We start from the raw sequence: 96,394 nt of genomic DNA, 5'->3' as shown, positions 1-96,394 counted from the left end.
CGACCTCGGCGCCGACTACTTCACCCGCCGCAACCCCCAACGCACCATGCGCCACATCACCAACCAGGCCAACGCCCTCGGCCTGACCGTCCGCTTCGATCCCATCCCAACCTGACGCCAGCCCACCCCCAACCACGTTCCGAGCAGCGTGTCACGTTCTTCTTCGTGTCAGTCACGAGAGCCCGAGATGAGGGGTTCCACACCCAGATCCAGGGTGTAGAACCCCTCATTTCGTGGGTCAGCCAGGCAAATGCGGGTCAGCTGCCTTGTTTGATCAAGCTGTTGATCTTGTCGACGTACGCCGGGAGGTCGGTGATCGGCTTCTTGCCGCTCAGGATGGGCTGGTAGTTGGCGGTGGTGAGGTCACCGACCTGCGAGGCCCACTGGGTGGTGAAGCGGACGCCGACCGTCTTCTCCGCGGACAGGTCGGCCTTGACCGTGTCGACGACGGTCTGCTGCTGTGCCTTGGTGAGCGCGTCGAAGTAGCTCGTCTGCGCGGGCGTGTACGCCGGCGGCGCCACCGGGGACGACGGCAGTACGGCGTCCCACACCTTGGTGTTGATGTACTGCAGCACCTTGTACGTCGCGTCCTGGTCCTTCGTGTACTGCGGCGTGCAGATGCCGACCGAGTCGTACAGCGTGGTCGGCGTCTGCACCTGCGGGAACGGTGCGAACCCGTACTTGACCTTCGGCTTGTCGGTCTGGAACCCGGCCGCCAGCCACTGCCCGCCGAACGTCATCGGCACCTTGCCGGCTGCGAACAGCGACTGCACGTTCGCCGCGTCGTACCCGGGCGGCGCGACCGACCCGTTCTTGATCGCGGCGGTCAGCTTCTCGACGCCTTCCTTGTACTTGTCGTCGGCCTCGGCCTTCGTCGGGTGGTTCACGTTGTCGGTGAACGGCGCGCCACCGGCCGACACGGAGTACATGCTCATCGTGAACGGCCCGTCCGGACCGGTCAGCTGGTCGGCGACCAGGCCGTACTTCGCCCCGTTCTTGTTCGCCAGTTTCGCGGCGGCGGCGTACATGTCGTCCCACGTCCAGCCGGCCTTCGGCAGTGGCAGACCGGCCGCGGTGAACGCGTCGGCGTTGTACCAGACGCCGTACGTGTTCATCAGCGACGGCAGACCGCCCATCTGGCCGTCGGCGGTCTTCCAGTTCTCGATCGCGGACGGTACGAACTTGTCGGCCTTGAAGTCGCCGTCGCCGTTCTGGAGCTTGTCCGCCCAGTCGACCAGCAGGCCCTGCGACGTGTACTGCTGCTCGGTGTCGTTACCGCACCAGAACAGGTCCGGCAGCTGCTTCGCCTGGGTCAGCGACGCGAGCTTGTCGCCGTACTGACCGCTCGGGGTGTCGAGCAGTTCGACCTTGACGTTGTCGTCCTTGAAGTCCGCCAGCGCCTTCTTGATCGCCGCGTTGGTCTCGGCCGACTCCCAGGTCATCACCTTGACGGTGACCGGCCCGTCGCTCGAGCCGCCGTCCGACCCACCGCTGCAGGCCGTTGCCGTCAGCAACCCCGCGCACGCCAACGCGGTCACGCCCAATGTCCTCTTCACAACAATCCTCATTTCTGGTTCGTGCTGCCGAGAGCGCCGAGGCCCTGGATGAAGTAGCGCTGCGCGGCGAAGAAGATGATCAGCGGCGGCAGCATGTAGAGCAGGTTGGTGGCCATGTAGTAGCTCCAGTCCGGCGTCTTCCCGGCGAACGGGGAGATGAACGACGCCATACCGACCGACAACGGCCACTTGCCGGACGAGTACAGGTAGACCAGCGGATTCAGGTAGTCGTTCCAGGACGCCTGGAACGCGAGGATCGCCATCGTCAGCCAGGCCGGCCGGGTCAACGGCAGCATCACGCTGACGAAGATCCGCAGATGCCCGGCGCCGTCGATCTTGGCCGCTTCATCGATGGAATAGGGGATCGCGAGAAAGTACTGCCGGGCCAGGAAGATGAACAACGGGTTCCCGCCGAGGAACGCCGGCACGATCAGCGGCAGCCAGGTGTCGTACCAGCCGATGCTCTTGTACATCTGGAACAACGGGATCAGCCCGACCACACCGGGCAGCAGCATGCTGCCGACGAACAGGTAGAACCAGGTCTTGCGCCCCGGGAACCGCAACCGGGCCAGCGCGTAGCCGGCCATCATCGCGGTCAGCACGCCGCCGATGACGCTCAACCCGGTGATGATGAACGAGTTCAGCAGCAGTTTCGGGAAGTGGATCGCCTTCGGCCCGTTGATGAAGTTGCTCCACGTCCACTCGTGCGGCAGCAACTTCGGCGGGATGTCGAACACCGCGGTCCGGCTCTTCAGGCCGATCGTGATCATCCACAGCAGCGGTACGACCATCACCGCGCAGATGAACAGCGCGACGACGTACCAGGCCGTCGTACCGACCAGGCGTGGTTTCTTCTTCGCCGGCGGGACGCTCTGCGTGGCGCCGGCGAGGGTGGGTTCAGTCTGAAGTGCTGTCACTGTACGTCCAGAGCGAGGAGAACTTCGCGGTCAGGGCGATCACGGCGATGATGATCACGAACAGCACCCAGACCTGCGCGGACGCGTATCCCAGTTGCGGGATCCGGCCGAGCGTCGGGAAGCCGTTCTCGTAGATCGAGAGCATCAGCACCTTGGTGCTGAACCCCGGTCCGCCGTTGGTCAGGATCTTCGGCTGGTTGAAGGTCTGCAGCGCCGCGGTGGTCTGCAGGATCACCTGCAGCAGCACGATCGGGCTGATCATCGGCAACGTGATCCGGAAGAACACCGACCACGCGCCGGCGCCGTCGACCCGGGCGGCCTCGTACAGTTCGGTCGGTACGGCCTGCAGTGCGGCCAGGAAGATGATCATGGTGCCGCCGACGCCCCACAGCATCACCATCACCACGGACGGCATCGACGTACTCGGGCCCTGCAACCACAGGCTCGTCGGCAGACCGAGCCGGTCGAGGATCGTGTTCAGCAGGCCGACCTGCGGATCGAGGATGAACTTCCAGAGCGTGATCGTCGCGACCGCCGGGAGTACGACGGGTAGGTACGCGAGCGTGCGGACGATCCGTACTCCGGCGAAGCGCTGGTTGCAGAACATCGCGAGCGCGAGGCCGAGGACCAGCGACAACGGGACATAGAGCAGCACCAGATAACCGGTCGCCCGCAACGCCGGCCAGAACGCCGGGTCGGTGGTGAACAGCCTCCGGAAGTTGCCGAGGCCAACGAAGACCGGGTCGGTCAACCCGTTGTACTTCGTCAGCGCGAGATAGAACGATCGAATCAGCGGATACCCCACGAAGACCAGGAACCCGATCACCGCGGGAGCGATGAACAGGTACGCCGCCTTCACGTCGGAGCCGGCGTTCCGGCTCATCCCACCCCGGCTGCGCCTTCTGGTGGTTGATCCGCCAAAAGAGACTGAATTCATCCGGCCTCCTGGACGGTAACGTTTCCAACGTCTTACTGTTGGGTGACGATGCCGTGTCGTGAAAAGGAAGTCAACCCCGTGCCCGAAACGTTTCCAAGCCAGCCAGAGGTCAGCCGGCCGACGATGATCGACGTCGCCCGGCGGGCCGGTGTCGGCCTCGGCACGGTGTCGCGTGTGGTGAACGGCGGCCACGGTGTCCGCGACGAGACCGCGCAGCGCGTCCGGGCGGCGATCGACGAGCTCGGGTTCCAGCGCAACGAGGTGGCCCGGGCGCTGCGCCCGGGCAAGAAGTCGACGTCGCTGGCTCTGGTCCTGGGTGACCTGACGAACCCGTTCTACGCGAGCATCGCGAAGGCGTCGCTCGAGGTCGCGGGGCAGTCCGGGTTCGCCGTCGTCCTGGGCAGTGTGGACGAGGACCCGGAGGGCGAGAAGCGCGCCATCCAGGAGCTGGTCAGCCGGCAGGTCGCCGGTCTGATGATCGTGCCTGACCAGGGCGATCACGCCTTCCTGCAGGGCGCCGGCGTACCGGTCGTGTTCGTCGACCGTCCGGCGACCGGGATCGACGCGGACATCGTGATGGTCGACAACGAGGGCGGCGGGCGGATCGCGGCCGAACACCTCCTGGAGCAGGGGCATCAGCGGATCGCGATCATCCTCGCCCCGTCGTACTACACGATCGGTCGCCGGCTGCGCGGGTTCCGGCGCGCGCATCGGGCCGCGGGCATCGAGATCGACGAGTCGCTCGTCATCCAGCTGCCCGAGGGCAACGCGGAGGCGGCGGAGAAGGCGACCCGTGAGGTGATGCTGCGCGCCGATCCGCCGACCGCGATCTTCTCCTCGACGAACTTCCTCACCGAGGGCGTACTGCGTGCTCTCGGCGAGCTCGGCAGTGAGCTCGAGCATGAGCCGGCGGTGGTGGGGTTCGACGACTTCCGGCTCGCCGACATGCTGCCGACGCCGGTCACGGTCGTTGCCTCCGACATCGCCGAGCTGGGCCGCAGCGCGGCACGGCTGCTGCTCGATCGCGCGTCGGGTGCGGACACCCGTCCGCCGCAGCGGATCGTGCTGCCGTGCGCGTTGATCGAGCGCGGGTCGGGGGAGCGCCCGCCGGATTCTGCCGGCAAGAGAAGTACTCGCTGACGGCCGGGCGCGCGGGTAGCGTCGCTGCATGCACTACGAATCCTTCGGTGCGGGACGGCCGATCGTGTTCCTGCCCGGATGGGGCGGTGCGGGAAGCGAAGGCCGCGACGTCCACGAGCCGGTCTTCGAAGGGCGTCCCGGATGGCGCCGGATCTACGTCGACCCGCCGGGCACGGGCCAGTCGCCCGCCGTACCGTCGATCACCGACCAGGACGGCATGCTCTCGGCGATCGCGGACCTGATCGACCAGGTGGTCGGCGACGAGCCGTTCGCGCTGGCCGGTACGTCGGCCGGCGGGCTGCACGCCCGCGGGATCGTGAAGCGCGACCCCGCCCGCGTCCTCGGTCTGCTGCTGCGCGTGCCGGGAATCGTCGTCGACCGCGCCCAGCGGACACTGCCGACGGAGCAGTACCTCGTCAAGACCCCGGCGTACCAGGAGGCCTGGACCGACAAGCAGCGGCGCTACTACGACCCGGCCGAGGCGCGGGCGGACCTCGAGTTCCTGGGGCGGATCCAGGGCGACGTCGCGACCTACTCGCTCCGTGAGGATCCCGCCGCGCGCTTCGAAGGTCCGACGCTGATCGTGACGGGACGGCAGGACACGATGACCGGGTACGCCGACGCGTGGCCGATCCTCGACGACTACCCGAGAGCGACGTACGCCGTCCTGGACCAGGAGGGCCACGACCTGCCGGTGCAACGGATCGGGCTGTACCGCGCGCTGGTGTCGGACTGGCTGGCCAGAATCGAGCAAAGAGTCGAGCACCCGGACGCGTGAGGGGCGGAACGCGCGTCCGGGTACTCGTCCAGGGGTGGGTCAGAAGTTCGGCCAGGCCCAGCCGAGGTAGTTGTTGAAGTACGGCAGTGCGCGGGTGCCGATCGCGCCGCTGACGCTGGTGGCCCAGAACGTGCCGTCACCCTTGGCGACTCCGACGTGGCCGTAAGCGCTGATGTTCCAGAAGACCAGGGCACCCTTCGGCGGGTTCAGATCGCCGCGGTGGGCGGCGCCGCGGGCCACGGCGTCGTTCCAGTCGGCGATCGCCGAGGCCCAGATCCCGGTCTTCCCGTACGAGTTCTCGGCGGCCATCTCGCACAACCCCTGGTAGGCGGTCGAGCCGCTGCGGGCGGCGTACCAGGCGATGGACTTGTCGGCGCGCGGGTTGCTCGTGCACAGCGGCGCGACCAGGCCGCTGCTGCCGGTGTTGACGTAGGCGTCGGTGATGAAGCCCTTGCCGGGGATGTGGTCCCAGATCAGGCTGCGGCCGAACTTGCCGGTCACTGGCTCGCCGTAGATCTGGCAGTCGATCTCGACCGGCCCGTCGGGCTGGTTGCCGACCGTGCCGAAGCTGGTCGCGTTACCGGACCGGATGGCGACACCCGTGTTGCTGTCGGTGTCCACGGTCCCCGTGGCGGCGCTGGCCGGCAGGACGCCGGCGCCGACGAGGGCGGCGCCGCTGAGAAGGGTGATGGCGGTGAGGCGGGCGGTGATGCGCATGAGGGCGGTACGCATGGTGGTGATCCCTTCTGGAGTTGTACTCGCAGGGAACCAAGAAGTGACGGCGTTGTCGCAGTGGGCAACGAGGCGGGGCGGCGCCTCGGCGACCCTCAGAAGTTCGGCTGCGCCCAGCCGAGGTAGTTGGAGAAGTACGGCAGCCGCGCCTTGCCGATCCGGCTGTCGACGCTGGTGGCCCAGAAGTTGCTGTCGCCAGTCGCCACGCCGACATGGCCGTAGGCGCTGATGTTCCAGAACACGAGCGCACCCTTCGGCGGGTTGAGGTCACCCCGGTGCGCGGCGCCCCGGCGTACGGCGTCGTTCCAGTTGGCGATCGCCGACGCGTAGACGCCGGTGCGGCCGTACGCGTTCTCGACGGCCTTCTCGCAGTAGCCCTGGTACGCGGTGGATCCGTTGCGGGCGGCGAACCAGGCGATCGCGTCGTCGGCCCGCGACTGCGGCCCGAGGACGGTGCTGGTGATCGGCGCCGGTGCCGTCGCGGGTACGGCGGTGGCGGGGAGGACTGTGGTTCCCAGGGCCAGCACGGTCAGGATGGCGGTGGCGAACGAACGGTTCATGGTGGTTGCCTTTCGCTCTGAACTGCGATGGACGAGCCTGTTGTCTTGGAGAATCACTTCCTTTGTGCAGACAATCAGAGCGTGATCGGATTGTCGCAGTGGGCAACGGAGCTGATTCACTGCGATTTGGTACTTTATGTAGATAAGTGACGGCGAGAGCGGAGAGTGCGCCGTGCGCCCAGCCCAGGCCCGGTACGTGATCGGAGCTCGCATGCGCGAGCTGCGCGAGGCCGCCGGGGTGGCCCTGACCCGCGCCGCCGCGGACTCCGGCTGGGACAAGGGGCATCTGTCCCGGGTCGAGCGCGGCCACACCAAGCCGAGCCGAGAGCTGATCGAGTGGTACGACGACTCGTTCGGGGCGAATCAGGCGCTGGTCAACCAGCTGATGGAACTCGACGCCGCCGTACGCGCCGGCCGGGACATGTCGCAACGGGACATGCGCCGGCACGTGCAACCCGTCCTACTCGGCGGATCCGTACCGATCGACCATCATCCCGACGACCGGGCCGAACTGGTCGGTGAGACGGTGCCGGACGGTACGCGCGTGTGCCGGGACCAGGTCTTCGAGAAGACCTGGGAACTCCGCAACAGCGGCGAACGCCCCTGGCACAACCGCTGGCTCACCCGCCAAGGCGCCGCCGGCACCCCCGGCTGGCTCCGCTCCCCACCCCGAACCCAAGTCCCCGACGCAACCCCCGGCGACATAGTCAAGGTCACCATGACCCTCCAGGCCCCCTGCCAAGTAGGAGCCTCCACCGCCTACTTCAAACTCACCGACAAAGCCGGCCGCCTGTACTACCCCGGCCTGGAGTCCCCACCCTTGTACTGCACCATCTTCACCGTCTACGACTAGCGCTCCCGCACCTGCCCGCTCAGCGGCAGTGCACAGAAAATGGTGGCGGTGGAGGGGAAATAACCTGTTCAACGCCCCCGCCACGTCGGCGTACCCCCAACAGCTGGCAGCCCCTGGCGGATGCGGTTAGCTGTGGTGAGGGGTTCATCCAGGTCCGGCCAGCCGATGCGCACGACCTGGAACCCGTGTGCGCGGAGGTTGTCCTCGCGCCACTTCTCCGCCACGAGGTCGTCGGCGTTCCCGTACTTCATCGCGCCGTCGAACTCCACGACGCAGGTCCGCTCCAGCAGGATGTCGACCCGCGCGATCAGCCGCCCGGAAGCGTCCCGGATCTCGACCTGCAACTCCGGCTCCGGGAACCCGTGATTCGCCAAGAGGACCCGGAGACGCGACTCGCCGACCGATTCGCTCAACCCGTTCGCGAACCGCGCCGCCGCCCGCGCGGCGGGCGAACCGTGCCACACGCGGTGCCGATCCGCAGTCGCCACGAGCGCCTCCGGACTGACCAGACGCGACTGCAGCGCAGCATCGCCCAGCACGACTCCGACCTCGTACGACGAGGCGCACGCGGTCTCGGCGACGGCACGAGCCGCCGTAACCACCGGCAGACCGTCGACAATCGTGAGCTCGCCAGGGTCGAAGCGCGACCGGTGTACGTCGGCAATGGAGTCGGACCGCCTCCGACCGGTGGCCTTGGTGACGTGGACACGCGACAGGTCGAGGCCCCAGGCGGGTAATCCGTGCAGCATCGCCGCGGACTGATGACTCACCACCGCACCAGGCCCCAAGCGGTTGATGACAGCGCGGGTCTTCAGGAGGTGCAGGCGCCTGGCGCGATCCCAGGAGGCCTCACCCGCGGGCGAGACGCCCGGTTCGACGTACACATCACGAGACAGCCGCGCCCACTGCCCGCGCCGCAGCCGTCGCCGGAGCTCGCTGTCGCTGTAGCCGCAATCCACCGCGTCCGCCCGAGTGAACCAGCCCCCACGGGCGTCCGCCAACACGCTCAACTTTGGGTTCATGCAGGCAATGTGCAGTCACCACAGCCCTTGTGTGCCTGCGAATTCGCCGCCTGTGGACAACCACTACTGGGGGCAGTGCACCCCAACCGGGGGCGGTGCACAGGTAATAACCGGTGTCGCGCCACCAGATCCTGTTCAAGCCCCCGGTGGTCGGCGAGGTGCGGGCGGCGTGCGGCGGATCAGGGGTTGTACTCCGCGGCGATTTCGGCGTCCAGTTCGGCTTTGCGTTGTACCCAGCGGTCGGTGAGGCCTTTGACTTCTTCGCTGATGAAGTCGATGAAGGCGAGGGAGACGCGGATGCGGTGGTGGGCGTCGGTGCCTTCGCCGGCGGCGTCAAGGACCTTGCGGAGGGATTCGGACCAGCGCAGCAGTGAGGCGTCCTCGCTCATCATGGTCTGGTACCAGGCGTCGTCCTGGACGACGTACACGTCGCGGCGGCTGCCGGGCTCGCGTTCGCGGGTCGCCAGGCGCAACTGCAGCAGGTAGTTGACCGCGCCGGAGACCGCGGCGGGGCTGGCCTGCAGTTGGTCGGACAGTTCGGCGGCGGTCATCCGGCCGTCCACGCTGGACAGGATCGCGGCGAAGACCCGGGCGGCCATCCGCGGCCAGCCGGTCTCGGCCAGCAGGTTGCCGAACTGCTCCGTGTATCGCCGGACGGCGTCGTCGTCTCGAAGTGCACTCACCGCCCCATCATCCCCTCTGAGTCGCTCAGTTACCTGACCTGTGAGAAACGTGTTAGCAAGATTCACAAACTTCTGAATGAAGTGTACGTTATGAATCATGACATCAGCCATCGTGGTCTCTGGACTGCACAAGTCGTACGGAAGTACGCACGCCCTCGACGGTCTCGATCTTGAGGTCGCGACCGGTGAGGTGCACGGCTTCCTCGGGCCGAACGGCGCCGGGAAGTCCACCACCATCCGCGTCCTGCTCGGACTGCTGCGCGGTGACGCCGGTGATGTCTCGCTGCTCGGCGGGGACCCGTGGCACGACGCCGCGAAGCTGCACCGGCGGCTGGCGTACGTCCCGGGTGACGTGAACCTGTGGCCGAACCTGACCGGCGGCGAGGTGATCGACCTGCTCGGCCGGCTCCGCGGCGGGCTGGACGAGAAGAAGCGCGACGAGCTGCTGCGCCGGTTCGACCTCGACCCGACCAAGAAGGGCCGGACGTACTCCAAGGGCAACCGGCAGAAGGTCGCCCTGGTCGCCGCGCTCGCTGCGGATGTGGAGCTCTTGATCCTCGACGAGCCGACCTCCGGCCTGGACCCGTTGATGGAGGAGGTGTTCCGGCAGTGCATCGAGGAGGAGCGCCAGCGCGACCGTACCGTGCTGCTGTCGAGCCACATCCTGTCCGAGGTCGAGGCTCTGTGCGACCGGATCAGCATCATCCGCCGCGGCAAGGTGGTGGAGACCGGCACGCTGGCCGACCTGCGGCATCTCACGCGTACGTCGATCCAGGCCGAGCTGGCCGCGTCGCCGAACGGCATCGCGCAGCTGCCGGGGATCCACGATCTCGACGTCGAGGGCAACCGCGTCCGCTGCGAGGTGGACACCGCGCAGCTCGAGGCCGTGATGCGGCAGCTGTCCGCGAGCGGCATCAAGAGCCTGGTGGCGCAGCCGCCGACTCTCGAGGAGCTGTTCCTGCGGCACTACGAGGACGACGTACCGGCCCAGGATTCGACTGAGCCTGAGGCGGCCGTGCGATGAACGACTTCGTCGGTACCGGGACGCTGGTGCGGCTCGCGCTGCGCCGGGACCGGATCCTGATCCCGATCTGGATCGTCGTGTTCGTGATGACGGCCGCCGGCTCGGCCAAGGCGACGATGGACCTGTACTCCGACCCCAAAGCACTGGTCGACGCGGCGCAGACGTCGAACGCGTCCCCCGCGCTGGTGTCGCTGTACGGGCGCATCTTCGACGAGTCCTCGCTCGGGGAGGTCTCGCTGTTCAAGCTCACCGCGTTCGGCGCGCTGCTGGTCGGGCTGCTCGGCGGCATGCTCGTCGTACGCCACACCAGGAGCGAGGAGGAGTCCGGGCGGCTCGAGCTGCTGAGTGCCGGCGTACTCGGTCGGTACGCCGCTCTGACATCCGCGCTGATCGTGTCCGGGGCGACTGTGATCGTGCTCGGGTTGCTGACCGCGCTGTCGCTGATGGGCAGTGGGCTGGACGCGCAGGGGTCGTTCGCGTTCGGGTTGATGTGGGCGGCTGCCGGACTGTCGTTCGCGGGTGTCGCAGCGGTGACCTCACAGGTCAGCGAAAGCGCCCGGGCCGCGAACGGGCTGACTGCGATCGTGCTCGGCGTGGCGTACGTACTGCGCGCCATCGGCGACTCGTCCGCAGACGGCAGCACGCAATGGGTCTCGTGGCTGTCACCGATCGGCTGGTCGCAGCAGGTCCGTGCGTACGCCGGTGACCGGTGGGCTGTACTGCTAGTGCCACTCGTGTTTCTGGCGCTCCTGGTCACTGCAGCGACCGCACTGATCCGGCGGCGTGACCTGGGCGCCGGCCTGGTGCCTCCACGTCCCGGACCGCCCCGGGCGGCCAAGTCGTTGCGTTCGCCGCTCGCGCTGGCCTGGCGGCTGCACCGAGGCTCGCTGTACGCCTGGGGTTTCGCGTTCCTGCTCCTGGGGCTGCTGGTCGGCAACATCGCCAGCAACGTCGACGGGTTCGTCACCAGCGACAGCGCGAAAGAGATGGTGCAGAAGCTCGGTGGCGTGGAGGGCATCACCGATGCGTTCCTGGCGACCGAGATGGGCATGGTCGGGTTGCTGGCGTCGGCGTTCGGGATCCAGGCGGCGCTCCGGCTGCGGTCGGAGGAGACCGCGCTGCGGGCCGAGCCGTTGCTGGCGACCGGTGTGTCGCGGGCGCAGTGGTTGGCGAGTCATGTGCTGATGGCGCTGCTGGGCACCGGCGTGCTGATCCTGGTCGCCGGACTGGGCTCCGGGATCTCGAGTGGTGCCTCGCTCGGCAACGTGGGGCGCCAGGTGCCACGGATGCTGGCGGCGGCCGCCGTACAGCTGCCCGCTATCTGGCTGGTGGCGGCGCTTGTCGTCATCCTGTTCGGGTTTGCGCCGAAGCTGGTGACCGGGGGATGGGTGCTGTACGGCGTGTTCCTGCTGATCGGTCAGTTCGGTGAGGTCTTCAACCTGCCGCAGTCGGTGATCAACCTCAGCCCGTACGGGCACACGCCGCGGCTGCCCGGCGGTGACTTCTCCGTCACACCGGTGCTCTGGCTGACCGGGATCGCCGCGGCGCTCACGATCGCGGGCTTCGCCACGTTCCGCCGCCGCGACGTCGGTTAACAACGATCAGCGCTGGTCTGAGGGGTCCAGCGCTCACGGGCCCGCCCGGTGGCTCACCGGGCGGGTCTGTCTACGATCGCTAGGTGTTCAGTGAGCAGTTGGTTGAGTTCTGGAGCGAGCGGCACCTGTGTGTGCTGAGTACGGTCCGGGCAGACGGGACGGTGCACGCGACGCCCGTCGGAGCGACCTTGGACGTCGAGGCCGGGCTGGTGCGGGTGATTTGCTCCGGTACGTCGTACAAGGCCCGTGCGATCCGGCGGCTCGGGGAGGCGGCCGTTGCGGTGACTCAGGTCGACGGCCGGCGCTGGAGCACGATCGAGGGGCGCGCTGTGGTCAGCGACGACCCGGCACGGGTACACGACGCCGAACGCCGCTACGCCAAGCGCTACAAGGAGCCACGAGTCAACCCACAGCGCGTGGTCATCGAAATCACCATCACCAAGGCCCTCGGCAATGCCTGACCCCATCACCGTCATAGGCCTAGGCGCCGACGGCTGGCCCGGCCTCTCACCCGAAGCCCGCACAGCCATCCAACAAGCCGACCTCCTCCTGGGCAGCCCCCGCCAACTAGCCCTGATTCCTGACCAGGAGTTCTCCCGGGTTGCCTGGCCGTCGCCGTTGTCTGAGGCGCTTCCTCGGTTGCTGGAGGAGCACCGCGGCAAGCGGATCTGTGTGTTGGCGAGTGGTGACCCGACCTTCCACGGCATCGGCACGACCCTGGTCCGCCTGCTCGGCGCCGACGCCGTACGCGTGATCCCGCAGCCGTCGAGCGTCTCCTTGGCGTGCGCGCGGCTCGGCTGGGCGCAGGACCAGGTGCAAGCGGTGAGCCTCGTAAGCAACCCCGTCGAGCGACTCCACCCCCACCTCCAGCCCGGCCGACGAGTCCTGATCCTCAGCAGAGGCGCCCAAACCCCGGCCGAGGTCGCACAACTCCTGATCGCCCGCGGCTACGGCGCCAGCGACTTCACCGTCCTCGAACAACTCGGCGGCCCCACCGAACGCATCCGTACGACGACCGCCGCCGACTGGTCCACCGAAGTCGACCCGCTCAACGTCATCGCCGTACTCTGCCCGCCCGACGCCCCCGTCCTCTCGACAGCACCCGGTCTGCCCGACGACGCGTACGAGAACGACGGCCAACTGACCAAACGCGAGGTCCGCGCAGTCACCCTGTCCCGCCTCGAACCTGTACCAGGGCAACTGCTCTGGGACATCGGCGGCGGCGCGGGCAGTATCGCGATCGAGTGGGCCCGGCACCACCCGTCCTGCCGCGCGATCGCCGTCGAACGCGACCCCGACCGCGCGAAACGCCTGGAACGGAACGTTTCCGCCCTAGGCGCGGCGGTAGAGATCGTGGAAGGTGCGGCCCCGGCGGCCCTCGCCGGTCTCGAGTCGCCGGACGCGATCTTCATCGGCGGCGGAGCGACCGCCGCGGGCATGTTCGACACCTGCTGGAACGCGCTCCGCCCCGGCGGTCGCCTGGTCGCCAACGGCGTCACGCTGGAGACCGAGTCGCTGATCGCCCAGTGGTACAAGGCCGTCGGCGGCGACCTGGTCCGCCTCGACGTACAACGCGCCTCCGCCATCGGCACCATGACCGGCTGGCGCCCAGCCATGCCCGTCACCATCTGGAGCGTGACGAAGTGACGGTCCACTTCATCGGCGCCGGACCTGGTGCCGCCGACCTGATCACGGTCCGCGGTCGCGACCTGATCGCCTCGTCTCCGGTCTGTCTGTACGCCGGTGCGCTCGTGCCGATCGAACTCCTCGACCACTGCCCGCCGAACGCCCGCAAGGTCGACACCGCGAACCTGACCCTCGACGAGATCGTCACCGAACTCGCCGCCGCGCACGCCGCCGGCCTCGACGTCGCCCGCCTGCACTCCGGCGACCCCTCCGTCTTCAGCGCGATGGCCGAACAGATGCGCCGCCTCGACGCCCTCGAGATCCCGTACGACGTGACGCCCGGCGTATCGGCGTACGCCGCGGCCGCCGCCACCCTCGGCCGTGAGCTGACCGTCCCCGAGGTCGGGCAGACTGTGATCCTGACCCGGATCGGCGGCAGCGCCAGCGCGATGCCGTCCGGTGAGGATCTCGCGACCCTCGGCGCGAGTCGGGCGACGATCGTTCTGCATCTCGCGGTGCAGCAGATCGAGCGTGTGGTCGCGGAACTCGTCCCGAACTACGGCGCGGACTGCCCGGTCGCGGTCGTCGCGCGCGCGTCCCGTGACGACGAGGTCGTCCTGCGCGGCACACTCGCCGATATCGCGGAGCAGGTGAAGGCCGCGGGTGTTCGCCGTACCGCCGTGATCATCGCCGGAAAGGTGCTGTCGGCAACGGCCTTCCGGGACAGTCACCTCTACTCGGCCGATCGGTCTCGATGAAGGTTCTGCTGCTCGGCGGGACCGGGGAGGCCCGCGAGCTCGCGGCGGTTCTGGCTGCGAGTGGAGTCGAGGTCGTGTCGTCGCTGGCGGGACGGACCGCCGACGCGCGGGTGCCGGTTGGTGAGGTTCGGGTCGGTGGGTTCGGCGGTGTGGGTGGGCTTGTGGACTGGTTGCGGCAGCATCCGGTTGAGGTGGTGATCGATGCGACGCATCCGTTTGCGGCGACGATGACTGCGCACGCGGTTGCTGCGACGCGCGAGGTCGGTGTGCCGCTGCTGGTGCTTCGGCGGCCGGGCTGGGCAGCGGAGTCTGATGACAACTGGCATTGGGTCGACACCGCTTCTGTTGCTGCTGAGTTGCTGCCGAGGATCGGGACTCGGGTGTTTCTTACGATCGGTCGGCAAGGGCTCGAGGTGTTCGCTGGTACCGGGTTGTGGGCGCTCGCGCGGTGCGTCGATCCGCCCGAACCTCGTCCCACTTGGTGCACTCTGGTCCTTGCCCGCGGGCCCTTCACGCTCGCCGACGAGGAGACAATTCTCCGGGACCACGGCATCGACGTACTCGTCACGAAGGACAGCGGCGGCCCCGCCACCGCCGCCAAACTCACCGCGGCCCGGCGACTCGCGATCCCTGTGATCCTGATCCGTCGACCGCCCTTACCCGCGGAGGCTGAGGTGGTTGAGACGGTCGCAGAAGCCGCTCAGTGGGTGATCCGGGCGAGCCACTCACCCAGTACGTGACGCTCACCGTCGGTGAGCATCTCGAGCTCCGGCAACCGAGCCCGCAACGCATTGGCAGCCGTCACCACCCCGCCCGCCATCCCGTCGTCCGCGGACTCACGGACGGGGTCGGTGGTGATGGTGGTGATCAAGGCGTCGAACATGGTGTCTGCCAGCCGTGGGTCGCGGTCGGCCTCGGGGACGGCCAGCAGTGCTAGTACGGCGCCTGAGCCGGCTGCCTGTACTAGGTCCACGGCGAGGTTCTCGTCGACGCGTAGCCGTCCGGCGGTCGCGATGTTGCGGATTCGGGTACGCAGGATCGCCAGCCCGGCCTCGGCTGCTGCGGGGCGCCGGCCCGGCTGCGTGTCGGCGTACATCAAGAGGAAGAGCGCCGGATTCGCCAGCCCGAACCCGATGTGCAGATCCCATCCCGCGCGGAGGTCCGTGACCGGGTCCGCGGTCGGGTCGAGCGGTGGCTTGTCCGCGAGGTACGCCGAGAATCCGTACTCGAGCACCGCCGCGAGTAGGCCGTCCTTGTCGCCGAACAGCCGGTAGATCGTCGGCGCCTGCGTACCCGCCGCAGCCGCAACCGCCCGCGTCGACACAGCATCCCGCCCACCAGCAGCGAGCAGTCCCGCGGCGACCTGGACGATCTGAGCCCGCATCCGATCCCGCCCACTGGCGCCATCGCTGGTGGTTGGGGCGTCTGGTGTGTCGTCTGGCTGCGGCTCCTGCACGCGCCAACCGTAGCGGTTGGCTCAGCGTGTTAACAGTGATAGCGTCAAGCTGTATCCATTGATAACGAGGTGCTGCGCATGATCATCGTCACCGGAGCGAGCGGCCGTCTCGGGCGTGCTGTCGTCGACCGACTCGCCGAGCAGGTCCCGATCGACCAACTCGGCGTCAGCGTGCGCGACCCGGAGAAGGCCGCGGACCTTGCCGCCCACGGGATTCGGGTACGCCGTGGAGACTTCGGCGACCCGGACTCGCTCGCGTACGCTTTCGAAGGCGCCACCCAGGTGCTGATCGTCTCGGGCCCGGCCGATCCGGAGCCGCACCACGTCGCGATCGACCTCGCCAAGACCGCCGGCGCCGAGCGCATCCTCTACACGAGCCACCAAGCCGCGAACGCGGACTCGCTGTTCGTCGCGACCCGAGGCCACGCTGCGACAGAACAGGATCTGGCCGGCTCCGGCGTACCGTTCACCGCGCTGCGCAACGGTTTCTATGCGAGTACGCCGGTGTTCCTGCTGCGGTCCGCGCTGGAGACGGGGGAGCTGATCCTGCCGGAGGACGGGCCGTTCTCCTGGACAGCGCACCGGGATCTGGCCGACGCGGCGGCGCTTGCGCTCACCGAGCCCGGGCGTCTGGATGGCATCACGCCGGCGCTGACCGGGCCGGAGCTGTTGGATTACGCGGACATCGCCGCGATCGCCTCGGAGCTCGTCGGTCGGAAGATCACCCGGGTCACGGTGCCGGACGAGGAGTGGAAGCGGGCTGCGCTCGGCCGGGGGATGCCGGAGTTCCTGGCTGATCTGACGCTGGGCATCTTCGCGGCCGCCCGGCAAGGCGAGTTCGCCGTCGTCGACCCCACACTCCCGGCACTCCTCGGCCGCCCAGCCACAACCCTGCGCGAAGTACTCGCCACCGAACTCACCGGGTAGCGCAGGCGGGATGCGCTGGTGGGCGGTGGTGGCGGGCTCGATAGATTGGCGGTATGGGGATTCAGATCGCGCCGAGCATCCTGTCCGCCGACTTCGCGCGGCTCGCTGACGAGGCGGCCGCTGTGTCGAACGCGGACTGGCTGCATGTCGACGTGATGGACAACCATTTCGTGCCGAATCTGACGCTCGGCATGCCCGTGGTCGAGTCGTTGGCCAAGGCGACCGACACGCCGCTCGACTGTCACCTGATGATCGAGGACCCGGACCGCTGGGCGCCGGGGTACGTCGAGGCGGGCGCGTCGAGTGTCACGTTCCACGTCGAGGCCTGCCGGGCTCCCATCCGGACCGCGCGGGAGATCCGGGCCAAGGGCGCGCGCGCCGCGATGGCGCTCAAGCCCGCAACCCCGATCGAGCCGTACGAGGACCTGCTGTCCGAGTTCGACATGATCCTGATCATGACCGTCGAGCCCGGCTTCGGCGGCCAGAAGTTCCTCGACGTGTGCGTACCCAAGATCCGCCGCACCCGCCAGCTGCTCGACAAGCACGGCCTGGACCTGTGGATCGAGATTGACGGCGGTGTCTCGGCCGACACCATCGAGCGTTGCGCCGAGGCGGGCGCCGACGTGTTCGTGGCCGGCTCGGCGGTGTACGCCGCCGACGACCCGAACGCGATGGTCGAGCAGTTACGCGGTCTCGCCGAGCAGTCCGCCGGCCGGTAAGTCGGGCCCACTCGGCTCCGGCTCGACCTCCGGCGGCACGCGCAGCAGCAGCACCGTCGAGACCGCCGCAAGCACGGCGGCCAGCAACCACACGTACCGCACGCCGAAGCTCTCGATCACCGCACCTGCCACCGCGGCACCGATCGCCGCGCCGCCGGTCGCCGCGCTACCCATCCACCCGAACACCTCGGTCCGCGCGACATCGGGCGTCAAGGAACCCAGCCGCCCGTACAGCGCACCGATCGCGGGTGCCAACGTCAGCCCCGACAGCGTCAACGCGATCCCGAGCGACACCGACGACCAGGTCGCGAACACGCACAGCAGCATCCCGATCGCGACGAGAGCAGCCCGCCGCCACAGGTACGACGTACGCCGCCCGGGCAACGCGCCCGCGACTGCGCCGCCGACCAGGCTGCCGAACGCCCAGACGGCCTCGAAGATCCCGGCGATCAGCCGCTGACCGTGGTCGTCGGCGAACGCGACGATCGCCAGCGAGATCCCGTTGAACGACATCACCCACAGGCCGAACGCGAGGATCAGCGGCAACCGGTGCCGATGCCAGAGCAGTTGCCGCGCGGTCAGCGGCACCGAGGTGTGCGGATCGCGGGGGAGCGGCTCGGGTTGTCGGAGCGCGTACCACCAGATGAAGACGGCCGACATCACCGCCGCGAGCAGGACGCCGGCCCGCGGGCTCGCCACACTCACCGCGGTTGCCCCGAGCATCGGCCCGACCATGAACAACAGCTCCTGTGCCGTCGCATCCACCGAGTACGCCGTCCGCAGCGCCGGGCCCGACACGACGCGCGGCCACGCGGCCCGCAACGTCTGCATGACCGGCGGCACCAGGGCACCCGCGATCAAGGCCAGCAGCGGCAACAACCGATGCAGCCCTGTCGGCAGCAGCGCGATCGCGAACAGCGCGAGACTCCAGGCGATCCCGGTCGCCAGCAGTACGCCACGAGGCCCGCGACGGTCGGCAGCGCGTGACCAGAGCGGTCCCGCAATCGCCGCGCCGACCGAGTACGCGCCGGCGACAATCCCCGCCCACCGGAACGAGCCGCTCGCGTCCTTGGCGAGGAACGCGATCGGCACCATCGTCGCGAGCATGGGCAGCCGGGCGAGCAGTGAAGACACCAGCAGTGTCATCACACCGTGCGCTCGCCACAACTCGCGGTACCCGGCCAGATCCATGCCCGCATTCTTGCCCCCGCCGCCGACAGTTTCCGTGCGCCGGCCGATCCGGCCTCTACGATGAGCGGGTGAGCGAGCACAAACCGGTGGATACCTGGCTGACCGACATGGACGGCGTACTCGTGCACGAGGAGCGCGCGATCCCCGGCGCGAGCGAGTTCATCGCGACGTTGCAGGCGTCCGGCAAGAAGTTCCTGGTCCTCACGAACAACTCGATCTTCACCCCGCGCGACCTCCGCGCCCGGCTGCTTGCCGCGGGCATCGACATCCCGGAGCGGTCGATCTGGACCAGTGCGCTGGCCACCGCGCAGTTCCTCGACGACCAGCGGCCGCGCGGGACGGCGTACGTGATCGGCGAGGCGGGACTGACCACCGCGCTGCACGAGATCGGGTACGTGCTGACCGAGCGCGACCCCGACTACGTCGTCCTCGGCGAGACCCGGACGTACTCGTTCGAGGCCATCACCAGGGCGATCCGGCTGATCGCCGAAGGTGCGCGGTTCATCGCGACCAACCCGGACCCGACCGGCCCGTCGCAAGAGGGTCCGCTGCCGGCGACCGGCTCGGTGGCCGCGCTGATCACCCGGGCCACGGGCGTCGCGCCGTACTTCGTCGGCAAGCCGAACCCGCTGATGATGCGCAGCGCGCTGAACCGGATCGAGGGCCACTCCGAGACCACCGTGATGATCGGTGACCGGATGGACACCGACATCATCAGCGGTCTCGAGGCCGGTCTGCGGAGCGTGCTCGTGCTGTCCGGATCGACCGGTGAGCACGAGGTCGAGCGCTTCCCGTACCGCCCGACCCGCGTGGTCCAGTCGATCGCCGACGTCGTACCACTCGTGACCGCCCTGTCCTAGTACCTGTCCTAGCAGGTCAAGGTGCGGAAGCCGTAACCCTGGGCCTTGAGGGACTTGAGGATCGTGGGGAGTGCCGCCACGGTCTGGGCGCGGTTGCCGCCGCCGTCGTGCATCAGGATCACCGAGCCGCTGTGCACGTTCTTCAGCACGCGTTGCACGATCGCCGTGGTACCGGGTTTGGTCCAGTCCCGTGAGTCCACGGTCCACACCACGAGGTCCTTGCCGAGCGCCTTCGCCCGCTGCCGGACCGTTGCGTTCACCCCACCGTACGGCGGTCGCAGGCAGGCCGGTGTACTGCCGATCTGAGCCCGGATCGCCGTATCCGTCGACGTCACCTGCTGCCGGAACGCGGCCGCGCTGAGGGTGCGGAGGTCGGCGTGCGTCCACGTGTGGTTCTGCACGCTGTGACCGGATTCGTGGATCCGCTTGGTCAGCTCAGGATGCTTGCGGACGTTCTGGCCGACCTCGAAGAACGTCGCCTTGGCGCCGTACTGCGCGAGGATGTCGAGCACCTTCGGGGTGTACTCGGCATCAGGCCCGTCGTCGAACGTCAGTACGACGTACTTGGTCGGCAGCGGTGTGGTGGTCGGCGTGACCGACGCAGCCGCGGCGGGTGGCGGCATAGCTGGTTTGGCCGGTGACTTCGCGGACGCGACAACCACCGTGCCGATCAGCGCGCTGGCCAGCATCATCATCCCCAGACCGATGACCCTGTTGCCCGTGCGCGTCAAGCGAACATCCATGTTCCCCCCAGGGCGGTGGGTGGTTCACTTCCTCACCCGACCTACCCTGAGGAAACTTTCGGCGAAAGCCAGCGACCACGCCGCTTCCACGTCAATGAATCACGGATACCGGACGCTTACGTGCACCACAGCGGGTAGAAGACGTATCCCCGCGCCTTCAGCGTCTTGAGGATCGTGGGAAGCGCGGCCACGGTCTGACTGCGGTTGCCGCCGCCGTCGTGGAGCAGGATCACCGAACCACTGCGCACCTTCGACAGCACCCGGCGCGCGATCGTCGACGCCCCTGGCCGGGTCCAGTCGCGCGGGTCGACGGACCAGAGGACGATGCGTTTGCCGAGCGTCGCGGCCCGTTGGGCGACCGCCTTGTTCGTCGCGCCGTACGGCGGCCGGAGGCAACGCGGCGTGTAGCCGGTCTGCGCCCGGAGGTACCGGTCGGTGGTCCGAACCTGGTACTTGAAGGTGGCCCAGTTGACCCTGGTGAGATTCGGATGCGACCAGGAGTGGTTCTGCACGCTGTGGCCCAGCCGGTCGACGCGCCGGGTCAGGGCCGGGTACCGCTTGACGTTCTGCCCGACCTCGAAGAACGTGGCCCGCACACGGTAGGTCTGAAGAATCTTCAGGATCTGCGCCGTGTACCGCGGGCTCGGGCCGTCGTCGAACGTCAGATACACCCACTTGACCCGGTCCTGCGCCGCGGCCGACCTAGCGGTCGCTGGTGGCGCGGTCAACGCCACCAGCCCGAGCAGGACGCTCGCGACCAGTACTGCCACACGTCTCTTCATCACAACCATCCCCCAGCTGTGGTCGCCCTGATCCCATAGTGGCCCCAGGCAACCAATTCCGCCAGGGGTCAGAGCACCTGGGACAGGAACTGCCGCAACCTCGGCGACTCGGCCGTGCCGAAGATCTGCCCGGGTACGCCGGACTCGACCACGACCCCGTGATCCATGAACGCGACCTGATCCGCGACCTCGCGGGCGAACCCCATCTCGTGGGTGACGACGACCATCGTCATCCCGGCCGCGGCCAGATCCGCCATCAGCGCCAGCACGCCCTTGACCAGCTCGGGATCGAGCGCCGACGTGGCCTCGTCGAACAGCATGACCTCGGGCTGCATCGCCAGCGCCCGCGCGATCGCGACCCGCTGCTGCTGTCCGCCGGACAGGTTCCCGGGCCGCGCTCCGGCCTTGTGGGCAAGGCCGACGAGCTCGAGCTGCGCCCGGGCCGCGGCCTGGGCGGCGTCGGCGTCGAGCTTCTTGATCTTGCGCAGCGGAAGCGTGATGTTCTCGAGCACGCTCTTGTGCGGGAACAGGTTGAAATGCTGGAACACCATGCCGATCCGTCGACGCAGTACGTCGGGATCGCCGCGCAGTACCGACTCGCCGCCGAGCTTCACATCACCCGCATGCGGTTCGAGCAGCCGGTTGATCGCGCGCAGCAGCGTCGACTTCCCGGAACCCGACGGGCCGATCACACACGCGGTCTGCCCGGCCGGTACGACGAGATCGACGCCGCGCAGCACCTTGTTGCTGCCGAACGCGAGCTCGACACCGGACACCTCCAGGCTCGCGGCCTCAACGTGTTGCATGCTCCACCTCCTCCAGCTGTACGTCGCTCGGCCGTCCTTCGCGCAGCCGCTTGTCGAAGTGGTTCACCAAGTGCGTCAGCGGGACCGTGATCACCAGGTAGAAGATGCCGGCGAGCAGCAACGGGGACAGGTTGCCGTTGGTCGCGGCCGCATCCTGACCGATCCGGAACAGTTCGCGCTGGCTCGCCAGCAGGCCCAGGAAGTAGACCAGGCTCGACTCCTTCACGAGCGCGATGAACTGGTTCACCAGCGCCGGGAGCACCCGCCGTACCCCTTGCGGGATGACGACCAGCCGCATCCCGCTCGGGTAGCTGAAGCCCAGCGCACGGGCGGCCTCGAGCTGCCCCTTCTCCACGCTCTGGATACCGGAACGGAAGATCTCACCGATGTACGCCGCGGCGATCAGCGAGAGCGCGAGGATGCCGAGCGGGTACGGGTTCGGGCCCCACCAGTGCCGAGTGATCGGAGACAGGCCCTGGCCGATCAGCAGGATCGTCAGGATCGCGGGCAGGCCGCGGAAGATGTCGGTGTAGATCTTCGCCGGCCAGCGCAGCCAGCGCTTGCTGGACAAGGCGAGGACCGCCACGATCATGCCGAGCAGAGTGCCCAGCACGACCGAGGCGGCCGCCAGAATCAGAGTGTTGACCAGTCCTACCTTCAGCATCTCGGGCAGGACCGCCTTCATCGACTCCCAGTCGAGGAAGGTGTCACTCAGGGTGGACCAGATGTCCATCAGGCTTGGGGAGCCGTGAACTTGACCGATCCGCTGCCCGGCTTGAAGTTCGCCGGTACGGCGCGACCCGGGTAGTACTGCTCGACCAGCTTGGTCCAGGTGCCGTCGGCGATCACCTCGTCGAGCGCCTTGTTCACGGCCTCGCGCAGCTTGTCGTTGCTCTTCGCCACCGCGAACGCCATCGGCGCGTCACTGAGCTCCTTCGCGGCCAGGATCACCGTGCCGCCGCCCTGCTCCTTGGCCATCTTCTCGCCGATCTCGGCCGGGCTCACCCACGCGTCCGCCGTACCGGCCTTGAGCTGGCCGAGCGCGGCGTTGTAGTTCGGGACGCGGACCGGGTTCAGGTTCTTCTGCGTCGCGTAGTCGTCCTGGACGGTGCCCTGGACGACTACGACCCGCTTGCCGGTGAGCTGGTCGAACGACGTGATACCGGAGGTCTTCGTGGTGTTCAGGCCGAGGTAGCCGAAGTCGTAGCCGTTGCTGAACGCAACCGTCTTCTTGCGCGCCTCGGTGACCGTGATCGACGAGCTGCCGAGGTCGAACTGGCCGCCGTTCACCTGCGACAGCAGCGCGGAGAAGTCGGTCCCGACGAACTCCGGCTTCAGGTTCAGCTTCGCCGCGACCGCGGTGATCAGGTCGTTGTCGAAGCCGGTGAACTTCCCGTCCTTCACGTACACGTTCGGCGGTGCGTCGGTCAGGGTTCCGATCCGCAGCGTCCCCGCCGACATCAGCCCCAGATCCTCGCCGCCGGCCGCGGACTTGTCCTGATTGCTGCCACAGGCAACCATCGCGCTCGCCAAGGTGATGGCCCCGACCACTGCGACAACCCGCCGAAAAGCGCCGAACGCGCGCACAACTGTCTCCTCACAACGTCAACGAAGGCAGGACGTTCCGCCCGCCGGAGCAAGCCAACATCACCCGCATGCCGCGCATTCCGCGCCGACGAGGCGTGAGACAGCGCCGAATGTCTACTCGGGTTGTGCTATATCAGCCGTGTGCTGTCGCTCGTGGGCGGTGTGCTCGTGGCGCTGTCAGCCGTGGTGCTGCTCGTAGTGCGCCAAGGCGTCGGCTGTCCTACCGGTGCCGTAGGCAAGCAGTAACTCGGCGATCGCCGGCGAGTCCACGGCGGCGGCCGCTCGCTGGATCTCCTCGGCCGAAGCGACGGCCCGGAACAAGTCCTGGATCTCCCGGACGACACTGCGCGCCGACGGGGACGGGGGCAGCTCGCCGACGTAGGTCGTGGGTCGCAGGAAACGGGCCGGCGGGTCGATGGACTGCCCTGCGACCTGCCCTGCGGCGGGTTGGCCCGCCGCGGCCGGGCGGGCCGGATGGGCCGTGGTCGGCCGTGTGTAGGCGCCGGTGGCGGCGCGGATCTCGTCGAGCTCGTGGGCGACGCGATCGGGCTCGATCCCGCCCGCGACGGCCAGGTCGGTGAGCTCGGACACAGCCCGCAACCGGGAGACCACCGCGGGATTGCCGATCTTCACCCGCTGCGCGCTGACCAGCTGCGACAGCATCGGCGCGGACAGGCCGATCACCTGGGCGAGCCCGCCCTGGGTCAGGCCGAGCTGCCCCGTGATCCGCCGGACCACCTCGCCCAGCGGCTCGCCGTACAGCTCGACCTGCTGCTGCAGATTGTGCGCCGTCTGCTCCATGCAAAGATCTTCGCACTTGCGAACCGGAAATTCCAGCCTGGAACAGGCTTGACATTTGCGATAGCAAACTGCGAAGGTTTGCGGCAGCGAATCTCACCGGAGGAAACCATGACGACTCACCAGGCACACCGCCGCCGGCCCGTGGTGTGGGCGCTCCTCGCGGTCACGCTGGCCGCGATCCTGGGTGGCCTGACCACGCCGGCCGCGCTCGCGGACCCTGCTCCGAGCGGCGGCAAGCTCGTGCTGGTCCTCGATTCGTCGGGCTCGATGGCGGAGCCGGCCGGCGACGGGCACACCAAGATCGCCGCCGCCCGGACGGCGCTGTCGAGTGTGGTGACCAAGCTCCCCGAGGCGGCCGAGGTCGGCCTCCGGGTGTACGGCGCGACCGTGTTCAAACGCACTCAGGCGGGCGCCTGCACCGATACCCAGCTGACCGTCCCGATCGGGACCGGCAACCGGCCACAGCTGCAGGCGGCGATCGCCAAGTACAAGCCGTACGGTGAGACTCCGATCGGCTACGCCCTCCAGCAGGCCGCGAAGGACCTCGGCCCGGTCGGTCAGCGCACGATCGTGCTGGTCTCGGACGGCGAGGCGACCTGTGCGCCGGAGCCGTGCGCGGTGGCGCGGTCGATCGCCCAGCAGGGGATCGACCTGAAGATCGACGTGGTCGGTTTCCGCGTCGGCGGGAAGGCTCGCACGCAGCTGCAGTGCGTGGCTCGCGAGGGCCGCGGCGACTACTACGACGCCGACTCGACCATCGACCTCGAGGCGGGGCTGGGCAGGTTGTCGACCCGAGCCTTCCGCCCGTTCCGGATCTCGGGGACGCCGGTGCACGGCGCACCGCAGCAGGAAGGTGCACCGGTGCTTGCCCCGGGCCACTACTCCGACACGTTCGGTGTGGACAACACCTCGAAGCACTACCTGATCAAGCGGACCATCAAGGGTTCGACCCTGCGTGCCGGGGTGAGCTTCCGGCGTCCGGCCGGCGGCAGCTTCGTGATCCGGTCCGAGGTGCGGCTCAACACGCTCACGGGTGAGCAGTGCGGCTGGAGCTACCCGCGGGGTTTCGACGGCGACCAGGGACTGGCGACCGGGACGGCTGCCAGTTGGTCGAAGTACGAGAAGAAGAACGACGAGTGCGCCGACTCCGATCAGCTGGTGCTCACGGTGAACCCGGGGAAGGACTACCTGCAGCTCAAGGGCGTGCCGTACGAGCTCCGGGTCGACGAGGAGCCGCCGGTCGACTCGATCGCGCACCTGCCGGCGGCGGCCGCTGACCCGGTCTGGACGCAGATGTCCGCGTCGACGCCGCGCGAGATCGTTCCCGGGTCCAGCTTCCCGGACGCGCCGCTGCTCCAGCCGGGTACGTACAAGACGACATTGATGCCGGGCGAGCTCCAGCTGTATCGGGTGAAGGCCGACTGGGGCCAGAAGATCCAGGCGCAGGTGACGGTCCCGGAGATGGCCGGCGCCCAGGCCGAGGCGATCGACGGGATCCGGTACCTCGACAGCGCGCTGATCTCGCCGACCGGTGAAGACGTGTTCGCGATCTTCGCCAAGAACGTACCGGGCGGCTCGTACACGAAGGCCGTGCTGACCAAGCGCGGGCTGGTGAAAGGGCTGACCACCAAGGAGATCCGGTACCTGAACCGCAACGGGGCCAACAACCAGGACACCGGAACGTCGACGCCCGGCGAGTACTACCTGGCCGTGTCGCTGACCCGGAAGACGAACGACAAGGCGTTCACGATCCCGCTGAACCTCACCGTCGGCGTGGTCGGTACGGCGGGGGCGGGCAAGCCGGAGTACGTCGACGGTGCGACACCGGTCTCGGGTGAGTCCGTGACACCTTCGCCGACCGAGACGCCGAGTGCGACACCGAGTACGACGCCGTCGGAGCCGGGGGACTCCGGTAACAAGAACCGGGCCGGTGAGCCGGTGCAGGGGCGTTCCGACTCGGATGACGGGACGCCGGTGGCGCTGGTCGCCGGGCTCGGTGGGGGAGGCGCCGTGCTCCTGCTGATCGGCGGGCTGATCGTCGCGCGACTGCGGAAGAAGCCGGCTCCCGCGCAGTCGACCAACTGGGGCGGCCCACCGGCACCGCGGTAACAGTCGTCGACTTCACCGCACCAGGACCCAGACAGCACTCCCGATCAACCCCGCAGCCCCCACAAAACAACCCACCGCCAACCAAACCAGCCCCCGCCTCCGCCCCGCCCCCTCCACCCGAGCACCCTGCGAAACCGACGAGCCCTCCACCACAAACTCCTGCGCCACTCCAGCCCGTGTGTCCCCCGCCCGCCCACCAGGCTCCACAGACCCAGCGCTCCCGACAACCTGCGCAGTCCCGACGGTGGAGTTGGCGGTCTCGGCTGTGGGTTGGAGTGGGCCGGCTGCTTGGGGAGGTTGGGTGGGCTTGGCCGGCGGGGTGGTTCCGGTGGGGTGGGCTGGGCCGGTGGGGGTCCAGGGGAATGGGAGGGGTGGGAGTTGGTCGAAGACTTCGGGGGCGTCGGGGTGGGTGGTCCACGGGAGGGTGCCCGCGGGCGGGAGGGTGCCGGTTTCGGCGAGTAGGCGGGCTGCGGCTCGGGCTGTGGCGGGGCGGTCCGTTGGGTTGGGCGCCGTACAGGTGTGGATGAAGGCGGCCAACGGGCCGGCTGTGGGCGGGCGGGAACCGGTGGGGCGGTCGCCGGTGAGGAGTTCGTGGGCGACGGCGCCGACGGCGTACAGGTCCTGGCGAGGGTCGGGGTCCTCGCCGGACAGTTGTTCGGGGGCGAGATAGCCAGGGGTGCCGAGGACCGTGCTGTTCCGTGTCATGCGCGGTTCGTCGATCAGCCCGGCGACGCCGAAGTCGGACAGGCGCAGGTGCGGGCGGCCGGTGCCGGTCGCGTCGAGGAGCAGGTTCGCGGGTTTGAGATCGCGGTGTACGACGCCCGCCGCGTGCACCGCGGACAGCGCCTGCAGGAGCTGGTCGAGCAGTACGGCGACGTACGCCGGCGGCAGCGGCCCGTGGTCCCCCAGGAGCGTGGCGACCGAACCTCCACGGACAAGGTCCATCGCGAACACGACCTTGTCGTCGTCCGCGGCCCAGCCGTGCGGGGCGACGACGTGCGGGTGCTGGATCCGTACCGACTGCTCCCGGACGAAGCGCAGCAGAGTGCCGGCGTCGTGCTGCCCGAGGACCTTGGCCGCGACGTAGGCGGAGCGCCGCAGGTCCCAGGCGCGCCAGACCGAACCCATCCCGCCGGTTCCGATCAGGTCGATCAGCCGATACCGCCCAGCAAACGCCTCCACCGGCAAGAAGGTACAGGGTCACCGGCCTCCCCGACCGGCTCCTGCAGTGCGCCCAACCGGGGCTGGGAACACCCCCCGGGGGCGGTGAACAGGAACTACCTTGTTCACCGCCACCGCGGCTTGGTGTCAGGGTGCCGGCTCAGGATGTGACCTGGGTCGTGGTGCGGGTTGCGGGGAGGGGCATACTTGAAGCACGAGTGAACCCACTCGCGTGCTCCGGGGTCGGTGTAATTCCGAGCCGGCGGTTACAGTCCGCGACCCGGTCGCTGCGGTTCGGCGATCGGTTGACCTGGTGGAATTCCAGGACCGACGGTGAAAGTCCGGATGGGAGGCGCACGCGGTCGGCGGGTGTGCTCTGGAGCCTTGGGTCACCTGTGTCCCGGCGGGGCGACGGAGCAGACGTGCCGGTCGAGGCCCCGGAGTGCGTCCGTGACGACGAGGGGCCCGAGTAGTGAACGACGCGTCGCCGATCGACATCGCCTGGATGCGGCGTGCTGTCGAGTTGGCTGCGAAAGGTACCGGCAGCACTCATCCGAACCCGGTCGTCGGGTGTGTGATCACCGGCCGGGACGGGCATCCGGTCGGCGAGGGCTTCCATGCCGTTGCCGGCGGCCCGCATGCCGAGATCGAGGCGCTCCGGATGGCCGGCGCACAGGCCCGCGGCGGTACGGCGTACGTCACGCTCGAGCCGTGCAACCACACCGGCCGGACCGGTCCGTGCGCGGACGCCCTGATCGAGGCCGAGATCGCGCGCGTCGTGTACGCCGTACCCGATCCGAACCGGACCGCTTCCGGTGGTGCCGACAAGCTGCGGAACAAGAACATCGACGTCGTGCAGGGCGTCCTGCAGACCGAGGCCGAGGCGGTCAACCAGGTCTGGTTGCACAGCGTCCGGACGGGGCGGCCGTTCGTCACCTGGAAGTTCGCGACCACGCTCGACGGGCGGTCCGCGGCGCCGGACGGGACGAGTAAGTGGATCACCGGCCCGATCGCGCGCGCCGACGTCCACCGGCTGCGGGCCGAGTGCGACGCGATTGCCGTCGGCACCCAGACGGTGCTGGACGACGACCCCGAACTGACGGTCCGCGACGAGCACGACGTACCCGCGGCGCGGCAGCCGTTGCGGGTGGTCGTCGGCGACCGTGAGATCCCGCCCACCGCGCGGGTCCGGAACGAGCGCGCGGAGACGTTGCTGCTGCCGACCCACGATCCCGCCGAGGTGCTCCGGCAGTTGGACGACCGGCAGATCCGGCACCTCTGGCTCGAAGGCGGCCCGACTCTGGCTGCCGCGTTCCTGCGCGCCGGGCTCGTCGACCAGATCGTCGCGTACGTCGCCCCGGCCGTGCTCGGTTCCGGGTACGGCGCGGTCGGCGACCTCGGCGCGGAATCGATCGACCACCTGCGGCGGTTCAAGCTAGCGGACGTCACCCGCCTGGGCGACGACGTCCGGCTGACCCTGGTTCCTCTGGGAGGAAAGTAGATGTTCACCGGCATCATCGAAGAACTCGGCACGGTCGAGTCACTGGATCTGCTGGACGGTGACGCCGCGCGGCTCACCATCCGCGGTCCGAAGGTGACCGAGGACGCAGCGCACGGCGCGTCGATCGCGGTCAACGGCTGCTGCCTGACGGTGGTGGAGTACGGCGGCGGCGTGTTCACCGCGGACGTGATGCGCGAGACGCTGCAGCGCACCAGCCTCGGCGGTCTGCAGAAGGGCTCGCCGGTCAACCTCGAGCGGGCTGTCGCCGCGCACGAGCGGCTCGGCGGGCACATCGTCCAGGGCCACGTCGACGGCACCGGCACGATCGCTGCGCGCACCCCCGGCGAGCACTGGGAAGACGTCCGGATCGCGACTGCACCCGCGATCCTCAAGTACGTCGCCGAGAAGGGCTCGATCGCGATCGACGGTGTCTCGCTGACCGTGACCGACGTCGACGACGCGTCCGGCACGTTCGGGGTCAGCCTGATCCCGACCACGCTGGAGCTGACCGTGCTGGGTGCGAACAAGGTCGGCGACACCGTCAACCTCGAGGTCGACGTGATCGCGAAGTACGTGGAACGGCTGCTTACCGCAGGAAACGTGAAGGACGACGGAGGCGTGCGGTGAACCCGATCGACTGGTTGTTGCACTCCACGGTGACGATCGCCGGGTCGGAGGTGCTGGTCCGGGAGATCGTCGGCAACGTGTTCGGTCTGGCCAGCGCGCTGTTCGGCATGCGCCGGCTGGTGTCGGCGTGGCCGGTCGGCATCGTCGGCAACGTGTTGCTGTTCACGGTCTTCGTCGGCGGGATCTTCGACACCCCGCAGGACAAGGACCTCTGGGGCCAGGCCGGCCGCCAGGTGTTCTTCGCGCTCGTCAGCCTCTACGGGTGGTACCGCTGGTACCAGACCCGCCACGGCGGCGCCGCCACCGGCGTTCAGCCGCGGTGGGCGACCGCGCGCGAGCGGCTCGAGCTCGCCGGCATCGCGGTCGTTCTGTACACGATCTCGTACTTCGTTCTGCGGGAACTCGGATCGTGGGGCCCGCAGTGGGACGCGTGGATCCTCACCGGGTCGATCCTGGCGACGTACGGGATGGCGCGTGGCTTCGTCGAGTTCTGGCTGATCTGGATCGCCGTCGACGTGGTCGGCGTACCGCTGCTGATCCAGGCGAAGTTCTACCCGTCGGCGTCGATGTACATCGTGTACGGGTTGTTCTGCGTGGTCGGGTTCGCGTCGTGGTGGAAGATCCAGAACCGTGAGCGGGTCCAAGCTCCTGAACCTGTGGTGGTGGGATAGATGGGTGACGTGCTGAAGCTCGACACGATCGAGCACGCGATCGACGAGATCCGCGCCGGCCGGCCGGTGATCGTGGTCGACGACGAGGACCGCGAGAACGAGGGCGACCTGATCTTCGCCGCGTCCAAGGCGACGCCGGAGCTGCTGGCGTTCCTGATCCGGTACAGCTCCGGTGTGGTGTGCGTGCCGATGGAGGGTTCGGAGCTCGACCGGCTCGGGATCCCGTTGATGACGCCGCACAACCGGGAGCGGATGCGGACGGCGTACACGATCTCGGTCGACGCGCGGGACGGGATCTCCACCGGGATCTCGGCCGCCGACCGGGCGCGGACAATCCGGGTGCTGACAGACTCCGCCTCGGAGCCGTACGACCTGGTGCAGCCCGGGCACGTGTTCCCGTTGCGGGGCCGCGAGGGCGGCGTACTGGTTCGTCCCGGTCACACCGAGGCGTCGATCGACCTGGCGCGGATGGCCGGGCTGACGCCGGCCGCGGTGATCTCGGAGCTGGTGAACGACGACGGCACGATGAAGCGCGGGCACGACCTGCGGACGTTCGCGGACGAGCACGGGCTGGTCCTGGTGTCGATCGACGACCTGATCCGGTACCGGCGCCGTACGGAGTCCCAGATCCAGCGGGTCGCGACGACGACGCTGCCGACGCAGTACGGCGATTTCGTTGCCCACGGCTACCGCAGCACGGTGGACGGGTCGGAGCAGCTCGCCCTGGTACGCGGCTCGCTGGGCGACGGGCCGACGCTGGTGCGGTTGCACTCGGAGTGCCTGACCGGCGACGTGTTCGGGTCGCTGCGGTGTGACTGCGGGCCGCAGCTGGACGAGGCGATGCGGCAGGTCGCGGCCGAGGGCGGTGTCGTGGTGTACCTGCGTGGGCATGAGGGCCGCGGGATCGGACTGCTGCACAAGCTGCAGGCGTACGAGCTGCAGGACGCGGGCCGGGACACCGTCGACGCGAACCTGGACCTCGGGTTGCCGGCGGACGCTCGCGACTACGGGACCGGTGCGCAGATCCTCGCCGACCTGGGCGTCAAGGAAGTGCGGTTGCTGACCAACAATCCCGACAAGCTCGCGGGCGTGCAGGGGTACGGCATCGACGTCGTCGAGCGCCGCGGGATCTCCATCGACCCGACCGAGCACAACCTGCGGTACCTGCGCACCAAGCGCGATCGAATGGGCCACCACTTGCCGGGTGGCGTGTTGACTGAAGAGAACGGAGCCGGCTGATGTCGGGCAGTGGAGCACCCACCATCGAGGTACCGCACGTCGAAGACGCCAAGGTCGCGATCGTCGCCGCCCAGTGGCACCCGAAAGTCACCGACGGCCTCCTCGCCGGCGCCCTCCGCGCACTGGAGGACTCCGGCGTCACCGAGCACACCGTCATCCGGGTGCCCGGCTCCTTCGAACTCCCGGTCGCGGCACTGCACGCGGCGAAGTCCGGGTACGACGCGGTCGTCGCCCTCGGCGTGGTGATCCGCGGCGACACTCCCCACTTCGAATACGTCTGCCAGGCGGCGACCGAAGGCCTCATGCAGGTCGGCGTCACCACGGGCGTCCCCATCGGCTTCGGCGTACTCACCTGCGACAACGACCCCCAAGCCCTGGACCGAGCCGGCCTCCCCGACAGCCGAGAAGACAAAGGCTACGAAGCCACCCAAGCCGCCCTCTCAACCCTGGCCGCCGTCCGCCAACTGGGATAGTCCGTCCGAGCGTGCGAGCTTGCCGTAGTCACGGGGGATGGGGGTCCTCTGCGCGCTAGGTCGGCTCGCCGTTGCCGGTTGTGCGGAACTCCTCGAGAACGCGTGCGTACGAACGCCGGTCGAACGTGAATGGACCCACCTCGGTGAACACCGTGCGCTGGTCGAACGGCTCGTAGTCGTTCTGGTAGCCGAAGTCGCGCCACACGACCAACTCGTCGTGGACCTCGACCACCGCGGTGACCGCGCCGCATCCGACATCACCGCATTCGGCGCAGACATAGATGGCGGTCCGGCCGCCGAGTGACGGCTCCGGAACCGCACCTAGAAGGCGGTCGAGATCCTCGAAGGCTCGGCCGGTCGGCCAGTCTCTCACCAAGACCGACACGTAGTCCTCGGTGGCGTCGTCATAGTCAAGGAACGGGCCGAGGACCCGGCCGAGCCGCTCGCCGTCCACGACGAACTCCAGGAAATGACGGTCCGTTCGCAGATCACCAGGCGACCCGGCATCGCCGGCCCGAACCTCAGCTACCAACGCCAGCGAGTTACTCACGACAACAAGCTTGCCCCAACGAGCGACCAAGACGGGTGCGAGGACGCCCAGGCCATCACAATCGCCCGCCGCCGTCGGATGTCCGCCGGGGCACGCGGGCGGCCCTGGATTGTGATGGCCTGGGGATCCATGCCCTCGCCACCACGCCCGGCGACGTCAATGAGTTCGGGTGTGTGCCATGTGCCAGTTGGTGGTCCAGGTTTGGCCGTGGTCGGTGGAGAAGGATTGTTCCCAGGCGGCTTTGTCGGTGCCTGGGGTCCAGAGGAAGCGGACGTCGATGGGTTGGCCGTTCCATTCGTCGGGGCCTTCGAAGGTGCCGGTGCCGTCCTGGAAGGCGCCGATGACAGGGGTTTCCAGGCGGCCGCGTTGGCTGTTGATCCAGTGGATGGACCAGGTTTTCTCGACAGGGTCGTAGAGGCGGAACGTCGCGCCGCGGAAGCCCTCGCTCGGGAACCAGCCCTCGTCGAAGCTGATCGCGCCGTCGAAGTAGGTCGTGGCTTCCATCGTCGCGTCGTGTTCGTACCACTCGAACGGCTCGCCCAGCACGGGACGGCGCCGCCGGTTGTGGAAGGACCAGCGGCCGACGAGGAAGTCGAAGTCGTCGGTGAGCTTCGGTGCGTCCAGTGCGGGCGGGGGAGTGTGGCGCCGGGTGAAGTCCATGATCCAGTTGGTTTCCCAGGTCTCGCCGCCGTCGTTGGAGTAGGCCTGCTCCCAGTGCGCGGTCTCGGCCGTGATGTCCGACCACTCGTAGCTGCACAGGATCGGCTTCCCCTCGTGCGTGTCCTCGCCGACCAGCCGGCACCGCGAGCCGTCCGCGGTCCAGCCGCCGTGCACCGGCGGGTAGAGCTGCATCGTCCGGCTGTCGACCCACCAGATGCTCCACCGCAGATATTCCGGGTCGAACACGCGCAGCGACAGCCCGTAGGACCCCTTCGTCGGGAAGCGCATCTCGTCGATGCTGATCTGCCCGTCGAAGTACGTGCGCGCGGTCGTCGTTCCGTCGTACTCGAGCCATTCGTCGCAGCCCACGAAGGCCTGTTTCAGGGTTTTGTGGTGGACGTCGAAGTACCCGTTGAGGAAGTCGAAGTCGCCGGTCACCTTGGTCCAAGTCGTCATACCGCCCAGCTTGGGAGCAAAACCTGACAACCGATGGCAGTCATAAGGACTAACCTCGAACTATGCGTTCGAGCCGGCTCCTGTCGATCCTGCTGTTGCTGCAGACGCGCCGGCAGCTGACCGCGCGCGAGCTGGCCGATGAGCTCGAGGTGTCGCTGCGGACGATTTATCGCGACGTCGAGGCGCTCGCCGCGGCCGGGGTCCCGGTGTACGCCGACCAAGGCCGAGCAGGCGGGTACCGCCTGGTCGAGGGCTACCGCACCCGCCTGACCGGTCTCACCGAACAGGAGGCCGCTGCGCTGTTCCTCGTCGGTATGCCGGGCGCGGCCGCCGCACTGGGGCTGACCGCGGAGACGAGCGCCGCCGAACTCAAACTGCTAGCAGCGCTAGCGCCCGATCAGCGGGATCGCGCCGGCCGGCTGAAGAACCGCTTCCACCTCGACCTACCCGCCTGGTACCAGGAGGCCGAGGTCTCACCACAGCTGTCCGCCGTCGCCGACGCCGTACTCCACGACCGCCGCATCAAGGTCCGGTACCGCCGCTGGGAGGAGCCCCGCGAGGTCGAGCGGATCCTCGAACCGTACGGACTCGTGCTGAAGAACGGCAGCTGGTACGTCGTGGCGTCGACGCCCGGCGGTCTGCGCACGTACCGCGTCTCCAACATCCTCGACCTGACGCCGACCGACGAGGTGTTCGAGCGCGACGACGGCTTCGAGCTGCAGCAGTTCTGGCAGGACCACTTGGAGGGCTTCGACCAGGTCCGCTACACAGCAGAGGCCGTGGTCCGGGTGACCGCGCGGCTGGCCGCGAAGATGTACGACGTCTCGTACCCGGCACTGGTCAAAGCCGTCGCCGCCGCCGAACCAGACGCCGACGGGAGTGTGGTGGTGACGATCCCGATCGAGTCGATCCCGAACGCGGCCGCCTCCCTCTGCCGATTCGGGGACGCGATCGAGGTACTGGAGCCCGCCGAGCTGCGGGCCGAGCTGGCCAATCTCGGCCGCACGCTGTCAGCTCTCTACAGCTGAGCGCCCCAGCACACGCTCGCCTGCTGCGGCACTGCGCCGCAGGAACGTGGCGATCAGCTCGAGTTCGGCCTCGGTGTAGTCCGCCAGTACGTCGTCCATCGCGCTCATCATCGGCTGGTACAGCCGGAACACCTCCATCCCGCGGTCCGGCAGCACGCGGATCGTGACGCTGCGGCGGTCCGGCCGGGCGCGGTCGCGGGCGATCCAGCCGGCGTCTTCGAGCCGGTCGAGAATCCCGGTCAGTGTTGCCGGGTGCAGTCCGGCCCGGCGGGCCAGCACGCTCGGCGTCAGCGATCCGTCGCGGGCGAGGATGTCGAGGCAGTCGAGGTCGACGTCCTTCAACGCCAGCTCGCCGCCGACCTGGTGGTTGAGCAGCGCGAGCTGGATCCGCAGGTCGCGGAGCGCGGCCTTGATCTCGTTCCCGGTCCGCCGGCGGTGGCGCATGTCACCTCTCCGTATCTGTTCCATATCTTATGAGATCCATACTATATGAGGAACAGAGAAGATTTCAGGAAGGCGGTCGGGATGAGAATCACGGTGTTCGGGGCGACGGGCGGGATCGGCGGCCACGTCGTACGGCAGGCGCTCGACGCGGGGCACAAGGTGACGGCAGTGGTCCGTACGTCGTCGGCGTACGACGTGGTGCATCCGGCGCTGGAGGTGATCCGGGTACCAGGCCTGACCCAGGCGGAGCCGCTGCGGGACGCCGTCGACGGGAGCGAGGCGGTCATCTCCGGCGTCGGCGCCCGCGGGCGGAAGGACGGGCCGGTCGCGTCGGAGAGCACGCGGTCGATGCTGGCGGCGATGGAGGCCGTCGGCGTACGGCGGTTCGTCGCGGTGAGTGCCGCGCCGCTCGGGCCGGTGCCGCCGGACGAGAGCTTCCTCAACCGGCGGCTGCTCTATCCGATGATCAACGCGTTCGCTGCGGACGTGTACGCCGATCTGCGGGTGATGGAGGCGGACATCAGGAGCAGTACGACGGAATGGACGGTCGTGCGGCCGCCGAAGCTCACGAACAAGGCGCTGACCGGGACCTATCGCATGGAGGTCGGCGGCACGGTGACGCGCGGGTACACGATCTCGCGGGCGGACGTCGCGCAGCTGATGCTAGCGGTGCTAGATCGGCCGGAGACGGTCTGCCAGCCGGTTGGGGTGGCGTACTGATGGCGCACGGGGTTGTTCGCGGGCTGAGCCTGGTCTTCAGTGGTGTCTTTGCCGGGTTCCTGGTGTGTGTGGCGGTGCTGGAGAACTCGTTGCGTGGGTTCGGGGCCTCGATCTACACGCAGGTTCGGCTGGTCGAGCTGGACTCGCTGGACCGGCTCGCCTCGGTGACGTTGATTCCGGCGATCGTCACCACCGTGGTGCTGGCGATCTGGGCCCGGGGCAACGGTCGGCGCCTGGTGCTGGTGGCGCTCGTGCTGCTGGTCGTAGTCTTCGCGACGACGCTCGCCATCAACCTGCCGATCAACTCGGACCAGTCGTCGTGGTCCGTGCAGAACCCGCCTGCCGACTGGGCCGCCGTACGTGATCGCTGGCAGCTCGCACACCTGATCCGCACCGCGGCCGCACTCCTCGCGTTCGGCGCACTGATCGGATCGACCTTGAGCACGCGCCAACCATTCCGAGACCCTGAAAATGGTCGGCGCGTGCTCAAAGAGGCCTCTGGACGATGAGGTCGTGGGGTACGGCGTGGGCGGTGCGGGCTTGGTGGCCGGTGGTGGTTCGGGCCATCGTCAAGGAGTTCAGGAGGGCTTCCTCGACCGATTCGGTGACTGCCTGGAACGGTGTCCGGAGGTCGCGGTCGGGGAAGTCCGGCGTACGGGCGGTGGTGAAGGCGATCGCGTAGTCGCCGCTGCCGGGGGCGTAGTCGGAGCCGACGCGGCCCATCGCGAAGATCGCCCGGCGGGCGAGCCGGCCGAGTTGGCGGGAGTCGAGCGGGAGGTCGGTCGCGACCACGATCATGCAGGAATTACCGTCCGCGTCGATCGGTTGGGCGGGGACCGGGCGTCCGAGCACGGTCAGCAGACCGGAGAAGTTCGCCTGCACGAGTACGCCAACGGTCTGTCCGGCAGGCGTCGTACGGGACGCCGTGCCGATTCCGGCCTTGAAGCCGAGTGCACAGGTTCCGGTGCCGGCACCGGCGCAGCCTTCTTCCACAAGGCCGGCCGAGGCGGTGTCCAGGGCGGCGTGGACGGCCTCGGGGGTGATCGGGCGGCGGCGGATGTCCGAGAGGTGGCCGTCGTTCGTTTCGCCGACGACCGGGTTCAGGCTGGTCGCTTTCGGGTCGCGGTCGAGCAGCCAGGTGAGCAGCGCGTCGGCGACGCGGAACGTGCTGAGCGTCCCGGTGAGCAGGATGGGGGTTTCGATGACGCCCAGTTCGTCCACCTGCGTCGAGCCGACCAGCTTCCCGTACCCGTTGCCGACAGCAACCGCGGCCGGCAGCGTCTGCGCCCAGCCGTCCGGGACGATCGCCGTCACCCCGGTGTTCAGCCCGTCGCCGGTGATCGTCGTCTGACCGACCCGCACGCCGGGCACGTCGGTGATCGCGTTGAGCGGCCCCGTGGGCAGCGTTCCGACGACTACACCCAACTCACGAACTCTCCGAGGACTCTGCATACAGCTATCGTCGGCCACATGCTGCAGCAGTTGACGGGTCGGGTCTGGATCTACCCGCACGACCCCGATCCCGACGCGATCCGCCCGTCCGTCGCCGTGATCGCCGACGACCGCGGCAGCGTCCTCGTCGACGCCGGCAACAGCCCCGAGCACGCAAGAGCCGTCGGTACGGCGATTGCCGCCGCAGGACTGCCCGCGCCGAAGTGGCTCGTCTACACCCACCACCACTGGGACCACACCTGGGGCGCCTGCGCCTGGCCCGATGTCACCGTGATCGCCCATTCCACAGCCGTCGACCTGCTGAAGACCGAGTCCGAACGCCCGTGGAGCCACCGCTACCTCCACGACCAGGTCGAGGCCAACCCCAAGCTCGCCCCCAGCTTCCGGGCCCGCGCCCTGGCCGTCCCCGAATGGACCGACTTCCGGATCGTCCTCCCGGACCAGACCTTCGACGACACGCTCACCCTCCCGACCGACGTCGTACTGCGGCACGTCGGCGGAAACCACGCCCCGGACTCCACCATTGTCCTGGCCGACGGCGTAGCCCTCCTCGGAGACGCCTTCTACCCACCGCCGTACCACCTCCGCACACCCAACGACACCCTCGACCACGCCATGGTCAAGCGCCTCCTCACCGAGCGCCACGACTGGTACGTCGACGCTCACTCGCCCCCGCGGCGACTGTCCGAGGCGCTGACGCAGTCCGGCTAGCGGACCTGGGGACGGCGCTCGCGGGTGGGACCCGTAGGCTGGGCGGGCGATGAAGAGTTTTGAGGAGCTGTTTGCCGAGCTGGGTGAGAAGGCGGCGACACGGCCGGAGGGTTCCGGGACCGTGGCGGCGCTGGACGCCGGCGTGCACTCGATCGGGAAGAAGCTGGTCGAGGAAGCCGCCGAGTCGTGGATGGCAGCGGAGTACGAGGGCAAGGAGCGGGCCGCGGAGGAGCTGTCACAGCTCATCTACCACGCTCAGGTGATGATGCATGCCCTCGGCCTGGACCTCGAGGACGTGTACCGACATCTGTAGGAGTCCTCTCCCACAGATCACCGGTTCACATCCCCAGAAAGGGCAGTCGCCATGCTGCGCGTCGCAGTACCCAACAAGGGCTCGCTGAGCGAGGCCGCCACCGAGATGCTCGTCGAAGCCGGCTACAAGCAGCGCCGGACCACCAAGGACCTCACCCTCACCGACGCGGCCAACGAGGTCGAGTTCTACTACCTCCGCCCGCGTGACATCGCCGTGTACGTCGGCGAGGGCACGCTCGACGTCGGGATCTCCGGCCGCGACCTGGTGCTGGACTCGCACGCGGACGCGGACGTGATCATGGGCCTCGGGTTCGGTTCGTCCACGTTCCGGTTCGCCGGGCGGCCCGGGGTCGCGGATTCCGTGAAGGACCTGGCCGGGAAGCGGATCGCCACGTCGTACGCCGGCGTACTGCAGGACCACCTGGCCGAGAACGGTGTCGACGCGGCGGTCGTGCGCCTGGACGGCGCCGTGGAGTCGGCCGTTCAGCTCGGTGTCGCGGATGTGATCGCGGACGTCGTCGAGACCGGTACGACGCTGCGCCAGGCGGGGCTCGAGGTGTTCGGGGAGCCGATCCTGCAGTCCGAGGCGGTGCTGATCAAGCGGCACGGCGTCGAGAACCCGGCGAACGGCCTGCAGCAGCTGGTCCGCCGGCTCGAGGGCGTTCTGATCGCGCGGAACTACGTGATGATGGACTACGACATCCGCGCCGAGGACGTCGACGCCGCCACCGCGGTCGCGCCCGGCCTGGAGTCGCCGACCGTCTCCCCGCTGCACCGGCAGGGCTGGGTCGCCGTTCGGGTCATGGTCCAGCGGGCCGAGGCACAGCGCCTGATGGACCAGCTCTGGGAGGTCGGCGCCCGCGCGATCCTCACCACCGACATCCACGCCTGCCGGATCTGACGGACCGAGAGCGACATGCCCGGCTCCGACCGTCTCTACGTGTTTCATCCGCGGATCATTGCCGCGATGGCGGGTGGGATGGGGTTGTCGCTGATTGCCGTGTTCGGGGTGATCTGGTTCCGGTTGTCGCCGGAGGATCGTGGGTCGTTCGACTGGTTCCAGCGGCTCACGCTGCTCGCGTTCTTCGGCGCGATTCTCTGGATCCTGTACCGGATGACCACGCTGCGCGTCACGGCGTACGCGGACCGGCTGCGGATCCGGAACGTGTTCAAGTCGTACACATTGCAGTGGTCGGAGGTCAGCGCGCTGCGGTTCCGGCCGGGCGACGCGTGGCTGCAGCTGTTCGATGCCGATGACAACCGGATCGGCATTCTCGCGGTCCAGGCGGCCGAGGGTGCGCGGGCGAGCCGCGCCGCCAAGCAGCTGGCAGCGGTCGCCCGCGAACACGGCGCCGGTCCTAAACGGATACCTGAAAACTAGTCGTCTGTGAGTCGCCGGGCTTGAGGACGACGAGGTCCTGACCGGTACGGAATGCGTCCGGCGGGCAGGTCATCGGCTCGACCGCGAGCGCCGTACGCCCGACCGCCTCGCCGGTGAACAGCTGCATCCACGGCGTGTCACTCGTCAGCACCGACCGCGCGCCGCTGTCCGGGTCGGTGAGGGACACGGTCCACTCGCCGTCCAGGCCGGTGAACGCGTTGTCGATCGAGGTCGAGCCGATCAGTCGCGGCTCACGGAAGTCGTACGGCGAACCGTCGACCGGCGTCAGGCCCACCGGCGCCATACGGTCCGCGGACACCTCGAGCCGCTGCGCTGCGGTGAATTCGAGGATGCACTCGTCGATCGGGCGACCGACGCTGAGGTACGGGTGCGCTCCATAGCCGTACGGCGCTGTTGATCGGCCCACGTTGGTGGCAGTCGCGGCTACCGTCAGCCTGTCCGTCAGGTGGTAATCGAGGCGGAGCTCGAGCTGGTGGGGGTAACCCGGCTGGCCGTGCAGGCGGTGGCCGACCGCCACAGCAGCTCCGTCGGAGCCGTCGTCGAGGCGGACCCAGTTCGCCCAGCGGGTGAGGCCGTGGATCGCGTTCTGGCGGGCCGGTTCGGTCAGGTACAGCTGCTGGTCGGCGCCCTCGAACGTGTACTGCCCGTCCGTGATCCGGTTCGGCCACGGGAACAGGTGCTGCCCGAGTCCGGCATGCGCCGCCTCGTCCTCGCCGTACGCGAGCAGGACCGGGCGCCCGTCGTACGTGAGGTCCCGCAGCCCGCCGCCGACACTCACCACCGTCACCTCGTACCCGCCGCCGCGGAGGACCCATTGCTCACCCGAAGGCAAAACAGTCATGCCCCAATCCTGACTGACCGGTCCATCGGGGGCGACCCCGTTCGTAGTGATGCTGTAGACACGCTCACAGGAGGAACGACATGAAATATCTGCTGCTGATCAACGCCGGCGAGCTGGACCTGCAGGACGCACCGGTGGGGTGTGAGCCGGAGGACTGGATGCGGTTCGACAAGGAGATCACCGACGCGGGCGTGGTGGTCGCCTCCGAGTCGCTGGCCGATCTGGTCACCGCGACCCGGGTCGAGGTCGCCAACGACGGCAAGCGGACCGTGACCGACGGGCCGTTCGCGGAGACCCGGGAGGTGCTCGGCGGGTTCTACGTGATCGACGTACCGGACCTGGACGTGGCGCTCGACTGGGCCGCGAAGTGCCCGGGATCGCGCGGCGGCGGTTCGGTGATCGTGCGGCCGGTCGCGGAGTTCTGAGGATGGAGCAGGTCGAGGCGGTCTTCCGGGAGGAGCGCGGCCGTTTGCTAGCAGCGCTAGCTCGGAGGTTCGGGGACCTCGACCTGGCCGAGGAGGTCACGTCGGAGGCGATCGAGGCGGCGCTCACGCGCTGGCCGGTCGACGGCGTACCGCCGAACCCGGGCGGCTGGTTGATGACCACCGCCCGGCGGAAGGCGGTCGACCGGCTCCGCCGGGACCAGGTGTACGCCGCCAAACTCGCGATCCTGCAGGTCGAGGCGGATCGCCCGACGCCGCAGGCGACCGGGGACGAACTGCCCGACGAGCGGCTGCAGCTGTTCTTCACCTGCACCCACCCGGCGCTCGCCGCCGAGGACCGCGGCGCGCTGACGCTGCGGTGCCTCGCCGGGCTGACCACGCCGGAGGTCGCGCGGGCGTTCCTGGTCCCGACCGCGACGATGGCGAAGCGGATCGTCCGCGCGAAGAAGAAGATCCGGGAGGCGCGGATCCCGTTCCGCGTCCCCGGCCCGGACGAGCTGCCGGAGCGACTGCCCGGCGTACTGCAGGTGATCTACTCGGTCTTCACCGAGGGGTACGCCGCCAGCTCCGGACCGTACCTGCAACGCCTGGACCTGGCCGAGGAAGCGATCCGCCTGGCCCGGATCCTGCACCGTCTTCTCCCCGGCGAGCGCGAGGTCACCGGCCTGCTGGCGCTGATGCTGCTGATCCACGCCCGCCGCGACGCCCGCACCGGCCCCGGCGGCGAGATCGTCCTGCTCGAGGACCAGGACCGCGGCCGCTGGGACCACGAGATGGTCGCCGAGGGCCGCGACCTGGTCGTCACCGCCCTCACCGGCGGGCCGCCCGGACCGTACGCCGTCCAGGCCGCGATCAACGCGGTCCACGACGAGGCCGCCGAGTTCGGGAGCACCGACTGGCCCCAGATCGTCCAGCTGTACGACGTACTGCTGGGCCTCGACCCGTCACCGGTGATCGCGCTGAACCGCGCCGCCGCGATCGCGCTCCGCGACGGCCCTGAAGCGGGGCTAGCACTGCTAGCCGAGCTAGCGGCTGATCCCCGGCTCCAGGACTACCACCCGTTCGCGCTGGCCCGCGCAGACCTGCTGCAACGCCTCGGACGTTTGCCGGAGGCAATCACCGCCTACGAGCAGGCCCTCGCCCTGGCCGGCTCCGAACCCGAACGCAACCTGGTCCGCCGCCGCCTCACCGGCCTCCAAAAGTAAGGTGCGCGCCCTAACATGGCTGGATGGAGACCGTTTACGAAGCGGCGGGTGGGGCCGAAGGTATGGTGCGGCTGGCGGCTGAGTGGCACGAGCGGGTGATGGCGGACGAGGTCGTCAGCCACGCCTTCCACGGTGGCGCGCGGCCGGATCACACCGAGCGGCTGGCGGCGTACTGGGGTGAGGCACTGGGCGGACCGCCTGCCTACACCGAGGCGTACGGCGACGAGGCGTCGGTGCAGCGCCGCCATGCCGGAAACGGCGAGCACGACGAGATGAACCACCGGGCGATCGCGTGCTTCGACGAGGCAGTGATCGCGGCCGGCATCGACGACGAGCGGACCAGGGCCGTACTGCACGACTACTTCGCCTGGGCGACCTTCACCACGATGTATCGCCACGACGTCGACGACATCGCCGACGACCAGCCCGTCCCGCGCTGGTCCTGGGACGGACTGGAGACGTGACGGATCGCCTGGCGAGGCTCGCCCAGAGCTGGGACGAGGCGGCCGAGGGCTACGAAACGTACTTCGTCCCACGCTTCGCACCGTGGGTCCGGGCCGCCGTCGACGAGCTCGACGACGTACCGGAGGGTCCGGTCCTGGTGCCGTGCTGCGGGACGTTTCCCGAGCTGGCGCTGCTGGCGCCACGATGGCCCGGTCGGCGGATCGCCGGCATCGACCTGTCCGCCGGGATGGTCCGGCTCGCCCGCCTCCGGGCCGCCGGGAACCCATTGGTCGAGGTCGTCCAAGGAAATGCCATGACGCTGGACCCGGCCTGGTCCGCCGCGGCCGTGGTCTCGGTGTTCGGCCTCCAGCAGCTCCCGGATCCCGCCACCGCGATCCGGTCCTGGTACGACGTACTTCGGCCCGGGGGCCGCCTGTGCGTTGTCTACTGGCCCGGGACCATCGAGGACACCGGTCCGTTCGCCCTTCTCGACAAGGTGATCGACGCCGGGCGCGACAACTCCTGGGAGGACGATCTGATCCCGGCCCTCGACGGCGCCGTGATCGAACGCGACGTCCACCTGTCGTTCCCCATGACCCATCCGGGCGCGGCGGAGTACTTCGACGCCGCCAACCACGCCGGGCCGATGCGTGCGCTCGCGCTGGCGCGCGGAGACGACTACATCGCGGAACTCCGGGCGAAGTACCTCGCGGAAGCACCCGACGGCGAGTGGACGCACCACCCGCGGGCCCGGCTGATCTCGGTCAGGAAGCAGCTGAGTCGTGCGGCGGGAGCGCCACCGACTTCGTGACGAGTTCGAGCGCCGGGTCGAAGGGCGTCGACGGGTCGCCGTCGACGATCACGTGGGCGCGGGAGCGGGTGGCCTGGTCGGCGAAGTGGTCGCGTTCCCAGCGCATCCACTCCAGCCAGTGGTCACGGAGGGCCTCGCCGTCGCGTTCGATCCCGCGGTCCAGGCGAACCTCGTTCGACGTCTCGACCCAGAGCCGCAACGCCTGCCAGTGGCCCGCGTCCCGGTCGCAGGCAGTGACACCTTCGACGATCAGCAGGTCCACAGTGTTCGGTACGACGTGCAGCTCGGCGTACACGCCCTGATACCAGTCGTACCGCCGGTACCGCCCTTCGCGGCCGTCGGCCAGCCGTTGCAGGACGTGATCGCGGAGCAGGGCGAATCCACGCTCGGCTCCGTCCCAGCCGTCGTACAGGTCGTCCATGTGGATGACGTAGGTGTTCAGGTCGCGGGCCTTCGCCCGGGCCTCGAGGGCGGCGGCGACGGTCGTCTTGCCGGACCCGGCGGGGCCGTCGATACCGATCAGCCTGGTCCGGCCGAGGCGTGGCGCACCGGCCTGGACGTTGTCCAGCAGTGAGTCGATGGTCAGGGGGTTCGGGCCTTGGTCAAGGGCCTTGTCAGTTGATTCCATGGCGCTTCAGGATGTCCTCGATCTCGTCGAACTCCGACGATTCCTGCTGCTTCGCCTTCCCCTTTGACGGCTTGGCAGCTTTGGCGGTCGCGGCCGACGCGGGCTCCGGGCCCGTCGACGTCAGCTCTCCCGCGGGCGAGGCGGGTTTCTTCTGTGCCTTCTCGGCCTTCTGGTTCCCGCCGCGGCCCCGGGCTACACCCGAGACGACGTACAGCACGACCGAGACGCCGAACAGCGCGACTCCGGCCCACACGGTCGGCGAGAAGATCAGGTGGGCGGCCCAGCTCACAACCGAACGCACCACTTCCCACAGCACCTTGAGCAACCCGGTCATGTACAGCGAGACCGGTAGCAGTGACCAGGCGATCCCACGCGTCCCTGCCGCGATTCCACGGCGTCGCCAGGCGAACCACGAGCCGATCAGTCCGAGCAGCGTCAAGCCTGCGCAGAGCGGCAGTAGCGTCGAAGCGTCGTAAGTAGGCACATGTCCAGGCTCGCACAGATGGCCCGCGAACCAAGAGGGGAACAGCCCTGACGTGCCCCTGAAACCGCGGTCCGGATCCCCAGGCCATCACAATCGATGTCCGCGCCCTGGCGTGAGCGTGCCTCCGCCCGCGAGCCGCAGTTGTGATGGCCTGGAGATCCGGACCTCCACCACTCATCAACCTCCGATTCTGCCCCGCATCCCGGCGTGCCGAGCGTGCCGGAGGCTCGGTTCGGCGGGGTTGGTGAGTGGTGGCGGTCCGGGTCCGGGGAGAATGCAGGCATGCAACCAGAGCGGCGGCTGGCCTTCACCGGTTTCGACAACGACGACGGGTCGGCGGACCCGGCGCTGGCCCGGGCGCTCGCCGACGGGGACGAGGGAGCGGTGCTGGCGGCGCTGACCAAGGCGCGGCTGCTGGTGCCGGTCGTCGCGATGCTCGGCGAGGTGGAGTACGACGAGAACGGGCTCGCGCACGACAAGACGTCGGACATGGCCGTGGTCCTGCTCCAGGGCCAGGACGGGCGGAACGCGCTCCTCGCGTTCAGCGGCACCGAGAGTCTGGCCCGCTGGGATCCCGCGGCTCGCCCGATGCCCCAGCACACGCAACTGGTCGCCACCGCGGCGGTCCAGGAGGGCGCCGCGGCGATCGTGCTGGACATCGCCGGCCCGGCCGCGGGCGTGATCGAGACCGACGACGTACGGCGACTGGCCGCCGGCCTCCAGGTGGTGCGCCTGGAAGACGGCGGCTACGGATGGATCGAATCAGCCCACGGGTGAGCTGAGCGCGTCCATCGGCCTGGACCGCATCGCGATCCGGCCGGTGATCGCGGTGGTCGGCAGCACCAGGAGCAGAACCACCGCGATCCAGCCGGCCAGGACCCACACCGACCCGGACGGTATCGGCCATCCGCGGGTCGCCATCGCGATCGGCAGCACCGTGAACGCCGCCGTGATCAGCCCGGCCGCCAACCCGAGCCCGGCGATCAGTAGCCCCTCGAGCGTCAGCATCCGGGACACCTCCCGCCGGGTCGACCCGGTCAGCCGCTGCAGCCCGAACTCCCGCCGCCGGTCCAGCACCGCGACCGCGATCGTGTTCACCGAGGCGATCGCCGTGTACGCGACCGCGATCGCAGCCAGCAGGTACCCGATCCAGGCGTCCACGCCGAGACCGGTGTCCAGCCCCTCGCCGAGCAGCTCCCGGCCGCCGGCCGTCGTACCGGGCCACGCGGGGAGGTCGAGCTTTGTGCCGTTCGTTTTCAGCAGGAGCTGACTTGGGAGACCTGTTGTCGTGTGCGTGGCCAGCAGTTGCGCCGGGAGCAGGAGGGACTCGTAGCCGGACGGGCCTTCGACCAATGCGACGACCTTTACCTTGACCAGGGCGTTGTCGCCCAGGCGGACGCCGATCTGCGAACCGACGTCGACCTTCAGTTTCTTCGCCGTACCGGGTGGGAGGGCGATGGTCTCGCCGGTCAGATCGTCCAGCGAACCCTTCTTGACCTTGCCCGTGTAGACCGGACCGCTCAGGCCGAGGAGCGGCCACGCGTCGCTGGTGTGGGACTTGTCGTACGGCTCCTCGATCCAGCCCTTGCTGCGGACCAGTTCGGACACCGTGGTGACGCCGGGCACCGACCGGGCGGCTGCGGTGAGCTCGGGCGCGATGCCGCCCGCCGTGCTGGTCACGGCTACGTCGGCGGCCAGGTTGCCGGTGAACGCCTCGACGGCGGCCTTCTGCTGGGTGGTCTGCGAGTAGATGTTGCCGATGGCAATCGCCGTGGCGATCGTGATCGGGACCAGGATCGCGGCGAACTGCACGGCGCGGACCCGCAGGTTGATCACCGCCAGGACCCCGCTGGTACCGCGCTTCTCGACGAGTCGCGTGAGGCGGGGGACCAGGGATCGCTGGATCACCAGCGGGGCCAGGATCGCGACCGCGATCGATCCGGTCAGGCCGGCCGGTCCACCGATCGCGGCGGCGTTCGCCGGTCCCATGAACGGTGTCGACAGCGCGATCGCGACGGTTGCTCCGGCGAAGATCAGGCCGATGACGATCCGGATACGGCCCAGCGCGACGTTCGGTACGGCGGCTTCCGCCAGGGCCTGGATCGGGCGGATCCGGGCCGCCTGTCCGGCCGCGATTCCGACGGTGACGCGCAGTACCGCGAAGGTCAGGAGTGCGGCGCCGGCGAACGGGAGCGGACCCTGGTCGAAGCGCAGCTGCGGCGGGACGACTCCGCCGTCGGCGAGCAGCCCGAAGATCCAGGTACCTGCGATCCGACCGCAGAGCAGGCCGAGGACGAGGCCGATCAGGCCGACGAGCATGGTTTCGGCGATCACCATCTTGGCGACCTGGCGTGGGGTTGCGCCGCTGGCTCGGAGGAGTGCGAGTTCGCGGCGGCGTTGGCGTACCGACAGACCGATCGTGGCTGAGACCACGAGTGCCATCACCACGGCCACCATGCCGCCGAAGACGCCGGACATGATGATCAGCGGGAGGCTTGTCGCGATTCCCTGGAACTCCGCGACGCCGCGGTCGTCGCCGGTGTAGGCCTTGACGCCGGTCGGGAGGTCGAGTCGTTTCGCGAGGTCGCGGGGTGAGGTTCCGTTGGCCGGAAACAGGCCGATCGCGTCGACCCCCGCAGGCACATCCGAGTCCGCGAAGAAGACCCCTGGCACATCCACCCGGTGCTGGGCTCGCGCGATCCCCGCCAGCGTGTAGGTCCGCGACTCGCCGCCGACGGTCACAGCCAGTCGATCACCGGGCTTCGCGGCGTCGGTCAGCCGTTCGTCCAGGACGATCTCTCCGGTGCGGGGCGCCCGGCCGGTGGTCAGTTCGTACGGCGTGAGCGGGGCGGAGCTCCACCCGTGGCCCGCGAGCGCCGTACCCGCGGAGTCGGGATTGGTCAGGTGGGTCGTGAGGATCGCGGGGAAGGAGCGATCGGGGACTGCTTGGGCGACTCCTCGGGTGCCGGCGAGTTTCTTGGTCAGGGTGGGGTCGAGGCGGGGGCGTTCTGGGAAGGGGGCGGCGCCGCTGCCGTTGGGTGGGTGGTAGGCGGGGTCGCCGGTGACGACGATCGGGGCGGCGGCCAGGCGTTGGGGTGGGGCGTTGAGGCGGAGGCCGGATTCGAGCAGGCCGCCGGCGGCGGACAACAGCGCCCCGCCGAGCAGGACCGCGACGAAGATCGCGAGGAACGCGGCAGTCCGATACCGGAGCGTGGTGACAGCGAGGCGCAACATGAGCGGAATCTCCCTGGGTGCTGTGGGATGGGCGAGGCGCGGGTGCGGTGGGCGAGTGAGGTGCGGTGGTCAGGTGGGGTTTGGGGTGTTGCGGGTGCTCAGTTGGGCTAGGTGGGCGGCTACGGCTTCTGGGGTGGGGTGGGTCGTTTCGGCGACTATTTGGCCGTCGACGAGGAAGACCACGCGGTCGGCGTACGACGCCGCGACGGGGTCGTGGGTGACCATTGCGATGGTTTGGCCGAGTTCGCGGGACTGGTCGCGGAGCAGGGTGAGGACCTCTAGGGCGGTGGTGGTGTCCAGCGCCCCGGTCGGCTCGTCGGCGAAGGTGATCGCGGTTCGTCCAGCGAGAGCGCGGGCGATCGCGACGCGTTGCTGCTGACCGCCGGACAGCTCGCTCGGCCGGTGCTTGCTGCGCTCGCCGAGCCCGACGCGCCGGATCACCTCGGTCACCCACGCGTCGTCCGGAGCCTTCCCGGCCAGCGTCAGCGGGAGTACGACGTTCTGCCGCACAGTCAAAGCGGGCATCAGGTTGAAGGACTGGAACACAAAGGCGACCTGCTCGCGCCGCAGCTCCGTCAGCGCCGTCTCGTCCAGCCCCCGCAACGACCGCCCGGCCAACTGGACGTCACCCGACGTCGGACTGTCCAGACCGGCCGCACAGTGCAGCAGCGTGCTCTTGCCGGAGCCGGACGGCCCCATCACCGCGGTGAACGTGCCGGCCGCGAACCCGTAGGTCACACCGGCCAGAGCATCGACCGCGCCCGGACCGGTGCCGTAGACCTTACGGACGTCGGTGAGCTGTACGGGCGTGCTCACGAGGCGACCAGTACGTCGTTCTTGCGGTGGTACGACTCGTTCGTGAACCACAGGATCGCGACGACCGCACCGAGGCCCAGGTCCGACCACAGCCACCACGGGCCGTCGAAGTGACCGAAGACCGCCAAGACCACCCAGACCACGAACTGGACCACGCAGGCGACCAGCCAGACACCTGAGACGGCCTGGAGCGCCACGGTCAGCCCGCGGGGCGGTGCGGCGTTCGCGACGCCGGACAGGATGTTCCGGAGCTCGCCGCGGGTCCGGGCCGCGAGTACCAGCTCGTGCCGGTCGCTCGCCTGGGACGGGGTGAGTGCGGCCTGCCGTACGGCGCTGTCCAGCTTGGCGAGCGCGGCGTGACGGTCGGCGTCGGTGAGCTGGACCTGGTCCGGGGTCAGGAGGTGTTCGAGGAGGTTGTTCATCATCGTGTCCTTCCGGGTTGTGCTGACACGAAAAAGCGTAGGGGTTGAACAGTTTCGCTGACCCGGTGCTCAGGACCCGTTTCGAGGTGGTGCTAACACCCCTGTTCGCACGTGTCCGGCGTACGACAGGATGGAGGTGTGACCGAGGACCGCGCGGACCTGCCGCCGGGGCTCGCCCTCTCGTGGGGCGTGCTGCCGGTGCAGCGGCGCGGGCCGAAGCCGGCGCTGTCGATCGAGCAGATCGTGGCCACCGGCATCGAGTTCGGCGATCGGGACGGGTTCGAGGCGATCTCGCTGCAGCGGATCGCGGCGCAGCTCGGCGTCACCACGAACGCCATGTACCGCTACGTCCGGTCCAAGGAAGAGCTGATCGTCCTGGTCCACGACAAGGCTGTCGGGATGCCGCCGGAGCTGCCGTCCGGCTGGCGTGCGGCGGCGATCGCGTGGGTGGACGCGCAGGTGAAGTTGTACGCCGACCGTCCGTGGCTGCTCGACGTACCGATCCGCGGCGCGCCCGTCACGCCGAACCTGCTGCGCTGGGTCGAGGTGATGCTGGCGGCGATGGCCGAGACCGGGCTCAGCCAGCACGACAACCTCGGCTGCCTGGTGCTGCTGGACGGGTATGCGCGGAACTACGCCGGCCTGGCGCGTCAGCTCGGCGCGAGCGATCACACGCCGGTGCAGACCGAACAGGTCGGCCAGTTCCTCGTACCGCGGCTGATCGAGGGCGGATACCCGACGCTGGTGTCGCTCTATCTCAACCAGGAGTACGAGGACGAACTCGACGACGACCTCGAGTTCGGCCTGGCACGAATCCTCGACGGCATCGACGTACTGATCGCCAAGCGGTAACGCCGGAGAAACAGGCCCTGGGATTGGATCTCACTGACAACGTGAGGAGCAATCCTTTGACCAACCACAGCAGGCGTACGTTTCTGGGCGCGACCGGTCTGGCCGTCGCCGGCGTCGCGGTCCTTCCCGCGACGGCCCGCGCCGCAACACCCTCGGGTCTGCGCGGCGAGCTCGACAAGTACCTCGATCGGCTCGAGGCTGATGATCTGTTCTCCGGAACCGTTCTGGTCACCCGCGACGGTCGCACGGTGGTGTCGCGCTCGATCGGGTACGCCGACCGGAAGAAGGGCATCCGCAACCGGGCGGACACCAGGTACTGCCTGGCCTCGGTGACCAAGATGTTCACCGCGACGGCGATCGCGCAGCTCGCCCAGCGCGGCTCACTGAGTCTCGTCGACCCGATCGGCAAGTACCTGACCGGATTCAAGCCCGAGATCGCGGACCACGTCACGATCCACCATCTGCTCACGCACACGTCGGGCCTGGGCGACTACATGCAGATCGCGGGGTACTTCGCGGAGTCGGCGACCTGGACGACGCCGCGCCAGATGGTGGACGGCACCCTGCGCTATATCCGCACGGAGTCGCTCGCGTTCACACCGGGCACCGGCAGCAAGTACAGCAACTCGGGTTTCCACGTGCTCGGCTGCATCGTCGAGAAGATCTCGGGCGAGTCCTACTACGACTACATCCGCAAGCACATCTTCCGCCCGGCCGGCATGACCGCGTCGGATTTCACCCTGCTGGACCAATGGCGCACCGACAGCCGCTTCGCGCATCCGTACCCGACCGATGCCTCCGGCAAGCGGTACGACGCCCTCGACGGAGACACGTTCGGCGTCATCGGCAGCCCCGCGGGCAACGCGTTCGCGACGGCGCCCGACCTGGTGCGCTTCGCCCGGGCGCTGAATGACAGCACGCTGGTGAGCGCGACGTACCGGGATGTCTTCGTCACGCCGAAGTTCCCGATACCGCCGCTGCCGGCGAAACCGGGGCTGCCCGAGGTCACCAACTTCATCGGGTACGGGATGGACAGCGCCATCCTCAACGGTGTGCTGATCACCGGGCATCTCGGCGGTGCGCCTGGCATCAGTACGAGCACCGAGTGGTACCCGGGCCGCGGCTGGACCGCGATCCACCTCGGCAACTACGACGCGGCTCCCGGCGCGAACGTCAACCAGGAACTGCGTCAGCTGTTGGCGAGCTGAATCCGGACCGGGCTGTGGGTGCGGGCCTCGACCCAGTGGAGGTGGAATTCGCTGCCGGGGGCAACTTCCGCGCGACGTTCCGGCTGGGTGCGGAGGTTGATCGGTGCGGTCAGCGTGGTGGCGGGCGCTTGCGCCGGCGCGCCGTTCGCGCGCGTCGTCGCGATCAGGTCCGCGAGCGCCTGCGCGGCCGGTTTGCGCCGGTGGTCGACCGTGAACAGGCCGAGGTCGTACTCGCGGTCCGGGAAGTCGAGCAGCCGCCGGTCGATGTCGTGCGAGGACCACCACGTCACGCCGTACAGCGCTGGGTTCCCCAGGACGGTCTCGACGGTCCGCCGGGTGAACTCGGCCTGCAGGTCGACGGGGATGTCGGGTCCCGGTACGCCGATTTCCTGCAGCCAGACGGGCCGCTCCGGGGCGAGCGACTTGGCGAGCTCTACCAGGTAGTCGGCGTGGGTGAGGGTGGCCGGACCGAGGGGACCGTCCACTCGTGAGACCCCGTTGAAAACCCACGAGTGGACAGTGGTCAGGTCACCCAGGTCCACCGCGTCAACGGGATGGAACGGGTGGTCGCCCTTGTACCAGGCGTCGTCGAAGACCGAGTGCAGGGCGAGTACGCCGGGTGCTGCCTTCTGTACCGTCGTCAGCAGCTCCTGCGCCCACGCGGTCGAGGCCTGCGGCGTGGTGGAGCTGTCCGGCCAGAGGTTGTTGACCTCGTTGCCGAGCGTGATCGCGAAGACGTTCGGCTTCGTCGCGACCGCGCGCGCCACGGCGTCGACGTACGCCGTGAGTCCGTCGCGGACCGTCCTGTCCTCGAACAGGCTGCTCTTGTGCCAGGTCAGCACCCACGACGGGAGGAAGTCGAAGCTGGACAGGTGCCCCTGGATCAGGTCGACCGCGACGGTCAGCCCGTGCTCCGCGGCGGCGTCGATCGTGTCCAGCAGGTCGGCGATCGCCCGCTCGCGGATGATCGCCCGGTTCGGCTGGATCCACGGCCAGACCGGGAAGACCCGGACGTGATCCAGCCCGATCCCGGCCAGGTCCGCGAAATCCCGCCGGACCGCGGCGCCGTCGTAGTCCAGCCAGCTGTAGAACCATCCCGCCGAGGGAACGTAGTTGGCGCCAAACCTGACGGGATCCGAAGACATGCCGAGGATGCTAAATCGGTTTAGGCCGGTAGCGCAAACGTCAGGCCGGGGGAGCGGTCGACTCGCGGACCGTCAGGACCGGGTCGGCGGTCCGGCGGTTGATCACCGTGCCGGGGTCGGCGATCGTCTCGAGCAGCACCTCGGCGGCCTGGCGGCCGAAATCGAACGTGTCGCGGGACAGGGCCGTCAGCGCCGGGTGCATGAGCTGGGTGAGGATCGAGTCGTCGAACGCGACGATCGACAGGTCGCCGGGCACCGAGACGCCCATCTCCATCGCGACCCCGAGGCCGGCCACCGCCATCACGTCGCTGTCGTAGACGATCGCGGTCGGGCGATCGGACTGGGACAGCAGTTTGCGGGTGATCGCGGCGCCCTCCGCGTCGCTGAAGTCCGTGGTCAGCGAGGGGGCGTCGAGCAGTCCGAGCCGGGGCGCGGCGTCGCGGACGGCCCGGATCCGGCGCTGCGTGTGCTGGAAGTTCGGCGTACCGGCGACGTGCGCGATCCGGCGATGGCCGAGCGCGGCCAGGTACTCGACGATCGAGAGCATCGCGTCCCGGTCGTCGGCCCAGACCGAGGCGAGCGCGCCCTTGCCGCCGCGGCCGCCGATCACGACGGCCGGCAGCTCGAGCGCCCGGAGCTCGTCGACCCGCGGGTCCTTCACGGTCAGGTCGACCAGGATCACGCCGTCGACCCGGTGCTCCGACGCCCACCGCCGGTACACCTCGATCTCGGCCGCGGTGTCTTCGACGATCAGCAGCTGCAGCGAGATCGACTCCGCCGACAGCCCCGACTGCACGCCGGACAGCAGATGCGCGAAGAACGGCTCGACGCCGAGCGTGCGGGCCGGGCGCGCGATCACCATTCCGACCGAGTCGACCCGGGACGCCCCGAGCGCCCGCGCCGCGCTGTGCGGCCGCCAGCTCATCTGCTCGGCGATCTTCAGGATCCGCTCGCGGGTCGCGTCGCTGACCCCCGGCCGCCCGTTCAGCGCGAACGACACCGCACCCTTCGACACCCCGGCCCTGGTCGCGATGTCCGCGATCGTCGGTCTCGCCATCGGTGATACCTCCTGCCCTTGACAGCGGATTCTACGATGTGGATAGTTCGGGAGCTATACCGGTTTATCAATTCCAGGAGATCCCATGCGTAGACGCCGTTCGGCGCTGGTGGCAGGTCTTGCCGCCGCCGCTCTCACCCTCGCCGGCTGCGGCCTCGGTTCCGAGGACTCCGGCAGCAGCGGCGGCGCCAAGCCGACCGTCGACGCGAACGCCCAGGTGACCGGTGAGGTCAGTTTCCAGACCTGGGCGCTGAAGCCCAAGTTCACGTCGTACGTCGAAGGCGTGATCAAGGCGTTCGAGGCGAAGTACCCGGGCACGAAGGTCACCTGGCTGGACCAGCCCGGCGACGGCTACGACAAGAAGGTGCTGAGCCAGGCGTCGGCCGGTCAGCTGCCGGACGTGACGAACCTGCCGCCGGACTTCGCGCTGAGCCTGGCCAAGCAGAACATGCTGCTCGACGTCGCCGCCGCGGACCCGAAGCTGAACGAGGAGTACGTCGAGGGCGGCGTCAAGGCGTACCAGTACCAGGGGCTGGACGGCACGTTCGGCTACCCGTGGTACCTGAACACCGATATCGACTACTGGAACGCGACCAAGTTCGCCGCGGCCGGCCTGGACGTGAAGAACCCACCGAAGACCTTCGACGAACTGCTCGCGGCCGCGAAGACCATGCACGACAAGACCGGCGGCAAGGAATACCTGATGAGCCGGCTGCCGGGGATCGGCGACTTCACCAACGCCGGCGTGAAGATCCTCTCCGACGACGGCAAGAAGTTCACCTTCAACACCCCCGAGGCCGCCGCGCTGCTGGACAAGTACCGCGACGCCTACAAGGCGGGCTACATGCCGCGCGACATCCTGACCAACGAGTACCTGGGCAACTCCAAGCTCTTCACCCAGGGCAAGGTCGCCTGGACCACCGGCGGCGGCAACGCGATCCAGGACTTCAACAAGGACAACCCGTCGCTGAAGGGCAAGGTCGTCCCGTCGCCGGCGCTCGACACCCCGCCGCTGTACGTGCAGGGTCTGTCGGTCTCGGCCAAGACCAAGAACCAGGCGGCGGCGATCGCGCTCGCCCGGTTCGTCACCAACGCCGAGAACCAGGCCGCGTTCGCGAAGATCGTGAACATCTTCCCGTCCACCAAGGCCTCCGCCTCCGACCCGTACTTCTCCAAGTCCGACGGTACGCCGGAAAGTGACGCCAAGGTGCTCGCCTTCGAGTCGCTGGCCAAGGCGAAGGTGCTGTCGCCGCCGATCATCAGTGGCGCGACCAACGACTTCATCGGGCAGCAGATCTCGCTGGCGATCTCCGGCAAGATCTCGTCGCAGGCAGCTCTCGACGCCGCGGTGGCGAAGGCCAACCAGCTGCTGACCCAGTGATGCGTTACAACCGTTGGTTCACCCCGTGGGTGCTGGTCGTCCCAGCACTCACGTGGTTGCTGGTGTTCAACCTCTGGCCGTCGATCAACACCGTCATCCTGTCGTTCACGAACGCCAAGCCGATCGGCGGCGGGCACTTCGTCGGGCTGAAGAACTTCGAGACCCTGCTGCACGACGAGCAGCTGCGGTGGGCACTGCTGAACAGCGTCATCTACATGGTGGTCTGCCTGCCGTTCCTGACCGTCCTGCCGCTGCTGCTCGCCGTACTGGTGGAGAAGAAGCTGCCGGGGATCACGTTCTTCCGGACCGCGTTCTACACCCCGGTGGTGGCGTCCGCGGTCGTGGTGGCGCTGATCTGGCAGTGGATCCTGGACGACCGCGGCCTGGTCAACGGACTGGCCGAGAAGCTCGGAGTGATCTCGGGACCACTGCCGTTCCTGTCCGACCAGTGGTTGTTGTTGCTCAGCGCAATCAGTCTGACGATCTGGAAAGGGCTCGGGTACTACATGATCATCTACCTGGCCGCCCTTGGGAATGTCGGGCGTGAGCTGCACGAGGCGGCGGCGGTCGACGGCGCCGGTCCGCTGCGGCGGTTCGTGCACGTGACCGTCCCCGGCGTCCGCGGAACCATGATCCTGATCTCGATCCTGATCTCGGTGTCGGCGCTGCGGGTGTTCTCCGAACTGTTCATCCTCAGCGGCGGCAAGGGCGGTCCGGGCGGCCGGGACAACTCGGTCGTGATGCTGATCCAGCAGTACAGCCAGGGCTTCGAGGGCAACCTCGGCTACGCGTCCGCGTTGTCGATCGTGCTGTTCTTCGTCACCGTCGTACCGATGCTGGTGCTGGCCCGTCTCAACCGCCGGGGGGCCGAGGCATGAGCACAGTGACTCAGGAGCGTCCCGCGGTGCGTGAGGCATCCGGTACGCCGAAGCGCCGCAAGGGCTCGTTCGGGTTCAACTCGGTGTCGCCGCGGGAGAAGGTCGCGCGGTACGTGCTGCTGGTGTTCGTGCTGCTGATCACGATCGGGCCGTTCCTCTGGCAGCTGTCGACGTCGTTGAAGGGGTCCGGGGAGGACATCTACACCCGGATCCCGCGGCTGCTGCCGGCGCAGCCGACGTTCGACCACTACAAGGAGGTCACCGACACCATCCCGGTCTGGGACTACGCGCGGAACTCGCTCGTGGTCGCGTTCCTGGTGGTCGGCGGCAACGTCATCGGTGCGTCGCTGGCCGGGTTCGCGATCTCCCGGTTGCAGTTCCGCGGCCGCAAGATCGTCCTCGGCCTGTTCCTCGCGACGCTGGTCCTGCCGGGTGAGGTCACGATCATCTCGCAGTACGTGACGGTCCGGGAGTTCGGGCTGGCGAACACGCTCTTCGGTGTCGCACTGCCCGGGATGATCGGTGCACTGAACGTCTTGCTGATGTACAACGCGTTCCGGTCGTTGCCGGTCGAAGTCGATCAGGCAGCGGTCGTGGACGGCGCGGACGCGTGGCAACGGTTCCTGTACATCGGCCTGCCGTCGGTGCGCGGGACGATCAGCGTGATCGCGATCTTCGCGTTCATCGGCGCCTGGGACGACTTCCTCTGGCCGTTGATCGTGCTCACCGACCCGGACAAGTACACGCTGACCGTCGGACTGCAGTACCTGTCCGGCACGTTCAGCAACAACCCGCGGCTGATCGCGGCGGGCACGATGATCGCATTCATCCCGATCGTGATCGTCTTCGCCACCCTGCAACGCTTCTTCTTCAAGGGCGTCGAGGAAGGCGCGGTCAAAGGCTGAAGCAGACCGGCTCCGGCCCTGCAAAGCCGGAGCCGGTCCGCTGTTGTCCGGCTACTTCACGAGCACGATCGAGTTGATCGGCGTGAAGTCGTACGGCACCGACGGGCCGGTGTAGCGCGCCACCGGGTAGCAGTTCGTCCCGTTGTAGCCCTTGCAGATCTGGAACCCGGCGCCACCGGTCTGGTTGTTCCACAGAACCTTCTTGCCGACCACGTTCGACAGGTTGTGCGCGCCGTAGCTGTACCAGATGTTCTTGCTGAGGATGCTGCCGTTGGGCTCCTGCAGACACACTGCCCCGGACGGGCAGGTCGCTGTCGTGCCCATGGTCGCTTCCGCCGCGTCCGTCGCCGCGCCGGCAGTCGGTGCCAGCGCCACGCCGGTGCCGATCACGGCAGCGGCGATACCAGCGGCGGTCATCGCAAACTTGCGCATGGTTTCCCCTTAACCTGAAGGGCCCCCCGAGTGAAGACCCACCACCGAAGTTAGTCCGCGAGCAGGCGGCCGGGAGCGGACTCGACACCGTTTCGGCGCTGGCCGAAAAGGGTTGTCAGCGCATCCGGGTCTCGGCGAAGTCCAGCCATCGGGTGGTGTCGGCGGGAGTGTGGTGGCGGATGGACCAGTCGACCATCCGCAAGGACATGTGCGCCCAGTAGAGACGCAGTACGGCGGGGTCGAGCGTGCTGTCGAGCAGGTCGTCGAACCAGTCGAGGGGCAGCCGCGACTCCGCGTCGAAGCGCAGGGTGACCAGCGCGAATCGGCGGTCGCCGCGGCCGATGCCGTCCCAGTCGACGATCCCGGTGATCCGTCCGGCGTCGGTCAGCACGTTGCCGGTGTGGAAGTCGAGATGTACGAGGTCGTCACCGGTCATGCCGCCCGGCTCGTCACGGCCGACCTCGTGGATCCAGTGCAGGAGCCTCCGCGTGCGGTCGTCGTACCGCTGGAGTGATTCGTGCAGGCAGAAGCCGGGCCCGCTCTCGAGCAGGTACATCGACGGGACCGGCAGCTCGGGCGCCAGGCCGGTGAAGTGGTCGGTCAGCGCGATCATCGACTCCAGCAACGCGCGGTCGACGGTCTCCGGCGGCTGGCCCGGCAGTCGCTCCTGCACCACGCCGACGCCGTCCGGCAGGTCCGCGAGCAGTTGGTACCGCGGGACAGGCAGCCCGCCCCGCCGCGCCGCCTCGAGTACTTCCGCCGTACGCCGAAGGTCGCCGAGGGAACCGAATCCGCGCGTCAGTACGCCGTCCCGTCCGTCAGGCCAGCGCACGAACGCGGCACCGACCTCGCCCGCCCCCGCCTGCACGACGAACTCCAGCCCGGCACCGCTCGCCTGATTGACCTCCCGTACCAACTGCCGCGCATCGAGCTTCGCCACCGGAGCCGGTATGCCGTCGTGATTCACAACGACCGACCGTAGCTGGCCCCGGCGGCTCAGTCGAAGAAATAGGGATAGGGGACCGACTCCGGCTGGCTGGCGGCGTCGAGTCGTTCCTGGTGTTCCGGCGCGAGCGTGAAGTCCGCGGCGCCGAGCAGGTCGTCGAGGTACTCCGGTGTCCGGGGACCGATGATCGGTGCGGTCACGCCGGGACGCTGCATCAGCCACCGGATGGCGACCTGGGGGAGTGTGCGACCGGTCTCGGCCGCAACCGCCGTCAGCTCGTCGATCACGTGCCACGTGTGCTCATTGGCATAGCGGTCCCATGCATGCGTGCCGGGCGTGGACACCTTGCTGTCCCTGGGCGGCGCGGTCATGCCGCGGCGGAACGCTCCGGACAACCAGCCTGACCGCAGCGGTGACCAGGTGATCACGCCGAGCCCCTCGTTCTGGCAGACCGGAAGCAGTTCCCACTCGGTGGAGCGGTCCAGCAACGTGTAGAGCGGCTGGAGACTGGCGAGCGGCTGCCAGCCGTTCTGCGCGCACAGGTCGACCGCCTTCTGCAGCTGCCAGCCGCGGAAGTTGCTGACGCCGATATAGCGGACCTTGCCGGCCTGGACGAGGCCGTCCAGGGTCGACAAGCTCTCGGCGAGCGGTGTGCTGTCGTCCCAGAGGTGGAGCTGGTACAGGTCGACGTAGTCGGTGCCGAGGCGGCGCAGACTCGCGTCGACCGCGTCGAGAATGTGTTTACGGGACAGGCCCTGATCCGTGGGACGCGGCCCCATCCGACCCCAGACCTTGGTGGCGATGACGTAGCCGGAGCGTTGCTGCGTCTTCAGCCACCGTCCGAGCACCTCCTCCGACGCGCCGGCGCCATACACGTCGGCCGTGTCGATGAACGTCCCGCCGGCGTCGGTGAACGTCTGCAGGATCTTCCGGCTGTCCTGCTCGTCCGTCCGGTCGCCGAACATCATCGCGCCCAGGCAGAGCTCACTGACCTTCAGACCCGTCGTTCCAAGAGTTCTGTAGTCCATGCCCCGACGCTACGAGCTGGAGCGCGCTCCAGCTCAAGACCTCTGTGTGGTCGAGGGGTAGACCGCGCCGGTGTACTTCTCGCCGGGGCCCTGGCCGGGCTCGTCCTGGATGGTGCTGGCTTCGCGGAAGGCGAGCTGAAGGGAGCGGAGGCCGTCCTTGAGCGGCGCCGCGTGGTGGTGGCCGAGTGACGGTGCGGCAGCGTCGAGCAGGCCGGCCAGCGAGTCGATCAGGGAACGGGCCTCGTCGAGGTCCTTGTGGTCGGGGAGGTCCGCGGCCAGGCCGAGGTTGACGGCGGCGGCGCTCATCAGGTGCAGTGCGGCGGTGGAGATGATCTCCACGGCGGGGACCTCGGCGATGTCGCGGGACGCGGTCGACAGGGGGTCAGGCTGGGAAGTGGCATCTGCGTCGGTCATGCTGCTACTCTTGCATGGCGACCGACCCGGTCCATTGGTGACCCCTGAGCGGAATAGTTCAGGACCGCCGGTGGTTCGAGTCTAAGCGGAGGGCCACCTCCCACCCAGTCGATGAACAGTCGGCGGGTCCCGGTCATTGGTACGGCGTACCACCCGCAGGGGTTGGGACGTCGTACATCTGGGAATTGGGCCTTCGTGTGATCGCACGAGGGCCTTTTCGTTTTCCAGGGCCCGCGGTGATCGCGAGGTGGCACCCAGTACGAGTTCAACCCAGGAGGACCCATCACCACTGATTTGCGCGTCAACGAGCGCATCCGCGTTCCCGAGGTGCGACTGGTCGGACCGAACGGTGAGCAGGTAGGCATCGTTCGGATCGAGGACGCACTTCGGCTGGCCCAGGAAGCCGATCTCGACCTGGTCGAGGTCGCCGCAACCGCCCGGCCTCCGGTCTGCAAGTTGATGGATTTCGGCAAGTACAAGTACGAGACCGCGCAGAAGGCGCGCGAGTCCCGCCGGAACCAGACCAACACCATCATCAAAGAGATGAAGCTGCGGCCGAAGATCGACCCGCACGACTACGAGACCAAGAAGGGTCACGTGGTGCGGTTCCTGAAGGCTGGGGACAAGGTCAAGATCACCATCATGTTCCGTGGTCGTGAGCAGTCCAGGCCGGAGCTCGGCTTCCGGTTGCTGCAGCGGCTGGCCGAAGACGTGACCGAGCTCGGCTTCGTCGAGTCCTCGCCGCGTCAGGACGGCCGGAACATGATCATGGTGCTCGGACCGCACAAGAAGAAGTCCGAAGCGCGCGTGGACGTGGAAGCCGAGAAGGCGCAGCGGAAGGCCGAGCGCGAGGCCGAGGAGCAGGCGGAGCGCCAGGAGCGCGCCGAGCAGGCTCAGGCCCACGAGGCCGAACGCGCCGCCGGAGTGACCAAGAAGCCGAAGGGTCCGGCCGACAACCTCGACCCGGAGTGACGTTCCGCTCCGGCTCGGAAGGGCCGGAGCACGTCGTACCGACGATCGAGTCAACGAAGAAAATCAGGAGCACAACAGCCATGCCGAAGATGAAGACCCACTCGGGGATGAAGAAGCGCGTCCGGGTCACCGGGTCGGGCAAGATCCGCCGTGAGCAGACCGGTGTCCGCCACCTCGCCGAGGCGAAGTCCTCGAAGCGCAAGCGCCGCCTGTCCGGCACCGTCGAGGTCGCCCCGGCGTACGTCAAGAAGGCCAAGAAGCTTCTCGGCATCTGAGGCTCCCGCCTCGCCCCTCCCGAACATCCCCCGCCGTGGGCAATCCTGTCGCCGGCGCAGAAATACAAGGAGTAACACCTCATGGCACGCGTGAAGCGGGCAGTCAACGCCCACAAGAAGCGCCGGGTCGTACTCGAGCAGGCCAGCGGCTACCGCGGCCAGCGCTCGCGGCTGTACCGCAAGGCCAAGGAGCAGGTCACCCACTCGCTCGTCTACGCCTACCGTGACCGCAAGGCGCGCAAGGGCGACTTCCGGAAGCTGTGGATCCAGCGCATCAACGCCGCGGTCCGCGCCGAGGACCTGACCTACAACCGCTTCATCCAGGGCCTGCGCCTGGCCGAGGTCGAGGTGGACCGCAAGATCCTCGCCGACCTCGCCGTCAACGACCCGGCCGCGTTCTCCGCGCTCGTGCAGGTGGCCAAGGCCGCCCTGCCGGCGGACGTGAACGCGCCGAAGACCGACGCGGCCTGAGCAACACCCGTAGCTGCGAAGTGGCGAGTCCCGGTCTGCTGACCGCGCAATCCGCGCGGATCAAACAGGCCCGGCGGCTCGCCACTCGTGCGTTCCGGCGCAAGACCGGACGGTTCCTGGTCGAAGGCCCGCAGGCCGTCCGGGAAGCCCTCGAACATCGCGAGCTCGTCGTCGAGGTGTACGCCGAACCAGCGCTGGCGACCCGGCATCGCGATCTCTACGACCTCGCCGTGGCGGCCGGCGTCCCGTGGTTCGAGGTCGACCGCGCCGCCGTCGAAAGCCTGAGCGAGACGGTCACCTCGCAAGGTGTCGTCGCGGTCTGCTCGCTGGTGACCGTACCGCTGCCGGACGGCGCGTTGCGGCTCGTCGCCGCCGGTGTCCAGGTCCGCGATCCCGGCAACGTCGGCACCTTGATCCGTACAGCGGACGCGGCCGGCGCCGATGCCGTCGTACTGACCACGGAGTCCGTCGACCCGCACAACCCGAAGGCGGTCCGGGCCAGCGTGGGCAGCATCTTCCATGTGCCGATCAGCACGGACGTCGATATCGTCGCGGCGGTGCAGAGGTGGCGCTCGGACGGCCTTCAGGTGCTCGCTGCCGACGGGTACGGCGCAACCGACCTGGACACCTGCATCGACGACGGCACGCTCGCGAAGCCGACCGTGTGGCTGTTCGGCAACGAGGCCCACGGCCTGCCGGACGGCATCAACGCCCTCGTCGACCACTCGGTGAAGGTCCCGATCTACGGCCGCGCCGAATCCCTCAATCTGGCGACCGCCGCCGCGATCTGCCTGTACGCCTCGGCCCGGGCGCAACGCCGTTGATCTTCGATCTGCCAGGGCGGTTCTGGCGCGGGAACCTGCACACGCACTCGAACCTGTCCGACGGAGCCTTGTCGCCGGCCGGCACCGCTGCCGTGTATCGCGAGGCCGGGTACGACTTCGTCGCGATCACCGACCACTTCCGCGCGGAGTACGGGTTCCCGATGACGGACACGCGGGACCTCCGGACGGACGGGTTCACCACGCTGATCGGCGCCGAGCTGCACGCACCGCGAACCGAAGCCGGTCAGTCCTGGCACATCGTCGCCGTCGGCCTGCCCTTGGACTTCGCGGCGCCCACGGCTTCTGAAACCGGGACCGAGCTCGCGCGCCGCGCCCGCGCCGCCGGGGCCTGGATCGGCATGGCGCATCCATCAGCCTCGCTCCTCACCGCAGCCGACGCCGAGAGCCTCGACGCCGCGCACTCGATCGAGGTCTACAACGCCCTCGCCGACCGCGAGAACCGCGGCGACAGCTGGCACCTCACCGACGTCCTCCTGAACCGCGGCCACCGCTTCACCACGTACGCCGCCGACGACGCCCACCTGCAACCCCAGGACCCGCCACCCTGCCAGGCCTGGATCCACGTCCGCGCCGAATCCCTCGCCCCGGACGCCCTCCTGACCGCGTTGAAGGCCGGCCACTTCTACTCCAGCACCGGCCCCGAGCTGTACGACGTACGCATCGAAGCCGACGAGATCACCGTCAAGTGCTCACCCGCCACCAAGATCCTCCTCACCGGCGGCCACCCCGGCGCCGAGGTCCGCCAAGGCACCGACCTCACCGAGTGCACGTTCCCCCTGCACCTGTTCCGCAACACTCACTGCCGCATCACCACCGAAGACGCCACCGGCCGCCGCGCCTGGACCAACCCGATCCACCTGCAACAGCGTTCCCGCTGACACCCGGCCCCGGTCGCGACGGCATGTGGTGGGTTGACGTCCGAGATGCAGGGTTTGCGTCCAGGATCTCGGACGCAAACCCTGCATCTGATGGGTAGACCCCTGCCGTTCAGGTCGGGGCCGCCGGGGCCGCGGGATCGGGGAGGCCGCCGTACGGGCGGGGCGGCTACTTCTTGACGCGGGACTCGAGGCCGTCGAGGAGGGCGTCGAGGCCGAAGACGAAGTTCTCGGTGAGGCCGGAGTCGAGGTCCATCGAGGTGCGGCGGCGGACGGACTTCTGCATCTCGGGGTAGTCGCCGGCGACGACCTTCGCCTGTTCGAGGATGTCGGAGACCCAGCTCTCCTGGGAGCGGCCGGACTTGCGGACCATCTCGCGGGTGGCGACCTCGGCACTGACCGTGCCGAGGACGTACGACATCACGCTGCCCAGCGCGAGGTCGATCTCGTGCTCGGAGAAACCGGCCGCCCCGAACAGGACCAGTCCGCGGGAGCCCATCGACATCGCGTTCGGGCCGATGCTCGGGCGGGTGTACATCACCTCGGGCAGCCACGGGTGCCGCAGTACGGCGGACCGCAGGCTGTGCCCGAACAGCAGCGCACCGGCCCGCCACCCGGCCAGCTCCGGCTCGGGTACGTCGATCTCGCCCCAGACCTCGTCGATCAACAGGTCGATCAGGTCGTCCTTGGTGTCGACGTACCAGTAGAGGCTGGTCGCGCCCGCCGCCAGCTTGGTGCCGAGTTTGCGCATGCTCAGCCCGGCGATGCCCTCGGTGTCGAGGATCGTCATCGCCGCAGCCACGATCTGCTCGCGGCTGAGCGTCTCCCGGGCGGGTGCCGCCTTGCGTTCCCGGGTCCAGATCCAGTCCTTCATACGGTCCATCCTACAAAGGACTCGCACACCGTACGAGATCGTCATACAGTGTGCGAGTGACTAGTACACCGTTCGAGTCTGACGTCTCTAGCGACCAGGGACACCCCCGGCGCTGGTGGATCCTGCTGATCCTCTGCCTGAGCCTGATGGTCCTGGTGGTCGACAACACCGTCCTCAACCTGGCGATCCCGTCGCTGATGCGCGACCTGGGCGCGACGCCCGCGGACATCCAGTGGGTGATCGACGCCTACATCCTGGCGTTCGCGGGCCTGCTGCTGACCGCGGGAAGCCTCTCCGACCGGTTCGGCCGGCGGAAGATGCTGTTGCTCGGGCTGGTCGTGTTCGGCCTGGCGTCGCTGTTGGCGACCCTGGCCGAGAACCCGTGGCAGCTGATCGCGTGCCGCGGCCTGATGGGTGTCGGCGGCTCGCTGCTGATGCCGAGCACGCTGTCGCTGCTGTTCACGGTGTTCCCGCCGGAGGAGCAGCGCAAGGCGATGGCGGGCTGGTCGATGGTCGCGATGGTGGGCGTGGTGGCCGGCCCGACGGTCGGCGGCGTGCTGCTGAACCACTTCTGGTGGGGCTCGATCTTCTGGCTGAACGTGCCGATCGCGATCCTGGCGATCATCGGCACGCTGGCCCTGATCCCGGAGTCGAAGGGCCCTGCCCGCGATGTCGACCCGGCGGGCGCCGTCCTGACGATTGTCGGTATGGCGTCGATCGTCTGGGCGATCGTCTCGATCCCGCTGCACGGCTGGGGCTCCGGCCGGGTGCTCGGCGCGCTCGCGGTTGGGGTGGTCGCGTTGACGGCGTTCGCCCTGTGGGAGAAGCGCAGTGCGCATCCGATGGTGCCGCTGGCGCTGTTCAAGGACCGGCGGTTCAGCGGTACGAGTTTCTCGATCGTGCTGCTGTCGTTCACCGCGGGTGGATTGCTGCTGGCGTTGACGCAGTACCTGCAGTTCGCGCTCGGGTACACGCCGTTGAAGGCCGGGCTCGCGTTGATCCCGTATGCGCTGTCCGCGGCGCTGTTCAACGGTCTCGGGGCGACGCTCGGCAAGAAGGTCGCCGACCGGACGCTGATCTCGCTCGGTCTGCTGATCATCGCGGGCAGCTTCGCCATCCTGACCCAGGTGTCCGACACGAGCGGGTACGGGTTGCTGATCATCGGCCTGCTGGTGATGGGGATCGGCGGTGGCCTGGCCGGTCCGGCGGCGTACACGCTGTTGATGCAGGCCGTTCCGCCGGAGCACCGCGGTGTCGGGTCGGCGATGAACGACACGGTGCAGCAGACGGGTGCCGCGCTCTCGGTCGCCGTACTGGGCAGTGTGCTCGCCGCGGCGTACTCGTCGGCGCTGCCGGACTCCGTCCCGGAGGCGGCCCGTAAGTCGATCGCCGACACCCTGGCACTCGGCCCGGACTTCCTCGGCGCGGCCAAGCACGCGTTCGTCGACGCCATGTCGATCGCGATGACGGTCGGCGCGATCGGCGCGGTCGCCGGCGCGGTGGTCGCGCTGGCGGTCCTCCCGAAGGGCGAGAAGAAGGTGCAGGACGCCGTACCGGCCGTTGACGACCCGGTGCACTGACAGCATTCAGGTATGACGCGACGGTGGCTGATCGACCTGCCGACCCGGATCCATCTCTGGTCGGCGGAGTTCCAGATCCGCCACCGTTCGTCGTCCTCAGACCCGGCCAGGCTCCGGAATCTCGACGTACTACGGGAGTACCGCAAGAGCCGTGCCTTCCCACGCAACGACACCGGCCTGCGCAGTACGCCGTACTTCGTCGACGCGGACGGCCGGCACTGCGCGGTCGGCCACCTGATGCGCGAGTCCGGCGAACACAACGCCGTACGCCGAATCGCGGCCACCGCCAACCTCGCCCGCATCGGCGATATGAACCCGGCGGATCTCGCCTGGGCCGACCGCTCCGGCCTGACCAAGCGAGAACTCGCACGGATCCAGCCGCAGTACTCGAGCAGTGGTCAGGCCGCCGTCGACCTGCTGCTCTGGACCGCGTTGATGCTGGTGCCGTTCGCGCTGCTGTCCGGCTTGCTCGGACGGATCGGGCTGCGGCGCACCGGACTGCGGCAAGGCCTGGTCGGAGCCACCGTGCTCCTGTGCACGCTGTGGTCGGTGCTGGGGTATATGACGGTCTGGATGGGTGGGATCCACAGCGGGGACGGCCTCACTCTGATCTGGTTCGGGTGGGCCGTCGTGATTGCCGGACCGATCCTGGCCACCGTCGTGATGCTCCGGCTGGTGAGCCGCGACCGGGTCCGTGAGGCGGCCGTGGCGCCGATCACCGGAGCGGCCGTGGGCGTGCTGATGACGATCGTGACCGGTGCCTATCTCATCGTCGGCGCCGTCGACCTGGCCGGCCGCGAGCCCGAGGAACCGGTCGGGGACGGGGGCCTTCCCCTGCCCTACGGTGGGGCCGTCAGCGGCGTTGACGTCTCCTTCCCGATCGGCTTCGGGGCTCTTCTGCTCGGTCTGCTCGCCCTCGGGATCGGAGTCGTCGGCCTGCGGCGCCTGAACGACCCGGTGCACTGACAGCATTCAGGCATGACGCGACGGTGGCTGATCGACCTGCCGAGCCGGATCCAGCTCTGGACCGTGGAACACGAGCTCCGGCGGCGACCGTCCTCTGATCCCGAGCGGCTGCGGAATCTCGACGTACTCCGGGCGTACCGGAAGAGCCGGGCCTTTCCGCGCAACGACACCACCCTGGCCAACACGCCGTACTTCGTGGACCGCGACGGCCGGCACTGCGCGGTCGGTCACCTGATGCGGATGTCGGGCGACGAGGACGCCGTACGGCGGATCGCGGCCGAGGCCAATCTCGCGCGCATCGACGACATGGACCCGGCCGTACTCGCGGACTGGATGCAACGGTCCGGGTTGACGAAGCGCGAGCTGGCCCGCATCCAACCGGGCTACCCACACGAGTCGCAGCCACTCGTGGACGTGTTGCTCTACACGGCGCAGCTGATGATCCCGCTCGCCCTGCTGTCGTTCGTCGTCGGCCGGATCAGTGTGCATCGGATGGCGCTGAGGCGCGGCTTGGTCGTCGCCGGCCTCGTGGTGTGCGCGGCCTTGACGATCCTCGCGATGAGCGCTCGGAACAGCCTCGCGGGCAGCCCCGGAGCGCTCGAACTGACGGTCTGGTACGCCGCCGTACTCGGTCCACTCGTGGTGACGGCGGTCCTCGTGTTCCTCGCCCGCGGTGGACGGATCGCGGACGAGAGCATCCCGTCGATCTCCGGTCTGCTCGCCGGCGCCGTCGGGACCGTGCTCGCCGCCGTCTACCTCGTCCTCGACGTCGTCGTCCCGAACCCGACCGAAACGCCGCCCGGCAGGCTCAGCATGGGTCCGGACCAGCCGAGTTTCTCGTCTCCGCCGGCCGTGGTCGCGCTCCTGTTCGGGTTCCTGGCGGTTGCCTGGTCGGTGCGTGCGCTGCGTTGGGGAGCTCGTGACTGATCAGGAGATCGCGAACCTGGTCTTGATGTCGCAGTTCATCCTGCTCCCGATCGCGCTCGGTCTCATGTTGTTCGGCCGGTCGCGCGGGAACCGGCGGGTGCTGGCCTGGTCGCGCGGCCTCGCGATCCTGGCGCTCGTCCTGGCGGCCGCGTACGACGTGGCCGGGGCGGTGTACTTGCTCCTCGCCGAGCCCGAGCCGGGCCACGAGCCGTGGGCCGACCCATCCGCGGTCGTGGACTACCCGACCTTCTTCCTCCCGATCGGCGTCGGCGCGCTCCTGGCCGGAGCCGGGATCCTGGTCGGCGTCACCCGCGCCAGACACCACCTGGGCTGACCCTCCCCACAGTCGGCAGGCCGACAGTACGTATACGTCCACTACCCGCATCACCAGCCGCTTGTCACGCGTGCAGTCGCGAGTACTAGGCGTATACGTACTGTCCAGCTGCAGCTTCTGAGCCGAATGCCGTGGGGTGGTTGTGGACGGCCGATTCACGGTCTTGGGCCTGGGGTTTCTAGACTGCAATCCGCAGACGTACCAACCCGAGAGCGAGCCATGTCCGGTCCCAACACTGATTACGACCCGGTCGAAGTGACGCCGCTGCATGCCGAAGAGGTGGAGCGGACCCGCGACGAGGCGCTGACGGCGTTTACCGGGGCGGCCGATCTGGCTGCCTTGCAGGAGGCCAAGACCGCGCATCTCGGCGACAAGTCGCCGATCGTGCTCGCCAACCGGGAGATCGGCGCGCTGCCGCCGCAGGCCCGGAAGGAGGCCGGTCAGCGGATCGGCGCGGCGCGGAAGGCGATCAACGAGGGGTTCGCGTCCCGGCTCGCGGTGCTCGAGGCCGAGCACGAGGAGCGGATGCTGGACACCGAGCGTGTCGACGTGACGCTGCCCTGGCACACCCCGCGGCTCGGCGCCAGGCACCCGTTGTCGCTGATCTCCGAGCAGGTCGCGGACGTGTTCACCGCGCTCGGCTGGGATGTCGCGGAAGGCCCCGAGGTCGAGGCGGAATGGCTGAACTTCGACGCCCTGAACTTCCAGCCCGACCACCCGGCGCGGCAGATGCAGGACACGTTCTTCGTCGAGCCGGCCGGCTCCGGCAAGGTACTGCGGACTCACACCTCGCCGGTGCAGGCGCGCTCGATGCTGTCCCGCAAGCCCCCGATCTACGTGATCTGCCCGGGCCGCGTGTTCCGCACCGACGAGCTGGACGCGACGCACACGCCGGTCTTCCACCAGGTCGAGGGGCTCGTTATTGACGAAGGGATCACGCTCGCGCACCTGAAGGGCACGCTCGACCACTTCGTCGTGTCGATGTTCGGCGAGGGCCTGGAGGCGCGGCTGCGGCCGAACTTCTTCCCGTTCACCGAGCCGTCGGCCGAGGTCGACCTGAAGTGCTTCGTCTGCCGCGGCGCGTCCGTCGGCAACCCGGACCGGCCGTGCCGCACCTGTGGCAGCGAGGGCTGGATCGAGTGGGGCGGCTGCGGCGTCGTGAACCCGCGGGTCCTGCAGGCCAACGGCATCGACACCGACCGGTACTCCGGTTTCGCCTTCGGCATGGGCCTGGAGCGGACGCTGATGTTCCGCAACGGCGTCGAGGACATGCGGGACATGGTCGAGGGTGACGTGCGGTTCAGCCGCCAGTTCGGGATGGAGATCTGATGCGGGTCCCACTGTCATGGCTTCGTGAGTACGTCGACCTGCCGGACGGGGTGACCGGCCGCGACGTCGCGGAGCAGCTGATCCGGGCCGGTCTCGAGGTGGAGACCGTCGAGGAGTCCGACCTGACCGGCCCGCTCGTGGTCGGCAAGGTGCTGACCTACGAGAACGAGCCGCAGAAGAACGGCAAGACGATCCGCTGGTGCTCACTGGACATCGGCAAGGACGAGCCGCAGTGGGTGGTCTGCGGTGCGCACAACTTCGAGGTCGGCGATCTCGTGGTCGTCGTGCTGCCGGGCGCGGTGCTGCCGGGCGGGTTCGCGATCTCGGCGCGGAAGACGTACGGGCACGTGTCCAACGGGATGATCTGTTCGAGCGCGGAGCTCGGTCTCGGCGACGACGGTACGCACGGCATCGTCGTCCTGGAGCCGGGCGAGGCCACGCCGGGTGATGACGCGATCGAGTTGCTCTCGCTGAGCGACGACGTACTCGACATCGCGGTCACGCCGGATCGTGGGTACTGCCTGTCGATCCGTGGCGTGGCGCGTGAGGCGGCGACGGCGTACGGCGTACCGCTGAAGGATCCGGCGGCGCTGCCGTTGAACGGGTCCGGATCGGGTGGGTATCCGGTGCGGGTCGACGATGCCGAGGCGTGCAGTGTGTTCGTCACGCGGACGGTGACCGGGATCGACGCCAAGGCGCTGTCGCCGCGGTGGATGCAGAAGCGGCTGCTCGCGGCCGGGATGCGGCCGATCTCGATCGGGGTCGATGTCACGAACTACGTGATGCTCGAGCTGGGTCAGCCGATCCACGGGTACGACAAGGACCGGCTGAGCGGTGAGATCGTCGTACGGCGGGCGAACGCCGGCGAGAAGCTGATGACGCTGGACGACCAGACCCGCGAGCTGGACCCCGAGGATCTGCTGATCACCGACGACTCCGGCGCGATCGGCGCCGCGGGGGTGATGGGCGGTGCGTCGACGGAGATCTCGGACGCGACCACCGACGTGGTGATCGAGGCCGCGCATTTCGACCCGATCGTGATCGCGCGGGCGTCGCGCCGGCACAAGCTGTCGTCGGAGGCGTCGCGCCGGTTCGAGCGCGAGGTCGACCCGAACCTGCCGCGGTACGCCGCCCAGCGGGTCGCGGACCTCCTGTCCGAGTACGCGGGTGGCACCGTCCTCCCCGACGAAACTGTCGTCGACACCCACCCGAAGCCGGCCCCCGTCACCCTCCGCGCCGACCACGCTGCCCGGGTGGCCGGTGCTGTGATCACGCTCGACGAGACGGTCCGGCACCTGGCTTCGGTGGGCTGCACGGTCGAAGCCGCGGCAGCGGATGCGGTCGCCGCTCCGTTGGCCGCGGGTGCGCACGCTCCGGTGTTGGCCGAGGTCGGCTCCACGAGCGTCGGATCAACATCGGTCGAGGGTGACGACCTGCTGACGGTTACTCCGCCGTCCTGGCGGCCGGATTTGCGGGATCCTAATGACTTTGCTGAAGAGGTCATTCGGTTGTTCGGGTTCGACAACGTGCCGTCGGTTCTGCCGGCTGCGCCGGGCGGGCAGGGGCTGACGGTTTCGCAGCGCCGGCGGCGGCGGGTGGCGACCGCGCTGGTGGGTGCGGGGCTGACCGAGGTCGTGTCCTACCCGTTCACGGGTGACGCCGACTTCGACGCGATGGGCGTACCGGCCGACGACGTCCGCCGTACGACGGTCAAGCTCGTCAACCCGATCTCCGACGAAGAGCCGTCGATGCAGACCACTCTGCTCGCGACCCTGCTCCGCACCGCCGAGCGCAACGTCGGCCGTGGTGCGAACGACCTGGCGATCTTCCAGACCGGTCTGGTGTTCCTGCCGAAGGCGGAGACGAAGCCCGCGCCGCTGCCGTCGGTCGCGCAGCGGCCGAGTGACGCCGAGGTCCAGACGCTGTACGACGCGCTCCCGGACCAGCCGCTGCACGTCGGTGTGGTGCTGACCGGTGCGCTGGCGCCGACCGGCTGGTGGGGTAAGGGTCGTCCGGCCGGTTGGGCCGACGCGGTGCAGGTCGCGCGGCTGATCGCGTCGGTGGTCGGGGTCGAGCCGGTCGTGAAGAACGTGGAGCTCGCGCCGTGGCACCCGGGGCGGTGCGCGGAGTTCTCGGTCGGTGGCCCAGATGGCACCGTGATCGGGCACGCGGGTGAGCTGCACCCGAAGGTGTGTCAGGCGTTCGGTCTGCCGGCGCGGTCGAGTGCGGTCGAGCTCGACCTCGACGCGCTGATCGCGGCGGGTCCGGAGTCGATCGCGGCGCAGCCGTTCTCGTCGTACCCGGTGGCCAAGGAGGACGTTGCGTTGATCGTCCCGGCCGAGGTCGCGGCAGCCGACGTACAGGCGGCGCTGGTTGAGGGTGCGGGTGAGCTGCTGGAGTCGGTGCGGCTGTTCGACGTGTACACCGGTGAGCAGATCGGCGAGGGAAAGAAGTCGCTCGCGTTCGCGCTGCGGTTCCGGGCGCCGGACCGGACGCTGAAGGAGAACGAGGTCGCCGACGCCCGCCAAGCCGCGGTCCAGGTCACCGTCGACCGCTTCGCCGCCGTCCAACGGGTCGGCTGACAGCCATGGGCGGTCACCCGCGGGTGGCAGTGTCGGCGCCGAATGCGGCAGCCGCCGAAGCCGGCGTGCGGGTGGCCGCCGAGGGTGGGAACGCGGTCGATGCCGCGATCGCGGCCACGCTCGTCACGATGGTGAACGAGGTCGGCATCGTGTCGCCGGCGTCGGGCGGCTTCGTGACCCTGCAGGTTGCGGGTGGTGAGGCGGTCACCATCGACGGGTGGGTGGAGATGCCTGGCCGCGGCCTGCCGACGGACCGGTTCGGGCGTGGTGTCTGGGACATCACCACCGACTACGGCGGCGGTACGACGACCACCGTCGGCCACGGCTCCGTGGCCACCCCGGGCGGGATGAAGGCCCTCGACCTGGCCCACCGCCGCTCCGGCAAGGCCCCGTGGCACGAGGTCGTGCAGCCCGCGATCGATGTCGCCCGCAACGGCTTCCCGCTGAGCCGGACGTCGGGCTACTACCTCGGCTACACCCACGAGATCATCTTCGGCTGGCACCAGCCGAGCCACTCGGTGGTGCACGACGACGACGGTGCGGTGATCAAGGCCGGCAGCACGATCGTGATCCCGGAGCTCGCCGAAGCGCTCGAACTGATCGCCCGCGACGGCGCCGAGACCATGTACACGGGCGAGCTCGCCCAGCTCCTGATCCACGACATGGCCGCGAACGAAGGCATCCTCACGGCCGCGGACCTCGCCGCGTACGAGGCCGTCGTACGCCCGGCGCTCATCGTCAACCAGAACGGCTGGCGGCTCGCCACCAACCCGCCGCCCGCGGTCGGGGGAGTGGCCGTCGCCGCGATGCTCGCGCTGCTCGACGGCGTACCGGCCGACGGCAGTTGGCGGCAGTCCGAGCTGGAGCGGTTGATCGACGTGCAGTACGCCGTACTCGGGCAGCGGCTCGCAGAGCTCGACCAGGAGGACGTGCGCAAGCTGGAGGGCCAGAAGCTGCTTGATCTCGCGGCCGCCGGCGACCTGCGGGCGTTGACCTCACCGAGCACGGCGACCGTGTCGGTTGTCGACGACGAGGGCGACGCGTGCGCGATCACCGTCTCCTCCGGCTACGGGTCCGGTGTCCTCACGCCCGGCACCGGGATCTGGCTGAACAACGCCCTCGGCGAGCAGGAGTTGCTGCACGGCGGCCCGCACAGCCTCGCGCCCGGCACCCGGCTCACGTCGAACATGGCCCCGAGCGTGGCCCGCCGCGAGAGCGACGGCGCCGTCCTCGCGATCAGCTCACCCGGATCCGACCGGATCCCGACCGCGCTCGCCCAGGTGTATGCGCTCTACACCCACGGTGGTCTGCGGCTCCGCGAGGCCGTCGAGCACCCGCGGCTGCACGTCCGCGTCCGCGAGGACGTCGTCGTCGACTACGAAGACGACCTGCCGGTGTCCGGTTCGACGGCGTTGCGGACCCGCCCGATGCCGCCGCACTCGATGTACTTCGGCGGCGTCGCGGCTGCGTTCTGGGACCCGGCCGACGGCCTGCTCGCCGTCGGCGACCCGCGCCGAACCGGTGCGGTGGCGATCTCCCCCTGACCGCGCTAGTAAGGTCAGGCCACCAGGATCCGGAAAGGCAGCCGATGCGGGACACCCACCCCGAGCTCTCCGTCGTCGTACCGATGTACGACGAGGAGGAGGTGCTGCCGATCTTCTTCGAGCGGATGCACCCGCTGCTCGACGGCTTGGGGATCACCTACGAGCTGCTGGTCGTCGACGACGGCAGCCGGGACCGGACCGCGGCGCTGCTGCTCGACGCCGCCAAGGACTGGCCGCAGCTCCGGGTCGTCCGCCTGCTCCGCAACAGCGGTCACCAGGCCGCCCAGTCGGCCGGCTTCCGCCGCGCCCGCGGTCAGTACGTCGTCACGATCGACGCCGATCTCCAGGATCCGCCGGAGATCATCTCCGAGTTCCTGCACGCCGTCCGCGAGCAGGACGTCGACGTCGTGTACGGCGTACGCTCCGACCGCTCGAGCGACTCCTGGGCGAAACGTACGTCGGCGCGGCTGTACTACCGGTTGATGTGCCGCCTGGTCGGCAAGGACATCCCGTTCGACGCGGCCGACTTCCGGCTGGTGACCCGGCGGGTGGTGGACGCGGTGAACGCGCTGCCCGACGACGGCCGGGTGTTCCGTCTCGTGATCCCGTGGCTCGGGTTCCCGAGCGCCGAGGTCAAGTACGTCCGGGCGGAGCGGGCCGCCGGTACGACGAAGTACAGCGTCTCCAAGATGGTCCGGCTCGCGTTCGACAGCGTGACCGCGTTCTCGGCGGCCCCGCTGCGGCTGGCGACCTGGCTGGGGCTGCTCGGTGGCGGGATGTCCGGCCTGTTCGTGGTCGGCGCGCTGGTCATCAAGCTGACCGGACGCAGCATCCCCGGCTGGACGTCGACGGTTCTCGCGGTCAGTGTGATCGGCGCGATCCAGCTGTTGTGCCTCGGTCTGCTGGGTGAGTACGTCGCGCGCTTGTTCCAGTCGAGTCAGCGCAGACCGCAGTTCCTCGTCGGGTACGACAGCCTGACGGACCACGGGCACCAGGAGCCCGTCCACGAAAGCACGCCTTCCAAGAGATGAAGCGAGCTGTCCCGTGGCTGCTGCCGATCCTGGTGGCGGTCGGTGGGTTCGTAGCGCTCGGCGACGTCGGGGCCGGTCCGCTCGTCAAGTACGCCGTCTACTTCGCCGGGGCGATCGCGCTGCCCGGCACGTTGCTGTTGCGGGCCGCGTGGCGCAGCACCGGCAACTGGGCTGAGGACCTGGGTCTCGGGTCGGTGGTCGGTGCGACGTGGCAGCTGATCGGCTGGGCGATCTTCACCGCGCTCGGCTGGCAGCGTTGGCTGCTCGTGTGGCCGGCGCTCGTCCTGATCGGCTTCGCTCTCGTCGGGCGGCAGCACTTCCGGATCGCCGAACCCAGACCGCTGCCGTTCGCGTGGACGGTCGGCCTGGCGGTGTCCGTGGCGGTCATGGTCGGCGCAGCCACCTTCGGCGTCATGGCGTACCACCCGATGCCGCCGTACGGCGAGGCGTACTACCCGGACCTCCTGTACCACCTGTCGATGGTGCAGGAGCTGACCCGCACTGTGCCGCCCGAGATCCCGCAGGTCGTCAACGAGCGGCTCGAGTACCACTGGTTCGCGAACGCCGACATGGCCGCGGCCGTCGACGTCACGCGGCTCACGCCGATGGTCGTACTGTTCCGGCTCTGGGTCCTGCCGTGGCTGGTCGTGTCGCTGCTCGTCTGCGCGACACTGGCCCGCGTCGTCAGCCGCACCTGGTGGACCGGCGTGCTCGCCGCACTCGCGCTGGCTGCCCCGCAGCTGTTCCTGCTGGTCGACACGAGCGTGAACCTCGCACCCCCGGTCAGCCTCCTCAGCCCATCCCAAACCTTCGGCCTGGTCGCCGCCGTCACCACAGCCGTCCTCCTTATCGACCTGCTGTTCAAGAACGGCAGCCACTGGCTCTGGCTGCTCATCGTGCCGGTCGCTGTAGTCGGAGGCGGCTCCAAACCGACCGTGCTCCCGTTGCTGATAGCAGGTGTTGGCCTCGCCGCGCTGTACCTACTGGTGACAACGCGACGTCTCCCATGGCGGCTGATCGGTACGACGGCCGTACTGCTAGCTGCTGGCGCCGTGACCTTCCTGACGGTGGCTGGAAGCACCAGTGGGTCGCGGCTGCAATTCCTCGCCGTACTGAAGTCGCTGCCCGTGTACACCGCGGCGACTGGCGACAAGACGCAGCCGGGCGACGGCGGACTCATCCTCCCGGCGCTGGCTCACGGCGAGGTGATTGGCACGCTCAGTCTGCTGCTCGGACTGCTGCTGACTCTGCAGGCGATGTCCTGGGCCGGGTTCGGCGTCGTGGGCCGGAAGGACCCGGTCGCGTGGTTCCTGCTCGGGGCCATGATCGCGGGCTGGGCGGGCTACCTGCTGGTCGATCACCCGTCAGTGAGCGAGTCGTACTTCGTCTACACCGCGGCACCGTTCAGCCTGGCCGGCGCCGGCTGGTTCGCAGCAACCAGTGCGCGCGCCTCTGGTCGCCCGGTCCCTATCGCCGTCGCTGCCTTCGTCCTGTCGATCGGGTACGCCGGTTTGATCGTCTGGGCTCGTGGTGTGCCCGCGGCCTCGACCGGTCGGCAGCTGTGGCTGAGCACCCGGATGTTGCTCGTTGTCCTCGGCATCACGCTGTTCCTGCTGCTCGTGTGGCGGCTGACGTTGCGACAAGCCGGTGGCGGCATGTTCGTCGTACTGGTGCTGCTCTCGACCGCCCCGATCAGTTCGTTCCTGCAGAGCGCGATCCGTGGTGACACCGAGAAGGCGCCGACGTACCGGGCCGCGCGGTGGTGGGTGTACCCGGACGAGGCCGAGGCCGCGCTCTGGCTCGCGCGGAACTCCGCGCCGACCGACGTGGTGGCGACGAACACCTGGTGCCGACCGGCGGGGTCGCCCCTGCCGGGATGCGACGCCCGCGGATACCTGGTCAGCGGGATCGCCGGCCGACGCACGCTGCTCGAGGGCTGGGCGTACACGACCCAGGCGATGGCCAAACAAGGCGACGGCGGCCGCCGCTACACCGAGCAGCCGTCACCGTGGCCGGACCGGGTCACTCTCACCAACCAGGCCCTCATGGCACCGAGCCCGGAGGTGCTGCGAAGGCTGCGCGACGAGTACGGCGTCCGCTGGCTGTACGCCGACGCGCGCAACGGACCCGTGTGGCCGGGGCTCGACCAGATGGCCGTACTGCGACACAGCGTCGGCAAGGTCCGGATCTACGAACTCGGAGAGTGATTGTCCCGTAACATTGGGTCCGCGTAGGCCGTTAACGTCTACGCAGGCCCGCCCGCCACGCGGCCGCAGCAATGCACCTGAAATTGCTCGGGAGGGCGGGACACATGCGGGCAACCCGACCGGGGGCCATTCTTCTTGCCACCGGCCTGTTGAGCCTGGGGACCGTCACCGCGACCGCCTATCAGGTGCCGACGGCACCTTTTACGGACAGCGCGACCACCGTGATGCCCGGGTCCGGGCTGCGGCAGACGATCACCGCGAGCGGACTGACCGAGCTCGGCGACCCGTCCACGGCCGGCTTCCGCACGGTCGCGCCGACCACCTACCAGCCCGCGATCGGCAAGGACGCTCCTGCGCAGGACGTGGTGGTGAACACCGGCGACTGCGCGTCGACGGGCGGCTGCGGCGACCGCGGCACGGTAACGATCGCGTTCTCCCAGCCTGTCCGCAACCCGGTCCTGCACCTCGGCGGCCTCGGCGGATCCGTCACCCGGACCGTGAACGGCCGGACGACCGCGCAGTCCGAACTGCACTCGATCCTCAAGCTCACCACCGCCGGTCTCAGCCTCACCAAGCTCGGCCAGGGCAACAACCTCGCGGTCACCAGCGACACGATCACCGCCGCGAACCACGACACCGGCCCGAACTGCGTGAACACCAAGTCCCCGTCCGGCCTCGACACCTCCGCGACCGCCGCCTGCGGATCGGTCCGCGTGAACGGCGTCGTCACCAAGGTCAGCTTCGACGTGTCGGCGGTGTTCACCAAGCACCCGAAGCTGCCCGCGTTGAACAACGGGTCGTCCGGCGACGCGTTCTCGGTCGTCGCGTCCGCCCCCGAGGACTTCGGCGACGCGCCGGCGTCGTACGGCGCGGCGTGGTCGGTGCTGAGCGACGTACAGCTCGGCAAGGACGTCACCGAGGACAACGCCGCGGTCGCGAACGGTACGACCGGGCCGGCCACTCCGGACCAGGCCGATGACGGTGTCGTCTTCAAGCCGCTCCGCACCAACCAGACGTCGTACACGGCCGACCTCCAGTTGGCCGGTACGTCGAAGGCCGGGCGGGCGTGTGCATGGATCGACGTCAACGGCAGCGGAACCTTCGACTCGCTCGAGCGGGCCTGCGCTCCGTTCGCCGCCCAGCAGAAGGCGGTCACGCTGCGGTGGTCAGAACTCGCCCCGAAGGCGGGATCGTCGTACGCACGGGTGCGGGTCGGTTACGTCGGCGCGCAGGTCGAGAAGCCGACCGGCGCGACCGATGCCGGCGAGGTCGAGGACTACCCGTTCGCGATCACGCCGCCGCCACCGCCGGTCCTGACCGACGACGCCGCGACGACCGCGTTCAACACGGCGCTGGTCGTCAAGGTGCTCGCCAACGACAAGCCCGGTGACCCGGCCGCTCCGCTTGCACCCGCGTCCCTCTGCCTCGTCGACGGATCCAAGTGTGTGCAGATGGTGAACGTCGTCGGCCAGGCCAAGTACGTCGCCGAACCCGACGGCACGGTCCGCGTCGAGCCGGTCCCCGGCTTCGTCGGTCCGGCCGAGCCGGTTGGCTATCGCGTTGCCGACAGCAACGGTACGACGGCCAGAGCCAAGCTGACTCTCACCGTGTCCCTCCCGGATCGTCCGGTGGCGACCCCCGATACGGCGACCACCCCGCAGAACGTCAGCGTGGCCGTCAAACCGCTCGCCAACGACCGCGCGGCCGCGGGCGTGCAGCTCGTGCCCGGTTCCGTCGTACTGCGCGATCCGGCCGAGGCCGCGTTCAAGAAGAAGGTCGTGATCGCGGGCGAGGGTGCGTACGTCGTGAAGCCCGACGGCGGTGTGGACTTCGTTCCGATGCCGCAGTTCACCGGCGTCGGGACGTCGATCGGCTACCGCGTCACCGACACGACCCGTCAGACCGCCGAGTCCACGCTCACCGTCACGGTCACGCCGGTGACTCCGACCGCCAACGGAGACTCGGTCTCGACCGCGTTCGACACCGACCTCGTCGTACCTGTCCTCGACAACGACCTGCCGGGCTCACCTGACGCGCCGCTGGTCCCCGCGACGTTGCGGCTCGTCGACCCGGTCAGCAAGAAGCTCGTCGACAAGCTGACGATCGCCCCGCAAGGCACCTATCTGGTCGACGCCGGTACGGTGACCTTCCAGCCGCTACACGGCTTCACCGGAGTCGGTACGCCGGTGACGTATCAGGTGCTCGACAAGAACGGTACGTCGGCGCGCGCCGAGCTGACCGTCTCCGTCGCCGCACCCGGTCCGCCGGTCGCGAACCCGGACACGATCACCACGTTGCAGGGTCGTTCCGTGGTGGCCGCGGTCCTCGCCAACGACAAGCCGGGCCCGACGGGCGCTGTGCTGAAGCCCGGCAGCGTGCGCCTGCTGACCTCGACGCAGCCTGTGCTGTCGCTGGTCGTCGCGGGGCAGGGCAAGTACTCGGTGAAGTCGGACGGGACGGTGTTGTTCGAGCCGCTGCCGACGTTCAGCGGCACCGCGACCGCGGTCGGCTACCAGGTTGCCGACAGCAACAATGCGCTCGGGAGGTCGACGCTGACCGTGCGGGTGACCAAGGTCCAGCCCGACGCGTCCGACGACACCACGGGGACGGCGTACGACACGAACGTGACCGTGCCGGTGCTGGCGAACGACACGGCCGGCGACCCGTCGGTGCCGCTGGTTCCGAGCACCGTGCGGTTGATCGACCCGACCACGAAGCTGCCGACCGCGACCCTCGTGATCCCGGGGCAGGCGACGTACACGACGAAGGCGGACGGGAAGGTCGACGTCGACCCGCTACCCAAGTTCACCGGCGCGGCGACGCCGGTCACGTACCGCGTCTCGGACGTGAACGGTACGATGACCACGGCAACGCTGACCGTCACGGTCGCCAAACCGCCCGCGCCGACCGCGACACCCGACACCGCAACCGGCAAGCAGAACCTCCCGCTGCGGGTCAGGCCGCTCGCCAACGACAAGGCAGGCCTCGGGACCACACTCGATCCGCGCAGTCTCATGCTGGTGGATCCGGCCGACGGTTCGCTGAAGAAGGTCGTGAAGATCCCAGGGCAGGCCGACTACCAGGTCAGCCCGGACGGCACGGTCACCGTCGACCCGCTGCCGGGCTTCACCGGTACGGCGACCAAGGTGACCTACCGGATCGCCGACCTCTTCGGGCAGACGGTGCGGTCGACCATCACGGTCACGATCACGCCGATCAGTCCGGTCGCGACCGACGACGCCGCGCAGACGCCGTACGGCAAGAGCGTCACGGTCAAGGTGCTCGCGAACGACAAGCCGGGGGACACGACCGCGCCGTTGGTGCCGGGCAGTCTGCTGCTCGTCGACCCGGCCGACGGAGTGCTGAAGGCATCGGTACGGATCCCGAACGAGGGCGTCTACACGGCGGCGGGGGGAGCGGTGCGCGCCGACCCGGCGGCGACGTTCCGCGGACCTGGTACGCCGTTGACGTACCAAGTTGCCGACTCCAACGGGACGAAGACCCGCGCTCGGCTGACCGTCACCGTCGGCCGGCCGCCGGTCGCGATCGCCGACAACGCCTCGACCCTGCAGAACGTGACCGTGACGGTGAACGTGCTGTCGAACGACCGGCCGGGCACCGACGCAGCTCTGGTGCGAGGCTCAGTTGAGCTCAACGGGTCTGCGAAGAAGGTGACGGTTCCGAAGCAGGGCACGTATGCGGTGCTCCCGAGCGGTTCGATCGAGTTCGATCCGCTGCCGGGGTTCCGGGGCACGGCCGCTCCGATCAGCTATCGAGTCGCCGACTCGGACGGCAACCACGCGACCTCGACGTTGACCATGACCGTGATACCGGTCAACCCGGTCGCGGTCAACGACTCGGCGATCACGCCGTACGGGCAGGCGATCACGGTGAACGTGCCGGCCAACGACAAGCCCGGTGACGCGTCGGCGCCGCTGAAGCCGGCGAGCGTGGTGCTGAAGGACGCGGCCGGTCACTACGGCAAGACGTTGACGCGTGCCGGTGAAGGTGCTTTCGCGGTCGATGCGTACGGCGCGGTGAAGTTCACGCCGGCCAAGGGGTTCCACGGGGTCACGACGCCGACGACGTACCGGATCGCCGACGCGAACGGGACGACCGCGGAGGGCCTGCTGCTGCTGACGGTCGGCGAGGGACCGAAGGCGGTCGCGGATCCGGTCGGCACCAAGCAGAACGTGACCGTCACCGTCGATCCGCTGGCGAACGACGAGCCGGGCACGGGCGCGCGGCTCGATCCGGCATCCCTCCAGGTGTACAGCGGGACCTGGGGACAGCGTGCGGTGATCCCGGGCCAGGGCGTGTTCCTCGTGAAGGCCGGGAAGATCACGTTCGACCCGGAACCGACGTACCGCGGTGTCGGGTCGATCGCGTACCGGGTCGGCGACACGACCGGGAACAAGGCGAGTGCCTCGGTCACGGTCACAGTCGCGGCGGTCGTTCCGGTGATCAAGGACGACGTGGCGAGTACGCCGTACGGGACTGCGGTCACGGTTGCCGTGCTGGCGAACGACAGACCGGGTGATGCGAGCGCGCCGCTGGGCGGCGTCAGGCTGATCGATCCGGTGAACGGCGATCCGGTGGCAGTGCTGGCTGTGCCGGGGGAGGGGACGTTCACCGTGCAGCCGTCCGGCGCGATCAGGTTCGCGCCGGTGGACGGGTTCGCGGGGGCGGTCGTCCCGGTCGGGTATCAGGTTGCCGACCGCAACGGCACGATCGGGTCCGGCGCGTTGACGATCACCGTGCAGGCGCGGCCGGTCGCCGTACCGGACGAGGCGCGGACCAAGCAGCACGTCGCGGTGACGATCGACCCGCTCGCCAACGACAAGCCCGGGCCGGGCGCGACCCTCGACCCGGCATCGGTGCTGCTGGTCGGGCCAGGCGGGGCACTCGTCGACAAGATCGCGATCGCTGGGCAGGGCACGTATACCGTCAGCGGCGGCAAGGTCACGTTCACCCCGGAGGCGACGTTCACGGGTACCGCGCGACCAGCGGCGTACGACGTGAAGGACAGCAACCAGAACTCGGCCCGCGCCACGATCACCGTGACGGTCGTGCCGGTGCGGCCGGTCGTCACCGACGACAGCGCGGAGACGGCGTTCGGTACGGCGGTCGACGTGGACGTGCTGGCCAACGACAAGGCCGGTGACCCGTCGGCGCCGCTCCGCCCGAGTACCGTCGTACTGCGGGATCCGGCGGACGGGGTCGAGAAGAAGTCGGTGACTGTGCCGGGCGAAGGAACGTTCGTGGTCGGTACCTCGGTCAGGTTCACGCCCGCGAAAAACTTCGTCGGTACGACGCGGACGCTGGCCTACCGGGTCACCGATGCGAACGGTACGTCGGACACCGCGCTCCTCGACGTGACGGTCGCGGGACCGTTGCTCGCGAAGGCCGCACCCGATGCGGCGACCGGTACGCCGGGCAACCCGGTCGCGGTGAACCCGCTGCTCAACGACAGCGGCACGATCACGCCGAGCTCGGTCTGCCTGCGGACGCCGGCCGGCACCTGCGCGAAGAGCATCACGAACGGGGCGGGCACATGGTCGGTCGGCGCGGACGGCACCGTCACGCTCAAACCGGTCGCCACCTTCACCGGAACCGCGAAGGTCACCTACGAGCGGACCGACGAAACCGGCGAGACAGTCACCGCACCGGTCAAGTTCACCATCGGCGCCGAACCCACCGACAACCCGCGCACCCTCAACCGCGCCGAACTTCCGCCGACCGGCGGCCCTCCGGCCATCGTTCTCACCCTCGGCAGCCTCCTCGCCGCCCTCGGCGCAACCCTCGTAGTCATCGCCCGCGGCCGTAAGTAGACGCTGCGGACCTGCACCACTCACCAACCCGTCGGCGTGGACGGGTCTCCCGCTCAACCAGACGTCCCGGCCGGGCCGTGGGCGGGGTTGATGAGTGGTGCAGGTCCGGCTACAGGTCCAGCACCAGCATGATCTCGTCGCGGTAGTCGTCGGGGGCCACGCGGACCGCGCGCGGGTGGGCGCCGACGACGCGGTAGCCGAGAGGGCCGTAGAACTTCTCCAGGCCGAGGCCGCCGCGGATGGTGAGTTGCAGCTGCTCGAGGCCGAGGTCGACGGCGGAACCGCGCAGACCTTCCATCAGGATCCGGCCGGCGCCGGTGCCCTGGCACTCCGGGTGGACCATCACCCGCAGCACCGTCCGCCAGTGCTCCTGCAGCAGGCTCCCGCGGTTCACCAGCATGCCCATCCCGACGTACCGCTCACCGTTGTGGAGCACGCCGAGCAGGTCCAGCCCGGCCGCGACCCGGCCGAGAACGCCGTCAAGGTTCTCCGCGATCTGCTCGACCGGAGCCGGCGCGGTGTACCCGACGGCGCCGCCCGCGTTCGTGGCCGCGACCCAGGTGTCCAGCAGATCCGCCCGCAACCCCGGACCGAGCGCCTCCTCGGGGTCCGTCACCAGGTATTTCACCGCACCTCCATCTGCGACTGAGTTGCAGATAGTCTACGGCTCGATCGGCGGAACCTGCCCCAGTTTGTCCGGGTTCCGGATCAGGTACAGGTCGCTGATCAGGCCGTCGGTCGTCTCCAGGAACGCGACGGTGTCCGGCACGTCGCCGTCGTACGCGATGTACGCGACCTCGCCGTTCAGCGTCCCCCTCCGGATCTCGAACGTGGGGTTCTCCGCGATCACCGCGAACAGCCAGCGGGCGATCTTCTCCGCACCGTGGATCGGCCGGAGCGCCGCCCTCTTCTTCCCGCCGCCGTCGCTGATCAGTACGGCGTCCGGCGCGAGCAGCGCGACCACCTCGTCGAAGTCGCCCGACCCGGCCGCCTGCATGAACCGCATCGTCAGCTCGTCGTGGCGCGCCTTGTCGACGCGATGCCGCGGCTGCCGCGCGTGCACATGTCCGCGGGCCCGGTGCGCGAGCTGCCGGACGGCGGACTCGGACCGGCCGAGCGTGTCGGCGATCTCGTCGTACGGCAGGTCGAACACCTCGCGGAGGACGAACGTGGCGCGTTCGAGCGGCGAGAGGGTCTCGAGGACGACGAGCATCGCCATGCTGACCGAGTCCGCGAGCTCGGCCGCGGCCGCCGGGTCGTCGTCGGTCGACAGCGGTTCCGGCAGCCACGGGCCGACGTACTGCTCCCGCCGCGACTTCTGTTCGCGCAACCGGTTCAGCGCGAGGCGCGTGGTGATGCGGATCAGGTACGCCCGCGGGTCGCGGATGTCGTCGTGGTCGATGGCGGCCCAGCGCAACCACGCCTCCTGGACCACGTCCTCGGCGTCACTCACGCTGCCGACCACGCGGTACGCCGCCCCGACCAGGACGGACCGGTGCTCGGCGAACTCGCGGGCCAAGTGCTCTTCGGTCACTGGACGGGCCTCAATTCGCAGTACTCCTTGTAGCCCTGGCTGGTGAGTCCGAGGGCGGAGTTGATCCGAGAGCGGTAGTTCTCCAGCGCCGCGATCGCGGTCAGCTCGACCAGCTGCTCCTCGCTCAGGTCCTGCCGCAGCCGCTCGACCTGCTCGTCGGTGACCTCGGGCGGGGTGGCCGTCATCGCTTCGGTGTAGTCCATCACCGCGCGCTCCAGATCCGTGTAGACGTCGCTGTCGCGCCACCTTGGCACATCGTGCAGTTTCGCCGGGTCAATGCCCTGGTGATGGAACTCCCAGTACCCGAAGTCCATGCACCAGCTGCAGCCGATCCGCGCCGACGCCACCATCACGCTCAGCGCCTTCAGCTCCGGATCCAGCGCCTTCCACCGCTCCGCGGTCGTCTCCATCAACGTCGTCGACAGCAGCACCCGCCGGTTGTGCAGTGCCACCTTCACCGGATCCGGCACTTTCCGGAACTTCCGCCGGCTGCCCCACTCCACCAGCCGCACCGTCAACGTCCGCCGGTGCTCCATCCCAACGCGTGCCATCTCGTCCTCCAAGGTTCGTCGTCGACCCCTGGACACGTGCCGGGGGCTGTCCTGTGACATGACCCGCGTCACAGGAGGTTCCGTTCGGTGGGAATGGGTAGTGAAGGGACGAGGAAGGGTTGGATATTCATGCGGCTCGTGGCATACTCATTCACATGAGTGTGACGGTGGCGGTGGCCGGTGCCAGTGGGTATGCGGGGGGCGAGCTGCTCCGGTTGCTGAGTGGCCACCCGGAGGTGGAGATCGGCGCCCTGACCGCCGGCGGGAACGCCGGGACGGCGCTCGGCCTGCACCACCCGCACCTCGTGCCGCTGGCCGGGCGCGTTCTCGCCGAGACCACGGCGGAGAATCTCGCCGGTCACGACGTCGTGTTCCTCGCCCTGCCCCATGGACAGTCCGCCGTCATCGCCGACCAGCTCGGAGATGACGTCACCGTGATCGACTGCGGCGCGGACTTCCGGCTCACCGAGGCCGGGACGTGGGTCGAGTTCTACGGCGGCGAGCACGCCGGCTCGTGGCCGTACGGGTTGCCGGAGCTCCCGGGGCAACGCGACAAGCTCCGCGGGTCGAACCGGGTCGCCGTACCGGGGTGTTACCCCACCGTCTCCACCCTGGCCCTGCTCCCCGCCGTACAGAACGGGCTCGTCGACCCCACGCAGCTGGTCGTCGTCGCCGTCAGCGGTACGTCGGGCGCGGGCAAGGCCCCGAAGGCGCATCTGCTCGGCGCCGAGGTGATGGGATCCGTCTCGGCGTACGGCGTCGGCGGCGTACATCGCCATACGCCGGAGATCGAGCAGAACCTGACGCCGTACGCCGATGCGCCGGTGAGCGTGTCGTTCACGCCGGTGCTCGCGCCGATGGCCCGTGGGATCCTCGCCACCTGCAGCGCACCGGTTGCCGACGGCACCGACTACGCCGCGCTCCGGAAGGCCTACGAGGACGCGTACGCCGACGAGCCGTTCATCCACCTGCTGCCCGAGGGGCAGTGGCCGCAGACCCAGGCCACCCTCGGCGCGAACACCGTGCAGTTGCAGCTCGCCCTGGACCAGCGCACCGGCCGCGTCGTCGTCGTGGCCGCGATGGACAACCTCACCAAGGGCACCGCCGGCGCCGCCGTGCAGTGCATGAACCTGGCCACCGGTCTCGACGAGACCCTGGCCCTGCCTCTCGTAGGAGTAGCCCCGTGACCGTCGATATCACCCCAGACGCGGCGCTGGATTCTGGAGTCGATCGGAGCGCCGGAGTGACCGCGCCGGCCGGCTTCCGCGCGGCCGGGGTGATCGCCGGGATCAAACCAGCCGGTACGCCGGACCTCACCGTCGTGGTCAACGACGGCCCTGCCGACGTGGCAGCCGGCGTCTTCACCACGAACAAGGTGAAGGCCGCGCCTGTGCTGTGGTCACAGCAGGTCCTGACCGCCGGTGTCTTGAAGGCAGTCGTTCTGAACTCGGGCGGCGCGAACGCCTGCACCGGACCCGAAGGATTCCAGGACACGCACCAGACCGCGGAGAAGCTCGCCGAGGTGCTCGGCGTCGGCGCGGCGCAGATCGGCGTCTGCTCGACCGGCCTGATCGGCGAACGGCTGCCCATGGACAAGCTGCTCCCCGGGATCTCTGCCGCGGTGGAAGCGTTGGGCGACGGGCCCGAGCACGGGCTGGCTGCGGCGACCGCGGTGATGACGACCGACAACGTGCCGAAGCAGGCCGCGCTGACGCATCCGGACGGCTGGAGCATCGGCGGGTTCGCGAAGGGCGCCGGGATGTGCGCGCCGAACATGGCCACGATGCTGAGCGTGATCACGACCGACGCCGTCCTCGATCAGCCGCATCTCGACCACGCGCTGCGGAACGCGGTCGGCAAGACCTTCAACCGGCTCGACGTCGACGGCGGTACGTCGACCAACGACACCGTGCTGCTGCTCAGCTCGGGCGCGTCCGGCGTCACCGTTACGCCCGAGGCGTTCGAGGCGGCTCTCACGATCCTGGCTGCTGACCTGGTGAAGCAGTTGCAGGCCGACGCCGAGGGCGTCACCAAGCACGTGAGCATCACGGTGCAGGGCGCCGCGACCGAGGCGGAGGCGCTGGCCGCCGCCAAGATCGTTGCCGAGGACAATCTGTGCAAGACCGCGTTCTTCGCCTCCGACCCGAACTGGGGCCGGATCGCGATGGCGGTCGGCAATGCCCCCACGGCGTTCGACCCGTCGCTGCTCGACATCACCCTCAACGGCGCTCAGATCTGCAAAGCCGGCGGCAAGGGCGTCGACCGCTCCGAGGCGGACCTCAGCGGCCTGGAGATCGACGTGCTCATCGACCTGCACGCCGGCCCGGCGTCCGCGACGGTCCTCACCACGGACCTCTCGCACGCGTACGTCGAAGAGAACTCGGCGTACAGCTCATGATCTACGAGGGCGCGGTCGAGAAGGCCGCCGTACTGACCGAAGCGCTGCCGTGGCTGAAGCAGTTCCACGGGAAGACCGTCGTGGTGAAGTACGGCGGGAACGCGATGGTCGACGAGAAACTCAAGAGGGCGTTCGCCGAGGACATCGTGTTCCTGCGGTACGCCGGGGTGCGCGTCGTCGTCGTCCACGGCGGCGGGCCGCAGATCAGCGACATGCTCGGCCGGCTCGGCATCGACAGCGAGTTCCGCGGCGGGCTCCGGGTCACGACACCCGAGGCGATGGACGTCGTCGGCATGGTGCTCGTCGGCAAGGTCGGCCGGGAGTTGGTCGGGCTGCTGAACGCCCACGGCCCGTTCGCGGTCGGGATGTCCGGTGAGGACGCGGGGCTGTTCACCGCGGAACGCCGTACGGCGCTGGTCGACGGCGAGCAGGTCGACATCGGGCTGGTCGGGGACGTGGTCGAGGTGCGGCCGGAGGCGGTGGTCGACCTGATCGACGCGGGCCGGATCCCGGTGGTGTCGACGATCGCGCCGGACGAGGACGGTCAGGCGCACAACGTGAACGCGGACACCGCGGCCGCGGCGCTGGCGTCGGCACTCGGTGCGGAGAAACTCGTCGTCCTGACCGACGTGGCCGGGCTCTACCGGAACTGGCCGGACAGCGACGAGATCATCACCCAGATCGACACCGACGAGCTCGCGGAGTTGCTGCCGTCGCTGGCGTCCGGCATGGTGCCGAAGATGGAAGCCTGCCTGCGCGCGGTCGAGTCCGGTGTCTCCCGAGCCACCGTGATCGACGGCCGCGTCCCGCACTCGTTGCTGCTGGAAATCTTCACCGACGCCGGAAGTGGAACCCAGGTGATCCCGTCATGAGTGACCTGCTGACCGTCGACGGCACGCAGGCTGCGCTTTCCGAGCGGTACTCCAGCGCGTTGATGAACACCTTCGGGGCGCCGAAGCGGGTGCTCGTCCGCGGCGAGGGCGCGTACCTGTGGGATGCCGACGGCAACAAGTACCTCGACCTGCTCGGCGGGCTCGCGGTGAACTGCCTCGGCCACGCGCACCCGTTCGTGGTGTCCGCGGTGACGTCGCAGCTCGCCACCCTCGGCCATGTCTCGAACTTCTTCGCCTCCGCGCCGCAGATCGCGCTCGCCGAGAAGCTCCTCGGCCTCTTCGACGTCCCCGGCAAGGTGTTCTTCACGAACTCCGGCACCGAGGCGAACGAGGCCGCGTTCAAGATCACCCGGCGCACCGGCCGGACCAAGATCGTCTCCACTGTCGGCGCCTTCCACGGGCGGTCGATGGGTGCGCTCGCGATCACCTGGAAACCGGCGTACCGGGAAGCCTTCGCGCCGCTGCCGGGCGACGTCGAGTTCGTCCCGTACGGCGACGCGGAGGCGCTGGCCGCCGCGGTCGACGACCGGACCGCGGCCGTGGTGCTCGAGCCGATCCAGGGCGAGAACGGCGTCGTCGTACCGCCGGCCGGCTACCTGCAGGCGGCGCGGCGGATCACGACCGAGCACGGCGCGCTGCTGTGGATCGACGAGATCCAGACCGGGATCGGCCGGACCGGGACCTGGTTCGCCTACGAGGCCGACGGGATCACGCCGGACCTGGTGACGGTGGCGAAGGGCCTCGGGGCCGGGATCCCGATCGGTGCGTGCATCGGTCTCGGCGCGGCCGCGGACCTGCTGCAGCCGGGGAACCACGGGACCACGTTCGGCGGCAACCCGGTCGCGGCGATCGCCGGGCTCGCGGTGCTGACCGTGATCGAGCGGGACGGTCTGCTCGCCCAGGTGAATGCCATCGGCAACCACCTCGCGTCGTCGATCATCGCGCTCGACCACCCGCTGATCGCCGGCGTCCGCGGTCGCGGGCTGCTGCTCGCGATCCAGTTGACCAAGCCGGTGTCGGACCAGGTCGCGGCGCTCGCGCTGGAGGCCGGGTTCGTGGTGAACAATCCGATTCCGGACGCGTTGCGGCTGGCACCGCCGTACATCCTCAGCAAGGCTGATGCGGACAGTTTCGTCGCGGCCCTCCCCGGGCTGCTCGATCGGGTGGAGGTCTGATGGTCAGGCACTTCTTGCGGGACGACGACCTGTCGCCTGTCGAGCAGGACGAAGTACTGACGCTCGCCGCGCAGCTGGCGGGGGACCGGTACGGGCACAAGCCGCTCGAGGGGCCGAAGACCGTGGCGGTGATCTTCGACAAGACGTCGACGCGGACGCGGATCTCGTTCGCGGTCGGGATCTCCGAGCTGGGCGGCGTACCGCTGGTCATCGACGCGCAGACCTCGCAGCTCGGCCGGGGCGAGCCGATCGCCGACACCGCGCGGGTGCTGGACCGGCAGGTCGCGGCGATCGTGTGGCGGACGTTCGGTCAGGCGCGGATCGAGGAGATGGCGGCCGCGTCGTCGGTCCCGGTCGTGAATGCGCTGACCGACGAGTTCCACCCGTGCCAGATCCTCGCCGACCTACAGACCGTGCGGCAGCACAAGGGGGCGACGGCCGGGCTGAAGCTGGTCTACCTGGGCGACGGCGCCAACAACATGGCGCACTCGTACCTGCTGGGCGGCGCGACCGCGGGCATGCACGTCGTGATCGGGTCGCCGGCGGACTACCAGCCGGACCCGGACGTACTGGTGAGCGCCGCGGCGATCGCCGAGAAGACCGGCGGATCGGTGGCCTGGACCGAGGACGCGATCGCGGCGGCCGACGGCGCGGATGTGCTCGCCACCGACACCTGGGTGTCGATGGGACAGGAGTCCGAGGCCTCCGACCGGGAGGCGCCGTTCGTGCCGTACGCCGTCACGGAGCAACTGCTCGGCAAGGCGAAACCGGATGCGATCGTCCTGCACTGCCTGCCCGCCTATCGTGGCAAGGAGATCGAGGCGGCCGTGATCGACGGACCGCAGTCGGTCGTCTGGGACGAGGCCGAGAACCGGCTGCACGCGCAGAAGGCGCTGCTGTCGTGGCTGCTGGCAAGGAGTTTCTCGTCGTGAGTATCGCGGTTCCTACGACGAAGACGGCCCGCCAGCAGCGGATCGTCGACCTGCTCGGCCGGCAGCCGGTGCGCTCCCAGACCGAGCTCGCGGACCTGCTCGCGGCGTCCGGGCTCGTCGTGGGCCAGGCGACGCTGTCGCGGGACCTGGTCGAGATCGGTGCGGTGAAGGTCCGCGACTCATCCGGCCAGCTCGTGTACGCCGTACCGGGTGAAGGCGGTGACCGTACGCCGCGTGCGGGCGAGGCTGCCGCGTTCGAGGCCCGACTGGCGCGGGTGGCGTCCGAGCTGCTCGTGTCCGCGGAGGGCAGCGCCAACCTGGTCATCCTGCGAACCCCGCCGGGGGCGGCCCAGTACTTCGCGTCGGCGATCGACCACGTGGGGCTGGACGACGTTCTCGGCACCATCGCCGGCGACGACACCGTCATGGTCGTCTCCCGAAACCCCACCGGCGGCGAAGCCCTCGCTGCCCGTTTCCTGTCCCTCGCCGCCCGCGAGCCGAAGTAGAGGACCTTGTTGTGAGTAGTGCAGAGAACGCCGCCCGGGACTCAGCTCTCTGGGGGGCCCGCTTCTCGGGCGGTCCGGCCGACGCGCTGGCGGCGCTGAGCAAGTCCACGGACTTCGACTGGCGACTGGCGCCGTACGACATCGCCGGGTCGAAGGCGCACGCCAAGGTGCTGCACCAAGCGGGGCTGCTGACGGACGAGGACCTGTCCGCGATGCTGGCGGGGCTCGACGGGCTTCTGGACGACGTACTGTCGGGGAAGTTCCTGCCCGCTGCCGAGGACGAGGACGTGCACACCGCACTGGAGCACGGGCTGCTGGTGCGGCTCGGCGCCGAGCTGGGCGGCCGGTTGCGCGCGGGGCGCTCCCGGAACGATCAGGTCGCCACCCTCTTCAAGAGCTACCTGCGCGACCACGGCCGGATCATCGGGCGGTTGCTGTTGGAGCAGGTGAACACACTGGCCGATCAGGCTTCGCAGCATCTGGGCGTGGCGATGCCTGGCCGTACGCACCTGCAGCACGCCCAGCCGGTTCTGCTGTCGCATCATCTGCTCGCGCACGCCTGGCCCCTGATCCGGGACCTCGATCGGCTCGCCGACTGGGACGCCCGGGTCGCCGCGGATTCGCCGTACGGCTCGGGCGCACTGGCCGGGAGCTCGCTGGGGCTGGACCCGGTCTTCGTCGCGCACGAGCTGGGCTTCACGAACTCGTCGGCGAACTCGATCGACGGGACGTCGTCACGGGACTTCGTCGCGGAGTTCGCGTTCGTCACCGCGCAGATCGGCGTCGACCTGTCCCGGCAGGCCGAAGAGGTGATCCTCTGGGCGACGAAGGAGTTCGGGTTCGTCGAGCTGGACGACGCGTTCTCGACCGGGTCGAGCATCATGCCGCAGAAGAAGAACCCGGACATCGCCGAGCTCGCTCGCGGCAAGGCCGGGCGGCTGATCGGGAACCTCAGCGGCCTGCTGGCGACGCTGAAGGCGCAGCCGCTCGCGTACAACCGGGACCTGCAGGAGGACAAGGAGCCGGTCTTCGATTCCATCGACACCCTCGAGGTGCTGCTGCCCGCGTTCACCGGGATGATCCGCACGCTGCGCTTCAACTCCTCGCGCCTCGAAGAACTCGCCCCGCAGGGCTTCTCGCTCGCCACCGACATCGCCGAATGGCTGGTCCGCCAGAAGGTGCCGTTCCGAGTGGCCCACGAACTGGCCGGCGCGTGCGTCCAGGCGTGCGAAAAGCGCGGCATCGAACTCTGGGACCTCTCGGACGAGGACCTCGCCGCCATCTCGCCGGAGCTGACCCCGGAGGTCCGCTCGGTGCTGACGGTCGAGGGGTCGCTGGCCTCCCGGAACACCCGCGGCGGCACCGCCCAGGAGCGCGTCGCCGAACAACTCACCGAACTCCGCGCCCGCGCCACCGCCCACACCACCCGCCTGCCCTAACTGCAGACTCCACGCCCCTCGAACTGGTTTGGGGAGGATGACCTGCCGTTTTGGGGGTGCGGGGCTCCCCGGTCCCGGGCGAGATGGTCCCCCGAACTAGTTTGGGGAGCGAGAGTAGCCAGTCGGCACGTCCTGTCGAGAATGCATGCCCGGTTGTTCGCTGCCCGCGCCGCACCAACCGCCTGCACATGAGTCACAAGAGCCGGCGTGTACAGGGTTCTCCCCTTGCGTTGCAGAAGGGGACCCCCCAAGGCGAGGGGGATAGCCCGTCGAGTGGTTGCCGGGTGCCGGCTGGCTGGCGGGGCGACGGCGGGAGTGAGCCGGAGAACCACCTGTCCTGTCCGATGCCGGGGGCTGTGGGTCGTCTAGGGTGCTGCGCATGCGGCGCTCACTTCTGGCTGGTCCTGTGCTGGAGGTGGCGCCGCGGTTGCTGGGGACAGTGCTGACGTCGACCACTCCCGAGGGGACCGTCGCCGTGCGGCTGACGGAGGTCGAGGCGTACGACGGGCCGAACGATCCGGGCTCGCACGCGTACCGCGGTCAGACGCCCCGGAACGCGGTGATGTTCGGCCCGCCCGGCTTCCTGTACGTGTACTTCACCTACGGCATGCACTTCTGCATGAACGTCGTCGTCGGCCCGGATGAGAAGCCGTCAGCCGTCCTCCTGCGTGCCGGCGAGGTGATCGAAGGCCTCGAGCTGGCCCGCCTTCGTCGCAACCAACCGGCACCGCAGAAGGTCGCCTTCAACCAGTCGGCACCCGGCGTCCGCCCGGGGCCGGTCGCCAAGCGCCCGCCCACCAACCCGGACCGCGATCTCGCGCGCGGGCCGGCTCGGCTTTGTGTTGCCCTCGGCATCGGACGGGAAGGCAACGGCACCGACCTGCTGGCGAAGAACTCACCCATCGAGCTGCGCGACGGCCCCGGCTTCACCGGAGAACCCGCCACCGGCCCACGCGTCGGCCTGCGCGAAGCAGCCGACCGCCCGTGGCGTTTCTGGATCCCCAACGACCCGACCGTCTCGCCCTACCGCCCGCACGTCCCGAAGAAGCGCTCCTAGCGGTTCTTGCGGTTCGCCAGCTCGAGCACGTAGTCGAGCTGCGGCAACCCGTGCTCTACCTCCGGGTCCGGGAACAGACCGATGTGCTGGACCCCCGCCGCCGCCAATCCGGCGATGTGTGCCGCCGCGTCGTCGAGCGTCCCGAACGCCCCGATCGCGGTCCACCAGTCGCTCGGCATCCCCACCAGACCGGCCTCGCCCGAAGCGTCGTACAGCTTCTTCATCTCGTCGAAGAACGGCAACGCGGTCAGCTGCGGCGGCCGCTCACCGATCCGCCACCCCAGCCACGGCGCGGACCACTCGTACGCCGTTCTGCGGTCCTCCCGCACGCACATCGCCGCGAACACCGCCACCACGAACCCCTCGGGCGATCCGGCGTACTCCACCGATTGCCGCACGTACGGCGCGGTTGCCGGCTCGGCCAGCACGACGCCACCCGCGACCCGCCCGGCGAGCGCCATCGACTTCGGGCCCTGGACACCGAGCAGGATCGGCGGCACCTGCGCCGGCGGCGCGTCCAGCTTCACCTTGTCGAGGGAGACCGTCTTGCCCTCGAAGCTGACCTCCTCGCCGCTCAGCAGCCGGGTGACGCTGGTCGTCACTTCCTCGAGCGCCGTCAGCGGCGACTTCGGCCGGACCCCCATCTGGCCCATCCACGACTGCACGCCATGACCGATCCCGGGCAGGAACCGCCCCGGCCCGAGCGCCTCCAGCGTCGCGAACTCCATCGCGGTCACCGCGGCCGTGCGGGCGACGGCGGGCACGATCCCGAGCCCGACGGTCAGCCGCTCCGTCGACGTCAGCGCCGCCGACACCAGCGACGGGCCGGCCGTGAAGAAGCAGTCCTCGATGATCCACAGCTCGTCCGCGCCACCACGGTCGAGCCGCCGCGCCACATCGGTGACGAGCGCGGCCGGGTAGGTACGCGGGAAGCACATTCCGATAGCGGTCATGAGGAGACGGTAGGAGACCGCGCCGACAGTTCGTGAAAGCGGCCCGCGGACAGCGGGGGAGGACGACTAGCGGCCCGTGCTGCGGGTAGGTTTCTGGTATGGCCCGTCCGCACTACTCGTCCCGTCTCGAGGACTGGTTCAACCTCGGGGTGCAGGCGGTTCTTCGGCGTCGCGGCTGGCAGGAGCGGATCATCCCGCAGGTCGGTTACGGCAACACCGAGTTCGTCCGGGTGCTGGCCCGTGTCGTCCTCGGACGCGACCCGCGCAACCAGCCGCGGTACGACGAGGACCAGGTGGTGCGCGGCTGGCGCGCGTTCGTGACCGCGCCGGCGGTGAAGGTACCTGTCACCGTGACGGTCAGCGGGGAGACGTTCGAGACCGTGACCGATCGCGGCGGCTTCGTCGACCTGAACGTGCCGGTCGTGCTGCCGCCCGGGTGGCACGAGATCGTCCTGGGCGTGCACGGCGACCGGCAGGCGCGGGCGCGGATCTTCGTCCCGGATCCGGAGGCGACGTTCGGTCTCGTCAGCGACATCGACGACACGGTGATCCTGACGATGCTGCCGCGCCCGCTGATCGCGGCCTGGAACACGTTCGTCCGCGACGAGCAGGCGCGCCGCGTCGTACCGGGTATGGCCGGCCTGTACGAGGAGCTACTGGCGGACCACCCGGGCGCGCCGATGTTCTACCTGTCCACTGGGGCGTGGAACACCGCACCGACGCTCGCACGCTTCCTCGCACGGCACGGGTACCCACCGGGGCCGCTGCTGATGACGGACTGGGGACCGACCAACACCGGCTGGTTCCGCAGCGGCCAGGAGCACAAGCGGACCGCCCTGCGCCGGCTGGCGCGTGAGTTCCCGAACGTGCGCTGGGTCCTGGTCGGTGACGACGGCCAGCACGACCCCCAGCTGTACGGCGACTTCGCGCAGACGCACCCGGACCACGTGCTCGCCATCGGCATCCGCCAGCTCACCCCGGCCGAGCAGGTCCTGTCCCACGGTCTCCCGGTCCCCAACCCGGACCCTGGCGCCCACGACCCACACCGGCCGACCGCTGTCACGGTGCAAGGGCCGGACGGACATGCACTCCGCCCACAGCTCCGCTCGGTGCTCACCCGCCCCGAACCCACCTGAGTCACCCCACCTCGCCGTACAGGACACTAGTACCGACCGACGTACTCGAGGAGAGAACTAGTGACCGAACGCCGCACTCAGGTGCTTGACGACCTGGAGAGCCGTGGCCTGATCGCCCACTCCACCGATCCGGATGCCCTCCGGGCCTCGATGGCGGCGGGACCGATCACCTCGTACGTCGGCTTCGACCCCACCGCGCCCAGCCTGCACATGGGGAACCTGCTGCAGCTTCTGACGCTGCGGCGGCTCCAGCTGGCCGGCCACAACCCGATCGGGCTCGTTGGTGGCGCCACCGGGTTGATCGGCGACCCCAAGGAGACGTCCGAGCGGGTACTGAACCCGAAGGACATCGTCCACGAGTGGGTCGAGCGGGTACGCGGCCAGGTGGAGAAGTTCGTCGACTTCGACCAGTCGCTGCCGAACCCGGCCCGGATCGTCAACAACTACGACTGGACCAAGGACCTCAACACACTCGACTTCCTGCGCGACATCGGGAAGCACTTCCCGGTGAACCGGATGCTCGGCCGTGAGGTGGTGAAGGCGCGCCTGGAGCAGGGGATCAGCTACACGGAGTTCAGCTACGTCCTGCTGCAGTCGCTGGACTTCCTCGAGCTGTACCGCCGGCACAACTGCACGCTGCAGACCGGAGGCAGTGACCAGTGGGGGAACCTGACGGCAGGTGTCGAGCTCATCCGTCGTACCGACGCCGGCAAGGCGCACGCGCTGGCGACACCACTGGTGACCAAGGCTGACGGGACGAAGTTCGGGAAGACCGAGTCCGGGACGGTGTGGCTGGACCGGGAGCTGACGACGCCGTACGCGTTCTACCAGTTCTGGTTCAACAGCGACGATCGCGACGTGATGCAGCTGGTGCGGTTCTACACGTTCCGCACGGCGGAGGAGATGGCTGCTCTCGAGCAGGCGACCGCGGAGCGGCCACAGGCCCGCGAAGCGCAACGGGTACTGGCCGAGGACGTGACGACCTTGGTCCACGGGGCCGAGGAGACTCGACGGGTGCAGGAGGCCTCTAAGGCTCTGTTCGGCCAGGGGGAGCTGGGGTCGCTGGACGGCTCGACTCTCGTGGCCGCACTACGCGAAGCACCGCACGTCGAGCTGGGCGCCGGCGAGCCGATGCCGACGTACGGCGACCTGCTGGTGAAGGCGGGCCTGGTGGCGAGTAAGTCGGCCGCACGGCGGACAGTCGCCGAAGGTGGCGCGTACTTGAACAACGAGAAGGTGAAGGACGCGGAGTACGTGCCGGCCGCGGAGGACCTGCTGCCGGGTGGCGTGCTGGTGCTGCGCCGTGGGAAGCGTTCATTCGCAGGGGTTCTGGCGTCGCCGGCACAGGGCTGACGGCTCGCGTGTGCTCTGGTGTGGGAGTGGGCTCCACTCCCACAACCGGGTTGCCGGAGGCAAATTACAAGCCTGTGATTCAGCACACCGGGACCCGATTTGACCGGCCACCTGCGGGCCACGTAATGTTCTTCTTGTTGGAGCGAAGCGCAGGACGCGAAAGCGGCCGGCCGCTCCGAACCCCCCAAGGCTAGCTGAGCCGAACCGGGTTGTCTGACTCGGGGCGGTAGCTTGGATGCGGGTGGAAGGTCAGAAAAACTGGGACTTGACCCGGTCGATCTGATCCGGTAAAGTAGCGCAGGTTGCCCCGGGAGCCTGGCCGAAAGGTCAAGCTGCGGTGTGCGTCCGATTCTTGAGAACTCAACAGCGTGCCGAAAGTCAATGCCGAAATTGAAGTAACCCCGTACATGGGCTTCGGATGATTTCTTGCCAGGGACCTTTCTGGGTTTCTTGGTGGGGTTGTTTGTTGTCTGTGTCGGATTCCTTTGAAGTTAATACGGATGACAAGCCAGTAATGGTTTTGTTTCTGATTCAAAGGATCACTCGATGTGTCGACTCACCAGTTTTCTGGTTTGTCATATTTTTCAACGGAGAGTTTGATCCTGGCTCAGGACGAACGCTGGCGGCGTGCTTAACACATGCAAGTCGAGCGGTAAGGCCCCTTCGGGGGTACACGAGCGG

The 96,394-nt window shown here is 68.9% G+C and carries 97 protein-coding genes, 1 rRNA gene and 1 riboswitch; of the genes, 61 read left to right on the top strand and 37 right to left on the bottom strand.

Annotated features, from left to right (window positions below):
* Window positions 1–257: 257 nt before the first annotated feature.
* The 3 genes from E0H50_RS39835 to E0H50_RS39825 are packed head-to-tail and all read right to left on the bottom strand — an operon-like array spanning window position 258 to window position 3,356.
* Window positions 258–1,556, bottom strand: a complete 1,299-nt coding sequence (locus tag E0H50_RS39835) for an ABC transporter substrate-binding protein (protein ID WP_131296340.1) — start codon at window positions 1,554–1,556, stop codon at window positions 258–260.
* An 8-nt stretch (window positions 1,557–1,564) separates the two neighbouring features.
* On the bottom strand, window positions 1,565–2,473 hold the full coding sequence (locus E0H50_RS39830; RefSeq protein ID WP_238151666.1) for a carbohydrate ABC transporter permease: 909 nt from the start codon (window positions 2,471–2,473) through the stop codon (window positions 1,565–1,567).
* The gene (locus E0H50_RS39825; protein WP_238151665.1) at window positions 2,454–3,356 is read right to left on the bottom strand and encodes a carbohydrate ABC transporter permease; all 903 of its coding nucleotides are present in this window, start codon (window positions 3,354–3,356) and stop codon (window positions 2,454–2,456) included. Before E0H50_RS39825 ends, E0H50_RS39830 begins: the two co-directional genes overlap by 20 nt.
* 132 nt (window positions 3,357–3,488) lie before the next feature.
* Here E0H50_RS39825 and E0H50_RS39820 point away from each other — a divergent pair, with 132 nt between their 5' ends.
* Window positions 3,489–4,550 carry a LacI family DNA-binding transcriptional regulator gene (locus E0H50_RS39820; RefSeq protein ID WP_238151664.1) on the top strand — a complete coding sequence of 354 codons (1,062 nt, stop codon included), beginning with the start codon at window positions 3,489–3,491 and terminating at the stop codon, window positions 4,548–4,550.
* Between the two features lie 28 nt (window positions 4,551–4,578).
* Window positions 4,579–5,328, top strand: a complete 750-nt coding sequence (locus tag E0H50_RS39815; RefSeq protein WP_131296339.1) for an alpha/beta fold hydrolase — start codon at window positions 4,579–4,581, stop codon at window positions 5,326–5,328.
* Between the two features lie 39 nt (window positions 5,329–5,367).
* On the opposite strand, the gene E0H50_RS39810 is transcribed toward E0H50_RS39815, so the two are convergent.
* Complete coding sequence (locus E0H50_RS39810) at window positions 5,368–6,060, bottom strand: SH3 domain-containing protein (RefSeq protein ID WP_131296338.1); 693 nt, start codon at window positions 6,058–6,060, stop codon at window positions 5,368–5,370.
* A 95-nt stretch (window positions 6,061–6,155) separates the two neighbouring features.
* The gene (locus E0H50_RS39805; protein WP_131296337.1) at window positions 6,156–6,620 is read right to left on the bottom strand and encodes a CHAP domain-containing protein; all 465 of its coding nucleotides are present in this window, start codon (window positions 6,618–6,620) and stop codon (window positions 6,156–6,158) included.
* Between the two features lie 211 nt (window positions 6,621–6,831).
* Here E0H50_RS39805 and E0H50_RS39800 point away from each other — a divergent pair, with 211 nt between their 5' ends.
* The gene (locus tag E0H50_RS39800; RefSeq protein ID WP_238151663.1) at window positions 6,832–7,473 is read left to right on the top strand and encodes an NBR1-Ig-like domain-containing protein; all 642 of its coding nucleotides are present in this window, start codon (window positions 6,832–6,834) and stop codon (window positions 7,471–7,473) included.
* Window positions 7,474–7,541: 68 nt separating this feature from the next.
* Here E0H50_RS39800 and E0H50_RS39795 read toward each other — a convergent pair whose 3' ends face one another.
* Both E0H50_RS39795 and E0H50_RS39790 read right to left on the bottom strand, forming a co-directional pair.
* A complete protein-coding gene (locus E0H50_RS39795; protein WP_131296335.1) occupies window positions 7,542–8,495 on the bottom strand; it encodes a type IV toxin-antitoxin system AbiEi family antitoxin domain-containing protein in 954 nt (317 codons plus the stop codon).
* 179 nt (window positions 8,496–8,674) lie between these two features.
* On the bottom strand, window positions 8,675–9,178 hold the full coding sequence (locus tag E0H50_RS39790; RefSeq protein ID WP_131296334.1) for a GbsR/MarR family transcriptional regulator: 504 nt from the start codon (window positions 9,176–9,178) through the stop codon (window positions 8,675–8,677).
* Window positions 9,179–9,275: 97 nt separating this feature from the next.
* Here E0H50_RS39790 and E0H50_RS39785 point away from each other — a divergent pair, with 97 nt between their 5' ends.
* From E0H50_RS39785 to E0H50_RS39760, 6 genes are all read left to right on the top strand, one after another.
* Window positions 9,276–10,202 carry an ABC transporter ATP-binding protein gene (locus tag E0H50_RS39785; RefSeq protein ID WP_131296333.1) on the top strand — a complete coding sequence of 309 codons (927 nt, stop codon included), beginning with the start codon at window positions 9,276–9,278 and terminating at the stop codon, window positions 10,200–10,202.
* Window positions 10,199–11,797 (top strand): ABC transporter permease, encoded by a 1,599-nt coding sequence (locus E0H50_RS39780; RefSeq protein ID WP_131296332.1) that lies wholly within the window; start codon window positions 10,199–10,201, stop codon window positions 11,795–11,797. Before E0H50_RS39785 ends, E0H50_RS39780 begins: the two co-directional genes overlap by 4 nt.
* 83 nt (window positions 11,798–11,880) lie before the next feature.
* Entirely contained in the window at window positions 11,881–12,258 is a 378-nt protein-coding gene (locus E0H50_RS39775) for a PPOX class F420-dependent oxidoreductase (protein WP_131296331.1), read from the top strand.
* Window positions 12,251–13,444 (top strand): precorrin-6y C5,15-methyltransferase (decarboxylating) subunit CbiE, encoded by a 1,194-nt coding sequence (cbiE, locus tag E0H50_RS39770; protein WP_131296330.1) that lies wholly within the window; start codon window positions 12,251–12,253, stop codon window positions 13,442–13,444. Before E0H50_RS39775 ends, cbiE begins: the two co-directional genes overlap by 8 nt.
* Window positions 13,441–14,181, top strand: coding sequence for a precorrin-4 C(11)-methyltransferase (cobM, locus tag E0H50_RS39765; protein WP_131296329.1), 741 nt, complete (start codon window positions 13,441–13,443; stop codon window positions 14,179–14,181). The genes cbiE and cobM overlap by 4 nt, the downstream gene beginning before the upstream one ends.
* Window positions 14,178–14,921: a cobalt-precorrin-6A reductase gene (locus tag E0H50_RS39760; RefSeq protein ID WP_131296328.1), complete on the top strand. Its 744-nt coding sequence runs from the start codon at window positions 14,178–14,180 to the stop codon at window positions 14,919–14,921. The genes cobM and E0H50_RS39760 overlap by 4 nt, the downstream gene beginning before the upstream one ends.
* On the opposite strand, the gene E0H50_RS39755 is transcribed toward E0H50_RS39760, so the two are convergent.
* Window positions 14,882–15,637, bottom strand: a complete 756-nt coding sequence (locus E0H50_RS39755; protein ID WP_238151662.1) for a TetR/AcrR family transcriptional regulator — start codon at window positions 15,635–15,637, stop codon at window positions 14,882–14,884. The two genes, E0H50_RS39760 and E0H50_RS39755, sit on opposite strands and share 40 nt — an antisense overlap.
* Before the next feature lie 78 nt (window positions 15,638–15,715).
* Here E0H50_RS39755 and E0H50_RS39750 point away from each other — a divergent pair, with 78 nt between their 5' ends.
* Together E0H50_RS39750 and rpe are read left to right on the top strand one after the other, a co-directional pair.
* Entirely contained in the window at window positions 15,716–16,564 is an 849-nt protein-coding gene (locus E0H50_RS39750) for an NAD(P)H-binding protein (protein ID WP_131296327.1), read from the top strand.
* Between the two features lie 53 nt (window positions 16,565–16,617).
* Window positions 16,618–17,283 (top strand): ribulose-phosphate 3-epimerase, encoded by a 666-nt coding sequence (gene rpe, locus E0H50_RS39745; protein ID WP_131296326.1) that lies wholly within the window; start codon window positions 16,618–16,620, stop codon window positions 17,281–17,283.
* Here rpe and E0H50_RS39740 read toward each other — a convergent pair.
* Complete coding sequence (locus E0H50_RS39740; RefSeq protein ID WP_131296325.1) at window positions 17,248–18,474, bottom strand: MFS transporter; 1,227 nt, start codon at window positions 18,472–18,474, stop codon at window positions 17,248–17,250. The two genes, rpe and E0H50_RS39740, sit on opposite strands and share 36 nt — an antisense overlap.
* 107 nt (window positions 18,475–18,581) lie before the next feature.
* On the opposite strand from E0H50_RS39740, the gene E0H50_RS39735 reads away from it, so the two are divergent.
* A complete protein-coding gene (locus E0H50_RS39735; RefSeq protein ID WP_238151667.1) occupies window positions 18,582–19,334 on the top strand; it encodes an HAD-IIA family hydrolase in 753 nt (250 codons plus the stop codon).
* A gap of 8 nt (window positions 19,335–19,342) precedes the next feature.
* Here the strand turns inward: E0H50_RS39735 and E0H50_RS39730 are convergent, their stop codons facing one another.
* From E0H50_RS39730 to E0H50_RS39705, 6 genes are all read right to left on the bottom strand, one after another.
* Window positions 19,343–20,065 carry a polysaccharide deacetylase family protein gene (locus tag E0H50_RS39730; RefSeq protein ID WP_238151661.1) on the bottom strand — a complete coding sequence of 241 codons (723 nt, stop codon included), beginning with the start codon at window positions 20,063–20,065 and terminating at the stop codon, window positions 19,343–19,345.
* A 128-nt stretch (window positions 20,066–20,193) separates the two neighbouring features.
* Entirely contained in the window at window positions 20,194–20,859 is a 666-nt protein-coding gene (locus tag E0H50_RS39725; RefSeq protein WP_238151660.1) for a polysaccharide deacetylase family protein, read from the bottom strand.
* Window positions 20,860–20,927: 68 nt separating this feature from the next.
* Entirely contained in the window at window positions 20,928–21,665 is a 738-nt protein-coding gene (locus E0H50_RS39720; protein ID WP_131296322.1) for an amino acid ABC transporter ATP-binding protein, read from the bottom strand.
* Window positions 21,652–22,398, bottom strand: a complete 747-nt coding sequence (locus tag E0H50_RS39715; RefSeq protein WP_131296321.1) for an amino acid ABC transporter permease — start codon at window positions 22,396–22,398, stop codon at window positions 21,652–21,654. Before E0H50_RS39715 ends, E0H50_RS39720 begins: the two co-directional genes overlap by 14 nt.
* Entirely contained in the window at window positions 22,398–23,252 is an 855-nt protein-coding gene (locus E0H50_RS39710) for a substrate-binding periplasmic protein (protein WP_131296320.1), read from the bottom strand. Before E0H50_RS39710 ends, E0H50_RS39715 begins: the two co-directional genes overlap by 1 nt.
* 177 nt (window positions 23,253–23,429) lie before the next feature.
* Window positions 23,430–24,053, bottom strand: a complete 624-nt coding sequence (locus E0H50_RS39705) for a helix-turn-helix domain-containing protein (protein WP_131296319.1) — start codon at window positions 24,051–24,053, stop codon at window positions 23,430–23,432.
* Between the two features lie 108 nt (window positions 24,054–24,161).
* Between E0H50_RS39705 and E0H50_RS39700 the strand changes: the two genes are divergently transcribed.
* A complete protein-coding gene (locus E0H50_RS39700) occupies window positions 24,162–26,162 on the top strand; it encodes a vWA domain-containing protein (protein ID WP_131296318.1) in 2,001 nt (666 codons plus the stop codon).
* A 12-nt stretch (window positions 26,163–26,174) separates the two neighbouring features.
* Here E0H50_RS39700 and E0H50_RS39695 read toward each other — a convergent pair whose 3' ends face one another.
* Window positions 26,175–27,344, bottom strand: coding sequence for a serine/threonine-protein kinase (locus E0H50_RS39695; RefSeq protein WP_238151659.1), 1,170 nt, complete (start codon window positions 27,342–27,344; stop codon window positions 26,175–26,177).
* A 208-nt stretch (window positions 27,345–27,552) separates the two neighbouring features.
* A riboswitch (FMN riboswitch) is annotated at window positions 27,553–27,684 on the top strand.
* Window positions 27,685–27,795: 111 nt separating this feature from the next.
* On the opposite strand from E0H50_RS39695, the gene ribD reads away from it, so the two are divergent.
* From ribD to ribH, 5 genes are read left to right on the top strand one after another with little or no spacing between them, the layout of a single operon-like run.
* Entirely contained in the window at window positions 27,796–28,824 is a 1,029-nt protein-coding gene (ribD, locus tag E0H50_RS39690) for a bifunctional diaminohydroxyphosphoribosylaminopyrimidine deaminase/5-amino-6-(5-phosphoribosylamino)uracil reductase RibD (RefSeq protein ID WP_131296317.1), read from the top strand.
* Window positions 28,825–29,451 carry a riboflavin synthase gene (locus E0H50_RS39685; RefSeq protein ID WP_131296316.1) on the top strand — a complete coding sequence of 209 codons (627 nt, stop codon included), beginning with the start codon at window positions 28,825–28,827 and terminating at the stop codon, window positions 29,449–29,451. It begins immediately after the preceding gene.
* Window positions 29,448–30,122, top strand: a complete 675-nt coding sequence (gene pnuC, locus E0H50_RS39680) for a nicotinamide riboside transporter PnuC (RefSeq protein ID WP_131296315.1) — start codon at window positions 29,448–29,450, stop codon at window positions 30,120–30,122. Before E0H50_RS39685 ends, pnuC begins: the two co-directional genes overlap by 4 nt.
* Window positions 30,123–31,361, top strand: a complete 1,239-nt coding sequence (locus E0H50_RS39675) for a bifunctional 3,4-dihydroxy-2-butanone-4-phosphate synthase/GTP cyclohydrolase II (RefSeq protein ID WP_131296314.1) — start codon at window positions 30,123–30,125, stop codon at window positions 31,359–31,361. It begins immediately after the preceding gene.
* Entirely contained in the window at window positions 31,361–31,834 is a 474-nt protein-coding gene (ribH, locus tag E0H50_RS39670; RefSeq protein ID WP_131296313.1) for a 6,7-dimethyl-8-ribityllumazine synthase, read from the top strand. The genes E0H50_RS39675 and ribH overlap by 1 nt, the downstream gene beginning before the upstream one ends.
* A 55-nt stretch (window positions 31,835–31,889) precedes the next feature.
* Here the strand turns inward: ribH and E0H50_RS39665 are convergent, their stop codons facing one another.
* Both E0H50_RS39665 and E0H50_RS43625 read right to left on the bottom strand, forming a co-directional pair.
* Window positions 31,890–32,384: a hypothetical protein gene (locus E0H50_RS39665; RefSeq protein ID WP_131296312.1), complete on the bottom strand. Its 495-nt coding sequence runs from the start codon at window positions 32,382–32,384 to the stop codon at window positions 31,890–31,892.
* A 156-nt stretch (window positions 32,385–32,540) separates the two neighbouring features.
* The gene (locus E0H50_RS43625) at window positions 32,541–33,500 is read right to left on the bottom strand and encodes a hypothetical protein (RefSeq protein ID WP_202868539.1); all 960 of its coding nucleotides are present in this window, start codon (window positions 33,498–33,500) and stop codon (window positions 32,541–32,543) included.
* Window positions 33,501–33,562: 62 nt separating this feature from the next.
* Here E0H50_RS43625 and E0H50_RS39655 point away from each other — a divergent pair, with 62 nt between their 5' ends.
* Complete coding sequence (locus E0H50_RS39655; protein WP_131296311.1) at window positions 33,563–34,528, top strand: helix-turn-helix transcriptional regulator; 966 nt, start codon at window positions 33,563–33,565, stop codon at window positions 34,526–34,528.
* Here the strand turns inward: E0H50_RS39655 and E0H50_RS39650 are convergent.
* Window positions 34,511–34,972: a MarR family transcriptional regulator gene (locus E0H50_RS39650; RefSeq protein ID WP_131296310.1), complete on the bottom strand. Its 462-nt coding sequence runs from the start codon at window positions 34,970–34,972 to the stop codon at window positions 34,511–34,513. The genes E0H50_RS39655 and E0H50_RS39650 overlap by 18 nt on opposite strands.
* Window positions 34,973–35,053: 81 nt before the next feature.
* Here E0H50_RS39650 and E0H50_RS39645 point away from each other — a divergent pair, with 81 nt between their 5' ends.
* Window positions 35,054–35,692 carry an NAD(P)-dependent oxidoreductase gene (locus tag E0H50_RS39645; protein ID WP_131296309.1) on the top strand — a complete coding sequence of 213 codons (639 nt, stop codon included), beginning with the start codon at window positions 35,054–35,056 and terminating at the stop codon, window positions 35,690–35,692.
* Window positions 35,692–36,201 (top strand): anthrone oxygenase family protein, encoded by a 510-nt coding sequence (locus E0H50_RS39640; protein WP_131296308.1) that lies wholly within the window; start codon window positions 35,692–35,694, stop codon window positions 36,199–36,201. The genes E0H50_RS39645 and E0H50_RS39640 overlap by 1 nt, the downstream gene beginning before the upstream one ends.
* Here the strand turns inward: E0H50_RS39640 and E0H50_RS39635 are convergent.
* Window positions 36,179–37,117, bottom strand: coding sequence for a P1 family peptidase (locus E0H50_RS39635; protein WP_238151658.1), 939 nt, complete (start codon window positions 37,115–37,117; stop codon window positions 36,179–36,181). The two genes, E0H50_RS39640 and E0H50_RS39635, sit on opposite strands and share 23 nt — an antisense overlap.
* A gap of 45 nt (window positions 37,118–37,162) precedes the next feature.
* Between E0H50_RS39635 and E0H50_RS39630 the strand changes: the two genes are divergently transcribed.
* From E0H50_RS39630 to E0H50_RS39615, 4 genes are read left to right on the top strand one after another with little or no spacing between them, the layout of a single operon-like run.
* Window positions 37,163–37,855: an MBL fold metallo-hydrolase gene (locus E0H50_RS39630; protein WP_131296306.1), complete on the top strand. Its 693-nt coding sequence runs from the start codon at window positions 37,163–37,165 to the stop codon at window positions 37,853–37,855.
* A 49-nt stretch (window positions 37,856–37,904) separates the two neighbouring features.
* Window positions 37,905–38,168: a phosphoribosyl-ATP diphosphatase gene (locus E0H50_RS39625; protein WP_131296305.1), complete on the top strand. Its 264-nt coding sequence runs from the start codon at window positions 37,905–37,907 to the stop codon at window positions 38,166–38,168.
* Between the two features lie 51 nt (window positions 38,169–38,219).
* Window positions 38,220–39,068 carry an ATP phosphoribosyltransferase gene (gene hisG, locus E0H50_RS39620; RefSeq protein ID WP_131296304.1) on the top strand — a complete coding sequence of 283 codons (849 nt, stop codon included), beginning with the start codon at window positions 38,220–38,222 and terminating at the stop codon, window positions 39,066–39,068.
* Between the two features lie 15 nt (window positions 39,069–39,083).
* Window positions 39,084–39,548 (top strand): PH domain-containing protein, encoded by a 465-nt coding sequence (locus E0H50_RS39615; protein WP_131296303.1) that lies wholly within the window; start codon window positions 39,084–39,086, stop codon window positions 39,546–39,548.
* Here the strand turns inward: E0H50_RS39615 and E0H50_RS39610 are convergent.
* Window positions 39,526–40,410: an aldose 1-epimerase family protein gene (locus E0H50_RS39610; RefSeq protein WP_131296302.1), complete on the bottom strand. Its 885-nt coding sequence runs from the start codon at window positions 40,408–40,410 to the stop codon at window positions 39,526–39,528. The two genes, E0H50_RS39615 and E0H50_RS39610, sit on opposite strands and share 23 nt — an antisense overlap.
* Before the next feature lie 80 nt (window positions 40,411–40,490).
* Here E0H50_RS39610 and E0H50_RS39605 point away from each other — a divergent pair, with 80 nt between their 5' ends.
* From E0H50_RS39605 to E0H50_RS39590, 4 genes are read left to right on the top strand one after another with little or no spacing between them, the layout of a single operon-like run.
* Window positions 40,491–40,835 (top strand): YciI family protein, encoded by a 345-nt coding sequence (locus tag E0H50_RS39605; protein ID WP_131296301.1) that lies wholly within the window; start codon window positions 40,491–40,493, stop codon window positions 40,833–40,835.
* Between the two features lie 2 nt (window positions 40,836–40,837).
* Window positions 40,838–42,058 carry an RNA polymerase sigma factor gene (locus E0H50_RS39600; RefSeq protein WP_131296300.1) on the top strand — a complete coding sequence of 407 codons (1,221 nt, stop codon included), beginning with the start codon at window positions 40,838–40,840 and terminating at the stop codon, window positions 42,056–42,058.
* Between the two features lie 23 nt (window positions 42,059–42,081).
* Window positions 42,082–42,522, top strand: coding sequence for a globin domain-containing protein (locus tag E0H50_RS39595; protein WP_131296299.1), 441 nt, complete (start codon window positions 42,082–42,084; stop codon window positions 42,520–42,522).
* Window positions 42,519–43,313, top strand: coding sequence for a class I SAM-dependent methyltransferase (locus tag E0H50_RS39590; RefSeq protein WP_202868537.1), 795 nt, complete (start codon window positions 42,519–42,521; stop codon window positions 43,311–43,313). The genes E0H50_RS39595 and E0H50_RS39590 overlap by 4 nt, the downstream gene beginning before the upstream one ends.
* Here E0H50_RS39590 and E0H50_RS39585 read toward each other — a convergent pair.
* Window positions 43,267–43,941, bottom strand: coding sequence for a uridine kinase family protein (locus E0H50_RS39585; RefSeq protein WP_131296298.1), 675 nt, complete (start codon window positions 43,939–43,941; stop codon window positions 43,267–43,269). The two genes, E0H50_RS39590 and E0H50_RS39585, sit on opposite strands and share 47 nt — an antisense overlap.
* On the bottom strand, window positions 43,928–44,425 hold the full coding sequence (locus E0H50_RS39580; protein ID WP_131296297.1) for a hypothetical protein: 498 nt from the start codon (window positions 44,423–44,425) through the stop codon (window positions 43,928–43,930). The genes E0H50_RS39585 and E0H50_RS39580 overlap by 14 nt, the downstream gene beginning before the upstream one ends.
* A 282-nt stretch (window positions 44,426–44,707) precedes the next feature.
* Here E0H50_RS39580 and E0H50_RS39575 point away from each other — a divergent pair, with 282 nt between their 5' ends.
* Window positions 44,708–45,202, top strand: a complete 495-nt coding sequence (locus E0H50_RS39575; RefSeq protein WP_131296296.1) for an SseB family protein — start codon at window positions 44,708–44,710, stop codon at window positions 45,200–45,202.
* Here the strand turns inward: E0H50_RS39575 and E0H50_RS39570 are convergent.
* The 3 genes from E0H50_RS39570 to E0H50_RS39560 all read right to left on the bottom strand — a co-directional run bounded on the left by E0H50_RS39570 (window position 45,188) and on the right by E0H50_RS39560 (window position 48,897).
* Window positions 45,188–47,659 (bottom strand): ABC transporter permease, encoded by a 2,472-nt coding sequence (locus tag E0H50_RS39570; RefSeq protein ID WP_131296295.1) that lies wholly within the window; start codon window positions 47,657–47,659, stop codon window positions 45,188–45,190. The genes E0H50_RS39575 and E0H50_RS39570 overlap by 15 nt on opposite strands.
* Before the next feature lie 69 nt (window positions 47,660–47,728).
* On the bottom strand, window positions 47,729–48,475 hold the full coding sequence (locus E0H50_RS39565; protein WP_131296294.1) for an ABC transporter ATP-binding protein: 747 nt from the start codon (window positions 48,473–48,475) through the stop codon (window positions 47,729–47,731).
* A complete protein-coding gene (locus tag E0H50_RS39560; RefSeq protein ID WP_131296293.1) occupies window positions 48,472–48,897 on the bottom strand; it encodes a DUF1707 domain-containing protein in 426 nt (141 codons plus the stop codon). Before E0H50_RS39560 ends, E0H50_RS39565 begins: the two co-directional genes overlap by 4 nt.
* Window positions 48,898–49,035: 138 nt before the next feature.
* Between E0H50_RS39560 and E0H50_RS39555 the strand changes: the two genes are divergently transcribed.
* Together E0H50_RS39555 and E0H50_RS39550 are read left to right on the top strand one after the other, a co-directional pair.
* Window positions 49,036–49,749, top strand: coding sequence for a TetR/AcrR family transcriptional regulator (locus E0H50_RS39555; protein WP_131296292.1), 714 nt, complete (start codon window positions 49,036–49,038; stop codon window positions 49,747–49,749).
* Window positions 49,750–49,805: 56 nt separating this feature from the next.
* Entirely contained in the window at window positions 49,806–50,957 is a 1,152-nt protein-coding gene (locus E0H50_RS39550; protein ID WP_165547457.1) for a serine hydrolase domain-containing protein, read from the top strand.
* Here the strand turns inward: E0H50_RS39550 and E0H50_RS39545 are convergent.
* Window positions 50,939–52,102 carry a glycoside hydrolase 5 family protein gene (locus E0H50_RS39545; protein ID WP_131296290.1) on the bottom strand — a complete coding sequence of 388 codons (1,164 nt, stop codon included), beginning with the start codon at window positions 52,100–52,102 and terminating at the stop codon, window positions 50,939–50,941. The genes E0H50_RS39550 and E0H50_RS39545 overlap by 19 nt on opposite strands.
* Before the next feature lie 40 nt (window positions 52,103–52,142).
* Window positions 52,143–53,159: a LacI family DNA-binding transcriptional regulator gene (locus tag E0H50_RS39540; protein WP_131296289.1), complete on the bottom strand. Its 1,017-nt coding sequence runs from the start codon at window positions 53,157–53,159 to the stop codon at window positions 52,143–52,145.
* Between the two features lie 85 nt (window positions 53,160–53,244).
* Here E0H50_RS39540 and E0H50_RS39535 point away from each other — a divergent pair, with 85 nt between their 5' ends.
* Genes E0H50_RS39535 through E0H50_RS39525 form a run of 3 tightly spaced genes read left to right on the top strand, consistent with a single transcriptional unit; the run spans window position 53,245 to window position 56,323 of the window.
* On the top strand, window positions 53,245–54,540 hold the full coding sequence (locus E0H50_RS39535; RefSeq protein WP_131296288.1) for an ABC transporter substrate-binding protein: 1,296 nt from the start codon (window positions 53,245–53,247) through the stop codon (window positions 54,538–54,540).
* The gene (locus tag E0H50_RS39530) at window positions 54,540–55,418 is read left to right on the top strand and encodes a carbohydrate ABC transporter permease (protein WP_131296287.1); all 879 of its coding nucleotides are present in this window, start codon (window positions 54,540–54,542) and stop codon (window positions 55,416–55,418) included. The genes E0H50_RS39535 and E0H50_RS39530 overlap by 1 nt, the downstream gene beginning before the upstream one ends.
* The gene (locus tag E0H50_RS39525) at window positions 55,415–56,323 is read left to right on the top strand and encodes a carbohydrate ABC transporter permease (RefSeq protein ID WP_131296286.1); all 909 of its coding nucleotides are present in this window, start codon (window positions 55,415–55,417) and stop codon (window positions 56,321–56,323) included. The genes E0H50_RS39530 and E0H50_RS39525 overlap by 4 nt, the downstream gene beginning before the upstream one ends.
* Before the next feature lie 51 nt (window positions 56,324–56,374).
* Here the strand turns inward: E0H50_RS39525 and E0H50_RS39520 are convergent, their stop codons facing one another.
* From E0H50_RS39520 to E0H50_RS39505, 4 genes are all read right to left on the bottom strand, one after another.
* Window positions 56,375–56,755, bottom strand: coding sequence for a hypothetical protein (locus E0H50_RS39520; RefSeq protein WP_131296285.1), 381 nt, complete (start codon window positions 56,753–56,755; stop codon window positions 56,375–56,377).
* A gap of 115 nt (window positions 56,756–56,870) precedes the next feature.
* Window positions 56,871–57,695, bottom strand: coding sequence for a phosphotransferase (locus tag E0H50_RS39515; RefSeq protein WP_238151657.1), 825 nt, complete (start codon window positions 57,693–57,695; stop codon window positions 56,871–56,873).
* 56 nt (window positions 57,696–57,751) lie between these two features.
* Entirely contained in the window at window positions 57,752–58,729 is a 978-nt protein-coding gene (locus E0H50_RS39510; RefSeq protein WP_131296284.1) for an aldo/keto reductase, read from the bottom strand.
* A gap of 33 nt (window positions 58,730–58,762) precedes the next feature.
* Window positions 58,763–59,143 (bottom strand): DUF1844 domain-containing protein, encoded by a 381-nt coding sequence (locus E0H50_RS39505; RefSeq protein ID WP_131296283.1) that lies wholly within the window; start codon window positions 59,141–59,143, stop codon window positions 58,763–58,765.
* 294 nt (window positions 59,144–59,437) lie between these two features.
* Here E0H50_RS39505 and infC point away from each other — a divergent pair, with 294 nt between their 5' ends.
* The 5 genes from infC to E0H50_RS39480 all read left to right on the top strand — a co-directional run bounded on the left by infC (window position 59,438) and on the right by E0H50_RS39480 (window position 62,584).
* Window positions 59,438–60,115, top strand: coding sequence for a translation initiation factor IF-3 (gene infC, locus E0H50_RS39500; RefSeq protein ID WP_202868536.1), 678 nt, complete (start codon window positions 59,438–59,440; stop codon window positions 60,113–60,115).
* A gap of 80 nt (window positions 60,116–60,195) precedes the next feature.
* Complete coding sequence (rpmI, locus tag E0H50_RS39495) at window positions 60,196–60,390, top strand: 50S ribosomal protein L35 (RefSeq protein ID WP_130383713.1); 195 nt, start codon at window positions 60,196–60,198, stop codon at window positions 60,388–60,390.
* 81 nt (window positions 60,391–60,471) lie between these two features.
* Entirely contained in the window at window positions 60,472–60,861 is a 390-nt protein-coding gene (rplT, locus tag E0H50_RS39490) for a 50S ribosomal protein L20 (RefSeq protein ID WP_131296281.1), read from the top strand.
* 20 nt (window positions 60,862–60,881) lie between these two features.
* Window positions 60,882–61,685 (top strand): TrmH family RNA methyltransferase, encoded by an 804-nt coding sequence (locus tag E0H50_RS39485; protein ID WP_131296280.1) that lies wholly within the window; start codon window positions 60,882–60,884, stop codon window positions 61,683–61,685.
* On the top strand, window positions 61,682–62,584 hold the full coding sequence (locus E0H50_RS39480; protein WP_165547456.1) for a CehA/McbA family metallohydrolase: 903 nt from the start codon (window positions 61,682–61,684) through the stop codon (window positions 62,582–62,584). Before E0H50_RS39485 ends, E0H50_RS39480 begins: the two co-directional genes overlap by 4 nt.
* Before the next feature lie 166 nt (window positions 62,585–62,750).
* Here E0H50_RS39480 and E0H50_RS39475 read toward each other — a convergent pair whose 3' ends face one another.
* The gene (locus E0H50_RS39475) at window positions 62,751–63,455 is read right to left on the bottom strand and encodes a TetR/AcrR family transcriptional regulator (protein ID WP_238151656.1); all 705 of its coding nucleotides are present in this window, start codon (window positions 63,453–63,455) and stop codon (window positions 62,751–62,753) included.
* A 56-nt stretch (window positions 63,456–63,511) separates the two neighbouring features.
* Between E0H50_RS39475 and E0H50_RS39470 the strand changes: the two genes are divergently transcribed.
* The 10 genes from E0H50_RS39470 (at window position 63,512) to E0H50_RS39425 (ending at window position 81,786) form a co-directional block, all read left to right on the top strand.
* The gene (locus E0H50_RS39470) at window positions 63,512–65,035 is read left to right on the top strand and encodes an MFS transporter (protein ID WP_238151655.1); all 1,524 of its coding nucleotides are present in this window, start codon (window positions 63,512–63,514) and stop codon (window positions 65,033–65,035) included.
* A 12-nt stretch (window positions 65,036–65,047) separates the two neighbouring features.
* The gene (locus E0H50_RS39465; protein ID WP_131296277.1) at window positions 65,048–66,001 is read left to right on the top strand and encodes a hypothetical protein; all 954 of its coding nucleotides are present in this window, start codon (window positions 65,048–65,050) and stop codon (window positions 65,999–66,001) included.
* Window positions 66,002–66,013: 12 nt separating this feature from the next.
* On the top strand, window positions 66,014–66,928 hold the full coding sequence (locus E0H50_RS39460; protein ID WP_131296276.1) for a hypothetical protein: 915 nt from the start codon (window positions 66,014–66,016) through the stop codon (window positions 66,926–66,928).
* Window positions 66,921–67,262 (top strand): hypothetical protein, encoded by a 342-nt coding sequence (locus E0H50_RS39455; RefSeq protein WP_131296275.1) that lies wholly within the window; start codon window positions 66,921–66,923, stop codon window positions 67,260–67,262. The genes E0H50_RS39460 and E0H50_RS39455 overlap by 8 nt, the downstream gene beginning before the upstream one ends.
* A 219-nt stretch (window positions 67,263–67,481) precedes the next feature.
* The gene (gene pheS, locus E0H50_RS39450) at window positions 67,482–68,591 is read left to right on the top strand and encodes a phenylalanine--tRNA ligase subunit alpha (protein ID WP_131296274.1); all 1,110 of its coding nucleotides are present in this window, start codon (window positions 67,482–67,484) and stop codon (window positions 68,589–68,591) included.
* Window positions 68,591–71,173 carry a phenylalanine--tRNA ligase subunit beta gene (pheT, locus tag E0H50_RS39445; RefSeq protein WP_131296273.1) on the top strand — a complete coding sequence of 861 codons (2,583 nt, stop codon included), beginning with the start codon at window positions 68,591–68,593 and terminating at the stop codon, window positions 71,171–71,173. The genes pheS and pheT overlap by 1 nt, the downstream gene beginning before the upstream one ends.
* Before the next feature lie 5 nt (window positions 71,174–71,178).
* On the top strand, window positions 71,179–72,717 hold the full coding sequence (locus tag E0H50_RS39440) for a gamma-glutamyltransferase (protein ID WP_131296272.1): 1,539 nt from the start codon (window positions 71,179–71,181) through the stop codon (window positions 72,715–72,717).
* Window positions 72,718–72,761: 44 nt separating this feature from the next.
* Window positions 72,762–73,748 carry a glycosyltransferase family 2 protein gene (locus E0H50_RS39435; protein ID WP_131296271.1) on the top strand — a complete coding sequence of 329 codons (987 nt, stop codon included), beginning with the start codon at window positions 72,762–72,764 and terminating at the stop codon, window positions 73,746–73,748.
* A complete protein-coding gene (locus tag E0H50_RS39430; protein ID WP_131296270.1) occupies window positions 73,745–75,955 on the top strand; it encodes a hypothetical protein in 2,211 nt (736 codons plus the stop codon). The genes E0H50_RS39435 and E0H50_RS39430 overlap by 4 nt, the downstream gene beginning before the upstream one ends.
* A 104-nt stretch (window positions 75,956–76,059) precedes the next feature.
* Entirely contained in the window at window positions 76,060–81,786 is a 5,727-nt protein-coding gene (locus E0H50_RS39425; protein ID WP_131296269.1) for an Ig-like domain-containing protein, read from the top strand.
* A 109-nt stretch (window positions 81,787–81,895) separates the two neighbouring features.
* On the opposite strand, the gene E0H50_RS39420 is transcribed toward E0H50_RS39425, so the two are convergent.
* Genes E0H50_RS39420 through E0H50_RS39410 form a run of 3 tightly spaced genes read right to left on the bottom strand, consistent with a single transcriptional unit; the run spans window position 81,896 to window position 83,871 of the window.
* On the bottom strand, window positions 81,896–82,414 hold the full coding sequence (locus E0H50_RS39420; protein WP_131296268.1) for a GNAT family N-acetyltransferase: 519 nt from the start codon (window positions 82,412–82,414) through the stop codon (window positions 81,896–81,898).
* 33 nt (window positions 82,415–82,447) lie between these two features.
* On the bottom strand, window positions 82,448–83,320 hold the full coding sequence (locus tag E0H50_RS39415; RefSeq protein ID WP_131296267.1) for an RNA polymerase sigma-70 factor: 873 nt from the start codon (window positions 83,318–83,320) through the stop codon (window positions 82,448–82,450).
* Window positions 83,317–83,871, bottom strand: coding sequence for a carboxymuconolactone decarboxylase family protein (locus E0H50_RS39410; protein WP_131296266.1), 555 nt, complete (start codon window positions 83,869–83,871; stop codon window positions 83,317–83,319). The genes E0H50_RS39415 and E0H50_RS39410 overlap by 4 nt, the downstream gene beginning before the upstream one ends.
* 155 nt (window positions 83,872–84,026) lie before the next feature.
* Between E0H50_RS39410 and argC the strand changes: the two genes are divergently transcribed.
* The 8 genes from argC (at window position 84,027) to E0H50_RS39370 (ending at window position 92,271) form a co-directional block, all read left to right on the top strand.
* Window positions 84,027–85,058 carry an N-acetyl-gamma-glutamyl-phosphate reductase gene (gene argC, locus E0H50_RS39405; protein ID WP_131296265.1) on the top strand — a complete coding sequence of 344 codons (1,032 nt, stop codon included), beginning with the start codon at window positions 84,027–84,029 and terminating at the stop codon, window positions 85,056–85,058.
* Window positions 85,055–86,269: a bifunctional glutamate N-acetyltransferase/amino-acid acetyltransferase ArgJ gene (gene argJ, locus E0H50_RS39400; RefSeq protein ID WP_131296264.1), complete on the top strand. Its 1,215-nt coding sequence runs from the start codon at window positions 85,055–85,057 to the stop codon at window positions 86,267–86,269. Before argC ends, argJ begins: the two co-directional genes overlap by 4 nt.
* Window positions 86,266–87,141: an acetylglutamate kinase gene (argB, locus tag E0H50_RS39395; RefSeq protein ID WP_131296263.1), complete on the top strand. Its 876-nt coding sequence runs from the start codon at window positions 86,266–86,268 to the stop codon at window positions 87,139–87,141. The genes argJ and argB overlap by 4 nt, the downstream gene beginning before the upstream one ends.
* Window positions 87,138–88,337, top strand: a complete 1,200-nt coding sequence (locus tag E0H50_RS39390; protein ID WP_131296262.1) for an acetylornithine transaminase — start codon at window positions 87,138–87,140, stop codon at window positions 88,335–88,337. Before argB ends, E0H50_RS39390 begins: the two co-directional genes overlap by 4 nt.
* Window positions 88,337–89,269 (top strand): ornithine carbamoyltransferase, encoded by a 933-nt coding sequence (argF, locus tag E0H50_RS39385; RefSeq protein WP_131296261.1) that lies wholly within the window; start codon window positions 88,337–88,339, stop codon window positions 89,267–89,269. The genes E0H50_RS39390 and argF overlap by 1 nt, the downstream gene beginning before the upstream one ends.
* Window positions 89,266–89,775, top strand: coding sequence for an arginine repressor (locus E0H50_RS39380; RefSeq protein ID WP_131296260.1), 510 nt, complete (start codon window positions 89,266–89,268; stop codon window positions 89,773–89,775). Before argF ends, E0H50_RS39380 begins: the two co-directional genes overlap by 4 nt.
* Before the next feature lie 11 nt (window positions 89,776–89,786).
* Window positions 89,787–91,214, top strand: a complete 1,428-nt coding sequence (gene argH, locus E0H50_RS39375; RefSeq protein WP_131296259.1) for an argininosuccinate lyase — start codon at window positions 89,787–89,789, stop codon at window positions 91,212–91,214.
* 379 nt (window positions 91,215–91,593) lie between these two features.
* Window positions 91,594–92,271, top strand: coding sequence for a DNA-3-methyladenine glycosylase (locus E0H50_RS39370; protein ID WP_131296258.1), 678 nt, complete (start codon window positions 91,594–91,596; stop codon window positions 92,269–92,271).
* Here the strand turns inward: E0H50_RS39370 and E0H50_RS39365 are convergent.
* Window positions 92,268–93,224 carry an LLM class flavin-dependent oxidoreductase gene (locus E0H50_RS39365; RefSeq protein ID WP_238151654.1) on the bottom strand — a complete coding sequence of 319 codons (957 nt, stop codon included), beginning with the start codon at window positions 93,222–93,224 and terminating at the stop codon, window positions 92,268–92,270. The genes E0H50_RS39370 and E0H50_RS39365 overlap by 4 nt on opposite strands.
* A gap of 98 nt (window positions 93,225–93,322) precedes the next feature.
* Here E0H50_RS39365 and E0H50_RS39360 point away from each other — a divergent pair, with 98 nt between their 5' ends.
* The 3 genes from E0H50_RS39360 to E0H50_RS39350 all read left to right on the top strand — a co-directional run.
* Complete coding sequence (locus tag E0H50_RS39360) at window positions 93,323–94,360, top strand: App1 family protein (RefSeq protein ID WP_131296257.1); 1,038 nt, start codon at window positions 93,323–93,325, stop codon at window positions 94,358–94,360.
* A gap of 60 nt (window positions 94,361–94,420) precedes the next feature.
* On the top strand, window positions 94,421–95,713 hold the full coding sequence (gene tyrS / locus E0H50_RS39355; RefSeq protein WP_131296256.1) for a tyrosine--tRNA ligase: 1,293 nt from the start codon (window positions 94,421–94,423) through the stop codon (window positions 95,711–95,713).
* A gap of 584 nt (window positions 95,714–96,297) precedes the next feature.
* A 16S ribosomal RNA gene (locus tag E0H50_RS39350) occupies window positions 96,298–96,394 on the top strand; the annotation flags it as partial.

This window comes from Kribbella sindirgiensis, assembly GCF_004331435.1.
Taxonomy (GTDB): Bacteria; Actinomycetota; Actinomycetes; order Propionibacteriales; family Kribbellaceae; genus Kribbella; species Kribbella sindirgiensis.
The sequence above is the reverse complement of the archived record's forward strand: the minus strand, read 5'-3'. Positions and strand labels throughout refer to the sequence as shown.

Coding starts and splice junctions, on each gene's coding strand:
- E0H50_RS39825 (WP_238151665.1), bottom strand. CDS start 3,356: ATGAGCCGGAACGCCGGCTCCGACGTGAAGGCGGCGTACCTGTTCATC.
- E0H50_RS39815 (WP_131296339.1), top strand. CDS start 4,579: ATGCACTACGAATCCTTCGGTGCGGGACGGCCGATCGTGTTCCTGCCC.
- E0H50_RS39810 (WP_131296338.1), bottom strand. CDS start 6,060: ATGCGTACCGCCCTCATGCGCATCACCGCCCGCCTCACCGCCATCACC.
- E0H50_RS39805 (WP_131296337.1), bottom strand. CDS start 6,620: ATGAACCGTTCGTTCGCCACCGCCATCCTGACCGTGCTGGCCCTGGGA.
- E0H50_RS39800 (WP_238151663.1), top strand. CDS start 6,832: ATGCGCGAGCTGCGCGAGGCCGCCGGGGTGGCCCTGACCCGCGCCGCC.
- E0H50_RS39795 (WP_131296335.1), bottom strand. CDS start 8,495: ATGAACCCAAAGTTGAGCGTGTTGGCGGACGCCCGTGGGGGCTGGTTC.
- E0H50_RS39785 (WP_131296333.1), top strand. CDS start 9,276: ATGACATCAGCCATCGTGGTCTCTGGACTGCACAAGTCGTACGGAAGT.
- E0H50_RS39780 (WP_131296332.1), top strand. CDS start 10,199: ATGAACGACTTCGTCGGTACCGGGACGCTGGTGCGGCTCGCGCTGCGC.
- cbiE (WP_131296330.1), top strand. CDS start 12,251: ATGCCTGACCCCATCACCGTCATAGGCCTAGGCGCCGACGGCTGGCCC.
- E0H50_RS39760 (WP_131296328.1), top strand. CDS start 14,178: ATGAAGGTTCTGCTGCTCGGCGGGACCGGGGAGGCCCGCGAGCTCGCG.
- E0H50_RS39750 (WP_131296327.1), top strand. CDS start 15,716: ATGATCATCGTCACCGGAGCGAGCGGCCGTCTCGGGCGTGCTGTCGTC.
- rpe (WP_131296326.1), top strand. CDS start 16,618: ATGGGGATTCAGATCGCGCCGAGCATCCTGTCCGCCGACTTCGCGCGG.
- E0H50_RS39740 (WP_131296325.1), bottom strand. CDS start 18,474: ATGGATCTGGCCGGGTACCGCGAGTTGTGGCGAGCGCACGGTGTGATG.
- E0H50_RS39735 (WP_238151667.1), top strand. CDS start 18,582: ATGGACGGCGTACTCGTGCACGAGGAGCGCGCGATCCCCGGCGCGAGC.
- E0H50_RS39725 (WP_238151660.1), bottom strand. CDS start 20,859: ATGAAGAGACGTGTGGCAGTACTGGTCGCGAGCGTCCTGCTCGGGCTG.
- E0H50_RS39720 (WP_131296322.1), bottom strand. CDS start 21,665: ATGCAACACGTTGAGGCCGCGAGCCTGGAGGTGTCCGGTGTCGAGCTC.
- E0H50_RS39715 (WP_131296321.1), bottom strand. CDS start 22,398: ATGGACATCTGGTCCACCCTGAGTGACACCTTCCTCGACTGGGAGTCG.
- E0H50_RS39705 (WP_131296319.1), bottom strand. CDS start 24,053: ATGGAGCAGACGGCGCACAATCTGCAGCAGCAGGTCGAGCTGTACGGC.
- E0H50_RS39700 (WP_131296318.1), top strand. CDS start 24,162: ATGACGACTCACCAGGCACACCGCCGCCGGCCCGTGGTGTGGGCGCTC.
- E0H50_RS39685 (WP_131296316.1), top strand. CDS start 28,825: ATGTTCACCGGCATCATCGAAGAACTCGGCACGGTCGAGTCACTGGAT.
- E0H50_RS39675 (WP_131296314.1), top strand. CDS start 30,123: ATGGGTGACGTGCTGAAGCTCGACACGATCGAGCACGCGATCGACGAG.
- ribH (WP_131296313.1), top strand. CDS start 31,361: ATGTCGGGCAGTGGAGCACCCACCATCGAGGTACCGCACGTCGAAGAC.
- E0H50_RS43625 (WP_202868539.1), bottom strand. CDS start 33,500: ATGACGACTTGGACCAAGGTGACCGGCGACTTCGACTTCCTCAACGGG.
- E0H50_RS39655 (WP_131296311.1), top strand. CDS start 33,563: ATGCGTTCGAGCCGGCTCCTGTCGATCCTGCTGTTGCTGCAGACGCGC.
- E0H50_RS39650 (WP_131296310.1), bottom strand. CDS start 34,972: ATGCGCCACCGCCGGCGGACCGGGAACGAGATCAAGGCCGCGCTCCGC.
- E0H50_RS39645 (WP_131296309.1), top strand. CDS start 35,054: ATGAGAATCACGGTGTTCGGGGCGACGGGCGGGATCGGCGGCCACGTC.
- E0H50_RS39640 (WP_131296308.1), top strand. CDS start 35,692: ATGGCGCACGGGGTTGTTCGCGGGCTGAGCCTGGTCTTCAGTGGTGTC.
- E0H50_RS39630 (WP_131296306.1), top strand. CDS start 37,163: ATGCTGCAGCAGTTGACGGGTCGGGTCTGGATCTACCCGCACGACCCC.
- E0H50_RS39625 (WP_131296305.1), top strand. CDS start 37,905: ATGAAGAGTTTTGAGGAGCTGTTTGCCGAGCTGGGTGAGAAGGCGGCG.
- hisG (WP_131296304.1), top strand. CDS start 38,220: ATGCTGCGCGTCGCAGTACCCAACAAGGGCTCGCTGAGCGAGGCCGCC.
- E0H50_RS39615 (WP_131296303.1), top strand. CDS start 39,084: ATGCCCGGCTCCGACCGTCTCTACGTGTTTCATCCGCGGATCATTGCC.
- E0H50_RS39610 (WP_131296302.1), bottom strand. CDS start 40,410: ATGACTGTTTTGCCTTCGGGTGAGCAATGGGTCCTCCGCGGCGGCGGG.
- E0H50_RS39605 (WP_131296301.1), top strand. CDS start 40,491: ATGAAATATCTGCTGCTGATCAACGCCGGCGAGCTGGACCTGCAGGAC.
- E0H50_RS39600 (WP_131296300.1), top strand. CDS start 40,838: ATGGAGCAGGTCGAGGCGGTCTTCCGGGAGGAGCGCGGCCGTTTGCTA.
- E0H50_RS39595 (WP_131296299.1), top strand. CDS start 42,082: ATGGAGACCGTTTACGAAGCGGCGGGTGGGGCCGAAGGTATGGTGCGG.
- E0H50_RS39585 (WP_131296298.1), bottom strand. CDS start 43,941: ATGGAATCAACTGACAAGGCCCTTGACCAAGGCCCGAACCCCCTGACC.
- E0H50_RS39575 (WP_131296296.1), top strand. CDS start 44,708: ATGCAACCAGAGCGGCGGCTGGCCTTCACCGGTTTCGACAACGACGAC.
- E0H50_RS39570 (WP_131296295.1), bottom strand. CDS start 47,659: ATGTTGCGCCTCGCTGTCACCACGCTCCGGTATCGGACTGCCGCGTTC.
- E0H50_RS39560 (WP_131296293.1), bottom strand. CDS start 48,897: ATGAACAACCTCCTCGAACACCTCCTGACCCCGGACCAGGTCCAGCTC.
- E0H50_RS39545 (WP_131296290.1), bottom strand. CDS start 52,102: ATGTCTTCGGATCCCGTCAGGTTTGGCGCCAACTACGTTCCCTCGGCG.
- E0H50_RS39540 (WP_131296289.1), bottom strand. CDS start 53,159: ATGGCGAGACCGACGATCGCGGACATCGCGACCAGGGCCGGGGTGTCG.
- E0H50_RS39535 (WP_131296288.1), top strand. CDS start 53,245: ATGCGTAGACGCCGTTCGGCGCTGGTGGCAGGTCTTGCCGCCGCCGCT.
- E0H50_RS39530 (WP_131296287.1), top strand. CDS start 54,540: ATGCGTTACAACCGTTGGTTCACCCCGTGGGTGCTGGTCGTCCCAGCA.
- E0H50_RS39525 (WP_131296286.1), top strand. CDS start 55,415: ATGAGCACAGTGACTCAGGAGCGTCCCGCGGTGCGTGAGGCATCCGGT.
- E0H50_RS39520 (WP_131296285.1), bottom strand. CDS start 56,755: ATGCGCAAGTTTGCGATGACCGCCGCTGGTATCGCCGCTGCCGTGATC.
- E0H50_RS39510 (WP_131296284.1), bottom strand. CDS start 58,729: ATGGACTACAGAACTCTTGGAACGACGGGTCTGAAGGTCAGTGAGCTC.
- E0H50_RS39505 (WP_131296283.1), bottom strand. CDS start 59,143: ATGACCGACGCAGATGCCACTTCCCAGCCTGACCCCCTGTCGACCGCG.
- rpmI (WP_130383713.1), top strand. CDS start 60,196: ATGCCGAAGATGAAGACCCACTCGGGGATGAAGAAGCGCGTCCGGGTC.
- rplT (WP_131296281.1), top strand. CDS start 60,472: ATGGCACGCGTGAAGCGGGCAGTCAACGCCCACAAGAAGCGCCGGGTC.
- E0H50_RS39475 (WP_238151656.1), bottom strand. CDS start 63,455: ATGAAGGACTGGATCTGGACCCGGGAACGCAAGGCGGCACCCGCCCGG.
- E0H50_RS39465 (WP_131296277.1), top strand. CDS start 65,048: ATGACGCGACGGTGGCTGATCGACCTGCCGACCCGGATCCATCTCTGG.
- E0H50_RS39460 (WP_131296276.1), top strand. CDS start 66,014: ATGACGCGACGGTGGCTGATCGACCTGCCGAGCCGGATCCAGCTCTGG.
- pheS (WP_131296274.1), top strand. CDS start 67,482: ATGTCCGGTCCCAACACTGATTACGACCCGGTCGAAGTGACGCCGCTG.
- pheT (WP_131296273.1), top strand. CDS start 68,591: ATGCGGGTCCCACTGTCATGGCTTCGTGAGTACGTCGACCTGCCGGAC.
- E0H50_RS39440 (WP_131296272.1), top strand. CDS start 71,179: ATGGGCGGTCACCCGCGGGTGGCAGTGTCGGCGCCGAATGCGGCAGCC.
- E0H50_RS39435 (WP_131296271.1), top strand. CDS start 72,762: ATGCGGGACACCCACCCCGAGCTCTCCGTCGTCGTACCGATGTACGAC.
- E0H50_RS39430 (WP_131296270.1), top strand. CDS start 73,745: ATGAAGCGAGCTGTCCCGTGGCTGCTGCCGATCCTGGTGGCGGTCGGT.
- E0H50_RS39425 (WP_131296269.1), top strand. CDS start 76,060: ATGCGGGCAACCCGACCGGGGGCCATTCTTCTTGCCACCGGCCTGTTG.
- E0H50_RS39410 (WP_131296266.1), bottom strand. CDS start 83,871: ATGGCACGCGTTGGGATGGAGCACCGGCGGACGTTGACGGTGCGGCTG.
- argC (WP_131296265.1), top strand. CDS start 84,027: ATGAGTGTGACGGTGGCGGTGGCCGGTGCCAGTGGGTATGCGGGGGGC.
- argB (WP_131296263.1), top strand. CDS start 86,266: ATGATCTACGAGGGCGCGGTCGAGAAGGCCGCCGTACTGACCGAAGCG.
- E0H50_RS39390 (WP_131296262.1), top strand. CDS start 87,138: ATGAGTGACCTGCTGACCGTCGACGGCACGCAGGCTGCGCTTTCCGAG.
- argF (WP_131296261.1), top strand. CDS start 88,337: ATGGTCAGGCACTTCTTGCGGGACGACGACCTGTCGCCTGTCGAGCAG.
- E0H50_RS39370 (WP_131296258.1), top strand. CDS start 91,594: ATGCGGCGCTCACTTCTGGCTGGTCCTGTGCTGGAGGTGGCGCCGCGG.
- E0H50_RS39365 (WP_238151654.1), bottom strand. CDS start 93,224: ATGACCGCTATCGGAATGTGCTTCCCGCGTACCTACCCGGCCGCGCTC.
- E0H50_RS39360 (WP_131296257.1), top strand. CDS start 93,323: ATGGCCCGTCCGCACTACTCGTCCCGTCTCGAGGACTGGTTCAACCTC.